Here is an 81,140-nt window from a genome sequence, read left to right as displayed (position 1 = left end):
TTTGAATATGGCGGAGAGCTAGGGATTCGAACCCCAGGAAGGGATAAACCTTCAACGGTTTTCAAGACCGCCGCTTTCGACCGCTCAGCCAGCTCTCCAAGAGCCGCGCATTATGCCAGATAATTTTTTTAAATCCAGCATTTTTTCTTGTTACCATAAAATTTTCCAAACCGATCCCGGTGAGCAGTCTGAGTCTTCCGTCTAAATTATTGCTGATTGCGCAGTCCGCCCGGATGCTGGTGCAATTGGCGGTGGATGCCGGGTTTGAAGCGGTTGCCGTCGATTGTTTTGCCGATCTGGATACCGTGGCATTGGCCGTGGAAACGGTCAAGGTCGACAATTTGGCCCTGGCTACTATCCTGCCGATTACCGAGGCCTTGGCGAGCAAACACGGTTTGACACATGTGGTTTACGGCAGCGGTTTCGAGCCTTACGCCAAAAGTTTGGCTTATTTGGAAAACAGGTTGGTTGTGCTCGGCAACACGGCGGCACTCTTCGGGTGCTTGCAAAACAAACCGGCCTTTTTTCAGCAGCTTAAGCACTTATCCATCAAGTATCCGGAAACGGTTTTTTCCGCGCCGACACGAGGCGGCGATTGGTTAATCAAGCCGATGCAAGGCGAGGGTGGTGCCGGCGTTGCTCGATTTACTGTTGGCCAAACCGTCGACGCGACGCATTTTTATTGGCAACGCCAGCTAAGTGGCGAAGTATTGTCGGTTTTGTTTGCGGCGGGTTTGGGGCAGGTCAGGGTGTTGGGGTTTAATCGGCAGTGGGCGACGAGTGGACACGATGATGAGCAGCGTTTCCTGTTTGCCGGCGTCCGCAACCATGCGCGGATATCGCCGCGAAACCGCGCGTTATTGAGCGAATGGCTGGCGAAATTGGTCGGCTTGTATCCGTTAAAGGGTTTGGGAAGCTTGGATTTTATTGTGCACGATGGCGAATGCTATGTGTTGGAGATCAACGCCCGGATTCCGGCCAGCGCCCAGCTGTACGGCACGTCGGTTTTCAACAAGCATTGCCAGGCCTGCCAGGGGGTGCTCGGTGATGCCGAATGGGCACCGCCGGTCGGGTTTCAAATACTGTTTGCCGAAAAAGAGCTGCTGGTACCCGCCGGATTAAGCTGGCCGGAATGGACGGTCGACAGGCCCGCGAGCGGGGTATTTATTGGCAAGGGAGAGCCGGTTTGCAGTATCATTGCCGCCGGAAACGATGCTGCTCAAGTCGAAGCTCGACTACGGCATCGGCAAATCATCATCGACAATTTTTTAAATACAGGTCATTTAAGTCATGCAATACCAAGCTAGCGTCAATAAACTTACCCAGCCTTTGGTGGCTCATCTGCTCGATAACGCCGATAAGTTGAGATTGGGGGTCGAGAAACTGGAAAACGGTTGCACGATTATTGATGCCGGCATCAATGTGCCGGGTGGTCTGGAAGCGGGTCGTATCATTACCGAGATTTGCATGGGCGGCATGGGCACCGCAACCCTTTCGCAAAGCTGCTACACCGATAACTGGCCGTTGACGATTAATGTGCATGCCACCAACCCGGTGTTATCCTGCCTGGGCAGCCAATATGCCGGCTGGAGCTTGTCGCATGGAAAATATTACGCACTGGGTTCGGGCCCCGCGCGTGCCATGGCCACCAAAGTCAAGGACGGTGCGGTTGAGCCGGTCGAAGAGCTGTATAAAGAACTGGAATACCGCGATAGCAACGACAAAACCGTGTTGGTGATCGAAAACGACGCCGTACCGCCGCTTGAAATTGTCGAAAAAGTAGCCGCCGCTTGCGGTGTGTCGCCGGCTGATTTGACTATTATCGTCACGCCGACCAGCAGTTTGGCGGGTGGTGTGCAAGTCGTGGGCCGGGTGCTGGAAGTGGCTATGCATAAAGCCCATGCCTTGCATTTTCCGTTGGAAAATATCATCGACGGTAGCGGTTCCGCGCCTGTTTGTCCGCCGCACCCCAATTTCGTTAAAGCCATGGGCCGCACCAACGACGCGATCTTGTTTGCCGGACAGGTACATTTGTTTGTTAAAGGCAGCGACGAAGCGGCCGAGAAGTTGGCGAAAGAATTGCCAAGTTCCACATCCAAGGATTACGGTAAGCCGTTTGCCGATATTTTTAAGGCTTATGAATACGATTTCTTTAAAGTCGACGCCATGCTGTTCAGTCCTGCCGTTGTGATTGTGACTGCGGTGGAGTCCGGCAAGAGTTTCCGGGCCGGTAAATTGGATAACGCCTTGCTGGATCAGTCTTTCGGTCTTTAAAGATTATTTTATTGCAAGCCGGGCTTTATGAGTCCGGCTTTTTTGTGTCCATCTAAAAATCGTGATCAATCCATTGCGTCGAATAGCCATTATTACCGATGACCCCGGCTGGCACGGCAAACAGCTTTGCCGGGCCTTTACGGCGCGCTCCTGCGCCGCTGAGTATGTTTCCCTTACCGATTGCAGACTCCAGGTTAGCGATGAACTGCCGGTTTTGATCCCCGGTTTTGAACAAAACCTACCCGATGCCGTGTTCGTGCGCGGCGTGCCGGGCGGATCGCTGGAAGAGGTGGTGTTTTATCTGGATGTGTTGCATGCCTTAAAGATATTGGGCGTGCCGGTCTATAACGATGCGCATGCCGTCGAACGTAGCGTCGATAAAGCCATGACCAGTTTTTTGTTACAAAATGCCGGTATTTCCACCCCTAAAACCTGGGTGCTGCGCGATCGAGAACAGGCCTTGGCCATCGCGGAACAGGAATTGGCCGCGGGGCATTATTTAATCAGCAAACCTTTATTCGGTTCGCAGGGGGAAGGCATCCGCCGGATTGAAAAATCCACTGATTTACTATGGCTTACCGGCAGTCATGGCATTTATTATCTGCAGCGTTTCGTCGAGTGCCAGGGCGACGGCTATTCCGACAAGCGGATCTTCGTGATTAACGGTAAAGCCGTGGCGGGTATGCGTAGGCGGGGGATTTCCTGGTTGAATAACGTGGCCAGGGGGGCGTCCTGCGAAACTATCGAATTGACTGCCGAACTGACGGAACTGGCGATCAAAGCGGTTGCCGCTCTACATATGGATTATGCCGGGGTCGATATTATCAAGGACCGCGACGGCCGGCTGACGGTGATTGAAGTCAATAGCGTGCCGGCTTGGAAAGGCTTGCAGGGCGCCTGCGGCGTGGATATTGCCGGGTTGTTGGTCGATGATTTGGTGCAGCGGCATATGTACAGCATTAAGGCAGTGGCATGATCGTTCAGCAGGCGCTGACGGATGCCTATATACACGCCTGTGAGGTCGAGTTGCAGGCATTCAAGCCCGGCAATGTCAGTGTATTTAGCGACGGTCACGATATGACGGTAGATGATTTCAGGCTTAGCGCTGAAGTCAGCGCGGCACCGCTTACCAATCCGGCTTATAGCCTGGGCGAAAAAATCTATTACGCGGTCAAAGCGACCCACCAGGCAGTCGCTTGCAACACCAATCTGGGAATTATTCTGCTTTGTGCACCGTTGATGCAGGCCAGCCAACTGTCGGACCGGCCGGTCGATTTACGGCAAGCGTTAGACGACGTCTTAAATAACAGCACCGAGCAAGATGCGGATTGGGTGTTTCGGGCGATTCTGCTGGCGTCGCCCGGCGGCTTGGGCGAGTCCGAGCAGCAGGATGTCCATCGGCAAGCGACGGTCACCTTGTTGCAAGCCATGCGGATCGCGGCGGACAAGGATAGAATTGCCTTGCTGTATACAAATTGCTTCAAAGATATTTTTGATTTTGCAATTTTAACGTATAATCGTGCTTTCGTTTTGTCTGGTGATAGCGGCTGGGCTGCATTAAAGGTTTATGCCGAAATGCTAGCTCGTTATCCGGATAGCCATATTGAGCGAAAGTATGGAAAGCAGTATTCAGAGTGGATTGCGGAGGAGATGGCTTTGCTATGCAAGGCGATGGATACCGCTAATAAGCCGGAAGAGGTTTTGCCGATGCTGTATCGCATCGACGAGGCTTTTAAGGCAAAAAAAATCAATCCGGGTACAACCGCTGACATCACTGTCGCAACAGTACTGGTGGTGCTACTGGAACAGCTTTTTAGACAAACTGATGTCTAAAAAAGTGTTTAAGGGAATTGCCCAGAAGCGTCTATAAACGGACTAAACGTGTCTTTTACTTGGTTCAATCTTATCTTTAGGGGATAAATTAAAAATGGCTAAAATTACAAACATGCGTGTTGGCGAATCTTTGGTTGGCGAAGGCAATGAAATTGCTCACATCGACTTGATCGTCGGCCCACGTGGCTCAGCTGCTGAAACTGCGTTTGCGAACGCTTTGACAAACAACAAAGACGGTTTCTCCACTCTGTTGGCTGTTGTTGCACCTAACCTGATGGTTAAACCAGCGACCATTCTGTTCAACAAAGTCACCATCAAAGGTTCAAAACAAGCTGTTCAAATGTTTGGACCAGCTCAACGTGGCGTTGCCATGGCTGTCGCTGATTGCGTTGAAGACGGTACTATCCCTGCTGACGAAGCTGATGATTTGTTCGTATCTGTCGGTGTTTTCATCCACTGGATGGCTGAAGACGACGCTAAAATCGAATCATTCAACTATGCCGCAACCAAAGAAGCTCTGAAACGCGCTATTGCGGGTTCACCAACTGCTGCTGAAGTTGTTGCTGGCAAAAAAGAAGCAAAACACCCATTCGCAGTTAACAACGAAGCATAAGTTGTTGCTAGCCTAGGTGGCTAAAATACCCCGGCTTGCCGGGGTATTTTTTTGCCTATAGGTTTTTGATTTGCGCACTACCGATAGTGCCGTTGTGTAGAGCCGTGGCCAGCAGCGCAGCGTGTATACCTAAGTTTTTAAGGTTTTCCAAATCGGCTGCATGACGTATGCCGCCAGCGGCGATGAATTGCTTTGCCGGATGTCGGCGGCAGAATTCGGTCAGTTTTTCCAGGTCCGGACCGCTGTTACTACCCACCCGGCTTAAGGTCATCACGATAATCTTATCGGGCCAGAATTGACTCTGCTCGAACCAGGAGTTGTGACCGGCCGGTTGTTGATTTTTATAATCCAGGGACAGGATGTAGGCTTGTCCGGATTGGCAAGCCGAATTTTGCTGGGATTCCGTGCCGATTACGCATTTCTGATTCGGCCAGCCCGCGCTTATCTGAGATAATTGGCTGCCGCTATCGATCCAGAACTCGATATCGGGATAGGCAGTCAGCATCGATTCGATTAACGGCCGATGGTGGCCCGAGCCGATAATGGCGTTTAAATCGGCAATATAAAATTGTTTGAAGGGATGCAAATTTAAAAACCCCGTCATAACGGCATCGATATCGCTACTGCCGGTTAAGGCGGAATATAGATGTATCGGTTGATAGTGGGATCGATTGCCGCGCTGGGCATATACGACCAATCCATCTTTTAAATCGATCACTGGGACAATATGCATATTAGGTGTAACGGTTGAAAATTCTAGTATTCGAATACATCACGGGCGGCGGAATGGCAGGACGGCCGCTACCTGTTTCGCTGCTGTCCGAAGGTCGTATGATGTTACAGGCTTTGCTGAACGATCTGAAGTTTTTACCCAATTTACCTGTGCTTTTACCGCTGGACGATCGCTGTCTGAATGTTTCCTTACCGCGCAATACCGAGGTTGTGCCCGTCTCCCAAACCGACGACATCAAGCAAATTTTGGCGGAATTGATTCAACAAGCCGGCTTGGTATGGCTAATTGCGCCGGAGACAGAAGGCATCTTGGCGGATCTGGCGCAAATAGTAACCAGACACCAAAAAATTTTATTGATGTCGCAGTCTGAAACACTGGCCATTTGCGCAAACAAGCTGTTTACCTACCGTTGCCTATTGGCCAACGGCATTCCGGCGGTTGAGACGCTGAGCTTGGCCGGTTTGAATAAGCCACCGTTTCCGGCCTGCGTGATTAAACCGATCGACGGGGTAGGCTGCGAAGGCAGTTTGATCATCGATCGTCCGATAGACTATGCCGCCGCCATCGAGAACCTTTTGCACCACGAAAGCCTGTTAGTGCAGCCGTTGCTGGCTGGGCCAGTGCTGAGTTTGTCTTGCCTGTTTAAGCAGGGCAGAGGCTGGTTGTTATGCTGCAATCAGCAGCACGTCACGGTCAGGCAAAACCGTTTCAGTCTGCAGGCTTGTCTGGTGAACGCCGCTTATCCGCAATTGGCGCTTTATCAAGAATTAGTAGATCGGGTTGCCGTTGCCATTCCCGGGTTATGGGGTTATATCGGCATCGATATTATCGACACACCGGACCAGGGCCCGCTGATACTGGAAATCAACCCTCGCCTGACAACTTCCTATGTCGGCATCCGGCAGGCAACCGGCATTAATGTAGTGGAGCAGGTGTTACGCTTGCTGGACGGCGATCCATATTTATGCTTTTCCAGCAATCAAGCCGTACAGGTTGAAATTTACTAAGATCCGACTATGCAAAAAAACATCATGGGCTGGGATATCGGCGGCGCCCACGTCAAGGCTGCGCTACTCAATGAGGCAGGCGAAGTACTGCAGGTGGTTCAGCGGTCTTGCCCGCTTTGGAAAGGTTTGGCCCATCTGGAGCATGCTATCCAGGCGGTTTTGCAAGTTTTGCAAGGCCCATGCGACCGCCATGCCGTAACCATGACCGGCGAATTAGCGGATTGTTTTTCCGGGCGGGAACAAGGTGTGGCAGCCATTATTCAAACCTTACGAGCTCAATTGGGTACCGCGAACCTGTTGATTTTCGCCGGCAGCAAGGGTTTTATCGGCGCGGAAGCGGTGAATCAAAGCGATTACCTGGCTATTGCCTCCGCTAACTGGATAGCCAGTGCCCAATTAGCCGCAAAATACAGAGAGCGGGCTTTATTTGTAGACATAGGCAGTACCACCGCCGATATCTTGCTGATTGAACAACATACCCTGCAGGCCGTGGGTTACAGCGATTATGACCGCTTGGTGTCTGCTGAACTGGTTTATACCGGCATCGTGCGGACAGCGGTAATGGCGGTTGCCCAGCAGGCCGAATTCAACGGACAGAGCATGGGGCTGATGGCCGAATACTTTGCCACCATGGCCGATGTATACCGCGTCACCGGCGATTTAAACGAGGCGCATGATCAAAACGATAGTGCCGATGGCGCCGAAAAAACCGCCTTGGCCAGCGCCCGACGCTTGTCGCGCATGACCGGTTACGAATTTACCGAAACCGACTGGCCGCTATGGCGGGCATTCGCCAAAACCTTGAAGCAACAGCAAAAACACAAGTTGCGTCAGGCCTGTTTGAGGCAAATGCACAGAAAAGCATCGGCCGAAGAATTGGGTTTCATCGGAGCCGGCGTGGGACGTTTCTTAGTCAAGGAAATCGCCGATGAGCTCGGGCTTGCTTATCTGGATTTTAGCCGGTTACTGAGTTCATCGGTGGCGGTTGGCGAAATCGATGCCGCGGATTGTGCCCCAGCGGTTGCCGTGGCTTATCTAGCCCGCGAGGTTGGTTAATATCATCGGCTGGTATAAAATCGACAGCTTGCTACGCTGCCTTTCGGCCAAGCCGGATCGTCAAAATCACACCACTTAATGCCTTTAACTAAAGTCACCAAACAATCACTGCCTTATATTGAGGACAGCTCCCTATTATTTGCCGGCTGCGCGAATCGGCCTTGGGCGGTTTATCTGGACAGCGCTTTTCCTGTCAGTCGGCAAGGCCGCTTCGATATTATGGCGTATCAACCGGTTTGTACCTTGCAGACCTTTGGCCATTCGACGCAGATTAATCAGCAAGGCGTTCAAACCATCAGTAGCGAAGATCCCTTCGAATTGCTCAAAGCCAGATTGGGCGAACCGCTGCCCGCCATAGACGAATTGCCGTTCAACGGCGGTGCAATCGGTTATTTTGCCTATGATCTGGCCCGGCGCATCGAGAAATTGCCGGTACTGGCCCGGAATGCCGAACAACTGCCGGACATGGCCGTCGGCATTTACCGTTGGGCGGTGGTGGTCGACCACCAAAAACGGCAAAGTTGGCTGGTGGGTTACGGCCTTACCGATGACCTGATTGAACAGGTATCCGCGCAATTTAGCCGCTTGCCCGAGCATTTCGACTTAAATGACTTTAAAGTCATGCAGGCACCACAGTCGAATATGAGCCGACAAAGTTACGGACAGGCTTTTGGCAAAATAAAGCGCTATTTGAAAGAAGGCGATTGTTATCAGGTTAATTTAACCCAACGCTTTTCCAGCCCTTGCCAGGGAAACCCCTGGTTTGCTTATCAGACACTACGCAGAATCAATGCCGCACCGTTCAGCGCCTACTTGAATTTGCCCGAGGTGCAAGTATTAAGCTCTTCACCCGAGCGTTTTTTGCGGGTCATAGCCGGTCAGGTTCAAACCAAGCCTATCAAGGGTACTCGTCCGCGCAAAGCCTTGGCCGCCGAAGATCAAAAACAAATGGCCGCCTTGGCCGCCAGCGCAAAGGACAGGGCGGAGAATGTGATGATCGTGGATTTACTCCGAAACGATCTCAGTAAAAGCTGCAAGGACGGCTCTGTGAGAGTACCTGAATTGTTTACGGTGGAAAGCTATGCCACCGTGCATCATCTGGTCAGCACCGTCACTGGCGAGCTGGCCGCAAATCAACATGCGCTGGATTTATTACGGAGTTGTTTCCCGGGCGGATCGATTACCGGCGCGCCTAAAATTCGGGCCATGGAAATCATCGAAGAACTGGAGCCGCACCGCAGAGGCGTCTATTGCGGGGCGATCGGCTATATCGGTTTCGACGGTAATATGGATACCAATATCGCCATCCGTACATTGGTGCATAATCAGGGCAGCATCCGTTTTTGGGTGGGGGGCGGCATTGTCAACGACTCGGATGAAGACGCCGAGTATCAAGAATGCTTCGATAAAGCCGCCGCTTTGCTGCAATTGCTGCAACAGTTCCAACAATGATCACCGTGATCAAGCTGGGCGGCAGCTTATTGTCGGCGCGGGTATTGCCGGCCTGTCTGGCAAAATTAACCGGCTTTCCGGGTAAGGTATTTATCGTGCCGGGTGGCGGCGTGTTTGCCGACCAAATCAGGGTGGCGCAACAGCAGTGGCAATTTGATGATCTTACTGCGCATCGCATGGCGATTTTGGCGATGCAGCAGATGGCTTTGCTGTTTAAGAGCCTACAACCGGATTTTGAGCTGTTCGAGCAAGTTGCTGCCGCGGGCGATTGTGTAAAAGCGGCCATTTGGTCGCCCTGTCTGCGTGATCTGGAACAGCCCGATATCGCCGCCAGTTGGGATGTTACTTCGGACAGTTTGGCCGCCTGGCTAGCCCGACAAGTAGCCGCGGACGAATTGTTGCTGGTTAAATCCTGCCCAATCGAGCCGGAAACGCCACTGGACCAGCTACAACAACAAGGCGTCATCGATGCCGGCTTTCTTAAATTTGCGGACCAAGCCGGGTTTAAAATTACCGTTATCAATAAAGACTGTTTTCTATCTTCGCATGCTCAGATTCATTAAATTACTTTTGAACAAACCTTTGCGTAATGCCTATTACCAAAGCCGGGAGTCCTTACTCGGTCACCACAAGCGCGATATTGTGGTGGTGCAGGTTGATCAAGCTTGCGAGAGTCTTAAAGATAGCCGGGACCAATTCGTCGACGCGCTGGAAAAATTCAAAACCATTGCCAGGCACGACGACAGTCCCTTGGAGATACGTTATCAGCAATTGAAGAAGCGCTACGATATCTGCCGCGGCAAAGCCGAGCAGGTCGCACTGCGCATACAAGCTATAGAAGAAGTCAGCGAAGCCTTGTTCGCCGAATGGGAGGCCGAATTGGATTTGTATAGTAGCCGTTCATTGCGGGCGCGCAGTCAGCAACAGTTAAAAAAGTCGCGGCAGCAATACGGGCGATTGGTTAAAGCTTTACGGATGGCAGAATCGCGCATGCAGCCGGTGTTGGCGGCATTTCAAGACCAGGTATTGTTTTTAAAACACAATCTCAATGCCCATGCAATCGCGGCGCTGCGGCACGAGTTTATCGAGATGGGAGTGGACATATCCAAATTAATCGAGGTGATGGAAAAAACCATCAGCGAGGCCAGCCAGTTCGTGTCCGTATTAGTGGAACAAAAACAACTGCCGGCCCCGGTTTTGCGGCGCTGAAATTACATGGATTGCATTTTGTAGTCGACGCGGTGAGGGTTTGAATTGTCGCGGGCATCCGGGGTTTTTTTGCGGTTTTGATCGATACGCTCCTGGGTGTATTGAGCAATCATTTGGTCCCAGTTGCTGTATTGTTCATAGTCTTTGTTGCCGCTGGCTTTGCGTTGTAAAAACAACTCCTGGCCCTTGGCTATCAATTGGTCGGGAGTTTTACCGTCGATTTCGTTCAAAAATTCTTTGTTATTTCTGATTTCATCACGCAAGGTCCAGAATGACACTTCAAATTCGATGCGCTGATCCAGCGGTAGTTTTTCTTTGATGGAGTTGACCGATCTGTTGACTGTTTTCAGGCTGCTACCATTGATTTGATTGCTTCTATTGCAACCGATCGCTAACGCACAGACGAGAATAACTAGAATAGTTGTCGCTTTTTTCATAATGAAAGCCCCCCAGTGGCCTAAATAAACAATCCCGGAATTTTATATTTATAATGCTATGGTCCGGGCCATTAAACAAACTAAATTACTCGGTAATTATAAACCCAAGCCCTTTTATCATGCTGGAATTTATCCAACTTCTCAAACAGCGATACCAGTCCGTGCTTGCGCTACTGGATATGAAAAGTCCTCTGTATTTTGAATACCAACAGCGTATCGAGCAACTGCTTTATGCAGAGGCCTTTCTGCGCAAGGGGCTATTAATCCACGACTTTCCGAAATGTCCACTGCAAATTGCCGTGATTGGGCCTACTCAGGCCGGAAAAAGTTCGATCGTCAACGTGCTATTAAATGATGTACTGGCGGGAGTCAGTCCGCTGGCCGGCTATACCGTGCATGCGCAAGGATTTTGCCATCGGTTGACCAGCGACGATTTAGATGGATTGCAGCATTATTTTGGCCGCTTTCAATGTTTGGATGCCGCGGCGCTTAGCCGTAACCGTTTTGATTGCTATTCCGTCGGCAACAGTTTGTCGCAGTCGGACTTGTTGCCGGCATGCGTGGTATGGGACACCCCGGATTTCGACTCCATTGACGCCATCGACTACCGGGAAGGCGTGATCAGGACGCTGGCCCTGGCCGATCTGGTGGTACTGGTGGTTAGTAAGGAGAAGTATGCCGATCAGTCGGTTTGGGAAGTCATGAAAACCATAGAGGCCTTCGGTCAGCCTACCCTGATTTGTTTGAATAAACTGGCGGAAGGCAGCGAAACACTGGTGCTGGATTCGTTGCGGCAAAAATGGCAACAAACCCGCGGCGATCCCATGCCGAAGGTGGTTCCCTTGTTGTTTGAAAAACCTCGGACCGTGCCGGTTTGGCCGCTAAGCGCTCAAACCGCGCTTTTCGAGCTGGCAAAACAGCTCGACCAAAAAAAACACGCCGAGCAGCAACAACTGTTTTTGAATCGATATTGGCGGGAATGGCTGGAGCCGGTATTTGCCGAACATCGCGCCCAACGCCAATGGCAAAGCCTGATCGATCAATGTCTGGAAGAGGCCGGATCGGCCTATCGGCGCGATTTTCTGGATCATCCGCACCATTACCATACCTTTCAGGCCGCGTTGCTGAATTTATTGAAGCTGCTGGAAATACCGGGCTTTGCCAAAATCCTCAGTAAAACCCGACGGGTGATGACCTGGCCGGTACGCAAATTAATGAGCTTGGGTCAAAGCGGGTTTCAAAGCAGCCCGGACCAGGAAATCAGCATTCTGAATCAAATCGGCGATCATGTCATGATCCAGTTGGCCGATAAACTGCTGGACAAAACCGAAACCGAGACCTTGAACGGCGGTTGGTGGCGCGAAACAGCGGTATTGCTCAGGCAGAAAAGAGCTGAACTGAGCCTGACTTATCAACAAGCCGTGTTGGTGTATCACCAAGATTTTCTGCAAGATGTCGATGCCGCGGCGCATCGGCTGTATTACAAACTTGAAGAACAGCCGCTGGTTTTGAACAGCTTGCGAGCGACCCGAATTTCCACCGATGCAGGAGGTATGTTTCTGGCGATTCAGGCCGGCGGCATCGGCGTACATGATCTGGTGATTACCCCACTCATGCTGACAATTACCTCGCTATTGGCTGAAAGCGCCATCGGCGGTTACATGCATCGAGTCGAAGCGGAATTGAAACAGCAGCAAATGCAAACGGTTAAAACCCGGCTGTTTCAAACGGTTTTGCGTGAGCAACTTTATCAACTACCGCTGCAGATTCAACTTCCCACCCGTTTTAATATCACCGAACAACAGTGCCAACTGGCAGAACAAGCGCTGAAAGAGAAAAAACATGGCTTACGAATACTCTGATTTATTAGCCCAGGCACAAAGCTGGGCGCAAACCGCCATAGCGCAAGGTCATTTGCAAGACACCAGCGCGCGCGAGTTATTCGAGCTCGATTTGCGCAGCCCCGAACAATTGTTTGCCAGCCAACCTGCCCAGCCTAGGCCTCTTATCGTGGCGTTTATAGGCGGTACCGGAGTGGGTAAAAGTTCTTTATTAAATCGGCTGGCCGGACAGGCGGTAGCCAAGGCCGGTATCGAACGCCCCACTTCGCGCGAAGTCACTTTGTACCATCACCGCTCGCTGCATTTGCAGCAATTGCCGGCCAACCTGCCGCTGGATAAAACCAAGCTCGCGCTGCACGATAATCCGCAAAACAGTCATATCGTCTGGATAGACATGCCCGATTTCGACAGCATCGAGTTAGCCAACAAGACCCTGGTGCTGGAATGGCTGCCGCATATAGACGTCTTACTGTATGTTGTTAGCCCGGAGCGCTACCGGGATAACAAAGCCTGGCAATTATTGAAAGCCGAGGGCGGAAAACATGCCTGGTTGTTTGTTATGAACCAGTGGGATAGGGCGGTACCGTCTCAGTTGGAGGATTTTAAACAGCAATTGAGCAAGGCTGGATTTACCGATCCGCTAGTGTTGTATACCAGTTGCACCGAACCCGACGCCGACAGGTTTTCCGAATTGTTGGAACAACTTAACGCCTTGTCGTCTCAACAAACCATGTTGCAAATGGGCCAGCATAATGAGCGTTTGCGGTTACAGGCATTGGCTAAGCTGTTACAGCGGTTTTCGCAAAATCTCGATCGACAGGACTTTACCGGCTTGCAGCAACATTTTGCCGAAAACTGGCAACAAGCGGAAGTCACTTTTCCACAAGGGTTGGCTTGGGCGTTTCATGCCTATTCTGAGGCATTGGCCAATCGGCCGGACGCCAAAACCGATATTGTAGTTTGGGATGCTTGGGCGCGGACACGTCTCGGCGATGTATTGGAAGACCTGTTGCAACAGGCCGATCAATATCATATTGCCAGTAAAGCGTTAAAACCCAGGCTGGAAACCCTAAAAAACGCTATAAACAAAAATGCGGCCCAACAGATTGAATTAGCGGGGCGGCAAGCGCTACTAAAACCCGGCAACGGTCTGCAGCGTTTTTTGATGCATTTAACCAGTCTTTTCGAAACCTTGCTGCCGATACTGGCCATGCTGATTGTCGGTTATCAGGTCTTTTCCGGTTACTATCACAGCGCTGCTGAATCAAGCGCCTACCTGGGTGTGGATTTCGCCGTGCACAGCATTTTATTAATCGCTCTGAGTTGGCTGATACCGTTTTTTCTGCATAAAAAATTACAGCCTTCGTTGCAAAAAGCCGCGCTGCAAGGATTGCATAAAGGTTTGATTCAAGTTCTGTCCGGATTTAAAGCGGAACTGGAACAGGTTGTGCTGGAGACGGAGCAGGGTAGCAAGGCCTGCCGGCACAAACTGCGTAAACTTGCCGAAAAGACCGAGGCCGACGACAGCCTGGATACCGGCAGCCAGGATGATTTATTGAAGCGTGTGTTGATCGGCTAAAGCGCAATAGGGTTTTGACCGAGCTTGCACCAGCTTATATGGTGGTCAGCCAGTAAAATTGATAGGGCGATAACACGATGCGGTTCTCGAGCTGTGCCGGTTTACTACCCGTGTATAAATCGATTTTTTGGCCGTGCAGGTTAATACCGCGATTGTTGATTCGGTCCAGATCCAGGTATTGAGGACTGCTGTCGAAATTGGCCACCACCAAAATTCGTTCGGATGGACGCAGATGATCAAAACGCATGTAACAAAGTAGGTGCTCGTTGTCGGTATCCAGGATTTCCCGGTTATTGAAATCGGCAAAAGCCGAGGTTTCCTTTCTAATGGCGATCATTTTCTTCATGGCATTGAATAGAACGAATTCGATAGAGCCCTGCTTTTTGCGTAATTCCGCCCGTTCCCAATTGATTTTAGGCCGATGTATCCAACGGTTATCGTCACTCTTGCCGTCGTCGTCGCGGTAGCTGTAATCGTTGACCACACCAATGGCATCGCCGTTGTACAGCAAGGGAATGCCGCCAAAAGACAAAATCAGGCTATGCACTAAGATAATGCGGCTGATAGCACTATTGATCAGCTCTTGATCGTTATTTTCAATGCCGGCCTCCAAGCCGACCAGAGACGCCAGAGAGCCGCAAATTCTGGCGTCTCCGGTGATTTCGTCGCGCATGAAGACTTCGCCGCGGGCCGGGGATGCATCGAACTGGCCGCTGAAATAATCGATTAAAAACTGGCGATGCGCATAAGGTTCGTAACCAGCCGCGCGCACGTCGCTGTCGTCAAAGCCGAAGCCGATGTCGTCGTGGCAGCGCACGTAATTCAACCAAGTGGCCCGTTCAAGCTTGGCGGGCAGGTTTTTTAGGCCTTGATAGAGCAACTTGGCATTGTGCGTGGCAATGCCATCCCACAACAAAGCCATGAAAGTGGCGTTGTAAGCGATTTCGCATTCCTTGGCTATGATGGCATCTTCGCCAAAATATTTGATGACTTCCACCGGCGCAACGATGGCTTCGGCGATGAACAGCACGCCGGGTGCCGTGACCTGGCAGCAGTCTTTCAGTAATTGCAGAATCAAATGCGCATTGCGTTCGTTTTGACAGCTGGTGCCGATTTTCTTCCATAAGAAGGCCACGGCATCCAATCGCAATACGTCGACGCCCTGATTGGCCCAAAACAGGATGATGTCCAGCATTTCAATAAAGACTCTGGGATTACCGTAATTCAGGTCCCATTGGTAGTCATGAAATACCGTCATCACCCATTTTTGCATGTCTTCGTTCCAAGTGAAGTTGCCGGGGTCGGTTTCAGGGAAGATTTGCGGCATGGTTTGCTCGAACATATCCGGGATTTCCCGGGTGTCGAAGGTAAAGTAATATTCTTGATAGCGTTGCTCGCCCTGCATGGCTTTTTGCGCCCATTCGTGTTCATCCGAGGTGTGGTTGAGCACAATGTCCAATACCAGCAAGATGTCGCGTTTTCTAAAATCCTTGGAGACCAGCGCCAAGTCATCAAGGTTGCCGACACGTTCGTCGATTTGACGGAAATCGCTGATGGCGTAGCCGCCGTCACTCTTGCCAATGGGGCATTTTAAAATCGGCATGATATGTACCATATTAATGCCCAATTCCATGAAGTAAGGTGTTTTGTTAACCAAATCGCCGAGGTTATCGGCAAAACCATTGGTGTAAAGCGCCATCCCCACCCACTTTTGCGACAAAAACCAGTTGTGATCCCGTTCGCGCTCGATGTCGACTTTTTCCAATTCAGCCGAACGGTTGATATAACCTTTGGCCATGGTTTCCACCAGGCTTAGCATCTGAGGTTTAAAATCCTCCCGGTGCCCATAAAGGTTATAGAACAGCGAATAAATGGCATAAAAGTTAGCACCTAAGCGGGTATAAAAATGCCTTAAATCCTGGCGGATGATCTCAGGTTTCAGATCATCAAGAATGTCGTTTAGCAGTGAATGGGACTCTTGCTCGTACATAATATTCCTTAAGAAATAAATCTATTCGTGAATCAGCGGTATGGGGCCGCGGCCTCGATGAAAACGGGAGTCCCCGATACTTTGCGCCACAAACAACTGGTTAAGATAAGGTTACGCGGTACTGTTTATGATCTAACAGAACATAACGAACATAAATAAACCGTCATCCGCTTATTAAAATCAAATTTCATTTTACCCTATAAGATCGGTAGGCAAATTTCAACGCCGAATTAAAACGCGAATTCACAGCAAAGCTGCGTAAAGTTGCGAATTCAGCTATCCTGATAGGGTTAAAAATAACAGTATTCCAAGAGAGAGGATAACAAGTGGATATTGCAACTTTATTGGGTTTTTTACTCGGTGTGGGGATTATTGCCGCGGCCATTGTATCGGGCGGCAGCATTTTGCTCTTTATCGATGTGCCCTCTATTCTAATCGTGTTCGGCGGAACATTTGGGGTTTCCTTGATGCGCTTGCCGATTGCGGATTTTCTGCGTTCCTTCGGTGTGGCGGGACGGGCTTTCATGAACAAAAAGGTTGATCCCAATGTTTTGATTGAAGAAGCCGTGACATTGGCTGATATGGCCCGTAAAAACGGCTTGTTGGCCTTAGAGTCCGCAGAGGTGTCCGATGACTTCATGAAAAAAGGCATACGACTGTGCGTGGATGGCTATAACCCTGAGTTCGTAAAAAATTTATTACAGCAAGACATCGATTTAATGGTGAGCCGTAATGAAGTGGGGCAGGGCATGTGGAAAGGGGTGGCCGATTTGGCCCCGGCCATGGGCATGATCGGTACCTTGGTGGGTTTGGTGCAAATGTTGGCCAATATGTCCGATCCCGCGGCAATTGGGCCGGCCATGGCGGTTGCCTTGTTAACCACCTTATATGGCGCGATGATTGCCAACGTGTTTGCGCTGCCGATGATAGATAAATTGGCCAGCGTGCTAAATTACGAAAAAGCCAATAAAGAACTGGTCATGAATTTTATCGCCAATCTACAGGAAGGCACCAATCCCAAGGTATTGAGAACACTGCTGAATACCTATGTGGCAGAGAAGAAACGTCAGGAGGAATAATTATGTCCGATTGTCCAAAATGTCCTCCTGCCGGCGCGCCGATGTGGTTGGCAACCTTTGCCGACCTGATGTCGCTGTTGATGTGTTTTTTCGTGTTGTTACTATCCATGGCCAGCATGGATGTGGTTAAGTTTAAAGCGGTTGCAGACTCTTTAAAAGAGGCCTTCGGGGTGCAACGGGAAATCCATGTCGATCAAATTCCCATGGGTACCAGCATTATCGAGCAACACTTCAGTCCAGGCCAGGTGCAACAGACGCCTCTGGATGAAATTCGCCAATCCACCGAAGAGGAAAAGGAAAAAATAGATACGCCCGATGATATGGAGACGGCCAAACAAAAAGTCATGGAAGCAACCCGCCAGGAAATCGAAGCAGAGGCTGATAAAATCAAGCAAGAATTACAATCGGAAATCGACCAAGGTTTGGTGACGGTGGAAACCAATGGCTTTCGAATTGTGATCAGAATCAATGAAAAAGGCTCTTTTTCGTCCGCCAGTGCGGTTTTGAAACCGGGTTTTGAGCCGGTAATGGACAAAATCACTCAAGCCGTTATGGAATCGAAAGGAAAAGTAATTGTTGCCGGTCACACCGACGATATTCCGATTAAAACCATTATGTATCGCTCCAACTGGGAGTTGTCTTCTTCGCGGGCGGTGACAGTTGCTCAATACATGTTGGAAAAACAGCAAATCGATCCTAACCGGTTTTTAATTGAAGGGCACGCCGATACCCATCCCTTGGTGCCGAACGATTCACCGCAAAACCGCGCCATTAACCGGCGGGTGGAAATTGTGATTGCCAGAGACGAAGCGCTGTTAAGTGACCAGAACAATACCTTGCAAACCATTCAAACCGATACCACTACAGACAAAACACCTTAAGCCAGGAATTTTTAATATGCTTAATGCAACAACCGAAAGACGGCGCTTTTTCAGAATAAACGATACCGTCAGCATGTCTTACCGACAAATTGACGAAGCAACAGCCAACTTGGGACTTAAATCGACGGGCATTATCGGCAGTGAATTTTCATTGGCGGCTACTTTGGATGTTTTATCACAAGAAGCGATGCGCATCATGCAGCGGATGGAGAAACAAAGCCCCGAGATATTGGAGCTATATCGTATTTTGGACGCAAAAGTGAATGCCGTGGCTCAGGCAACCATGTTTGTCGGTAGTCACGTCAATGCCCAAAATTGCCAGGACGTCAATTTGAGCGCCTCGGGATTGGCTTTTGAACAAGTCGAACCATTGACAATCGGACAAAATCTGGCCATTGAAATTTACTTGCCAAGCAGCTTGGCGTTGATGCGGATTTATGGTCGCGTGATAAGCTGCCGGTCGAACGATAACGCTGGCGAGGAACCGGTAAATTATACCGTCAGCGTTGATTTCACCCATGTCAATGAAGAAGATCAGGAACTGTTGATCAAGCATGTGGTACGAATGCAATGGCAGCAGTTGCGGGACAGTAAAGCCCAATCTGAAATTTAAACCCGTAGCGTTGGAAAGTTGAATAGCGCCTTAAGCCCCCCCCCGGAATCGCAATGAAACATTACAATGAAGACTGTTCATTATGTAAGCTGATGCGCAGCATGGCATTTACCGGAGTCGGCATGGGGATAGGCGCCGGGGTTGCCTACCTTTTGGGTGCCAGCAGGCAAGACATGGTGTATTCGGGGATAGTGGTGGCGGCGATACTGATATTCGGATTGGCGGGGCGAAACAAATAAAAACGATTGGGTACCATTAACCCGCGGGCCGGCAAGAACCCCCGCCGGCCTAATAAGTAGAATACCGGTTTAGGTTTGATGTACTTTTAAAAAATCCATGGAAACCCAGCCGTCAATTGCGCCGTCACCTTCAGCGTCGATGGCGGCCCAACCGTCTTTTTCCCGAATCACATAAACCTGCGCGTCTCTGGGCAGCACTTTCTGAATCTCGAACTGCGTACCCGCACCGCAGCGAACCCGCAGGCCATCCCGCGCGGCGACGCTGTAGACGGTACGTGAATCGTCGGCATGGATGATTTGCGGCATATCGCTGCTATTTAGAAATTCGTCGCTGTTATCGGTATCCAGCCAAAGTTGACCTTCTGCCGCCCGGCGTTTGACCAGACCGGGCAGTGCCACCTTTTTGCCGGTTTTGGGGTTTAAGGCTTTTACCCATTTGCTTAATTCGCTGGGTACGCAGTCGTAATCGCCGTTGTTCAGCCGGCGCAACAAGGTGCTGGATAACAAACTACCCATGCCGGCATTAAATACAAAGCTCGACAAAGCCGCAAACTGGTTGTCATGCAAAGGCACCCGGACGCATTTTTCGACTTGTTCACCGCATTGGCTCAAGTCTTGCGCCAAGAGTTTCTCGGCCTCGGCCTGGGTGATTTTGTCGGCTTTTTTAACGCCCTTGGTGTGGCCGTAGCCTATGGTCCAGACCCCGGCAGGGCACAGATAGGCCTCCAGTTTTAAACCTTCAAACTTTTGCACCAGTTTGATGCCGGCTGAATTTATTTTTCTTGCCATGATATGTGCTCCTCACTGATTTATGAGCTAAACATTTCAATGTCAGCTATTGACCGGGTAAGAATAGCAAACTGACGTGAGTGCCGGGCGTTCGGACAACGCCTGATTAGAAAGCTGTTGCCCTTACCCCCTTTAACTATTCTTGTAGCGCTTTCAGCAAAGCCAGCAGTTTGTCGTTGGCATCTCCGAACAGCATGCGGGTGTTTTCGTGTACGAACAGCGGGTTACCCACCCCGGCATAACCGGAAGCCATACTGCGTTTCATGACGATAGTCGTGCCGCTTTTCCAGCATTCCAGCACCGGCATACCGGCAATGGGGCTATTGGGGTCGTCCAACGCCGAAGGATTGACGATGTCGTTGGCGCCAATCACGATGGAGACGTCGACATTGGGAAAATCCGCGTTGATTTCGTCCATTTCGAACACGATATCGTACGGCACCTTAGCTTCCGCTAATAATACGTTCATGTGACCGGGCATACGGCCGGCGACCGGATGGATTGCGAAGCGTACTTTTTTACCCTGGCTGGTCAGCAATTTGGTAATTTCGTTCACTGTATGTTGCGCTTGCGCCACCGCCATACCGTAGCCTGGAATGATGACAATGCTTTTAGAATCGCGCAGCAATTGCGCGGTTTCCTCGGCTTCGATAGGCTGGATTTCGCCCTCGATTTCGGCTGACTCACCGCTGCCGGCGCTACCGAATCCGCCGGCAATGACACTAAGGAATTGTCGATTCATGGCCCGGCACATGATGTAGCTCAAAATTGCCCCGCTGCTGCCGACCAATGCGCCGGTGACGATCAATAAATCGTTGCTGAGCATGAAGCCGGTAGCGGCGGCCGCCCATCCGGAATAGCTATTCAGCATCGACACCACTACAGGCATGTCGGCGCCGCCGATGGCCATTACCATATGAATGCCAAAGATCAATGCGATGGCGGTCATCATTAACAGAGCTAATAGTGGGCCGTTAAAGACAGTACTCTGAAACAGGTCGCTGCCGAATACCGGCGTGCCGGTTTCGTTGCTAACTAAAAATTGCTGGCCGAGCGCTATAGTGCCGATCAGCATCAGCAGATTCAGCCAATGGCGGCCCGGTAACAGTACCGGTTTGCCGCTGATTCTGCCGCACAGTTTACCGAAAGCGATCACCGATCCCGAGAAGGTAACCGCGCCGATGAAAATACCGATATAGATTTCCAGTTCGTGTATGGTTTCTTCAACCCCGCTCAGTATGATGCTATGGTCCATGAAGCTGGCGTAACCAACCAAAACCGCCGCCATACCAACCAAACTGTGCATCAAAGCGACTAGTTCCGGCATCTGAGTCATTTCCACCCGGAATGCGGCGTAGCTACCGATCATACCGCCGATTAGCAACGCGCCGGCTAGTATCGGGTAGGCGGTGACATGCCCGCCTAGTATGGTGGCGAGTATGGCGATCGCCATCCCCAACATGCCGTAGTAATTGCCGCGGCGCGAGGTTTCTTGTTGGCTAAGGCCGCTCAGGCTCAAAATGAAAAGAATCGATGCCGCGATATACGACATGGTGACTAAACCTTGTGACATTTGTTTTCCCCTTATTTTCTAAACATTTCGAGCATGCGCCGGGTGACCAAAAAGCCACCGGAGATGTTGATGGCGGCAATCAAGATCGCCACCCCGGACAGAACGCTGATGATCAGGTTGTCCGGCGTAGACACCTGTAACAATGCGCCGATGACGATAATGCCGCTGATGGCGTTAGTCACGCTCATCAAAGGGGTATGCAGCGAGGCCGATACATTCCAGATCACTTGGTAGCCGATGAAACAGGCCAGCACGAAAACCGTAAAGTGCTCCAAAAAGGAATGAGGCGCCACCGCGCCCATGCCAAACAAGGCGGCACCCGCCAACAGGATCGGTAAAAACTGCGAGAATAAGGTCTTGTTTTTTTCGGGTTTGACATCAACGGCCGGCGATTCGGTCAGCGGTTTGTGGCTGACCGATATTTTGGGTGGCGGCGGCGGCCAAGTGATGGCGCCTTCCTTGACAACCGTGGCGCCGCGTATGACTTCATCGTCCATGTTGACGTTAAGCAGACCGTCTTTACCCGGACATAAGTCGGTCAGCAAGTGGCGCAAGTTAGTGGAATATAACTGACTAGATTGATTCGCCAGTCGGCTGGGCAAGTTAGTGTAACCAATAATGGTGACATCGTGTTTCACCACGATTTGGTCTTTTTCCGTCAAGGCGCAGTTACCGCCTTGTTCGGCAGCCAAGTCGACAATGACGCTGCCTGGCTTCATGGATTTCACCATGCCGGCGGTAATCAGTTCAGGGGCCGGCTTGCCGGGAATCAGAGCAGTCGTAATGATGATGTCCACTTCCATGGCCTGGCGAGCGAATAAAGCCATTTCCGCATCGATGAATTCCTTGGACATGATTTTGGCGTAGCCGCCGCTGCCCGAGCCGTCTTCCTGGAAATCCAGCATTAAAAACTCGGCGTCCATGCTTTCGATTTGCTCTTTAACCTCGGGGCGGGTATCAAAGGCGCGTACGATGGCGCCCATACTTTTGGCGGCACCTATAGCGGCCAGACCCGCCACACCCGCACCGATCACCAATACCTTAGCGGGCGGCACCTTGCCGGCCGCGGTGATTTGACCGGTAAAAAAACGTCCGAAATGTTGGGCGGCTTCCACTATGGCACGATAGCCGGCGATGTTGGCCATCGAGCTTAAGGCATCCATTTTCTGTGCACGGGACATGCGAGGCACGCTATCCATGGCGAGAACAGTGGCCTGTTTATCCGCCAACCGTTTCATCAAATTTTCGTTTTGCGCGGGCCAGATAAAACTAATCAAATGCTGACCTTTTTTCATTAATTCGACTTCATCGGTCGCTATTTCCGGATGGCGTTCCGGCGCTCTGACCTTCATAATGATGTCGGCTTGTTGCCAAACGGATTTTGCATCGGGTAAGACTTCTACTCCTACTTCCCGGTATGCTTCATCGCTAATATTGGCCAATAATCCGGCGCCGCTTTCGATGCACATCTGAAAGCCGAGTTTAATGATTTTATCGGCAGCTTCGGGTGTGGTGGCAACGCGTTTTTCACCATCGTGGATTTCTTTGGGTACGCCAATTTTCATAATAGCTCCTTATAGGGTCGGGCATGAGTCGATTAGTTTGCTATGCTTTCTTATTCTAGCTTTGAGAATAGGGGATTGGTTTGCTTTTATCAATCGTTTTCTAAATCGAAAAAAAATTTTAGATTAGAATTCGCGTAACGGAATGGAAGAATATTAAATATGAAAATTTTGGTTGTCGATGACAGCAAAACCATCAGGATGTTGGCGGCTGAATGCCTCAAGTCATTGGGGCACGAGGTGGCTCATGCGGAAAATGGCGGAGACTGTCTGCAGTTCGTAGCCGATTACACCGTGGACTTGATTCTTATGGATATTGAAATGCCTTCTATCAATGGCATTGAAGCCACCAAAGCGATCCGGGAAATCAAAAAAGACGACTGGTTTCCGATTATTTTTCTGACCACACACAGCGATGACGATTCCTTTGCCAACGGTATTTTAGCCGGTGGCGACGCCTACTTGTTGAAACCGCTTAATCCGTTGCGTTTGCAGATGACCGTAATTGTGATGGAACGTATTTATTTGATGCGGCAAAAACTTTTCAATACGCAAAAGACACTCCATCAAGTCAATTTGGAATTGGAACGTCTCTCGCTATTCGATCAATTAACCGGATTGGCCAATCGACATAATTTTGATAGCACCTTGGCCAGACAGTTTGCCTGGGCCAAACGCAGCAAATCCAGTTTGTCGGTGATTATTGGCGACCTGGATTATTTTAAAGTGTTTAATGACTGTTACGGACACCCGGCGGGTGACAATTGCTTAAGCCAAATAGCCCGCGCCATGGCAGAGCAAGCAAAACGGCCGATTGACTTGGCTTGTCGCTACGGCGGGGGAGAATTTACGGTAATTTTGCCGGAAACCGAGTTGCAAGGTGCCCACGTGGTTGCCGAGTCGATTAGGCAAGCCGTTTTCGAACAGAATATTCCTCATGCAGGCTCCAACATAGCTGACAGAATAACCATGAGTTTAGGCGTGGCGACCTACAATGGACAATATCTAACCGGCCCGGACCTTACCAAAGCCGCCGGCGCTGCGCTTTATAACGCTAAACAAAATGGGCGTAATCGGACAGAGGTGGCGGTATGACATTTAAAGCAAAGGATTTTGTAATGACCCGGCAGAGTTTGTTATTTGCCGTGGTAGCCGATGGCCTTGAATCTGGCAAGATACTGTGTTTCTTGCGTTACCTGCATCGAAATGGCCAGTGGCAAAAAGTAGGTACGGAACAAGCCAACACTTTTTTAAACGAGCATTTTCCTGAACACCAGCACTATTCGGCGGTTCTGGACGCCCATCTACATGCGGTTGACGAGGCAAAGGTCAGCCAACATTTTCAGCCGCAACCGGTTTTACAGGAATTACTGCAACTGGAAACCGCTGATCCAGTCATTAATGATTTACGAAAATTATGCGGTCTACTGCGGGCCAACCATTTGGATCTTCACCAATTCGGGGTAACCGGATCTATTTTGGTCGGCATGCAGAATCATGGCTCCGATATCGATCTAGTTTGTTACGATCGCGCTACTTTCCATCAGACCAGAAATATTATCCAAGGCCTGATTGCGAAAGATCAAATTCAAGCGCTTAACGATGACGATTGGCTTAGCGCCTATCAACGCCGCGCCTGCGATTTCGCGCTGGATGATTACATCTGGCACGAACAACGTAAATACAATAAAGCCATATTTAATCAACGCAAGTTCGATTTATCGCTGATATTGCCTACCTCAATTGCAGATGACAAGCAATTTCAGAAAGTCGGATATGTCTGCATTCAGGCCGAGGTTGTTGATGATAGCCTCGGTTTTGATTATCCGGCCGAGTTCGTCATCAATCATCCGGAAATTGCCAGTGTGGTTTGTTTTACCGCAACGTATATCGGCCAAGCCAAGGAAGGCGAACGAATTGAAGTAGCCGGACAATTGGAAATAGACGAACAAGGCCGGCGCCGTGTCGTGGTCGGCTCAACGCGAGAAGCCATAGGCGAATTCATTCGGGTTGTGCGGTGACGTCAGCGCTACCATTTCAAGCCGTTATTTTCGATATGGACGGCTTAGTACTGGATAGCGAATCAGGTTATTTCGCGGCCTGGCAACAAGCAGCGGCGGACATGGGTTACCACTTGGATCAGGTATTTTGTCTGGCGCTGTCAGGTTCGCATGGCCCGGCAATAAGTCAACGATTGTTGGCGCGTTTCGGGGCGGATTTCGGCCTTGAATTGTTTTACAGGCTGAGCGGCCAATATTGGCGCGAACAGGTACGGCGTGTCGGAATACCGGTCAAAACAGGATTTAACCAAGCCTTGCAACAGATCAAGTCTTTAGGTTTGCCTTATTGTCTGGCTACCAATAGCCGCCGCGCCGATGCGGAACAATGTTTGATCTTGGCTGGTTTGCAAGAGGTTTTTGAACAGGTGCTTACCCGTGAAGATGTCGATCATCCCAAGCCTGCCGCGGACATCTTTATTAAAGCCGCCGAAGCGATAAAAATCCCGCCGCAATTATGCCGGGTGCTGGAAGATTCACCCATTGGGGTGAGGGCGGCCGTGGCGGCCGACTGTCCTTGTTTGTACATTCCATCCGTATTGCCGGCCGACAGCGAGGCCTCCCATCTGGCCTACCGGGTATTGCCCGATCTGGCGGCCGTGGCGGATTTTATCTCGGCGGGTTTTGATCATCCGCTATAATGCCGGCTGGTTTTTGATACGGAATTGAGGTTGTGAAACCGCACTACGAAAAAGTCACTGTTTTGGCGCCCGCCCGTTTGCACATGGGTTTTATCGATTTAAGCGGTGCGCTCGGCCGACATTTCGGCAGTATCGGTCTGGCGCTTAACGACATAAACACTCACCTGACAATTACTCCCGCACCGTCATTGACGGTGAATGGCCCCTGCGCCAAACGTGCTTTAAAGGCCGCTCGGCAGCTTTGCCAGCTATTAAAGTTATCTGAAAACATTCAAATTGATCTTTCGAGCGCCATTCCCGAACACATAGGTCTGGGTTCCGGCACCCAGATGTCGTTGGCGATTGGTGCCGGTTTGAGCGGTTTTTACAATTTGGGCTTGAGCGTAAGGGATATTGCCAAGCTTACCTATCGCGGCGCCCGTTCCGGCATCGGTATCGGCGTGTTCGAACAGGGTGGTTTGGTGGTTGATGGCGGTCGCGGTCCGGATACGGAGACTCCGCCCTTGTTGTCACAAATGACAGTGCCGGCAGAGTGGCGATTTATTTTGGCTTTTGATCAACGTGGGCAAGGATTACACGGCGAGCAAGAAGTCAGCGCATTTAAGCAGCTACCGCCTTTTCCTCGTTCCGAGGCCGAGCGTTTGTGTTATTTGCTTCTGATGCAGGCCTTGCCTGCTGTAGCGGAGCGAAATCTGTCGCTATTCGGCGAGGTGATCACTGAGTTGCAGGCTACCGTTGGACGGCATTTTTCACCTGTGCAAGGCGGTATTTTTACCAGTCCGGAAGTGGCGGCGGCCATGAATTGGCTGCAACAACAAGGCGCGGTGGCATTAGGTCAAACCTCCTGGGGGCCTACCGGTTTTTGCGCTGTCGATACGCAGGAATTAGCCGACAGCTTGTTGATTGCTTTGCAAAGTCGGTTTACCTCCGAACACCTGTGTTTCAAGGTGGCGAGCGCCAGAAATACCGGAGCGGAAGTCACCCTAGTTTAATCGTCTGATTCGAACAAATACTCGGCACTATCGCTCAGCTCAAGATTATCTATCCAGTGTACCTGCAGCCGATCTCCTCGCTCGCGGTGTTTCAACCGAAAGGTAAAAAAAGGATTCATCGACAGACTGCCACCAAGCTCGGCAGTCATGATACTTCTACCGTTTAATTCAATAACCAATTCACGGATAAAATGGGCCGGGATCAATGCGCCGGTGATGGGGTGGCGGTTGCGACCGTTTTCCATGGGATGGGTAATCAGCAATTTGATCTCCGTGTAGCCCTCCAATTGCCGACTTCTAATTTTAATACTTCCCATCAGCCTGTCCCGCAACCACCTTGCATGACCTTTACCCAACGCTGATTGCGTAACAAACGTTCGCCTTGTTGAGCAATGACAATCACGTGGCAACTTTCCGCCATTTTGATGCGTGCGGTTAAATAAACCGCTAATGATGCATCAAACGCTATTTCAGCGGCCAGTGGAGTCGGGTTTTTTTCTACCCAGATATACAAGCGTTGAATATCCGCCAGATCACTGCTGATAGTGATGGGAACCACTGCGCCGTTCTCCGCAATTTCAGGCAACATTAACTGAATGGCCTCGCTATCGATGATAGTGCGGGTTCCAAATAATTGTTGGAAGTGGGTTGTAAAATCGCCCTTGGAAAAATGCTCTTCCGGCCAGTCGGCCAGAGACTTTTCGGCAAACAAAACGCTTGTTAAAGCACCAGCTGCGGCACGAAAGATGAACTGTAAAAAACCACGACGACGCACGAATCATTAACCTTATAAAAGTTGATGCAAATCAAAAAATCCTAAAATCTCTTTGATATCTTAGCCAACGTTGATTTATCAACACCATTTTTAATAAAAATCAAAAGGAAGGCAGAAAATGAATGAAGTTCAAGAAAAAGATAATTTCTGGCTCTACATTGTGTTGGGGGTGGTGCTTGTAGCGGGTGCCGTAGTGATGGTTAAAAGTTCAGAACACGATAAATACGTGACGGCAGCAAAAAATATAGCGGCGGACTCAAGCAATTCTGCTTACCGCAACGACGTACTTCACAGCGGCGGCAATAAAAAATAAATTTATCCACGACAACACGGGAAAAGCATATTTTCCCGTGTTTCATCATGGATAGTCTATCAAACTGCATATACCGTCATTCGATATTCTTTAGTTTAAATCACGGACCGGTTAAGGCCGCTCGGTTCTTTATTTGCTAAACGCAGATTGTATTCGCCTTACACCAGGGTTAAGTCCGGTAACAAGGTGATTGCTTTAAGCAGTTCAATCGTCTTGCCCATCCCCACTTGCAGATTTTTTTCTATTTCCGCCATGGTAATTTCGCCTTCGACGATACCCGCGCCCCAGTTGGCAACCACCGATATGTTGGCGTAATTAAGCGCTAATTCGCGTGCTAATGCTGCTTCCGGCATACCGGTCATGCCTACCAAGTCGCAACCGTCTTGAGCCATGCGTTTGATTTCGGCGATGGTTTCCAGACGTGGGCCTTGGGTGCAGCCATAAGTGCCGGTTTCAGTGATTGCGATACCGCCATTATGAGCCCCTTGAATAATGCGTTTACGTAACTGAGGGGAATAGGGTTCTGTAAAATCGATATGGGTAACCTGTTCCAGATCATCGGCAAAAAACGTGTGCTCGCGGCCATAGCTGTAATCGATAAGCTGATCCGGGATGGCAATATGCCCCGGCGCCATCAGCGCACCGATACCGCCCACGGCGGCAACCGCGATAATGTCGGTAACGCCCAGTTGTTTCAAGCCCCAGATATTTGCCCGGTAATTGATTTTATGCGGCGGAATACGATGCGGATCGCCATGCCGGGCCAGAAATATCAGACGTTTGCCATTTATCTCGCCAAACACATAATTTGCCGACGGACTGCCGAAGGGCGTATCCAGGCTTTGTTGGCCGGTGATGGTTAAACCGTTGATTTGGGTTAAGCCGGTGCCGCCTATGATTGCCAATATCATAAAATATCCTTGCAAGCATATATGCCCGCCGCATTTCTAAGATAACCTTTGTAATCCATGCCGTAGCCGAATAGATAATAGTTGGCAACTTGCAGGCCGACGAAATCCGCACGAATGGGCTTTTCGCAGCCTAAATCCTTATCGAGTAAAACCGCGCTGTAAATTTCAGATGCTCCTTGTTGCGCGCACCAGTCCACGATGGCTTTTAGGGTATGACCTTCGTCGAGGATGTCGTCCACAATCAACACGGAACGGTCTTGCAAGGGGGTGGTGGGTTTGAATAGCCATTGAATTTCATCGCCGGTGGTTTGATTGCGGTAACGACTGGCCTGAATGCTATCCAGCGTCAACGGAAAATCCAGGCGTGGCAACAGTTTGCCGGTAGCGATGATGCCGCCGTTGATCACGCACAATACCAGCGGGTTTTTATTGGCCAGTTGCTGGTTAATGTCGTCTGCCAGTTTGTCCAAAGCCGTCTCCACGGCTTGTTCATCATGCAGCAAAATAGCATTTTGTTTGACTTGATTGATTTCGTTAAGCATGTGTTTCGGTTAATTGTAAAATTTGGGCAGCGGCCTGTTGCCACTTTGCGGATTTAAGCAAATTTGCGCGATCAATTTTGGGACGGCCGCGCATGGCTTGCAGGCGGCGTTCCCGATCGCTGTTTTGCGTGACGGGCAGCTTGTCCAGCACGTGTTCGGCGGCGCTGGGGTTATTACAGACCAGCAACATATCGCAACCGGCTTGTTGGGCCAGTTGAGCGCGATCCAGGAAGTCGCCGACACCTGCGGCCCCCTCCATGCTCAAATCGTCACTGAATATGGCGCCATCGAACCCCAGTTCTTTGCGCAGAATGTATTGCAGCCAGATTTTGGAAAAACCGGCGGGCATGTCGTCAACTTGGGTGTACACCACGTGCGCCGGCATGATGGCTTCCAGGCCCTGCTCGATCAAGGCTTGAAACGGCAACAAGTCCCGCGCTCGAATCTCCGCCAAAGGGCGAGGGTCGACCGGCAGGGCCAGATGCGAATCCGCCGCCACCGCACCGTGGCCGGGAAAGTGTTTCCCCGTGGCGGCCATGCCGGCTAGGCGCATACCTTTTACAAATGCAGCCGCCAATAGCGCTGCTTGTTCCGGTTCCAGGGCAAAAGTACGATCGCCGATAATTTCGCTGATGCCGCAATCAACATCCAGCACCGGCGCAAAACTAAAATCCACATCGACCGACAGCACTTCGGCCGCCATCAACCAGCCGGCGGTTTCAGCCAATTCGGGTTTTTCAGCATAACGGATAGCCGGCGGTAAACGGGTAAAGCCACTTCTAAAGCGTTGTACCCGTCCACCTTCCTGGTCGACAGACACCAAAATATCGCCTTTGCGGGCCGCCCGGATGGTTTTAACCAAGGCTTTAATTTGCTCGGGGTTGTCGTAATTCCGGGCGAATAAAATCAACGCTCCGGTATTGGGGTGATTGATCTTTTCCTTATCCAAAGCGGACAGGTCGTGGCCTTCCAGGTCTATCATGACCGGGCCTATAGGGAGAGCTCTCATGGCGATAATCGTTAAAAATGGAATATACTGCTAAGCAGTTAGCCCTGACATTATATGAGGAAACACTATGCAAAACGTTATTTTATTGGCCGTCCTGATGTTGTTGCCCATGCTGGGTTTTGCCGGAGACGATAAAGCCGAAGAGGAAGGCCCGGTCATCGAATACGTCGACATGAAACCTAAATTTACCGTCAATCTGGCAGAGCCGAAAAAATACTTATTGGTGAACGTGCAATTATTGGTTGAAGGGGCGGAGACCGTGGAAAAGGTCAAAAAACATCTGCCCATGCTGCGTCATGAATTGATCATGATGATGAGCGGTATGCATGTAGCCGATTTGCAAACCATGGAGCAACGCGAAGCCTTACGGGCAAAAACCAAGGAACTCATTGCCGCCTCACTGGGTAAGGTGGAAAACAGCGAGGGGTTTAAAGACGTATTTTTCTCGGAGTTTTTGGTTAATTAACGGCGGATTTTCCTCAGGTTAAAATACGCTTTCCGAACTAGCGCATGGCGCAAATTGTCGGCCGCAGCCGGGCTTTAGCATGTATTGTGAACAGTAGGTATCTTAGCGCCCGTATCCGGTTAGGATGCTCAAGGCCTTGTAAATCGCCTGCGCTTGGCGATCAATAGCTGAACGTCGCCTGTGGATCATGCGGACTGCAAGCTATGTCGGCAAGAGGTTGATTGCTCATTCCTAAGGCTTTTTGGTCCGCAAAACCTGTTACCCGATCAAGACACTCGGTTGTAGCGAATATTTCCGTATTCTGGCTTTCGTGCTAGACACTTGCCAACCTCAACAGGGATTGGCTAATCAGGGCGGATTTCCCTGCTTCCTCAGTGCAACCATAAATAACGCTAATTTAGCTTGCTGACTAACCATATGCTCCTGCCGATACGAACTGCGTTCTTCCTTCATGCAAAGCAAAAGCTGATTCAATGCCCCGGCCAGCCTTTGTTCATTCGCTAAGCGTTCCAAATAAGCCAGCGCTCCGCTTTGTAAATCGAACCCCTCGCAATTGGCCAGCCGGCTTTGTAAACAGGTGCGCCAGGCTTTTTGTTCCGGTCCCAGCCAATAATCCACATACGGCATGGTCAAGGCGATTTCCAGACCCTTCGGGTCCATATCACTGAAGACGATGACGGTTTTGTCACTGCCGAAACGTTCGACAAACTCGCGGCAGGCCTGAGCCTTGGCGCCGCTTTTGTGATCGCCGCGATAAACCCACAGGGCTTGTGAGTCAGTTAGTGGCAGTTGCCAGTCGTGGCACAAGGCCATGATGGCCAGGTTTTCGATGACGACGAGGGTCTGGTGCTCGATTGTCTGAATACTGGAATTCAGGCAAAGCAGGCCGGCTGATGTCAGGCGTTGCGGATGCAGCTGTATTTGTTCGCCGTTGACGCGGAGGATGCCGTCGGCGCTGTTCAACAATAGATGGTCGTCGCTTGCCGGCTTGGCCGCCAGTTTTTCATTGGCGTGGTATTGGGCCATTTCCAGCCGGCTGTCCGGTAATTGTTCGGTGAATGGGTCCAGGCCCAGTTCGTCCTTGATCCGCTGGCGCAGGCGGCGTTTGTCTTCGGCACCGAACATCAATCGATTGTTGCGAATATGGCCGCAGTGATAATGTTCCAACACTTGCCGGCCCAATTGGCTGATGGGGCGACTGCTGGCTTGCTCCGGTTTGTGTTTGACAAGTGCGCTGATCCATTGGTACATCTTTCTGTCCATATCAAGCCACCCGCTGCAACAGGATTTCTTCTATGATCTGGTTGCCGTCGAAGCCGGGCAGAATTTCGCCTTGCATGTCCAGGGTGAAGGCACGACGCATGCGTTGCGGCAAACAGCAATATTGGGCGAATACTATGTCTAGCCACAGCTCGGCTTTGATCTCCAAGCCTTGTTCGCTCCAATAGTGTAAGGCCGAAGTCTTGCGGCCTTGTTGCTCCAGGGCCCGCGCAAACAGGTTTTCGACATGGCTTTCGTACAGGTCTTGCTGGTATTCGCTCTGGCTCGGAATTCGGGTATCCAGCGGCGATGCGGTACTGTCCCTGGCCAGCGGAGCGACGGGTTTTGCCTGGCGTCGCAGTTCCTGGACGATGGCGGCCAGATCGGCCTGTAAAACCGGATTGTTGGGGTTGATGCCCGGCTGCAGCGTCAGGCCTGTGCCGCGCTGCAATAGCTTAGGGGTATCGGCTTCCGCACTCCAGTCCAGCGGATCCCATTCCGGATGCTGGCGTAAAAACTGCGCCATCGCCCGGCAGCGGTTGGCGGTTTGTTCCTGCAGCCGCAATTTGAACAGCAACTCCTTCATGCGGCCGACGATGCCGGTCAAGCGTTCGACGATGCTTTTATATTGATCGATGAAGCGGATGATTTTCCGGCTCAGCTCCGGCAAAATCGTGCTCCAGCTCAACCATTCGTAGCAATCGGTTATTCTGATGTGATTCAGTTCCCGCACCAGTTGCTGGGCATAGCTCAGTGCGCGCTGGTTCTGCCTGATCTTGCTGTTCAGCGAGCCGACGAAGCCAAATTGGCTGGTGATGGCCGCAAACATCACGCTCAGGCTGTTTTCCAAGGCTTCGGTCGCTTCGTACAGCGTATCGTCGATCTGCTCCAGATGATATTGGGCCTCGTCCTGGTTGTTCTGATCCAGCGCTTGGCGGTAGTCTTCGATGTCCTCCTCGACGCTGAGTATCATCTTGGCCATGTTGATGTTTTGCTGGTAGCGCTGGTTACGCAGCAGCAGGCGGTCGATCAGGCGTTTGATGTCTCCGGTCAGACGGTATTCGCCCGAGACATCGGCGATGCGCAACATGCCGGATTTCTTCAGACTGTCGATCGCGGCACGGTTTTCGTCGTCGGCAAACAGCGTGCCGTTGATATAGGTTTGCGCCAACAGTTGATCGGCGCCGGCCAGCTTGCGGATCAGGCCGGCAATTTGCTCGTGGTCGAAACTCATAAAAACAGTTCCTGCTGTTCGCCATCCTCGCCGCCGGCGGTGTGTCGGTCCAGATCCAGGCTTTCGGCGTCGTTCAAAAAGGCGATGACGCGATGCAGATAATTGATCTTACCGGTGGCGATGTACACCGAGGCATGCGGATTGGGCCGCGCCAGATAGCCGGTTTGTTCCAGTTTTTGCAGCACCCAGGCCAATTGCTCGGTGATGGCGGTCTTGCTGGTCTTGAACAGCGTCAACTGGGTCAGCCGGTTCAGTTGTTCGGACAAGGACGGCTCGTGCTCGATGGCCTGCAACAACCGATGCAGGCGAATTTCGTCGCGGGCCCGGATCGGCATGTCCTGGCCCAGCGCCGTCATCACCATGTCCATCCATTCCACCACCGGTCGCAGTTGTGAACGAATTTCCGCAAAGGCCTCCTTGATCGCGCCGCGATTGCTGTCGTCGACCAGCGTGTAGGCGGCGTAATATAGTTCGCCGTCCAGATTGTGTAATTCCCGGTCCAGCGGTTTTAAGAGGTTGTTGATCTTGTCGGCGTTGTGCGTTTGCGACAAATACTCGAAGGCGTCGGGGTAGGCCGTCGGACAAATGAAATGGCCGCTGAGCAGTGCTTCGGCTACTGGCTTAAACATGCTCTGCCTCCTGCTGAGTTTGTGCATTCAACAGTTGTTCCAGCTTGCTTTGCGGCAGTTCCACCTCGTGTAGCTTTTGCTGGTTTAGCAGATAGCGGCGCTTGAACAAGCCCAGTACGTGGCGGTCTGCGGTCGGGGTGGCCGACAGAATCTGAATATTTTGCTTGTCCAGCATATTCATCATGGCCTCGATGTTTTCCGGTGCCAGGTCGCCCAGTTCGTCGATAGGCCAACAAACCACGGTTGGATTTTGCTTGCGCAGCATGGACGTAACACCGGTAAAAAAAGTGATCAAGGCCAGATAAGATAGGCCGGTGGAGCTGACGTCCTTCAGTTCCCTGGCGTTGCGGGCGTGTTTGAGCTGGCCGTTTTCGTTGACGTTGAATTCGATATCGAACAAGGCTAAATGCTTGATCTTGACGCCGGTGGCCGGCAGCAGCGCGGTCAGTTCGCCCATGGCTTGCACCAAGGCGTCCGGGATGTCCTGTTGTCCACTCAAATCGGCATTGTCGCGATATTGGCCATAGTGGTCACCGAATTTCTTCAGGGCTTGCCAGTAATCCAGGTCGCTCATTTTGGAACGCACGTTGACGCTGATCTCGCCCAGCGCGGCAAAATATTGTTCCTCGCTGACATATTTAGACAGCTCGGCACCTGTACTTTTAATCGCGCGATCGAAGTTATGCAAATGCAGATAAAAGGTGTTGACGCTGGAGGCGTGCAATTCGATTTGTTGAGCGGTGGCCTGTTTGACGTGGCCGACCATCTGTAACACGTCGATCAAGGGTTGCTCGATTTCCAGCGCCTCGGCCTGAAAAAACTCGCTGCGGCTGGCGGCAGAACTCAAAGCCTGCGACCAGGCTTCTGCCAACTGGCTACGTTGATGTTTGTTGAACAACTGCACCAGGGCTTGCTTGCCGCCACGAATATCAAGCTCCTGGCGTTTGCGTTCCTTGATGCTGTCCTGGGTCAGGCGCGGCAGCGTACCGGCGGCGTATTCCGGCAAACCCTCCGCGCAGACCGGCGGGCAGTTGCGTAATTGTTCCAGGCATTGTTCCAGTTGCACCAACAGGCTGTTGTTTTTCTTGCGCTCTTCTTCTTGCGATGCAATCTGTTGATTCAACTGTGTGCGTTGGCGTTGGAAGTCCTGTTTCAGCCGGCTAATTTCGTCGCTTAATTGCTGGATATTGCGCTGGCAGTCGTCGCGCTGCCGGCTGAGTTCCGGATGCTGTTGCCAGCGTTTTTGCAGCCAGTCTCGATATTCCTCGGCTTTGCGCTGATAGGTGCGGGCTTCTTTTTCCTGTGCTTCTGCTTTTTCGAGATCTTTGGTCCGGTTGAGGATGATGGTGTCGTCGGCGCCGCTGTCTTTCAGATCGCTTTTCAAGCGTTGTTTGATACGGCTTTGTTCCAGCTTGAAATGCTCGCTGTCGGTTTGGGTTTGCTGACTGATGGTTGCCAGCAGATTCTCCAGATCCGATTCGATGATGCCTTTACGGGCCAGATGTTCGTTGCCAAGATTTTGTAAGGCTTGCCGGTGCTCGGTTGCAATGTTGGCCAGGGTTTTGTCGCAGGTTTCGATATCGGCGGATAAGCGCTTGATGTCCTGTTCCAGCTGTTGGCGGGCTTTTTCGGTTTCGGCTTTGATCTGGTCTGCTAGCGTAGCGGCCTCGCTGCGCAGGTTTTGCTCCTGTCTCTCGGCTTGTTGCACACGTTGCTGGGTTTTGTCGAGTGACGATTTAGCTTGCTCGCGTAGTTTGTTGGCGGCTTGCAGACTGGCTTCCAGGCCGTCGCATTCCTTGCCGAGCTGGGTTACGCGCTCGAACAAGGATTTTTCCTCCTGTTCCAGGCGGGCCTTGTCGGCAGTCAGGTCGCTGCGGTCTGTCAACGCTTCCAGGTTCAGGCCTAGGCCGTAAAAATCCTGGCTAGTCTGGCCGCTCCATTGCGGCTCGAGACCGCTATGATCCAGTAATTCCGGTGCGATAACCCGGCCTATGTTGTGTTGCCAGCCTTCGACTTCCTGCTCTAAATAATATTGCAGCGAGCCAGGGTCCGGCTGCAGACGTTTTTGGCATTCGGCATGCTGGTGTTGACTGCGTTTGAGTTCGGCTTTTTTATCCTTGAGTGCCTGTTCGGTCTGTTGGTAGTGGTTCAGTCTGCTTTGGTGATCGGTTTGCGCTTCGGCCTGGGCTTGATAAGCCTGTTTGCTGTCATTGCCGGCGGTTTCCAAAGCCTCTCGGTTTTTGTGCTGATCAGCCAGCAAGACATCTGGAATCGGCGGATTTTTTAACGCGTTTTGCTTGATCTGAAATGCGGTTGAAAATTCCGTGCGCTGTTCTTTTAAGGGTTGCAGACGTGCTTCCTTGTCCTGCAGCAGCTGGTCTTTGCGTTGCTGATTTTCGCTGTCGGCATCGCGTAGACTTTGGCTTTGTTGCAGTTTCGCATCGGAAGCTTGTTGTTGGTAGAGCTGGAGTTGTTTTTCGTGTCTGTGCTGCAACTCACTGAGTTGCTTTTCGTAAAAGCGGGTGATTTCCTGGGTCTTGTGTTCCAGCGCATCCAGCTCGGCCTGTATATCCTGTTGCTGCTTGGCGTATTGCTCGGCTAAAGAGGCTTTGAAAGCAAAGCTTTCGGCATCCTGCTCTTCAAAGGCCAGTTTCTGCGTTTCCAGGGCTTCGATCTGGTAATTTAGCTCTTTCAGGTGGCTATTGGCTGCCATCAGGGCATCGTCTTTGGGTTCCAACTGTTTTTGGTGGGCTTGTTGCAGTTGCCCGCGTTGTCGGGTCAAATCCTGCAGACTGTTTTCCAGTGTTTCGCTTTGCTGCTGTCCGCTTTTGTGTTTGTCGCGGGCTTGAAAGTGCAGATGAGACAAAGATTTCAGGGTTTGCTTCAGCTCGGCTAGGGTGTGCAGCAATTGGTCGAAATCGGCGCGTTTGGCCTCGATTTCGCGGGATGCGCTCAAATCGGCCAGCCAGGTATCGATGTGTTGCTTGTTGAGTTGAAACGGCTGTTGCTCGTCTTCGTTTTGCAAAAAACTCTGGCTGAGTTTGCCGCGAGAGATGTCGATCAGCATCTGCTTAATGACGTCGAAATCGCCGATTTTCTCGATCACCGAACCGATGACTTTTTCGATGTGATTCATGGGGGTGGCGGCCATCGCGTAACGTTTTTGCAAAGTACGCAGGTCTTTTTTGCCGCCGCTTAGCTGATGGCACTGGATGATGCTGCAGTAATCGTCGACGGCAAAGAATTTGGAGGCCTCCGCCGTAGTCCGATACAAGCGTTCTATGCTTTGGCTGTCGCGCGGGTAGCCGGTTTCGGCAATATAAAACTCCTGCTGGTACGGCGCGTCTATGAACTTGTATTTGGCGGCGCGACCGTCGCTTTGCACCATCACATGGCAAATCTGTTGATACGGGCGCTGGTATTCATAAATCAGAAAACTACTGGCGCGCGGCAGGTAGTAATCCAGAAAGCCCTTTTTGCTGCCGCTGCCGCCGACGATATTGCTGGGCCGCTCGCCCCAGAATAACTGCATCAAGCGCAAAAAAGTGGTCTTGCCTGCGCCGTTGGTGCCGCTGAGGTTGGTGTGGCCGTCCAGCTTCAGTAATACGGTTTTGCCGGACCAAAAGCTGTCTATCAGAATGATTTTCCGCAGGCGGTAGGTGTGGAGCATCTTATTCCTTAAAGTGTGGCTAGGGCGGCTTAAGCGTATAGCGATGCAACTGCTTGTAAGATGGGTATCCGCCAAACCGGAGCGCTATTATAATTCAATGTCTTTAAGCTTTCTTGGCGTTGCATCAGGCCGATTTCCTTGCTGCGGTACAAATCGATTGGCGCCGATATCCATAACGGCGCTGCTTCGTTTCAGGCAAACCGCATAGCCGGTTTTGACTTATACGGGCAATTGTTTGGAAGCGGCAAAGTCTTGTAATTGCATTAATAGCTGTTTATCGGTTTCCGGTTTACCTTGCAATGATTGTAGATAGTCGTTAAACCAAGCCAAATTACAGCTGCTTTCAGGATTAAACAATCTGTCGCAGCAAAACTGTTGCCAACGCGGACTTTCATCCTGATTCAGCGTGTGCGGATAATTGCGGCCGCGATAACGAAACAGCATCTCGGGCAGGCGGGCATCGTCGAAATCGGCGCGAAAGTTCGCCAATTTTTCAGGGGGCGTTTGCCTGATTTTTTGCATGGCATTCTTGTCTTTATGGCTGAAAAATCCGCCGCTATAAATCATCAGGTCCGGATCGTTCGGGGTGTCGGCATATTCGCGAGTAAAAACCGTTGCCAGTTTTTGTTCTAACAGCTTGCCCGCCGCCGATTTGATGCGTTGAAGATTTAATCGGCATTGGTCTAAATCAAGTTCCAGGCGTTGCGCATCGTCTTGCCTTATCACCGTCAGGGGCGCCAGAACCGGACTTTTATTGATGTGTACCGTTTTCAGCGGGATGCGTTCCACATGTTCCGGTAAGTCATCATTAGCGACAAAAACCCTTTGTTGAATCTGTTCGGCACTCAGCTCCAATAATGGCCTGGGGTCGACGGAGAGGTCGTACACGATAATTTCATTGCTGTTACGCGGATGCGCATAGAGCGGCACGACTATGGACAGACAATTTTTGCGGGCCGGAAAGCGTCCGGACACATGTGCTAGCGGTGTAAAGCTACCCAACTGCAGTAAATTGAGCACGGCCGGTTTATGCCGATTGTTATATAGATAATCGTACAGTTTGGGTTGCTTTTGCCTGATCAGGCGGGCGAGGGCGATGGTGGCGTAAACGTCGGATAAGGCATCATGAGCAGCCTGATGGGCTATACCGTTAGCTTGGGTCAGCACCTCCAAACGAAAACTGGCTATGCCGTCGTCATTCACCGGCCAGTTGATGCCATCCGGCCGCAGGGCTCGGGCGGCGCGGGCGACGTCGATCAAATCCCAACGCGAATTGCCGTTTTGCCATTCCCTGGCGTAGGGGTCGTAAAAATTACGATATAACAGGTTGCGGGTCACTTCATCATCGAAACGAATACTGTTGTAACCGATGCCGCAAGTGCCGGCTTGCGATAATTGGTCATGAATAATACCGATAAATTCGGCTTCGCAAACGCCTTTTTCGGTGGCCAATTGCGGCGTGATGCCGGTAATCAGGCAAGCTTCGGGATTCGGCAGATAATCTGTGGCCGTTTTGCAATACAGCATCAGCGGTTCGCCGATGAGGTTAAAATCCTGGTCGGTTCTAATGCCGGCAAACTGGCAGGCGCGATCACGCTGCGGGTCGGTGCCGAATGTTTCGTAATCGTGCCAATAATAAGTGTTTTCTGTCATCGTTAGGCTGCGTAAGTATTGAAAATAGTCGGGAAATCGTCGGGAAATATGCCGCAACTGAACTATTGCGGCTACTCGATCCGGGAATTTATTTTATAATCGCATGTTCAATTTTATGTGACCACCATTAGGAACGTGTTATGAAAAAAACCTCGCTACTTATTTCAGCTGCCTTATTGATGTTTACCGGTATGGTTAACGCCCATGGCCCGGTCAGAGGAAAAATGACCGCCAGCATTACCATCGATGCTCCAGCCGCTAAAATCTGGGACGTGATTAAAAATTACGATGATATGTCTTGGCACCCCAGCATCAAAAGTGTCAAAGGTGATGGCGGCAACAAAAAAGGTTCTGTCCGCACACTGACGTTGGTTAACGGCGGCACCATTACCGAAGAACTGAAATCGCACGATGACAGCAAAATGGCCTACAAATACAAAATTACCGATATGAGCTCAACCGGCACCATTAAACATGCCGGCCAAGATGAAGAAATTCCTGTTTTGCCGGTTGGCAACTACGCGGCCGAAATTTCGGTTGAAGACAAAGGCGGTAAAGCCGAGGTTGAATGGGTTGCGACGTATTACCGCGCCTATGTCAACAACAACCCACCGGAGGAACTGAATGAAGAAGCCGCCGATAAAGCGGTTACAGCAGTATTAACTACCGGCCTCGAGGCGTTGGCTAAAAAAGTTGCGCCAAGCGGTAAAGCTGAAGTTAAAATCGAAATGAAACGCTAAATTTTGCTGTATTGGGTTTCCATCAGCCGATGGAAACCGCTTTTACGTCTGCCCCTGAGTGACCATGTCTAAACAATCGATTGCTGTTATCGCGTTTCTCTTGGCTCTTGCAAATGCTGTTAATGCAGGACCGCACGCTTTTATTACCAATCAACTGGATAATACGGTTTCAGTAATCGATACCGATTTGCAGCAAGTTGTCGATACGATCAGGGTTACCGGTAAACCAGCCGGTGTGGCCGTTAATCCGGTCAAAAAACAAATTTACATCAGCACCCCCGAGGGGGGCGGCTTTGCCGTGATGGACAGTAAAACCTTTAAGGTGTTACGGACGGTCAGAGTGGGTGGAGCGTCCTTGGGCATTGCCGTGGACAAGGCCGGCGAACAAGTGTTTGTCGCCGACTGGTACGAGCATTCCGTAACTGTTTTTGATACCAAAAACTTTGAACAAACCGCCGTGATTAGTGTAGGCAAATCGCCTTCCGGCATGACGGTCAGTCCGGACAACAAATGGCTTTACGTCGCCAACCGGGTTGATGATTCGGTCTCTCAGATTGATCTGAAGAAGCTCAGCATTAGAAATACCACCAAAGTGGGCGCTCACCCGTTTGGGATTGTAGTTGATAGTAAAGGCAAGCGGCTTTATACCGCGAACGTGGAAAGCGACAACGTGACTGTATTGGACACCCGCAGAATGAAAAGGGTGGCGACCCTGAAAGTCGGTGCCAGGCCTTATGCGGTGACGTTAGCCATGCGCGACAGTTTGTTATTTGTCACCAATCAGGATGACAGCACGGTGTCCGCCATCGATACGGCCAGCTTGAAAACCGTGGCTGTGATTGATGTAGGCGATAAGCCCGAAGGCATTAGCACCCATCCCGACGGCCGTTTTGTTTATGTTGCCAACTGGTTTGATAACAGTGTCTCTGTGATTGATGCCAAAACGCTTGAGATGGTGTATACCATCAATACAGGGGAGGGCAGTCGCGCCTTCGGCGAGTTTATCAGCCCCTGATTGCTTATGGTACACTGCGCGGCGAATTAATCACTTTGAGAATACGATGGCAGAAACTGTAGAAGAATTAACGATCCGCTACGAAGATGGCGGCATTGAAACCGTCAAGGAACTGGATAAAAAGGTCTTAAGCAAGGGTGCCTGGGCAACGGTCATTTACCGCTATCAGGACTGGGAGCCCAGCAAGGAACAATATAGTCAGGACAGATTCAGTATTCGCCGTTATCAAAAGCGTAACGGCGAATACCAGCAAAAATCCAAATTCAATATTTCCAGCGAAAAACAAGCTCAGGAAATAATTGAGGCCTTACAAGGTTGGCTGGCTGATAAATAGATCGAAACCGAGGGGAGCAGGGTAAAGATCCTGCTTGTCCCGTATCATTCCACCCATTCGTAAATTTCGGTCAATAGCGGATCGCATTTGCAACAACTGGTGCTGCAACTGATGCCGACTGGCGATATCCGCACCTTGCCTTTACTGATCCATTTTCCCAGCATGCCGCGCAATGCGTTGGCATCGACATGAAAATGCAATACCAAATCGTTCAGCGTGACCCGGCGTTTCTCTTGTAGATAATTACGCAAATCAGACAGAATCATGACACTACTCCAGTATGTTGGCGAACACCATAAAAACGCAACAGCGATATTATGCTGACGAACATCAGTATTAATAAGGCAAACCAGAAGCTGGCGGTGGCGGGATGCTCGGCAAATGTCATACCTTGATAAAACAGCGTTGCAGTCAGGTAGGCTAGAAAGGTGGTCCAACTCACCACGAATAGTGTCCAGCCGGGACTGGTTTCTTTATAAATAGCCGCGGTGGCCGCCACGCAGGGGGCATAAAGTAAAATAAACAATAAATAGGCAAAGGCGCCCACTTGGCCATCAAATTGATTTTGCATGACGCCGAAAGTGGCTATTTTAACTTCCTGTTGCTCGGCCGCCGCAGTCACATCATTGACATTGGCAATGCCCAATCCCAGCGGATCCAGTAATCTGTCGGCTATTTCAGCCAAATTATCGGGAACGGTCCGGCAGGCCGCCAACAACGCCTGCTGCAAGTCGAAGGCTTGTTCATCCGCTTGCTCGGCGTCAGCCGCCATTTGACTGTATAGCGCATCCAAGGTACCGACAACGGCTTCTTTGGCCAGCACTCCGGTAAAAATGCCGACGGTTGCCGGCCAGTTGTCTTCATGGATACCCATGGGTTGGAATACCGGTGTTAACACTCGGCCTATCTGGCTCAGTACCGATTTTTCGCTGTTCTCCTGCCCGAAACTACCGTCCGTACCCAATGAATTGAGTATATTGAGTACCAAGACCATCGGCACGATTACTTTGCCGGCGTTAAAAATAAAGGTTTTCAGCCTGTCCCAGGTTTTGATGTAAATGCCGCGCAGGGTGGGCAGGTGATAAGTGGGTAGTTCCATCAAGAACGGGGTAGGTTCGCCTTGCAACAAGGTGTGCCGCATAATCAGACCGGTGAAGACCGCCACCAGTATGCCGAACAGATAAAGACCGAAAACCAGGTTTTGGCCGCCAACCGGAAAAAAGGCCGCCGCAAATAAGGCGTAAACCGGCAAACGAGCGCCGCAGGACATAAACGGATTCATCAGGTTGGTTAATATCCGGTCACGTTGATTATCCAGGGTACGCGTCGCAATGATGGCCGGTACGTTACAGCCGAAACCCACAATCATTGGCACAAAGGATTTACCGGGCAGACCAATTATGCACATGAAGCGATCCATGACAAATGCCGCCCTGGACATATAGCCTGAATCTTCCAGCGCCGATAAAAAGATGAAAAGAAATCCTACGATCGGGATAAATGTAGCAACAACTTGAATGCCGCCGCCGATGCCGTTACTGATTAAAACCACTAGCCAATCGGGCCAGCTCATGGCAGAAAGGAGGTTGCTTACCCCATCGACCAGCAAAGCACCTACAGCCTGATCAAAAAAGTCGACAAAGGCGCTGCCAATATTAATGGTGAACATGAACATGGCATACATGACCAGCAAGAAAACCGGTATGCCGAGAAAACGGTTTAACACCACTGCATCGATTTGTTCGGTGGTATGACGGGACACTTCATTGAGTTTGCAAACTGATGCCTTTACCAGCCGATTCACCAAGCCATAGCGGGCATCCGCGGCCAGAATATCGATTTCATCGTCCGTTTGTGTTTCTATGGTTTGGCGTAATGTTTCGGCGCTTGCTTGCAAATGCGGACCCGCCAGTTGTTTGGCCAAGGTGTCATTTTCTAATAGGCGCAAGGCCAGCCAGCGCAAATCATACTGATCTTTATGAGCAGCTAATTCAAGCTCCAATTCAGCGGCCGCTTATTCTATTGCCGCATGATAGGTAACGGTTAAATCGGGAACAGTTGGGTTATGGCAGGCGTAATAAATAGTTTCGCGCAGCTCCTTTAAACCTTGCCCAGTAGCGGCAACAACCGCGACAACAGCACATGACATTTGTGCGGACAACGCGTCGAGATCAATTTTAATACCGCGCTTTTTAACGGCATCCATCATATTCAAGACAATAATCATCGGCACACGCATCTCAATCAGTTGCGAGGTTAGATAAAGATTGCGTTCTATATTTGAGGCATCAATTATATTGATGATCAGATTGGCTTGCCGGGAGGCAACATAATCGCGGGCAACTTTTTCATCCAGGGACACGCTGTCATCGTCGGCTTCTAAGGAATAGGTACCAGGTAAGTCGACGACCACAATGCGTTCGCCTTGAAATTGGTATTCACCGGTTTTTTTCTCGACAGTGACCCCCGGCCAATTGCCGACATGCTGCCGGGAACCTGTTAACGCATTAAACAGCGTGGTTTTTCCGCAATTGGGATTACCGACGACGCCGACAGTAAAAGCATAACTCATAGCTTTTCTATCATTAAAACCGAGGCTTCGTTTTTACGTAAAGATAACGAAAAACCGCGTAGTTTGATTTCCACCGGATCACCCATGGGTGCGAAGCGGGTGATGGTGAACTCAGTTCCCGGCGTTAATCCCATCGCCAGCAATTTTTTCCGATAAGCACTGCCAGCCTGATCAAAACCCACGATACGACCAGAATCGCCGGTCGCCAGCATCTTTAATGAAGTCATCATATGCGGCCTGTAGCTAAAAGGGTATTAATAATGGTTCTCATTAAAGGTAAATATAACACATCAGCATTAGGTGATATAAATATTTATTCAATTTAACATAATATACATTATGCGAAGTAAGTGGGCTGGGCTTGTGGCGTACGTTCTAGTTTCTGAGTGCCTTCGATCATCCCAACCTCGGTTTTCCTGTTCTAGGTTGGTTGGGATCGGGAAAATCAAATGACGCGGGAAAACTGCTGCTGCTTTTGCGCCAGATATTTGTCGAACACCATGCAAATGTTTCGAATCAACAAACGGCCCGCCGGCTGAACTTTTATACCAGTATCATCCAAACGGATTAGACCGTCGTTTTGCATGGTTTCAAGATGATTCAATTCGGCGGTAAAATAATCCGCAAACATGATATTGAATTGCTGTTCGATTTTGCTGAAGGTTAAATCGAAATGGCAAATCAATTGCGTGATAACGGCACGGCGTACATTATCGTCGGCATCGAGCTCCACGCCCCTAAACACCGGCAAGCGGCCTGCCGAAATGGCCTGCTGGTATTGCTCCAGTTCCTTGTGGTTTTGCATATAGGCATCGCCGACCCGGCCGATGGAGGTCACCCCAAACCCCACCAAATCACAATCGGAATGGCTTGAATAGCCTTGAAAATTGCGGTACAGCTTACCTTCGCGCTGGGCTACCGCCAGTTCGTCGTCCGGTTTGGCGAAATGATCCATACCGATATAAACATAGCCGGCATCGGTTAGTTTCTGGCCGACCATTTGCAATATTTCCAGTTTTACCGCGGGGCTGGGCAAATCGGCCTCATTGATTTGGCGTTGGGTTTTAAAGCGGCTGGGCATGTGCGCGTAATTGAAGATCGAAAAGCGATCCGGCGCATACGTCAAAACTTGCTCCAGGGTTCTGGCAAAAGTCTGTTCGGTTTGCAACGGCAAGCCGTAGATCAAATCGATATTGGTGGAACGGAAGCCTTCCTTGCGCGCGGACTCCAGTACGGCAAAGGTTTGCTCTTTGCTTTGTAAGCGGTTGACGGCTTTTTGCACCTCGGGATCGAAGTCCTGCAAGCCCAGGCTGATACGGTTGAAACCCAGTTCACGCAGCTGGGCGATGGTTTTGTCGTCGGTTTCGCGCGGATCGACCTCAATGGAATATTCGCCGCTATCGTCATCGTGTAAATTGAAGTACTCGCGGGTTGCGTCCATCAACCGTTTCATTTGTTCGTAACTTAAAAAAGTCGGTGTACCACCCCCCCAGTGCAGCTGATTCACTTTGCGATGTTTATCGATCAACGCACCTTGCATGGCGATTTCCTTACATAAATTATCCAGGTACGGTGCTGAATGGGCGCGGTTTTTGGTGATTATTTTGTTGCAAGCGCAGTAAAAACACACCGTGTCGCAAAATGGGATATGGAAGTACAGCGACAACGGCCCGCCGACCGCATTGGACTTGCTTAGTTGCTGACGATATTCCGCTTCGCCGAAACCCTCGTGTAATTCCAACGCGGTGGGATACGAGGTGTAACGGGGGCCGGCTTTGTCGTAGCGACTGATCAGATGCAGGTCAAATTTGATTGATTGATCCATTATTTAACTTCTTGGTTAATTAATACGCTAGCCACTTGCTGAGCAAATGGCTGGGAGAGTTCCGTGCTGCCAATCAGGTCTCCGGGCTGAGACATGGCTTGCCCCGATTGCGACACCCGCGCAACGATTCTGAGTTGCTGATATTGGCCTAAATGCGTGCTGGCTTGCATTGCCATACTATCGTTCAAAACCAGCTTTAGCGGTAAATCCGCTAACTGCTTACGCACGATGGCCAACGGCATTTTGGGGCCAGTTACGGCTTGGGCATATATAAACACGGTGCTGTTGGCGGCTAACTTGGTTTTTAAGGCGGGATCGATATCGACCGCCACCTGAATATCCATACCGGCTACGGCAGCGGTATTTTTGGCCAGCTCCGCGTCCAAGGCAACCAGCATTTGCTGTACTTGCTGCAACGATTCAGAATCCGCCGGCAGCAAGGATGCCAGTTTTTCCCAATATTGCTTGGCCAGCTTAAAGTCGCCTTGTTCGGCTTTTGCCACCCCGCCTAACCATAAGGCGGTAGCGTTATCAGGTTGTTTTTCTAAAACTTCGCCGATCAACTGCGCCGGTTCGCCCGTCATCCGACCGCCGCGCGACATGGCCAGATTATTGGCATACTGTAATTGCACGTCGGTATCGTCCGGCAGGCTGTTGTGTAGCTTGGCATATACCTCGGCGGCCTGCTGATATTGCTGCAAATAGCTATAGGAACGGCCCAGCACTTTCCAGCCTTCGATATCGTCCGGTTGTTGTTGCAAGCGTTGCTCCAATTTGCCTATCATTTGCGCAATATTTTCCGCCGCTTTGCTTTCATTGGCCTGCAGTTCCGCCTTACTCAAGGCATTGGTGTCGCCCAGAAGCAAATAAATCAACAGACTTAGGCAAGGAATTAACACGGCCAGCATCGGAATAACCCACCTGCCCTGTTGATTCGAAGGCTGTGCGTTAATGGCCGCCTCTATATCGTCATTCAATATCAATTGCAGTTCGGTATATTGCTCATTAAATTGAGTTTGAGTCAGAACACCTTCCCGTAACTGTTGTTCTAGTTCCGCCAAACGCTGACGGGCGATGTTAATATTGCGTTGTTGATGCTCGTCATCAACCGGCAATTGTTTTTTCAATAATGCCGGCACCAGCATTGCCAGTGCCGCTAAAATCAGGCCGGCAACAATTAACCAAAATAGCGTATTCAATCCTCTTCACCTTGTTGCAATAATTCGTTGAGCCTGGTTTGTTGCTGGCTATTCAAAGCCGTTTGTGCCGCTGCCTTTTTGTGCCGGGTCAGCAACACAACCGTCACAATGCCTATCAATAAAAATGCGATAGGTCCCAGCCATAACAAACCGGTTTTCATAGTTAAGGCCGGTCGGTACATGACAAAATCGCCATAGCGCCGGGTCATAAAGTCCACTACGTCTTGTTGCGATTTACCCTGCTGCAGCATGTCGTAAACCTGTTGGCGTAAATCCTTGGCTAAGTCGGCATTCGAATCGGCGATGGTTTGGTTTTGACATACCAGACAACGCAGCTCGGAGATCAGGGTTTGGTAGGCCTGCTCTTTATTCGGGTCCTCGAACGGATGGTATTCGACCACCGCCCACCCCGGCAGGGCCAGCAGGCATAAAACCAAGGTTATAACTTTGTTCATGCCGGTTCCTGGTTCAATGTTTGCAATAATGGCAGGAAAATTCGCTCAATGTCGCCGGGTTCCACCGGACCGGTATGTTTGTAGCGAATCACGCCGCGTTTGTCGACCACAAAGGTTTCCGGTACGCCGTACACCCCGTAATCTATACCGACTCTGCCGTCGGCATCCATGATACTGGTGTCATAAGGATTACCCAATTGTTGCAGCCATTGACCGGCGGCTTGGGCTTGGTCTTTATAATTCAGGCCGACGATGGTCGCCCGTTTAAGTTTGGCTAATTCCAATAACAATGGATGTTCCTGACGGCAGGAAACACACCAGGACGCCCACACATTCAACAGCCATACCCTGCCCTTCAAATCCTGTTGGGATAAGGTTTTCTCGGGTGTTGCCAGGATCGGTAACGAAAAGGCCGGTGCCGGTTTGTCAATTAAAGGCGAAGGAATATCTTTGGGGTTCAACCGCAGGCCCACCGCCAGAAACACAGCCAGCATTACAAACAAAAGCAGCGGCAATAAGAATTTCAGTTTAAGCATGCGCGGCCACCGCTTTTTTGTTGAGCATTCGATAGCGTCTATCCATGGCGCCCAACAAACCGCCTACCGCCATAAATACACCGCCCATCCAGATCCAGCGAATAAAAGATTTATAATACACGCGCAGACTCCAAGCACCTTCTTCGCCCAAGGGTTCGCCGATCGCCACGAACAAATCACGGAACAGGCCTGCATCGATTGCGGCTTCGGTCATGGGCATGGTTTGCACACGGTAGACGCGTTTTTGCGGGGACAATTCAGCCACGGTTTCTCCGTTATGCGTTACTGTCAGATAGCCTTGCTCGGCCCGGTAGTTGGGGCCATCCGTCTGCTTGACGCCATTAAAGCTAAAGATATAACCGGACATGTCCAGCGTATCGCCGGGCGCCATGCGCACATCGCGTTCTATGCTGTACACGGAGGTCATGGTAATGCCGACCACGAATACCGCAATGCCGATATGCGCCACGGTCATACCGTAGAAACCGGCTGGGATTTGTATTAAGCGTTCGAATGACCAGCTTTGCAGGCGTTGCTTGAAAGCAAACGCCGTGACCGCCAATGTCCACAGGGCCAGGCTTAAGCCCAATACCGCGGCCCAGGAATAAAAAGGCATCAACAATGGCAAAGCAGTGGCAATGATCACACAGACCAAAGCCATCAACCATACCTGTTTGCCCACCGCTCGGAGATCGTCGCGCTTCCAATGCAGCAACATGCCAAAACCCACCACAATGGCTAAAGGTGCCATTAACGGGATAAATACAGCATTGAAATACGGCGGACCGACCGATAATTTACCCAAGCCCAAGGCATCGATCACTAATGGATACAAGGTACCTAATAAAATGCTGGCCGCGGTTACTACCAGTAACACATTGTTGATTAACAACACCGATTCTCGCGACACCAATTCGAAACTGGCGCTGCTTTTCACTTGCGGCGCCCGAATCGCATACAGTAATAACGAGCCGCCCACCACTACGGCTAAAAATACCAGAATAAATACCCCGCGAGCCGGGTCGCTGGCAAAAGCATGCACCGAGGTCAACACGCCGGAACGCACCAAAAACGTTCCCAGCAAACTTAAGGAAAAAGCAAATATCGCCAATAACACGGTCCAGGTTTTAAATACCCCGCGTTTTTCGGTGGCGGCCAGCGAATGAATCAAAGCGGTGCCGACCAGCCAGGGCATGAAGGAGGCGTTCTCAACCGGGTCCCAGAACCACCAGCCGCCCCAACCCAATTCGTAATAAGCCCACCAACTGCCCAAGGTAATACCGATGGTTAGAAACATCCAGGCTACGCTTGTCCAGGGCCGCGACCAGCGCGCCCAGGCGGCATCCAGTTTGCCTTCGATCAAGGCGGCGATCGAAAAGGCGAACGCCACGGAAAAACCCACGTATCCCATGTATAGCATGGGTGGATGAATAGCTAGACCGGGGTCTTGCAATAACGGATTCAAATCCCGCCCTTCGGCGGGAGCCGGAAACAGGCGAGCAAACGGGTTGGAGGTAAACAGTAAAAACAGGATAAAACCGACGCTGACCAACCCCATTACACCCAAAACCCTGGCAAGAGTGGCATCGGGTATGTGCTTGCTGAACAGGGCCACCAGCCCGGTCCAGATCGATAAAGTTAAGGCCCACAATAATAAAGAACCTTCATGCGCGCCCCAAACACCGGATACCAGATAAATAAACGGTAAACCGGTATTGGAGTTCTGGGCAATATAGGCTACCGAAAAATCGTGCACGATACAGCTATAGGTCAAACAGCCGTATGCAAGCGCCATGAAAAATAATTGCCCGAATGCCGCGGGTTTGGCGACATGCACCCAACCGGCGATGCCTTTTGCAGCACCAATCATTGGCAAAATGCCCTGCACGATGGCCATGCACAAGGCCAAAATCAATGCAAAGTGGCCGATTTCTGGAATCATTTGGCCTCCGCGGCTTTTTTAAGACTATCCGCCACTTCCGGCGGCATGTAGTTTTCATCATGTTTGGCCAGCACTTCTTCTGCGACGAAGACACCGCGATCATCCAGACGCCCCTTGGCGACGATGCCCTGCCCTTCCCTGAATAAATCCGGCAGAATGCCGCTGTATTCCACGGTAACTTCCTTGCTGAAATCGCTAAGTTTGAAGCGCACCAACAGATCGGCAGCGGGCCGTTCCACGCTACCCTTGACGACCATCCCGCCCAATCTAATTAGTGTATCTGCAGGCGCTTTACCTTCCGCCACATCGGTGGTCGAGAAAAAATACATGAGATTTTCGTTAAAGGCTTTCAGGGCGAATGTCGCCGCCAAGCCGATACCGGCCAGCATCAAGCCGATTAACATCAATCGTTGTTTACGGTGTGGTTTCATCATTGCGTGCGTTTTTGCTTAAGGGTTAACTGTCTAAGTAATTGTTTGCGTAGCACGATAGGTGCGAACAGGTTCCATAGCAACACTGCGGTCGTGATGCCATAGGAGGTCCAAACATAAAAGGCATAGCCGCCCATCGCAAAAAAACTCTCCAAATTCATGCTTTGTGCTCCAGCAGGTTTTTAACCCATTGCGCGGAAGGTTCGCGTCTGATTAATTCCAGTTTAGCGGCTTGCAACACCGCTATGGCGTAATACACTTTAAACGCCACCGCCATCAGCAGTAGCGGAATCAACATACTGATATGGATGGACGGCTTGTCCATTTTACTGACCGTCGGCCCCTGATGCAGAGTATTCCACCACTCCACCGAATAATGAATGATGGGAATATTCACTACACCCACCAGCGCCAAAATCGATACCGCCCGCGCCGCGCTGCGTTTGTCTTCAATCGCGCCGTAAAGACTGGTGACACCCAGATACAAAAACAGCAGAATAAGTTCCGAAGTCAGGCGCGCATCCCAAACCCACCAGGTGCCCCACATGGGTTTACCCCATAAAGAACCTGTCACCAAGGCCACGAAGGTAAAGCCGGCGCCGATCGGCGCGCTGCTAATCAACATCACTTCCGCCAACTTCATGCGCCAGACCAGCGCAATGCCGCCCATCACGGCCATCATTACGTATATGAATAAAGACATCCAGGCTGCGGGCACGTGAATGTAAATGATCCGGTAACTGTCACCTTGCTGATAATCGGCTGGCGCCATCACCAAACCGCCGTATAAGCCCGGTATCAGTAACAGTAAAAATAGTGCCGTCAGCCACGGCATCAACTTATCAGCCAGTGCATAAAAATGCGGCGGCGAAGCTGTACGGTGAAAGAAACGGCTGATGGGTGCGGGAATAAAAGACATAGGCGTTAATTAACACTCATTTTCAGCGCTGCCGCGGTAGGCAGCGGGGTTAGTACCAATGCCATTAATAACATGGCTAATAAAATATTGATTTGCGCGGTTACCGGCAGACCGCTGGCGGCCCTATCGACGGCGCTGCTGGCAAAAATCAGCACCGGTATGTACAGCGGCAACACCAGCAGTGACAATATCATGCCGCCGCGACGCAAACCCACCGTCAAGGCGACGCCGATAGCCCCGATCAGGCTCAACAACGGCGTCGCCAAAATCAGGGTTAGCCATAATGTCGGCATGGCTTGTTCGGGCAAGCCTAAAAATACGGCAAGCAAAGGCGCAACCAATAGCAGCGGTAAACCGGTCACCAGCCAGTGGGAGGTAACTTTTCCCAGCACCAATACGGACAACGGATGCGGACTGAGCAGCAACTGTTCCAGCGAGCCGTCTTCAAAATCTGAGCGAAACAAGCCGTCCAGCGATAATAAAGCCGCCAGTAGTGCGGATACCCAAATTACGCCGGGCGCCATGGCTTGCAATAAATTAGGCTGCGCACCGACCGCTAATGGGAATAAAGTCACTACCAACACGAAAAAGAACAAAGGGTTGGCCGCTTCCGCACGCCGGCGAAACGCTAACAACAAATCCCGACGAACAATGGCAAAAAAAGCATGAATTAAAGACATGAGTCCAAATGAATACGTTGCAGACTGAGATGGGACAGGCTTAAGTCATGATGAGAGGTCAAAATCACCATGCCGCCGTTTTTGACGTGGTCGTCCATTAAAGTTTCAATCAGCTCTATACCTTGTTTATCCAGCGAAGTAAAAGGCTCGTCCAGAATCCACAAAATATTGTGTGTGACCAGCAGGCGGGCCAGGGATAAACGGCGTTTTTGCCCGGCGGATAAAGTTTGCACCAAATTGTCGTCGTACCCGGCCAGTTGCACTTTTTGCAGGGCCTGCTCGATGGAATAATGACCGGGTTGACTTAATGCCAGTGCAAATCGCAGGTTTTCCAGCACCGTAAGTTCTTTTTTGATGCCATCGGCATGACCGACATAAGCCATATCGGCAAAATACGAGCTACCCGCCAGCGGCTGACCAATCCAGTAAATTTGGCCGCCATCGGCTGGGCGGAAACCGCATAAAATCCGTAATAATGTAGTTTTGCCACTGCCGTTACTACCCTCCAACAATAAAACCTGGCCCCGTTGTAAGCTAAAACTCAAGCCTGAAAACAGCTGTCTGTCGTCGCGACTACACGATAACTCGGCTATATCCAACTTAGCTGAATGCGAATATTCCATCAATTTCCATCTAATCCCATATTAAGAGACGCTCATTTTATCAATAAAATGTACTTGCATGGTGAACCGCGCTAATCGCTTGCTTGAGTTTGCCGATAGATGCCGCTCCTCTAAGCGGTGCTCATACCAAATAACCCGGACGCGCGGAAAGCCCCTGCCTAGCAAATTCGGCACAATCCGACGTAATGGAAAATTATTGATAGGCGCAATAATAGCCCGACTCAAACAGCCTTATAATGAATGGCTACGCATCTTTAATTCATAATTCGATGACTCTGACGCCGCATATTCGCATTGAGCGCCTTATCATTCTCAGTCGCGCGGGTTTAGCGAGTTTTTCTTGGCTGGCCGGCTGGCTTGACCCAATAGGGCCGGAAGAAACCGCAAAGCTAACCCAATGGATATTGGTGTTTTATCTAAGTTATTCCTGGTCTTTGCTGATTATTTTAAAGCTGTTTCCATTACAAACTAAATACATTGGCCTTGCGACTCATTTTTTTGATGTACTCATTTTTACCGCTCTTATCGCCATCACTTACGGCGGTTCAAGTCCGTTTTTTACCTATTTCATTTTTGCCTTGTTTGCTGCCGCGCTACGGTGGCAAAAGTCGGGCATTCTTTGGTCTGCGTTGGCTTTTCTTTGTTTATATAGCGGTACCGGCATTTTCTTGGATCTGAATTTGCAGCTGGACAGCAGCGAACTGGAACTGAATCGCTTCATCATTCGTAATGTGCATCTAATCGTAGTGTCCTTACTACTGATTTATTTAACCACCTATGAAAAAAATATTCGCACGGAACTCGGTAAATTGAGTGAATGGCCGACTTTCGACTCGAAGGATAACGATTTGGAGTCGTTTATCTTCGATACCCTCAGTTACGCCACGGAAACGCTGCAAACGCCAAGACTGTTGATGCTATGGGAAGAAACCGAACAGCCTGGCAGACACGCGGCATTATTGACGCAGGATCATTTTGACATGCAGCCTATCGGTCCGAACGTGTATCCGACAGCGGTACCGGAGATATTAAAAGGGTGTAATTTTCTGTGCAATGATTTGGCCGGCCAGCCGGCCAAGACACTTTGCGTGACTGCAAAAAGTCTCAAGTACCGTGCCGTTGTACCCTTGCAACCCGATCTGATTTCACAGTATCACATTAAAAGCGTAATCGGATTGGTGTTGGATGGCCAAGCATTTGTTGGACACCTGCTACTACTCGACAAACCCGAACAAAGCCTGGACGATCTTAATTTAGGGATTTTGGCAGCCCAGCAAGTGGCTTTACGAATGGATCAGTTTTTATTGTATCTGCAGCAAAAAAAGACGGCCGCCATCGACGAACGCATCAAAATGGCTAGGGATCTCCATGATGGCGTGTTACAAACTTTGACGGGTATCGCCTTGCAAGTTAAAACCATTACCCGAACACTGGAGTCCAATTCCGATAGCGCCCGTCAAGGCTTGGAAAATCTACAATCAATAATCCGATCGGAACAGTCCAACCTGCGCCAATTTATCCAACAACTAAAACCGGCCGCAGCGGAACATCGTTTTCAAATCAGCTTAAATGACCGCTTACGCGAATTGGCGGAAACCGTATCTCGGCAATGGGGCCTTGAAGTCAGATTGTCCGAACAATCGAATCTTTGCCCGCTCAGTCGGGTGGACGATGTGTATCCTATTGTTCGCGAAGCCATCATCAATTGTGCCCGGCATGCCGACGCCGGTTATGTTGAGTTATCGACGCATATCGGCGCGGAATGTCTGCATATCCACGTATTCGACGACGGACATGGCTTTCCCTTTACCGGCGATTACGATTTGGCGCAATTAACTAAAACTAAGCAAGGCCCGAAAACCATTATGGAAAGGATATTATCGTTGCAAGGCAACTTAACAATACATTCCCATCCAAACGGTACTGAATTGGATATCAGCCTACCCTTGAACGCCAGCAAGCAGCGCCATGACGAGCGCCCGCTGGAAACAAATTTACCGAGGGAGCGCAACCGATGACAATCAGATTAATTCTGGCCGACGACCATCCCCTGGTGTTGAACGCCTTGCAACAATTATTCGTTACCGAGGCGGACTTCGTTGTTTTAGAGTGCTGCGATAACGGAGAATCGGTCATGCGCAGTGTTAACGAACATAACCCGGACCTAGTTCTGCTCGATCTGCGCATGCCTAAAATGGATGGCATCGCAGTGCTGAGAGCTTTAAAACAGCAGAAAAACCCAGTCAAGGTAGTCGTGCTTACCGCCGGTGTAGATGAAGATGAAGTTCTGGCGGCGATTCAATTTGGCGCAAGTGGCGTGGTCTTAAAAGAATCGGCTCCCGAACTGTTAATAGAGTGCGTCAGAAAAGTGCATGCCGGCGGAAAGTGGCTGGAAAAAGACTCGGTGTTACGTGCGCTTGATAAATGGGTAAACCAAGAAGAGGATTTACAACAAACCAGACGTATATTGACTACGCGAGAAATCGATTTGATAAAGCGAGTCGCTAATGGTTATAGCAATAAGAAAATAGCCGAGCAATGCTTTATCAGCGAGGGAACAGTCAAAGTCCATTTACATAATATTTTCGAAAAATTAGGCGTTAAGAATCGAGTGGAATTATGTGTGTATGCGAGGGAAAGAAAATTGATGTAGTGTCGCGGATTACCCGGTTTTCTGGATTTGAGTTCGTGGGGGAGGCAATGCTTTACAAATCCTCCCCGCACTGAAAAATGGCTAATATTTACGCTTCGTTGATCCGAAAAAAACAATCAGTCCGCTAGCAAACAGCCAAATTGCCCCGGGTACCGGTACTGGGGATACTTCAAGATTATCAAAATTGTTGCGGGCATTACGACTATATGCGGTTGCGGAGCTTGCCGCGGATATAACACCTGTAATGATACCTGCGCCTGGGTTAAAAACCGCCATGCTGAAGGTACCGCTTTGCGAATCCGCAGTAGCCGTATTCCAATAACCTACCGGCGTGGAATAACTCGAAGCGGCGGACCCGGAATTAAACAGACCGGCATAACTGCCGTTTATCGCTATTGAAGCATTCGCGTATTCGACCATTCCTGAATCCCAATCGCCGTATGTTCCGGTAGCGGCCACACTCCAATTCATACTAATAAGTAACCAACCCTTGCCGGTTAACTCAAAGCTGCCGCTATTGGACGCACTCGAATTCGCATAGTTATAGCCGGATACGTCGGTTAAACCTGCCTGACTTGAGGCGTCCGCGGACAAGATTACGTTATTGCGCAAGGCATTTCCTTGGGTGAAGTCGGTGTCAGCATTGGCGAAAATCGTTTTGGTAAACCCGTAACTGGTTCTACTGCTGGTGTCGAAATCGTATGGATCGACCTTTGTAGCGGTCGATGTTACCGAGCCGGATTTTGATGTCCAATTCAACAACGGTATATTTATACCGCCCGATAAATCGATTAGTTGAAAGCTTAAATTATCCCAATCAATAATAGCCTGGGCGGAAGACGAGGCTGATACAACATCAACCCCACCAAGACTAATAGCCGCAGCCAAAAGAGCAGCAGATGTTTTGTTCATACAATTCCTTTTTAAAATGCCGATTAGAAAATAAATTATATTTTGCAAGGACAAATTAACAATAAAATACAATCAGCATCATATTTATTTGCCTTACGAAGTTATTATCAGGCCTGTCAGGCGAATTTTCCATATAGACAAGGCAATAAAATAATATTACTTTCGATATATATTGCCGGTGTAAAATTATTTAAAAATACTGGTTGTACAAATATCATTGCCAGCAACCAGGGATGGTTTTTTCATGAACTTTTACGATATCGCCTTGCCTGCTTCATCGATCTGTAAATCTGCGGCAAGCGTTATGAGTAATAAAACGTGAATTCTCCTCATCCCGGTGCTATCGTTAGGCCAGGATTGAATAGCAAATTCCGAAACCGACAAACCTGTTTCTGCGGTACCGATTTTTAAATGTGCTTATCATTTACTTTTTAAAATGGTCCGAACCAATCCTTATATAGTCAAAATAGTAGATATCGTTTTTGTGCTCGAGTAGCTATTGCAGCTAAACCGATACCAATCAACGCAAATGTTGTCGGTTCCGGAACCGTGTTTTCCACGCGTTCGCTAATATTAGTTAAGCCCTGATTTTCGGATAATGATGGTGTCGAATCAATTCCTGGCGTTGTTGAGCTTATATCTAACAATTGATACGTTAATTCGTCATCCAGATGAGTGTTGTTACCCGCGGATCCGTGATCGGTCGAATCCGTCTGTTCCAATGCGGCGATATATGTGTTACTGGAAGCGAACGCTGTGGCAATAGCTGAAATATAGCCGGAGGTCGTTCCCGTTCCCAGGTTTACAAGACCCATACTGAAAATGCCATTTTTTGATATTGAGCCTGGATTATTTAAATCACCGAAAGTTGTGCTGTACGCTGAGTTTGCCGATCCAGAGTTAAACACTCCATTATAGAACCCATTAATAGAAACAGAGGCACTGGCATATTCATTTATTCCTAACCCTGCATCATTGCTATAAACTCCGGTAGAAAACACACTCCAATCCATGTAAATTAGCAACCATCCCACGCCGCTTAATGAAAATACCCCGCTATTTTCGGCACTGGAATTGGCATTATTAGTGCCGCTTGCATTAGCAGTTTTACCTGTCTCGCTTGACGCATCCGCAGACAATAAATTATTGTTGCGGATAGCATTGCTCTGGGCAAATTCAGTTTCAGCATTAGTTGCAATATCTTTATTAAAACCAAAGCTACTCCTAGTGCTTTCATCATAGTCGTAGGGCGCTATAGATGTCGCATAGGAAGTTAGCGAACCGGATTTTGAAATCCAGTTTAATACCGGCGCATTTTGTCCATTCGATAAATCGATTAGCTTAAAACTGATACCATTCCAATCGATAATTGCCTGAGCGGAAGATGAGGCCAAGGCAGGCCCAAGCCAGCAGGATGCTGATATTAAAACAAATGCGCGAATAAATTTATTCAGCATCTAACTCTCCTTGAATAATATATGCAAATTAGGTTTGTTGAGTACCCATAAGGTAACGACAATAAATATTGTGATTTTAGATTCGCATAAATTATCAATCTCTAATGTCAATCAGACAATTTAACCAGAGGTATATATTGTTTAACTTTAGATATATATTTGTCCGATAGGCGTCGAAAGACGGTTTTGTGCCGCTGCAAGGCTAGGCGTCGGTGAAGGATGTTGCTAAGCTGAAATAAGGACGAGTTGCCAACTTGCCGTGGCAAATAACTCGCATATAAGTGCGGTCGGTATAGATACGCCGCCTCAGTCGGGCAGACGGCGGAAGAAATGATCAAATCCTATGTGCTGGCATCATTATCAATCCAATCCGAACCAATAATATTTAAGAGGGCGCCCCGAACACGCGCCGTTCAGTCAACGCGTCTTCGGGTTGTTAGGCCGATTCGGACCCAGCCGCTTTAGTGGCTGGTTGTTTTATTTTTTCCAGGTAAGATACTGAGCACTCAGATTGCGGCGATAAGCCAAGCCGGGTTATTTTTATATTCATCCCCCCACGCATTTGAAATCACTTCCCCGCTTGTCGAGGTGGAATAAGTTCCTTTTATGCGATAATGCCCGAGCTTTTGAATAATGCATAACACCGGAGATTTTGCATGACCGCATTGATAGGCATCATCATGGGTTCCACTTCCGATTGGGAAACCATGCAACATGCTGCGCAAACCTTAGAGCATCTTGAAATTCCCCACGAGGTTGAAGTGGTATCGGCGCACCGTACGCCAGACAAGCTGTTTCAATATGCCGAGAATGCCGAAAGCAAAGGTTTGGAAGTCATAATCGCCGGTGCCGGCGGCGCCGCGCATTTGCCCGGCATGACCGCCGCCAAAACGGTGCTGCCGGTGCTGGGCGTGCCGGTGCAATCCAAGGCTTTAAACGGGATGGATTCATTGTTATCCATCGTGCAAATGCCGGCCGGTATTCCCGTGGGTACGCTGGCGATTGGTAAAGCCGGCGCCATTAATGCCGCTCTGCTGGCCGCATCTATTATCAGTAATAAACATCCGCAATACCGCCCTGCCCTGGATGTTTACCGCCAACAACAGACTGATAACGTCACCGCAAATCCCGATCCGCGCCAGGTGCAATCATGAAGGTCGGCATTTTGGGTGGCGGCCAACTCGCCAGAATGATCGCTTTAGCCGGTTATCCTTTAGGTCTGAAATTTATCGTGCTGGACCCTGATGAAAATGCCGGCGCCTCGGGTTTGAGCGAACATTTACACGGTGCTTATGATGACCCGGCTTTATTGGCACAATTAGCGGAAAAAGCCGATGTGGTGACTTATGAGTTTGAAAACGTACCGGCGCATGTGGCCGAGTTTTTAGCCAGCCACACGAGCGTTTATCCGCCCGCCAATGCATTGGCGATCGCTCAAGACCGCCTTTTGGAAAAGAATTTTTTCAACGAAATCGGCATAGGCACCGCACCCTATGCGGCGATTGACAGTCTGCGGGATTTACAACTAGCCATGCCCGAGATAGGTTATCCGGCCATTTTGAAGAGCCGGCGCATGGGTTATGACGGCAAAGGGCAAGTGGTCTTGAAATCCGCGGTCGATTTGGAGACGGCCTGGCACTCGATGCAAGGCGCTCCCTCCATTGTGGAAGGTTTTGTACCGTTTCGGCGTGAAGTCTCCATCATCGCCGCCCGCCGCCCGTCCGGCGATATCGTGTTTTACCCGTTATCGGAAAACCGGCACAGCGGCGGCATTTTACGAATCGCCACGGCCTGTCACGGCGATGCCGAGCAAGCCATGGCTGAAGACTACGTGCGCCGTCTACTGGAAAAACTGGAATATGTGGGCATCATTGCGCTGGAATTATTCGATGTAAATGGCCGATTATTAGCCAACGAATTCGCGCCACGCGTGCATAATTCCGGACATTGGAGCATAGAAGGCTCCGAAACCAGTCAGTTCGAAAATCATCTGCGGGCTATTTTGGATTTGCCCTTAGGGACTACTCAAACCCTGGGCTACGCGGCGATGGTCAATTTTATTGGTGGCCTGCCAAATACTCAAGAGCTGCTAAACTTAGGTCACGCCCATTTACATCTATACGATAAAATGCCGCGCAAAGGCCGTAAAGTTGCCCATGCCACTGTTAGATGCGAGGATGCGGAGGTCTTTAATACCACCCTGGAAAAACTTTCCGCGATGGCAAAACGGGTCGATAATTCATAAGTTTGTTATCCGAGATCGCTTGAATAACCACCAGGCTATATGGCCTGACTTTAAATGGAGTTATGAATGATTGAACACATGATTAGACATTACAACATTTTGTCTATCGTCGGCAATATCATCACTGTCCATGTCGACAGCCATTCCGCTCAGCAAGAGATTACCACCCGATTTGGCGATTTAGCCCAAATCGAGGATGGCAATGGTGCTCAATCCTTGGCGCAAGTTATCAAAATCGACGGCAGCAAGGTATCCCTGCAGGTATTCTCCGGCACTCGGGGCATTTCCACGGCGGCTTCGGTTCGCTTTTTAGGGCACGCCCTACAGGTCACCTATTCGGACAACATCCTGGGCCGTATATTTAATGGCATAGGCGAACCGATGGACGGTGGCTCGGACTTACAGCCCGATCCTAAAGTCACCATTACCGGCGCCTCTGTCAACCCGATGAAACGGGTATTAGCGTCTAAAATGATCCGCACTCAGGTGCCGATGATCGATGTGTTTAATTGTCTGGTGGAAAGCCAGAAAATCCCCATTTTTTCTATTGCTGGCGAACCTTACAACGCCTTTTTGGCCCGCGTCGGCATACAGGCCGATGCCGATATTGTGGTATTTGCCGGCTTGGGTTTGATTTTCGACGATTTCTATTATTTTCGCTCTCAATTCGAAAAGGCTGGCGTGTTTGCCCGTACCGTCATGTACTGCAATCTGGCTTCGGACCCCATCGTGGAACGCCTGTTGGTGCCGGATATGGCCTTAGCGGTGGCCGAACGGTTTGCCGTGGAAGAAGGCAAACGGGTATTGGTATTAATGACCGATATGACGGCCTATGCCGACGCCATGAAGGAAGTCGGCATTTCCATGGAGCACGTGCCTTCCAACCGCGGCTATATGGGCGATTTATATTCGCAATTGGCCAAACGATACGAGAAAGCTTGCGACTATAAAGGCGCCGGGTCGGTGACCATATTAACCGTCACCACCATGCCCGGTAACGACGTGACGCACCCTGTTCCGGACAACACCGGTTACATCACCGAAGGTCAGTTTTATTTACACGACGGCATGCTGGATCCATTCGGATCACTGTCGCGCTTGAAACAGCACGTGATAGGCAAGGTCACTCGCGAGGATCATGCCCAGATCATGAATACCATGATTCGTTTTTATGCCGCCGCCAACGACGCCGAACAAAAACAAGCCATGGCTTTTGATTTATCCGATTACGATCAAAAACTGCTGAAATTCGGCAAGCTGTTTAGAACACGCTTTATGGATATTAATGTCGCCCTTCCACTGGAAGACGCCTTGGATTTAAGTTGGCAAACCCTGGCGGAATGTTTTTCGGAGAATGAATTACTGATGAAGCAGGCCTTAATCGATAAATATTTTCCTAAGGCAAGTCATGGCCAGGCTATCGTTTAACAAAGCAGCGCTTAACAAGGAGAGCGGCAAGCTCAAGCGCTACCAACAATATTTGCCGTCACTGGAATTAAAACGGCAAAAACTGGTGGTCGAACGTGCGAAAGGGTGGTCGCAACTGGATAAAACCCAACAGCGTATCAAGCAATGCCAGCAGCTGGTAACCGAATCTTTGCCGATGCTGTCCTATCGCGATATCAACCTGAATCATTTAGTGTCAGTGGCCAGCGTTGAACTGGAGCAAGAAAACATCGTTGGCGTTAACCTGCCGGTTTTGAAAAGGGTGGAACTGGCCAATAAACCTTATTCGCCGTATTTAAAACCGCATTGGGTGGATAACGTGGTGGTGCAGCTGAGGATTATGTTGGAATTGCAATTGCAACAGCGGGTGGAACATCATCGTCTGCAACTTTTAAATGCGGCGGTTAAAAAAGTTACCCAAAAAGTGAATCTATTCGACAAGGTTTTAATTCCCAAAACGCAGCAAAATATCCGCAAAATCAGAATTTTTCTGTCCGATGCTGAACGTGCCGACGTGGTGCGGGCCAAAATCACCAAACAGTTACGCGCAATACCTGGAGATTAAATGGCTATCGTGAAATTAAAGAAATTAACTTTTTGCGGTGTACTCAAGGATAAAAACCGGGTATTGGAGCAATTGCAAAGTCTGGGCGAGTTACACTTGATTCCGCTCACACCATTACCGCCCAATCTGGAAAATCGGAATGAAAAACAGGCCGCTTTGCTGCTGCAAGCCTTGCGTTATCTAAACGATTGTCCGCGTAAACGCCACCAGGTCACCAACGATAAACACTTCAATATCGATCACACCGTCGAACAAGTCTTAAAACTAAAGAGTAAAACCCGCGAATTAAGCGACCGTTACGACGCCTTGCTAAAACGGATTCAGGAGTTAAAACCCTGGGGTAACTTCACCCTGCCTGAAAACAACCTGATGTCATGTCAATGCTTTTGGTTTTACATCATTCCCAAACGATTGATGGGGAAACTGAAAGACTGCGAATATGTTTGGCAAACCGTTTATCAAAACAATTTGTTCAGTTATGTGGTAGTAATTTCAGGGCAGGAACCGCCGGAGAATGCCCTGCCGGTGCCGCGTACCCATACCGGGTCTTTACCGCTATCGACGCTGCAGGATCAAGCCAGCGAATTGGAAATGGCTCTGGAAGACTTACAAGCACAACGCGAGTCCTACACCCGCTGGATCACCTTGTTGACTTTGCATTTCACCGAAAGCCAAAATTATGACGAATTGCAGCAAGCGCAAGCCATTACTCGTGATGAAATTGGCGTATTCGCCTTACAGGCCTGGTTGCCGGAAAAGCAAGTAGACCGTTATGCTCAGTTCGCCGATGAGCTAGGCTTGGCCCTTTTGGTTGAAGAGCCGTCTGCTGCGGATAACCCGCCTACTCTACTGGAAAATCCAGCCCCTTTCGCCGGGGGGGAAGATTTGGTAAATTTTTATCAAACCCCGGATTATCAAGGCTGGGACCCGTCGCTGATCGTATTTTTTTCCTTCTCTCTGTTCTTCGCCATCATTTTATCCGACGCGGGTTACGCCGGGGTATTTATGCTGATTTTAGCCTGGAAATGGCATAGTTTGAACAGCAAAAAAGGCCGGCGGTTACGCATGTTGGCAGCAAGCACTATCGGACTATCGTTACTATGGGGTGTGTTGTGCGGCAGCTATTTTGGTTATGATCCCGGCACCGGAAACTTATTAGGCCGATTCAAACTGTTCGATCTTAATGACTTCGACGGCATGATGCATTTGACGATTGCCATTGGGGTGTTACACATAGCTTTAGCCAATTTGGTCAAAGCCTGGCAACGTCGTCACTCCAGTCTGGCCCTGGCTCCTATTGGTTGGATCGGCTTGGTTTCAGGGGGCTTCTGTCTGTGGTTAGCCCAAACTGAACAATCGCAATCTTACTTGATGATGGGGAAAGGCCTATTGGTGTCAGGCGCCGTGTTGTTGGTATTGTTCAGCAGCGAGCGGCGTGTGCGGCGCTGGAGCGACTGGTTCTGGCGATTACTGGACGGCTGCAAAAGCCTGATCGGCATCACTCAATTATTTGGCGATGTACTCAGCTACATGCGGTTGTTTGCTTTGGGTTTGGCCAGCGCTTCCTTGGCATTGACATTCAATCATCTGGCCGAACAGGTCTTGCGCGACATGCCTGGCCCCGGTTTGTTATTCAGTATCCTGATCTTATTATTAGGGCATTCCCTCAATTTGTTACTGTGTATTCTGAGCGGCCTGGTGCATGGGCTGCGTTTAAATTTTATCGAATTTTATAATTGGAGCGTTTCCGATGAAGGTTATCCGTTTAAAGCATTTTCCAAAAAAGGAGTCGATTAATGGCTGAGTTACTGGTTATTTTAGGTTGGATCGGATTATACGCGCCGATGGCATTGGGCGCGGTGGGCAGCATAATCGGCTGTTCGATTGCCGGTCAGGCGGCAATCGGCGCCATGCTGGATACCGAAACCGGCCATGGCCGTTATATCGGCGTGTCGGCCATGGCGTCTTCGCAGGTCATTTTCGGCATCGTGGTGATGTTTACCCTGAATCGCCCGGTGAATATCGATAATGCCGCCGGTTTATTTTCGGTGGGTGTATTGTCCGGACTGGCCCTGATGTTCAGCGGCGTCTATCAGGGTCAATGTTGCGCGGCGGCTATCCATGCCTCCAAAGCCAAGCCGGAAATTTTTGGCTTATCCATCGTGCCGGCCGCTATTGTGGAAGGCTTTGCGGTTTTTGCCTTTATTTTCGCGCTGGTGATTAGCGGCGGCATACCTAAAGTATAAGGATGGAAGCATGAAAGAGGAAAAAGCCGACTACGCCTCTTCGGGTGTCGAACAACTTATCGAGCGGCTACGCGAACAAGCGATTGACGCCGGCCAAGCTAAAGCCGAAAGCATAGTTACCGATGCGCAAAGGCGCGCAACCTGGTTGATCGGCGAAGCCGAGCAGGAAGCTAAAAATATTCTCAAAAAAGCCCAAGCGGAAGCGGATTCCATCCAAACCGCGGGAATTGACGCCTTAAACCTGGCCGCGCGCGACGCTTTGCTGCGCCTCAGAGACACCTTGTTGGGCAGTTTCAGTCAGGAAGTTCAGCGGGCGGTTGGCGAAAAAATGGCCGATCGGCAGTTTATGGAACAACTGATTTTGGCGCTGGCCGGTCAAGTACGGGATAAAACCGGGCTTGATCAGCAGCAACAGCTGACTTTTCTACTGCCTGAAACCATCATCGGTGTGGAAGAATTGCGTAAAAACCCGGAGGAATTGCAACAAGGCGAGTTATCGCATGTTTCCGCCGCCATTGCCGGCGATTTGCTGCGTAAAGGCGTGCATTTTGAAGTGAGTGATGAAGTGAAATCCGGTTTGGTTATCCGGCTTGAAGACAACGCCATGTTAATCGATTTTACCGATGAGGTTGTCGCAGCTCTGTTACTCAGACACTTGCAACCACGTTTCCGCGCCTTGTTGCAGGGCATCGTCAAGTGATGCAAGGTTTTAAATATACGCTGCTACTCAGTAGCCTGCCTGTACAACCGGCGGAATTATTTAGTTCGCGCTTACCGGTTATATCCCGGATTCAATTAGATAAACGCCTGGCATTACTTGATGACGATGATGCAGCCGATTTGGCGCGAATCGAAAGCCTGTTGCATTGGTCGAAAATGCAGGAATGGGATGATGCCGCCATCATTAGCGCCGGCGAACGGGAACTGGCCTTGATACGCAGCGATTTTCTGCGCGATGTCGTCAGTTGGCGCTTGGAGTTAAGAACGCTGTTAACCGCTCTCCGTCGTCGACACGCCGGCGAGAATATCACGGTTGCCGATCCGTTTTACGGCTTTGGCAGCCATCTGCAGTTTATCCGCAGATACTGGCAAAAACCCGACTTCGGTCTGGGCAATACCCTACCCTGGCTCAAACAGGCTCAGCAATTCATATCGGAAGACCACGCTTTGGCGTTGGATAAGCTGATGCTGGAATTAAACTGGAAACAGTACGAGCGACTGAGTGTAGGGCACTATTTCGATTTTCCGGCCGTGGTGTTGTATGTGCTGCGCTGGTATCTGATCAATAGGTGGGTCAGTTACGATAAAGAGAGAGCCTTATTGCGCTTTAATGAATTGATCAGCGCCGGAATGGCCGATGTATCGCTGGAATTTGAAGGAAAACCATGAACGAGCAAGCATTAACAACCGCCACTGCGCGCATTGTTGCGGTACAGGACGACATCGTTTCCATAGAATCGTTGGGAGCCACGCCGCTGACCAAGAATGAGGTGGTGTACATATTACCCAGTCGCAGTGAAGCTAAACACCAGGAACGCCTGAAAGCCGAGATCTTGCGCATCTATGGCAACCGGGCGGATGCACAGGTGTATGAAAGCACTATCGGGGTCGGGGTCGGCGATCTGGTTGAACAAAGCGGTGAGTTATTGTCCGTGGAACTGGGCCCCGGTTTGCTCGGACAAGTTTATGATGGTCTGCAAAACCCGTTGGACGTGTTGGCGACGGAATTCGGTTTTTTCCTGCCGCGCGGCGTGGATTTTCCGGCGTTGGATAGAAACGCCAAATGGGCGTTTACCCCGTGCGTTCAGTCAGGTGCTAAATTATTCGCCGGCGGGGCGTTAGGCAATGTGCAGGAACGCCGCTTCAAACATAAAATCATGGTACCGTTCGATATCAAGGGCGAAGTGGAAGTGACCTGGATACAGCAGGGTAACGTCACCGTGGCGGAACCGGTAGCCAAAATTCGCCTAAGCAACGGCAAGGAGCAAATTGTTACCTTGAAACAGCGCTGGCCGGTACGTAACCCTTTGTCGCAAAGCATGCTGCGCAACAACGTTAATCAGCGCTGTTATCCCAGCGAGCCTTTGGTAACGCATTTACGCCTGGTCGATACCTTCTTTCCGATTGCCTTGGGGGGTACTGGCTGCATACCGGGGCCGTTCGGGGCAGGTAAAACCGTCTTGCAGAGCTTGATTGCGCGCAATTCCGAAGTCGATATTGTAATCGTGGTGGCCTGCGGCGAACGGGCCGGCGAGGTGGTGGAAACCATCAGCGAATTTCCGCTGATGACAGACCCCAGAACCGGCGGTTCCCTGATGGACCGCACCATTATTATCTGCAACACCTCTTCCATGCCGGTAGCCGCCCGTGAAGCATCGATTTACACCGGCATTACCCTGGGCGAATACTATCGGCAAATGGGCTTGAATGTATTGTTATTGGCCGATTCAACTTCCCGATGGGCGCAGGCCATGCGGGAAACCTCCGGGCGACTGGAGGAGATTCCCGGCGAAGAGGCCTTTCCGGCTTACCTGGATTCTTCTATCAAAAGCATTTACGAACGGGCCGGCGTGGTGGCCAATGCCGACGGCCATACCGGCAGTTTGACCATGATAGGTACGGTATCTCCCGCCGGCGGCAATTTTGAAGAGCCCGTCACTCAATCGACATTGAGTACCGTGAAAACCTTTTTAGGTTTAAGCGCCGATCGCGCGTATAAGCGTTTTTATCCGGCGGTTGATCCATTGTTGTCTTGGTCGCGGTATCTGGAGCAGTTGAATCCCTGGTATCAACGGGAACTGGCGCCGGATTGGACTGAACATGTACAGGATATCCTGCAACTGTTGGCCCACGGCAATAGCGTGCACGAGATGATACAAGTAGCCGGCGAAGAAGGCGTCACCATTGAGGACTTTATCGCCTACCAGCAAGCCTTGTTTGTGGATATGGTTTATTTGCAGCAAGATGCCTTTGATAACGTGGATGTATCGGTACCTCTGGTACGTCAGAAAGAAACCTTCATGCTAATCACTAAACTTATTTCCGACGACTATCGCTTTACCGACCAGAACCATGCGCGGGATTACTTTACCCGTTTGACAGGATTGTTTAAAAATCTGAATTATGCGGTCTGGCAATCGAATGATTACAAACAACTCTTGGACAAGATTATCAATTTGAAAACAGCCGCCATGTAAAGTTATCAGTAAAGTCTGCGGACTGTAGGCGCTTTGATCTAGAATAGCCGCAATGTGAAAACATAAAGTGGTCACCTTTTGTTCGGACGGTCAATTATGAATTATCAAGCCCATGAATATCATATGGCGTCAGACGAACTTAATAATTCAAGACGCTTCAACTCACCTCGTTTACGGCGCTGGCTGGTATTTTTGCTGGTTTTCTTGCCATGCATGCTGGTTTCTCAAATTTATATCTTCCTGCAACCGGCTATCTATCAAAGCGTGGCTACGGTACTGACCATGGCTGCCACGGATATCGATCAAGCCAGTCCTTCCGCCGACATCCAGCATGTCAGCATCCAGAAACAGATATTGTTGGGTACGGCAATTTTGGAAAAAACCGTTGATCGATTAGACAACATGCTGACCAATAACCGAAACTGGAATGCGGATGAGTTAAGATCCATGTTTGCGGTCATTTCAGAACCCGAAACCAATTTAGTGCATTTACAGGCTGAAGGTCCGGAACCTAAAGTTCTACAGCGCGCGGTAAATGCCTGGATAGAAACCTATTTGCAGATACGGGCCGCTTTTGTTGCCGAAAATACCGAAAAAGTCACCGCGGAAATAACCGATCAGTTGCAACGCATAGACCGTCAAGTTGCGGACAAGCGAAACGAAATCGATCGATTCCGATTGCAACATGACATCTTATCTACCGAAAGCGCCGACAATCAGGCCCATGCCCGTTTGCAGGGCTTGAATAAATCCTTGAATAGCGCACTGGAGGAAGAGGTTAAAGCCAAGGCCAAGCTGGACACCATCCTTGCCGCCATATCCCGAAACGAAGTGGTGGTGCCGGAAGAAGATACCCGAGCGATGGCTGTTCTGCTGCAACAAGCGGAAAAACTGCGTGCAGAATTAGCGGCTATCGAAGCACACTACACCAAGGATTACATCGATCTAAATCCTAATCTTGGTAAGGTGCGGGAACAGCTAATTGAGATCGAGGCCAAAATTGCCGAAAAAGCCAGTGTAGGTAAAGACTTTGCCCGTCAGGAAGCTGAACACAACTATGCCGCCGCCGGACAGGCCGTGACCGCCATACGACAACAAATGCAGGCCCATAAACAACTGGCTGCCGAATATACCTCCCAGTTTACCGAGCACCAGGCGCTGCAACAGGAATTGCTTAAATTGGAAACCTTGCAACAGGACACCAAACAGCGACTGGTGGATATCGATGTCAAGCAGCGCGAAAAATATCCACAGGTCGACGTGGTCGATTGGGCATCCTTGCCGGACACGCCCATCAGGCCGAATTATCTGCAAGAATCGTTATTGGCGTTTGCAGGCAGCTTAGTACTGTCCTTATTGGCGGTACTGATCATCGATTATCTAAGCCGGGAAGCTATTGCACCGCCCGCACCCATGTCGCTGGGTGGTATTCATTTGCATCATCAACCGCGGGCTATGCTGGATGTGGCCGAGCAAGCCTCGCCTCAAGTCGGCTACGATCCATTAAAAGCCTTACCGGTTGTCGATATCCCGAGAGAATTAACCCGGCCGGAAGTGCTGGCGCTTACCCAAATCGCCGAGCCGTCGATCAAGGCAGTCATTAGCCTGCTTTTCAACGGATTATCGTTGGCTGAAATCCTTTCCTTAAGCCCGGATTGCCTTAATATTGAAGCGCTAATGATTTTGATACCCGGGCAACGTAACGTTTTGATGACGGATTCGGTAGCCGACTGCTTTAGCCAGTATCCCGCATTCGAAAATTGGCCGACGGAAGCGGAAATAAAAACTTTGCTCTGCTGTGCCGCGATTGATAGTGGACTGCCCAACCCTGAGTTGATCACGATTGAGTCCTTACGATACACCTATATGCTGTTTTTATTGCGGCAAGGCATCAAATTAGCGGATCTGACCAAAATAGTCGGGCCGCTTTCACCCGATCAACTGCTGGAATTGGGTCGGCATGCCGCATCGCCCGCCAATCTAGGCTTGGAAAATATCAAGCTTGATTATTTTCGGGCAACCGGTTCCTGATAAATCTTAGCCAAATCAAGATTTGACGGTATCGCTATTGTGGTTGGCTTGGCATAAAATCTTAACGCACTAAGTAATTCAATAAGTGGGAGAAATCATAGTGGCACAGGCATCGGTGGCGGTGATTCTAGCAATGGTTATGGCCTTGATCGGCATAATCTTTGTGTGTTGGCAATTGAAGCGGGTATTGGCTTACAACGCTGGTAACGACGCCATGCAGGCGATAGCAGACGCCATTCAGGAAGGTGCGGCCGCGTTTTTGAATAGGGAATACCGTATTCTGTCGATATTCGTTGTTACGGTGGCCATCATCATAGCCAGTTTTTTACAAATACAAACCGCGGCATCCTTTCTGCTGGGAGCTATCGCTTCCGCCGGTGCGGGTTACCTGGGTATGTACATTGCGGTTCGCGCCAATGTACGGACCGCCGAAGCCGCCCGGCATAGTCTGCATCAAGGCCTGCGCGTGGCATTCGGCAGTGGCGCCATCATGGGCATGTCGGTAGTCAGCTTCAGCTTGCTGGGCATGACCGGGTTGTATTTGCTGTTTAGCGACGATCCTGATTGCTTGACCTATATTACCGGATTCGGCTTCGGTGCCAGTAGCATTGCCCTGTTTGCTCGTGTCGGCGGCGGTATCTATACCAAAGCAGCCGACGTGGGGGCCGATCTGGTCGGCAAAGTGGAAAAAGGCATTCCGGAAGACGATCCGCGCAATCCCGCGGTGATCGCCGACAATGTCGGCGACAATGTCGGCGATGTGGCCGGAATGGGGGCGGATTTATTTGAAAGTTACAGTGGTTCAATTATTGCCGCGGCGACACTGGGCAGTGCCTTGACCGGCCAGCTCGACACAGCTTTAGTCGCCCTACCCTTTTTAATCGCGGCCATTGGCGTGATCGGCTCGCTATTGGGCTTTAGTGTCGTTGTATTTTCCAATATCGGCGAAAACTCCAGTTTATACTCGCTGTTGCGGGTATTACGCAGTTCGGTATGGGCGTCGTCCGTGGCCGTACTGGGTTTAGCCCTGCTGGTTATTCGTCACGAACACATAGCCATGCACTATTGGTATGTCATTTTAGTGGGTCTGATAGCGGGTAATGCTATTGCCTATGTCACCGAATACTATACTTCTTACACCGAAAAACCGACTCAATCGATTGCGGCCGTCTGCGAAACCGGTGCGGCAACCACTATCATACAAGGCTTGGCAGTCGGCATGATGAGTACCGTATTTCCGGTATTAATTGTCGCGGCGACTATTTTAGCCAGTATTTGGCTGGGTTTTAAAGCGGACGGCAGTATGGCGGCTGGCCTTTACGCCGTGGCCCTTTCGGCCGTCGGCATGCTGAGCACGCTGGGGATTACCCTGGCTACCGATGCTTACGGCCCGGTAGCCGACAACGCCGGCGGTATCGCCGAAATGTGCCACTTGCCCGCGGAAGTACGCCAGCGCACGGATGCCCTGGATAGTCTGGGCAACACCACTGCCGCTACCGGTAAAGGGTTCGCCATTGGTTCTGCAGTGTTGACCGCCCTGGCCTTAATGGCGGCTTATGTTACGGCGGCTAAAGTCGAACATCTGAATCTGCTCGACCCCACCATGCTGCCGGGTATTTTGATAGGCGCCATGATGCCTTATCTATTTTCGGCCATGACCATGATGGCGGTTGGCAAAGCGGCGCGCGCCATAGTCTTGGAAGTGCGTCGCCAGTTCAAGGAAATTCCCGGTCTGATGGAAGGTACGGCGCGCCCGGATTATAAAGCCTGCGTAGGCATCAGTACCGAGGGCGCCTTGCGGGAAATGATTTTGCCCGGTACCTTAGCGGTTACAGTGCCGTTACTGGTTGGGTTTATACTGGGTAAGGAAGCGCTGGCCGGTTTATTGATGGGTACTACCGCATCCGGATTCTTGTTGGCCGTAATGATGGCGAATGCTGGCGGTGCTTGGGATAATGCCAAAAAATATATCGAAACCGGTCAATACGGCGGAAAAGGTTCCGATGCCCATAAAGCAGCGGTGGTAGGCGACACCATAGGCGATCCCTTCAAAGACACCAGCGGCCCATCATTGAATATATTAATCAAACTGATGAGCATCGTCAGCTTGGTCTTTGCTTCGGCATTCGGCTCAGGTTGGTTGAATTTTTAAGAGTACATAACAAGAATTTATGAAAGATATGAAAAGATTATTGCTTATTTTAGCCATTAGCGTGTTGCTGAACGGCTGCGCCAGCTTTGGCAGGGGTATTACCGAAGCCATCTTGGAAAAGCAGGATAATGAAGACACTCGTTTGTGCGAGATTACCGGCAACCAGTTCACCGGGCTTAAGCCGCAATTGGAAGCGCCTGGCCGCAAAATGAAAGTGTTGATGCTGCATGGTGTAGGCAATCACCTACCGGGTTATTCCACGGAATTTTTAGAAAAACTGGCTAAAGAATTGGACCTACCGGTTACGACCCGAGCTTACAAAAATATTAAACTGGTCGACCCCAAGGATCCGGGGAAAAACTTAGGTAATTTACGCATTCATCGTTACCTGGATCAGTTCCAGTCTCAAGAATTATTGTTTTACGAATTGACATGGTCGGAAATTACCGCCAAGGACAAAGAAGTTCTGGCGTACGATAATTCCGGCGAACAGTCGTTCCGCCGTGCCGAGGTCAACGATTTATTGAAAAAGTTTTCTAACGACACCGGCCCTGATCCTATTATTTATCTGGGAGAGAAGCGCGACGATATCCTGGTGGCCTTTGCACAATCGTTTTGCTGGATGATTAGTGGCGACTGGACTAGTTTGCCTGATGACGTGCATAAAGTCTGCTCGTCAAAAAATGTCACGCCATTCTATAACGATAGTTACGCCTTTGTTTCACACAGTTTGGGCAGCCGGATTACTATCGATGGCTTGCAGCGACTCGCGTCTATTTATGCCGATGGAGAAACCGCGGCGTATTACACAGCAATCGCAAATGTTCTGAAAAATAAGGAAATACCTATTTACATGATGTCCAATCAATTACCCATGCTGCAACTGGGTCGGGCCACACCTAAAATCGCCAATCAGGAGGCCGCCTACTGCAAACCTGACGGAGAAAAATTTGCCGAGCGCATGTTATTGAAAACCAATATTATCGCGTTCAGTGACCCTAACGACTTGCTAAGTTATGCATTACCGCATGATTTTGTTAGCAAATACCTGGATTCGCGCTTATGTATCAACGTCACCAACATCAATATCAATGTGGCTAAAATTTATGATGCGTTCGGCTTGGGTAAGCTCGCCAATCCGATGGATGCGCATATCGGCTATGACACCGACGACCGGGTGATCGCCTTAATAGCCAAAGGTATCGCCAACGAAAGAACGGCGCCTATTGTCAAGGAACGTTGTCGCTGGATTAAAACAATTGATTAGACAGCCGCGCTTGGCCGGTATTCGGATCGATGTTTAACAGACGTCCACATGCCGGCAATGGCATGGGTTTGCCGAATAAGCGTGATTTGATTCGATGAAAGCCGCCCTTTTCTCCCACGGCATAATTGTGCGGCTATTTGCTGCTGAATAATTTCTTAACGTCGGCCATGTAATCCGCACATCGTTTCGGCCATTTCGAATCGGGCATACAGCACGCTAATGTAAATCAGCTTATACGGATTACGGGAGTTTGCGCTTAGAACCCCTTATATTATCTCTATAAATGATCTCTACTCGGAGTCGGGAGCTATTCCGGCTTTTCCCCCGCCAGTAATGCTTTGGCATACGCTTCCCTGCGCCTTTGCCCTTCGGGAGAGTTGTCGCGGCGAGAACGAAATTCATCCATCAGGGTAGAGCCGCACACACAATTTCTAAATACCTCTAAAATGACTTGTCCGTCATCGTCTTCAGACTCTTTAAACGGCGACCGACCGTTCCTGAGATCTTCCGTTTGCGCTAAAAACTCGGCTTCGGTTTGATACTCGCGGCCGCAATTACCGCATTTTCGTGGAAATTTAAACGGTAACGCTTTTAAACCTTGAAAAGATTCATCAGTCATAGGAAATATCCCTCTTTAATCAAAACGCCTTGCATCAGCGGGCAGTTTATCAAATACAGTATGTCTTGTTATCCCATATTGTTCGGGATAACACACCCCACCCAGATGCAATCCATACGGCGGCGCGGTAGCTGCGGCTTGCGACCGGTCTTTGATCTGCAGCAAATGCGCAGTCCAATCGGCCGGTGCCTTACCCATGCCGATGTTCATCAATACACCGGCAATATTTCTAACCATGTGATGCAAAAATGCGTTGGCGCAAATATCGATGATTACCCGATCATCTTGTCTATACACATCAATGAAATGCATGAACCGATTAGGGCTGTGCGATTGGCAACCTTGAGCTCGAAACGAGGAAAAGTCGTGTTCGCCGATTAAATATTGGGCCGCCATATGCATTTTATCGGCATCCAAGGGCTGATGGCACCAAGTAGCCTGGCTGCGCAGCAAAGCCGATTTCATGGGCCGATTCAGTATCACATAGCGGTAAAAACGTGCAATGGCACTGTAACGGGCGTGAAAGTCTGCCACGGCCGGTCTGACCCAGGTAATGCGAATATCGTCCGGCAATTGACTGTTGCCGCCCATCAACCAAGCCTTTAAATCGCGTTGCACTGCGCAATCGAAATGCACCACTTGTTCGAGCGCATGCACACCCGCATCGGTGCGACCGGCACAGTGAACGGTAACCGGCTGGTCGGCGATTTTAGTTAAGGCATTCTGTAATTCGGCTTGCAGGGTACGTCTGCCGGCTTGCCATTGCCAACCGGCATAGGCCGTGCCGTCGTATTCGATGCCTAATACGATGCGGGCCATGTTATCACTCATGGATGAAAACCGGACAGCCGGCCTCGACATTATCGAATAACTCGATGACATCGGCATTATGCATGCGAATACAGCCATGGGATGCCGGTACGCCTTGCATCAGTTGATCCGGACAGCCGTGAATGTAGATATACCGCCAGGTGGTGTCGACCTCACGGTAGCGATTATGCCCCGATTCCAATCCACCCAACCACAGAATTCGACTGAGTATCCAGTCCCGTTGCGGCTGAGCGGCGGACAATTGCGGGGTATATATTTCCCCTGTTAAACGGCGGGCTATGAATACGCTGTTGATCGGTGCGCCGGCGCCTATTTTGGCGCGTATCCGGTGCCGCCCGGTAGGGGTGCATTCGCTACCCTTTAATTGACCAGGGCCGTTTTTGGCTGTGGAGACCGAATAACTTTTTAGCACCCGATCATGATCTCGCAGCGTTAATTGCTGATTAGCGATACAAATATCCAGTGAGCGGCTCATTTTTTAACGAATAAGGCAATCGATTCGACATGTGCCGTTTGCGGAAACATATCCATTACGCCGGCTTTAACCAGCTTATAACCCAGATCATTCACCAGGATACCGGCATCGCGCGCCAATGTGGAAGGATTGCACGACACATAGACTATCCGCTCGGGTTGCCAATGTTTGAAATTATGCAACACTTCGGAGGCCCCGGCCCGAGACGGATCCAATAGTACTTTGCTGAATTTTTGCTGACACCAAGGTAGATCTTTGAGGTCTTTGCTTAAATCGGCGACATGGAATTCGACATTGTCCAGACCATTCAAGCGGGCATTTTCCCGGGCGTGTTTCACCAACGGAAAATCCCCTTCCACGCCGACTACCTGCCCGGCAAGGGTAGCCAAAGGCAGGGTAAAATTACCCAGGCCGCAGAATAAATCCAGTACTCGGTCATCTTTGCTCAGTTCCAACGCATCCAACGCACGGCTGACCATTTTTTGGTTGATATCGTAATTGACCTGGGTAAACATGGCGGGGCGGAAATTGAACTTCATGCCCTGCTCGGCCAGCGTATAGCAAGGAATTACTTCTGTTTCACCGTCCAACGGCACTATGGTATCCGGACCTTTAGCTTGCAAACAGATGTTGAGTCCATGCTGTTCGCCAAACTCGCGCATACGCTGTTTGTCCGCATCGGTAGGCGGCTCCAATACGCGGAAAGCCAACACCACATCTTGGTCACCAATGGCTACCTCGATTTGCGGGATTTTATCCTTAATGCCCAGGCCGGCAATCATTTCACCCAAAGCCAGCAGCTTTTCGCCGACCAGCGGATGCATGACTTTACAACTATCGATTTCCGCTAAAAACGGATTACGCCTTTCCCGAAAACCCACCAGCACCCTGCCCTTTTTGGCGACCCACTTCCCACCCATGCGGGCTTTGGTGCGATAGCCCCAGTGCGGGCCGGTCAGAGCCTCCCAAATTTGCGGAATCGCCACTTTGCCGATACGCTGAAATTGCTCCTGCAATAACGCTTCCTTGAAATGGATCTGCTCGCCGTCGTCGACATGCTGGAAACTGCAGCCGCCGCATACGCCAAAATGCGGACAGGCAGGATCGACGCGATGCTCAGAGCGGGTTAATAATTTTGCCACCTTGCCTTCCGCATAATCCTTGCGGCTGTCGGTATATACGAATTCCAGGGTTTCCCCGGGTAATGCTTCATCAATGAATACAACTTTGCCTGCGACATGGGCGACACCACGGCCATCGTGCGACAGCGACTCTATGGTGACGGTAACGGGGTCTAGCGGTAATTTTTTCTTATGGGCCATGGTGCGAAATTAACAAAACAGGGACGCCGGGAATAAACCAGGTGCGATAAAATCGACCGGTATTCCGGGGAATTAAGTCGACCGGAAGGCTTAGGCGCAGTCCGGCCAAAACGATTTTTAAGTTGGAAACACGCCGGTGGACAGATAGCGATCGCCGCGGTCGCAAATAATCGCCACAATAATGGCGTTTTGTACTTGTTTGGCTAATTGCAAAGCCGCAAAACGGCACCGCCTGATGACACCCCGGCAAAAATACCTTCTTGGGCTGCCAGGGCGCGCGTGGTATTTTCGGCATCGAGTTGATTGACTTCGATAATTTGATCGACTCTATAGGCATCGTAAATCTTAGGCAGATATTCCTGGGGCCAACGGCGGATGCCGGGTATTTTCGATGCTCCTTCCGGCTGCACGCCGACTACTTGGACGGCGGCATTTTGTTCTTTCAGATAGCGGGATGTGCCCATGATGGTTCCCGTAGTGCCCATGGCGCTGACGAAATGGCTGATTTTGCCTTGGGTATCGCGCCATATCTCCGGGCCGGTACCTTCGTAATGCGCGCGCGGGTTATCCGGATTGGCGAACTGATCCAGTATGCGGCCTTGACCGTCGGCCTCCATGCCGCGGGCTAAGTCAATCGCGGCTTCCATACTGCCCTGGGCCGGCGTCAATATGATTTCGGCGCCATAAGCCTTCATTGAGGCGATGCGTTCCGCGCTCATGTTGTCAGGCATGATTAAAGTCATCTTATAACCTTTAATCGCGGCTGCCATTGCCAGCGCGATGCCGGTATTGCCGCTGGTGGCCTCAATCAAACGGTCGCCGGGCTTGATTTCGCCGCGGGCTTCGGCATGTTTGATCATGCTTAGTGCCGGACGGTCTTTAACCGAACCGGCCGGGTTGTTACCTTCCAGCTTGGCTAAAATAGTGTTAGTCGTCTCGCCGGGCAGGCGCTGTAAACGCACCAACGGCGTGTTACCGACTTGGGATTCGATTGTTGGAAAAATCATGGTGTGTGTGGGGTTCTATGGACGGTGGCTAATTATATCAAATACGCTTTATCCGCTGCGCGCTTGCTATCCGTAACAGTACTCATCGGCTAATTGCTCTATAATTCGAATTTCGTCACATTCAGCCAACCTATAACATGGACACACCGGAATTGAGCATCCCATCATTGAACAGCCCGGAGCTGTACATCAATAGAGAACAAAGTTTATTGGAATTTAACAGTCGCGTTTTGGCCCAGGCGTTAGATGAAAATCTGCCGTTATTGGAGCGTCTGAATTATTTATGTATTTCCTGTTCCAATCTGGATGAGTTTTACGAAGTTCGTGTTGCCAGCTTGATACAAATGGCGGAAATGGACTCCACGGCTATCAGTGTCGACGGTTTGAGCATTCAGGAGCAATTTGAAAAAATCTCCGGCAAAGCCCATGAACTGGTTGCCGAGCAGTACCGGGTTTTAAATGAAGTATTGATTCCCACGCTGGAAACGCAAAATATCCGTTTTTTAAAGCGGGATAGTTGGAGTGATATACAAAAAGCTTGGCTGGAAAAATATTTCAATGAAGAACTACTGCCTATCCTAACGCCGGTGGGGCTCGATTCCGCGCATCCCTTTCCGCGTATATTGAATAAAAGTTTAAATTTCATTATTTCGCTGACAGGCAAGGACGCTTTCGGCCGAAACAGCGGACGCGCGGTGTTGCAAGCGCCGCGGGCTTTGCCGCGCATCGTACAGATTCCAGTCAGCGAAACCGATAGCGGCCCATACGATTTTGTCTTTTTGTCTTCCATCATTCATGAATTCGTTTTCGAGTTATTCAACGGAATGACAGTCAAAGGCTGCTATCAATTCCGGGTGACACGGAACAGCGACTTTTTTGTGGATGACGATGCTATCGACGATTTGATGCTGGCGGTGGAGGGCGAACTCGCCATGCGTAACTACGGCGATGAAGTACGGCTGGAGATTGACGCTAACTGTCCTGAAGAGACCGTCAGTTTTCTGTTGGCCCGCTTCGAACTAACTCCGGAGCGGTTATTTCTGGCCAATGGCCCGGTCAATCTGAGCCGTATTCAAGCTATTTACAGCATGGTTGATCGTCCCGATCTAAAATTCATGCCGTTTAAACCCGGCTTGCCGATTGCGCTAAAAAAATATAAAGATATTTTTGCCTGCATCAGAAGACAGGATATTTTATTGCACCATCCTTACGAATCCTTCACTCCGGTGGTGGACTTCGTCCGGCAGGCTGCCGCTGACCCGGATGTATTGGCGATTAAACAAACGTTATATCGCACCGGTGTCGACTCACCTATCGTGGCGGCATTGATCAAGGCGGCGCGCGCGGGCAAGGAGGTGACCGTGGTGATTGAATTGCGAGCCCGCTTTGACGAAAAGGACAATATCGGTCTGGCCGCCAAGTTACAAGAGGCGGCGGCGCATGTAGTGTATGGCGTCGTGGGTTATAAAACGCATGCCAAAATGTGCATGGTGCTGCGCAAGGAAGGTAACACCTTCCGTAATTACGTACATTTAGGCACAGGTAACTATCATCCCAAAACCGCGCGTTTATATACCGATTACGGTTTGTTTACCTGCGAAAAAGAATTGAGCGAAGATGTGCGCCGAGTCTTCATGCAGCTCACCAGCCTCGGTAAAGTAAGCAAACTTAACAAGTTGCTGCAATCGCCCTTTACCTTGCACGCCGGTTTGATGAAAATGATAGATCGCGAAATCGATCATGCCAAAAAAGGCAAACCAGCCAAAATCATCATCAAAGTGAATGCCGTTGTTGAGGAGCAGGCTATTCAGGCCTTATACCGCGCATCGCAAGCGGGTGTGGAAATCAAGTTGATCATCCGTGGCATATGCTGTTTGCGGCCGGGCATCCCCGGTGTCTCTGAAAATATTGAAGTCCGCTCCATTGTGGGCCGATTTTTAGAGCATACGCGTATATACGCGTTCATGAACAACGGCGATTGGGCGATTTATGCCTCCAGCGCGGATTTAATGAACCGTAACTTGTTCCGAAGAGTGGAAGTCTGTTTCCCGCTGGAAGATAAAAAAGTCAGCGGCAGGGTTTTAAACGATTTGCATGCCAATCTGAAAGATAATTCACAAGCGTGGTTGTTGCAGAGCAATGGTCAATACTCCCGGGCAAAACCCGGCGATGAGCCACTGTATCAGGTGCAGATGGAATTATTGAAGTCCTTTGCCCAGTAAACAGCCATGACTAACACTAAACAACTCAGGCAAGTGGTTTTGGATACCGAAACCACCGGCATCAACCCTAAAGAGGGCCACAAAATCATTGAGATTGGCTGTGTGGAGCTGATTAATCGGCGACTCACGCAAAACCGTTTTCATGTCTATTTGAATCCGGATCGGGAAATCGATGCCGGTGCGATTGAAGTTCACGGCATTACCAACGAATTCCTAAAAGACAAATCCCGTTTTGCGGACGTAGTCGAAGACTTTATGCGCTTTACCCGCGGCGCCGAACTGATTATCCATAATGCGCCCTTTGACGTGGGTTTTTTAAATCACGAGCTTGGGCAACTGCCAAATGAAACCCGTTCGGTAGAAAGCAATAGTACGGTATTTGATACGTTGGCTTATGCACGCAAGAAGCACCCGGGGGCCCGAAATAGTCTGGATGCTCTATGTAAACGCTATGGCATAGATAATAGCCACAGGGACCTGCACGGTGCTTTATTGGATGCGGAAATCCTGGCCGACGTATATTTAATTATGACCGGTGGTCAGGCATCGTTACTGGATGAAAGCGAGGAGGTGCAAAATACAGATCAGCCACGGCTTGTGGGCTTGTCCACCGACCGCCCCCGGTTGAAGGTGATTGCCTGCACGGCAGACGAGTTAACCAGCCATCAACAGCGCTTGGAAAAAATCGCCAAGGTCAGTGGCAATTGTCTCTGGTTTCAGGAACAGCCTTCCAAAACCTAGTTGAAAATCGACTCAAATGAATAGCCTGTATCTTCCAGAATTTCTTTTAGGCGTTTCAGTCCATCCATCTGAATCTGTCTAACCCGCTCGCGGGTAACACCCAATTCCATGGCCACTTGTTCCAATGTGGCACTTTCAAAACCACACAAACCGTAACGCCGGCAAATCACTTCGCGTTGTTTGTCGGCAAGTTGGTAGACCCATTGTGTCACATTGGTTTGAATCAGATTGTCTTGCAGAATTTCAGCCGGCGAGCGGCTTTCTTCTTCGGAAATTGTTTCCAGTAAAGGCTTGTCGAATTCCTTTCCATAGGACACATCGACCGATGTTACCCGCTCATTGAGCTTCAACATTTTATTAACGGTTTTGACCGGCTTATCCAAATGCTTGGCAATATCGTCCGCGGTGGGTTCATGGTCCAACTGTTGGGCCAGATTCCGTTGGGCCTTCAGATAAACATTCATTTCCTTGACGATGTGTATCGGTAGGCGAATAGTGCGGGTTTGGTTCATGATGGCCCGCTCGATGGTCTGTCTGATCCACCATGTGGCGTAGGTTGAAAAACGGAAGCCGCGTTCCGGATCGAATTTTTCCACCGCTCTGATCAAACCCAAATTACCTTCTTCAATCAAGTCCAGCAGGGGTAAGCCTCGATTCAGATAGCGGCGGGAAATTTTTACCACCAACCGTAAATTACTTTCTATCATGATTTTGCGGGCTTCCGGATCACCCGCCAGCGCGCGTTTGCCGTAGATTTTTTCTTCGTCCGCGGTGAGAAGCTGGGATTTACTGAGTTCGTTTAGATAGGCGCGAGTAGCGTCAAAGTTGCTTTCATTCTGCGAATCGCTGATATCGGCATCCGTAAACTTCAGTTGTTCCGGGGCATCCAAGTCAGGATTATCATCGTCGATATCATCAAAAGATATGATGTCGGGAATATCCATTTCCAACTCTTTGCTTATATCAATCGCTTCTTCCATCATGACTCATCTCCAGTTTTGAGGCTTAAGTTTAATTGGCATTCATGCTGGTAAAAAACACGCCGGATCGCCATTTATATTAGATATATCGCCCATGTCTCGACATTCTTTACTTGCTGCGATCATAGCCAAACCGCAACTCGATATACATCAAGCCGTTTTCAATAAGTTTGACCGTCAATAGGTGCAACAAAAACTTCCTAACCTGTGCCATTTCAACAACACCACGATTATCTGAATTGCGTTTTAGCATACCGCTATTCATCATTGAGTGCCAGTATAACTTTAAATTAATTTTGTTATCAATTGATTTTGTTCACATATTTGAAAAATTTTAACGCACAAAAAAAGTGCGTTTTTTGTTGTTAAAAAACTACGATCCAGACTAAGCGATTGTTTTAATTAATAAAACAGGCGCTTGCTCCGGCTTTGAATCAAGCATGCGCCAACAAGATTTTTTTCGCCAAATTAATTTGCGCCGCCAGATAATCGGAACCACCCCGATCGGGATGTAGCTTAGAAATTAATTTACGATGCGCATCAATAATATCTTTTTCGCTAGCGCCGGATTTTAAGCCTAATATTTCTA

78 protein-coding genes, 1 tRNA gene and 2 pseudogenes (1 of these 81 only partly in view) are annotated in these 81,140 nt (G+C 50.1%); 41 read left to right on the top strand and 40 right to left on the bottom strand.

The features are described 5' to 3' along the window. Positions 1–8: 8 nt before the first annotated feature. A tRNA-Ser gene (locus tag M0R33_RS12595) sits at positions 9–98 on the bottom strand. 81 nt (positions 99–179) lie between these two features. On the opposite strand from M0R33_RS12595, the gene M0R33_RS12590 reads away from it, so the two are divergent. From M0R33_RS12590 to fae, 5 genes are all read left to right on the top strand, one after another. Beyond that, positions 180–1,307: an ATP-grasp domain-containing protein gene (locus M0R33_RS12590; protein WP_292569453.1), complete on the top strand. Its 1,128-nt coding sequence runs from the start codon at positions 180–182 to the stop codon at positions 1,305–1,307. After that, entirely contained in the window at positions 1,291–2,274 is a 984-nt protein-coding gene (gene mch / locus M0R33_RS12585) for a methenyltetrahydromethanopterin cyclohydrolase (protein WP_292569450.1), read from the top strand. Before M0R33_RS12590 ends, mch begins: the two co-directional genes overlap by 17 nt. A gap of 73 nt (positions 2,275–2,347) precedes the next feature. Beyond that, positions 2,348–3,250: a RimK family alpha-L-glutamate ligase gene (locus M0R33_RS12580; RefSeq protein WP_292569462.1), complete on the top strand. Its 903-nt coding sequence runs from the start codon at positions 2,348–2,350 to the stop codon at positions 3,248–3,250. Further along, on the top strand, positions 3,247–4,107 hold the full coding sequence (locus M0R33_RS12575) for a triphosphoribosyl-dephospho-CoA synthase (RefSeq protein WP_292569447.1): 861 nt from the start codon (positions 3,247–3,249) through the stop codon (positions 4,105–4,107). The genes M0R33_RS12580 and M0R33_RS12575 overlap by 4 nt, the downstream gene beginning before the upstream one ends. A gap of 94 nt (positions 4,108–4,201) precedes the next feature. Then, positions 4,202–4,720: a formaldehyde-activating enzyme gene (gene fae, locus M0R33_RS12570; RefSeq protein ID WP_292569443.1), complete on the top strand. Its 519-nt coding sequence runs from the start codon at positions 4,202–4,204 to the stop codon at positions 4,718–4,720. A 55-nt stretch (positions 4,721–4,775) separates the two neighbouring features. Here the strand turns inward: fae and M0R33_RS12565 are convergent, their stop codons facing one another. Further along, a complete protein-coding gene (locus M0R33_RS12565) occupies positions 4,776–5,453 on the bottom strand; it encodes a HisA/HisF-related TIM barrel protein (RefSeq protein ID WP_292569440.1) in 678 nt (225 codons plus the stop codon). Between the two features lie 14 nt (positions 5,454–5,467). On the opposite strand from M0R33_RS12565, the gene M0R33_RS12560 reads away from it, so the two are divergent. From M0R33_RS12560 to M0R33_RS12540, 5 genes are all read left to right on the top strand, one after another. After that, positions 5,468–6,460: an ATP-grasp domain-containing protein gene (locus M0R33_RS12560; protein ID WP_292569437.1), complete on the top strand. Its 993-nt coding sequence runs from the start codon at positions 5,468–5,470 to the stop codon at positions 6,458–6,460. A gap of 9 nt (positions 6,461–6,469) precedes the next feature. Beyond that, on the top strand, positions 6,470–7,516 hold the full coding sequence (locus M0R33_RS12555; RefSeq protein WP_292569435.1) for a hydantoinase/oxoprolinase family protein: 1,047 nt from the start codon (positions 6,470–6,472) through the stop codon (positions 7,514–7,516). Between the two features lie 78 nt (positions 7,517–7,594). Then, positions 7,595–8,968, top strand: coding sequence for an aminodeoxychorismate synthase component I (gene pabB / locus M0R33_RS12550; protein ID WP_292569432.1), 1,374 nt, complete (start codon positions 7,595–7,597; stop codon positions 8,966–8,968). Next, complete coding sequence (locus M0R33_RS12545) at positions 8,965–9,531, top strand: uridylate kinase (protein ID WP_292569430.1); 567 nt, start codon at positions 8,965–8,967, stop codon at positions 9,529–9,531. Before pabB ends, M0R33_RS12545 begins: the two co-directional genes overlap by 4 nt. Then, positions 9,515–10,177 (top strand): DUF2959 domain-containing protein, encoded by a 663-nt coding sequence (locus tag M0R33_RS12540; protein WP_292569427.1) that lies wholly within the window; start codon positions 9,515–9,517, stop codon positions 10,175–10,177. The genes M0R33_RS12545 and M0R33_RS12540 overlap by 17 nt, the downstream gene beginning before the upstream one ends. Positions 10,178–10,179: 2 nt before the next feature. Here M0R33_RS12540 and M0R33_RS12535 read toward each other — a convergent pair whose 3' ends face one another. Continuing rightward, positions 10,180–10,614 (bottom strand): hypothetical protein, encoded by a 435-nt coding sequence (locus tag M0R33_RS12535; protein WP_292569424.1) that lies wholly within the window; start codon positions 10,612–10,614, stop codon positions 10,180–10,182. A gap of 119 nt (positions 10,615–10,733) precedes the next feature. On the opposite strand from M0R33_RS12535, the gene M0R33_RS12530 reads away from it, so the two are divergent. Beyond that, complete coding sequence (locus M0R33_RS12530) at positions 10,734–12,476, top strand: GTPase domain-containing protein (RefSeq protein ID WP_292569421.1); 1,743 nt, start codon at positions 10,734–10,736, stop codon at positions 12,474–12,476. Further along, positions 12,457–14,034: a GTPase gene (locus tag M0R33_RS12525; RefSeq protein WP_292569419.1), complete on the top strand. Its 1,578-nt coding sequence runs from the start codon at positions 12,457–12,459 to the stop codon at positions 14,032–14,034. Before M0R33_RS12530 ends, M0R33_RS12525 begins: the two co-directional genes overlap by 20 nt. A 34-nt stretch (positions 14,035–14,068) precedes the next feature. On the opposite strand, the gene M0R33_RS12520 is transcribed toward M0R33_RS12525, so the two are convergent. Next, positions 14,069–16,024 carry an alpha-amylase family glycosyl hydrolase gene (locus tag M0R33_RS12520; RefSeq protein WP_292569417.1) on the bottom strand — a complete coding sequence of 652 codons (1,956 nt, stop codon included), beginning with the start codon at positions 16,022–16,024 and terminating at the stop codon, positions 14,069–14,071. Between the two features lie 326 nt (positions 16,025–16,350). Here M0R33_RS12520 and M0R33_RS12515 point away from each other — a divergent pair, with 326 nt between their 5' ends. Genes M0R33_RS12515 through M0R33_RS12500 form a run of 4 tightly spaced genes read left to right on the top strand, consistent with a single transcriptional unit; the run spans position 16,351 to position 18,836 of the window. Next, a complete protein-coding gene (locus M0R33_RS12515; RefSeq protein ID WP_292569415.1) occupies positions 16,351–17,103 on the top strand; it encodes a MotA/TolQ/ExbB proton channel family protein in 753 nt (250 codons plus the stop codon). Positions 17,104–17,105: 2 nt separating this feature from the next. Next, complete coding sequence (locus M0R33_RS12510) at positions 17,106–17,984, top strand: flagellar motor protein MotB (RefSeq protein ID WP_292569413.1); 879 nt, start codon at positions 17,106–17,108, stop codon at positions 17,982–17,984. A gap of 16 nt (positions 17,985–18,000) precedes the next feature. After that, the gene (locus M0R33_RS12505; protein ID WP_292569411.1) at positions 18,001–18,597 is read left to right on the top strand and encodes a PilZ domain-containing protein; all 597 of its coding nucleotides are present in this window, start codon (positions 18,001–18,003) and stop codon (positions 18,595–18,597) included. A 53-nt stretch (positions 18,598–18,650) separates the two neighbouring features. Continuing rightward, a complete protein-coding gene (locus M0R33_RS12500) occupies positions 18,651–18,836 on the top strand; it encodes a hypothetical protein (RefSeq protein WP_292569409.1) in 186 nt (61 codons plus the stop codon). Between the two features lie 69 nt (positions 18,837–18,905). Here M0R33_RS12500 and M0R33_RS12495 read toward each other — a convergent pair whose 3' ends face one another. The 3 genes from M0R33_RS12495 to M0R33_RS12485 all read right to left on the bottom strand — a co-directional run bounded on the left by M0R33_RS12495 (position 18,906) and on the right by M0R33_RS12485 (position 22,763). Then, positions 18,906–19,625 (bottom strand): glycoside hydrolase family protein, encoded by a 720-nt coding sequence (locus tag M0R33_RS12495; RefSeq protein ID WP_292569407.1) that lies wholly within the window; start codon positions 19,623–19,625, stop codon positions 18,906–18,908. A gap of 136 nt (positions 19,626–19,761) precedes the next feature. Then, entirely contained in the window at positions 19,762–21,198 is a 1,437-nt protein-coding gene (gene pntB / locus M0R33_RS12490; RefSeq protein WP_292569405.1) for a Re/Si-specific NAD(P)(+) transhydrogenase subunit beta, read from the bottom strand. Positions 21,199–21,209: 11 nt separating this feature from the next. Next, entirely contained in the window at positions 21,210–22,763 is a 1,554-nt protein-coding gene (locus M0R33_RS12485) for a Re/Si-specific NAD(P)(+) transhydrogenase subunit alpha (RefSeq protein ID WP_292569403.1), read from the bottom strand. Positions 22,764–22,922: 159 nt separating this feature from the next. Here M0R33_RS12485 and M0R33_RS12480 point away from each other — a divergent pair, with 159 nt between their 5' ends. From M0R33_RS12480 to M0R33_RS12465, 4 genes are read left to right on the top strand one after another with little or no spacing between them, the layout of a single operon-like run. After that, positions 22,923–23,855: a diguanylate cyclase gene (locus M0R33_RS12480; protein WP_292569399.1), complete on the top strand. Its 933-nt coding sequence runs from the start codon at positions 22,923–22,925 to the stop codon at positions 23,853–23,855. Next, complete coding sequence (locus M0R33_RS12475; protein WP_292569396.1) at positions 23,852–24,781, top strand: hypothetical protein; 930 nt, start codon at positions 23,852–23,854, stop codon at positions 24,779–24,781. The genes M0R33_RS12480 and M0R33_RS12475 overlap by 4 nt, the downstream gene beginning before the upstream one ends. Continuing rightward, a complete protein-coding gene (locus M0R33_RS12470; protein ID WP_366043756.1) occupies positions 24,778–25,458 on the top strand; it encodes an HAD family phosphatase in 681 nt (226 codons plus the stop codon). Before M0R33_RS12475 ends, M0R33_RS12470 begins: the two co-directional genes overlap by 4 nt. A 32-nt stretch (positions 25,459–25,490) precedes the next feature. Next, positions 25,491–26,450: a beta-ribofuranosylaminobenzene 5'-phosphate synthase family protein gene (locus M0R33_RS12465; protein ID WP_292569390.1), complete on the top strand. Its 960-nt coding sequence runs from the start codon at positions 25,491–25,493 to the stop codon at positions 26,448–26,450. Here M0R33_RS12465 and soxZ read toward each other — a convergent pair. Further along, positions 26,447–26,767, bottom strand: coding sequence for a thiosulfate oxidation carrier complex protein SoxZ (gene soxZ / locus M0R33_RS12460; RefSeq protein ID WP_292569387.1), 321 nt, complete (start codon positions 26,765–26,767; stop codon positions 26,447–26,449). The genes M0R33_RS12465 and soxZ overlap by 4 nt on opposite strands. Then, positions 26,767–27,225: a thiosulfate oxidation carrier protein SoxY gene (gene soxY / locus M0R33_RS12455; RefSeq protein ID WP_292569384.1), complete on the bottom strand. Its 459-nt coding sequence runs from the start codon at positions 27,223–27,225 to the stop codon at positions 26,767–26,769. Before soxY ends, soxZ begins: the two co-directional genes overlap by 1 nt. 118 nt (positions 27,226–27,343) lie before the next feature. On the opposite strand from soxY, the gene M0R33_RS12450 reads away from it, so the two are divergent. Beyond that, positions 27,344–27,538, top strand: a complete 195-nt coding sequence (locus tag M0R33_RS12450) for a hypothetical protein (RefSeq protein ID WP_292569381.1) — start codon at positions 27,344–27,346, stop codon at positions 27,536–27,538. Positions 27,539–27,696: 158 nt separating this feature from the next. On the opposite strand, the gene M0R33_RS12445 is transcribed toward M0R33_RS12450, so the two are convergent. From M0R33_RS12445 to nagZ, 3 genes are read right to left on the bottom strand one after another with little or no spacing between them, the layout of a single operon-like run. Next, complete coding sequence (locus tag M0R33_RS12445) at positions 27,697–28,449, bottom strand: S-methyl-5'-thioinosine phosphorylase (RefSeq protein WP_292569378.1); 753 nt, start codon at positions 28,447–28,449, stop codon at positions 27,697–27,699. Continuing rightward, entirely contained in the window at positions 28,446–28,991 is a 546-nt protein-coding gene (locus tag M0R33_RS12440; protein ID WP_292569375.1) for a hypoxanthine-guanine phosphoribosyltransferase, read from the bottom strand. The genes M0R33_RS12445 and M0R33_RS12440 overlap by 4 nt, the downstream gene beginning before the upstream one ends. Then, the gene (nagZ, locus tag M0R33_RS12435; protein WP_292569372.1) at positions 28,984–30,000 is read right to left on the bottom strand and encodes a beta-N-acetylhexosaminidase; all 1,017 of its coding nucleotides are present in this window, start codon (positions 29,998–30,000) and stop codon (positions 28,984–28,986) included. Before nagZ ends, M0R33_RS12440 begins: the two co-directional genes overlap by 8 nt. 67 nt (positions 30,001–30,067) lie before the next feature. Here nagZ and M0R33_RS12430 point away from each other — a divergent pair, with 67 nt between their 5' ends. Further along, positions 30,068–30,466 carry a flagellar basal body-associated FliL family protein gene (locus tag M0R33_RS12430; protein ID WP_292569369.1) on the top strand — a complete coding sequence of 133 codons (399 nt, stop codon included), beginning with the start codon at positions 30,068–30,070 and terminating at the stop codon, positions 30,464–30,466. A gap of 348 nt (positions 30,467–30,814) precedes the next feature. On the opposite strand, the gene M0R33_RS12425 is transcribed toward M0R33_RS12430, so the two are convergent. The 5 genes from M0R33_RS12425 to sbcB form a co-directional block, all read right to left on the bottom strand. Continuing rightward, the gene (locus tag M0R33_RS12425; protein WP_292569366.1) at positions 30,815–31,729 is read right to left on the bottom strand and encodes a hypothetical protein; all 915 of its coding nucleotides are present in this window, start codon (positions 31,727–31,729) and stop codon (positions 30,815–30,817) included. 1 nt (position 31,730) lies between these two features. Beyond that, positions 31,731–32,960 (bottom strand): hypothetical protein, encoded by a 1,230-nt coding sequence (locus tag M0R33_RS12420; protein WP_292569363.1) that lies wholly within the window; start codon positions 32,958–32,960, stop codon positions 31,731–31,733. Then, entirely contained in the window at positions 32,957–33,589 is a 633-nt protein-coding gene (locus tag M0R33_RS12415; protein WP_292569361.1) for a hypothetical protein, read from the bottom strand. Before M0R33_RS12415 ends, M0R33_RS12420 begins: the two co-directional genes overlap by 4 nt. After that, on the bottom strand, positions 33,582–37,259 hold the full coding sequence (locus M0R33_RS12410; protein ID WP_292569358.1) for an ATP-binding protein: 3,678 nt from the start codon (positions 37,257–37,259) through the stop codon (positions 33,582–33,584). Before M0R33_RS12410 ends, M0R33_RS12415 begins: the two co-directional genes overlap by 8 nt. Before the next feature lie 219 nt (positions 37,260–37,478). Then, positions 37,479–38,912 carry an exodeoxyribonuclease I gene (sbcB, locus tag M0R33_RS12405; protein ID WP_292569355.1) on the bottom strand — a complete coding sequence of 478 codons (1,434 nt, stop codon included), beginning with the start codon at positions 38,910–38,912 and terminating at the stop codon, positions 37,479–37,481. Positions 38,913–39,052: 140 nt separating this feature from the next. Here sbcB and M0R33_RS12400 point away from each other — a divergent pair, with 140 nt between their 5' ends. The 3 genes from M0R33_RS12400 to M0R33_RS12390 all read left to right on the top strand — a co-directional run bounded on the left by M0R33_RS12400 (position 39,053) and on the right by M0R33_RS12390 (position 41,001). Then, complete coding sequence (locus M0R33_RS12400) at positions 39,053–39,652, top strand: SRPBCC family protein (protein ID WP_292569352.1); 600 nt, start codon at positions 39,053–39,055, stop codon at positions 39,650–39,652. Positions 39,653–39,716: 64 nt separating this feature from the next. Beyond that, positions 39,717–40,667: a YncE family protein gene (locus tag M0R33_RS12395; protein WP_292569349.1), complete on the top strand. Its 951-nt coding sequence runs from the start codon at positions 39,717–39,719 to the stop codon at positions 40,665–40,667. 46 nt (positions 40,668–40,713) lie between these two features. Then, positions 40,714–41,001, top strand: coding sequence for a hypothetical protein (locus tag M0R33_RS12390; RefSeq protein ID WP_292569346.1), 288 nt, complete (start codon positions 40,714–40,716; stop codon positions 40,999–41,001). A gap of 44 nt (positions 41,002–41,045) precedes the next feature. Here the strand turns inward: M0R33_RS12390 and M0R33_RS12385 are convergent, their stop codons facing one another. The 13 genes and pseudogenes from M0R33_RS12385 to ccmA form a co-directional block, all read right to left on the bottom strand. After that, positions 41,046–41,267 carry a FeoC-like transcriptional regulator gene (locus M0R33_RS12385; protein WP_292569343.1) on the bottom strand — a complete coding sequence of 74 codons (222 nt, stop codon included), beginning with the start codon at positions 41,265–41,267 and terminating at the stop codon, positions 41,046–41,048. After that, a pseudogene (gene feoB / locus M0R33_RS12380) lies at positions 41,264–43,573 on the bottom strand (Fe(2+) transporter permease subunit FeoB). The gene M0R33_RS12385 and the pseudogene feoB overlap by 4 nt, the downstream one beginning before the upstream one ends. Next, the gene (locus M0R33_RS12375; protein ID WP_013818970.1) at positions 43,570–43,803 is read right to left on the bottom strand and encodes a FeoA family protein; all 234 of its coding nucleotides are present in this window, start codon (positions 43,801–43,803) and stop codon (positions 43,570–43,572) included. Before M0R33_RS12375 ends, feoB begins: the two are co-directional and overlap by 4 nt. A 215-nt stretch (positions 43,804–44,018) precedes the next feature. Further along, positions 44,019–45,398, bottom strand: a complete 1,380-nt coding sequence (hemN, locus tag M0R33_RS12370; protein WP_292569337.1) for an oxygen-independent coproporphyrinogen III oxidase — start codon at positions 45,396–45,398, stop codon at positions 44,019–44,021. Beyond that, on the bottom strand, positions 45,398–46,597 hold the full coding sequence (gene ccmI / locus M0R33_RS12365) for a c-type cytochrome biogenesis protein CcmI (protein ID WP_292569333.1): 1,200 nt from the start codon (positions 46,595–46,597) through the stop codon (positions 45,398–45,400). Before ccmI ends, hemN begins: the two co-directional genes overlap by 1 nt. Continuing rightward, on the bottom strand, positions 46,594–47,052 hold the full coding sequence (locus M0R33_RS12360; RefSeq protein ID WP_292569330.1) for a cytochrome c-type biogenesis protein: 459 nt from the start codon (positions 47,050–47,052) through the stop codon (positions 46,594–46,596). Before M0R33_RS12360 ends, ccmI begins: the two co-directional genes overlap by 4 nt. Continuing rightward, a complete protein-coding gene (locus tag M0R33_RS12355) occupies positions 47,049–47,588 on the bottom strand; it encodes a DsbE family thiol:disulfide interchange protein (protein WP_292569327.1) in 540 nt (179 codons plus the stop codon). The genes M0R33_RS12360 and M0R33_RS12355 overlap by 4 nt, the downstream gene beginning before the upstream one ends. Then, positions 47,581–49,530 carry a heme lyase CcmF/NrfE family subunit gene (locus M0R33_RS12350; protein ID WP_292569324.1) on the bottom strand — a complete coding sequence of 650 codons (1,950 nt, stop codon included), beginning with the start codon at positions 49,528–49,530 and terminating at the stop codon, positions 47,581–47,583. The genes M0R33_RS12355 and M0R33_RS12350 overlap by 8 nt, the downstream gene beginning before the upstream one ends. Next, entirely contained in the window at positions 49,527–49,964 is a 438-nt protein-coding gene (gene ccmE, locus M0R33_RS12345; RefSeq protein WP_292569321.1) for a cytochrome c maturation protein CcmE, read from the bottom strand. Before ccmE ends, M0R33_RS12350 begins: the two co-directional genes overlap by 4 nt. Then, positions 49,961–50,122: a heme exporter protein CcmD gene (gene ccmD / locus M0R33_RS12340; protein ID WP_292569318.1), complete on the bottom strand. Its 162-nt coding sequence runs from the start codon at positions 50,120–50,122 to the stop codon at positions 49,961–49,963. Before ccmD ends, ccmE begins: the two co-directional genes overlap by 4 nt. Beyond that, positions 50,119–50,880 (bottom strand): heme ABC transporter permease, encoded by a 762-nt coding sequence (locus tag M0R33_RS12335; protein WP_292569314.1) that lies wholly within the window; start codon positions 50,878–50,880, stop codon positions 50,119–50,121. Before M0R33_RS12335 ends, ccmD begins: the two co-directional genes overlap by 4 nt. A gap of 5 nt (positions 50,881–50,885) precedes the next feature. Further along, on the bottom strand, positions 50,886–51,560 hold the full coding sequence (ccmB, locus tag M0R33_RS12330) for a heme exporter protein CcmB (RefSeq protein WP_292569312.1): 675 nt from the start codon (positions 51,558–51,560) through the stop codon (positions 50,886–50,888). Then, positions 51,551–52,183, bottom strand: coding sequence for a cytochrome c biogenesis heme-transporting ATPase CcmA (ccmA, locus tag M0R33_RS12325; RefSeq protein WP_292569309.1), 633 nt, complete (start codon positions 52,181–52,183; stop codon positions 51,551–51,553). Before ccmA ends, ccmB begins: the two co-directional genes overlap by 10 nt. A gap of 269 nt (positions 52,184–52,452) precedes the next feature. Here ccmA and M0R33_RS12320 point away from each other — a divergent pair, with 269 nt between their 5' ends. Both M0R33_RS12320 and M0R33_RS12315 read left to right on the top strand, forming a co-directional pair. Next, complete coding sequence (locus tag M0R33_RS12320) at positions 52,453–54,201, top strand: histidine kinase (RefSeq protein WP_292569306.1); 1,749 nt, start codon at positions 52,453–52,455, stop codon at positions 54,199–54,201. Beyond that, positions 54,198–54,836 (top strand): response regulator transcription factor, encoded by a 639-nt coding sequence (locus M0R33_RS12315; RefSeq protein ID WP_292569304.1) that lies wholly within the window; start codon positions 54,198–54,200, stop codon positions 54,834–54,836. The genes M0R33_RS12320 and M0R33_RS12315 overlap by 4 nt, the downstream gene beginning before the upstream one ends. An 81-nt stretch (positions 54,837–54,917) precedes the next feature. Here the strand turns inward: M0R33_RS12315 and M0R33_RS12310 are convergent, their stop codons facing one another. Together M0R33_RS12310 and M0R33_RS12305 are read right to left on the bottom strand one after the other, a co-directional pair. After that, entirely contained in the window at positions 54,918–55,796 is an 879-nt protein-coding gene (locus M0R33_RS12310; protein ID WP_292569300.1) for a hypothetical protein, read from the bottom strand. 413 nt (positions 55,797–56,209) lie between these two features. Beyond that, on the bottom strand, positions 56,210–57,205 hold the full coding sequence (locus M0R33_RS12305) for a PEP-CTERM sorting domain-containing protein (protein WP_292569297.1): 996 nt from the start codon (positions 57,203–57,205) through the stop codon (positions 56,210–56,212). 656 nt (positions 57,206–57,861) lie between these two features. Here M0R33_RS12305 and purE point away from each other — a divergent pair. From purE to M0R33_RS12245, 12 genes are all read left to right on the top strand, one after another. Beyond that, a complete protein-coding gene (gene purE, locus M0R33_RS12300; RefSeq protein ID WP_292569294.1) occupies positions 57,862–58,359 on the top strand; it encodes a 5-(carboxyamino)imidazole ribonucleotide mutase in 498 nt (165 codons plus the stop codon). Next, complete coding sequence (locus tag M0R33_RS12295) at positions 58,356–59,450, top strand: 5-(carboxyamino)imidazole ribonucleotide synthase (protein WP_292569291.1); 1,095 nt, start codon at positions 58,356–58,358, stop codon at positions 59,448–59,450. The genes purE and M0R33_RS12295 overlap by 4 nt, the downstream gene beginning before the upstream one ends. A 66-nt stretch (positions 59,451–59,516) precedes the next feature. Further along, complete coding sequence (locus tag M0R33_RS12290; protein ID WP_292569288.1) at positions 59,517–60,878, top strand: V-type ATP synthase subunit B; 1,362 nt, start codon at positions 59,517–59,519, stop codon at positions 60,876–60,878. Continuing rightward, positions 60,859–61,461: a V-type ATP synthase subunit D gene (locus M0R33_RS12285; protein ID WP_292569285.1), complete on the top strand. Its 603-nt coding sequence runs from the start codon at positions 60,859–60,861 to the stop codon at positions 61,459–61,461. Before M0R33_RS12290 ends, M0R33_RS12285 begins: the two co-directional genes overlap by 20 nt. Next, entirely contained in the window at positions 61,462–63,258 is a 1,797-nt protein-coding gene (locus tag M0R33_RS12280; protein ID WP_292569282.1) for an ATPase, read from the top strand. Beyond that, positions 63,258–63,707, top strand: a complete 450-nt coding sequence (locus M0R33_RS12275) for an ATP synthase subunit C (protein WP_292569279.1) — start codon at positions 63,258–63,260, stop codon at positions 63,705–63,707. Before M0R33_RS12280 ends, M0R33_RS12275 begins: the two co-directional genes overlap by 1 nt. A gap of 10 nt (positions 63,708–63,717) precedes the next feature. Then, complete coding sequence (locus tag M0R33_RS12270) at positions 63,718–64,407, top strand: hypothetical protein (RefSeq protein ID WP_292569276.1); 690 nt, start codon at positions 63,718–63,720, stop codon at positions 64,405–64,407. Continuing rightward, a complete protein-coding gene (locus M0R33_RS12265) occupies positions 64,407–65,096 on the top strand; it encodes a DUF2764 family protein (protein WP_292569273.1) in 690 nt (229 codons plus the stop codon). The genes M0R33_RS12270 and M0R33_RS12265 overlap by 1 nt, the downstream gene beginning before the upstream one ends. Next, complete coding sequence (locus tag M0R33_RS12260) at positions 65,093–66,904, top strand: V-type ATP synthase subunit A (protein WP_292569270.1); 1,812 nt, start codon at positions 65,093–65,095, stop codon at positions 66,902–66,904. Before M0R33_RS12265 ends, M0R33_RS12260 begins: the two co-directional genes overlap by 4 nt. A 96-nt stretch (positions 66,905–67,000) precedes the next feature. Beyond that, the gene (locus tag M0R33_RS12255; protein ID WP_292569267.1) at positions 67,001–68,935 is read left to right on the top strand and encodes a hypothetical protein; all 1,935 of its coding nucleotides are present in this window, start codon (positions 67,001–67,003) and stop codon (positions 68,933–68,935) included. 100 nt (positions 68,936–69,035) lie between these two features. Continuing rightward, complete coding sequence (locus M0R33_RS12250; RefSeq protein ID WP_292569263.1) at positions 69,036–71,087, top strand: sodium-translocating pyrophosphatase; 2,052 nt, start codon at positions 69,036–69,038, stop codon at positions 71,085–71,087. Positions 71,088–71,106: 19 nt separating this feature from the next. Beyond that, positions 71,107–72,354 carry a hypothetical protein gene (locus tag M0R33_RS12245; RefSeq protein ID WP_292569260.1) on the top strand — a complete coding sequence of 416 codons (1,248 nt, stop codon included), beginning with the start codon at positions 71,107–71,109 and terminating at the stop codon, positions 72,352–72,354. A 307-nt stretch (positions 72,355–72,661) separates the two neighbouring features. On the opposite strand, the gene M0R33_RS12240 is transcribed toward M0R33_RS12245, so the two are convergent. The 5 genes and pseudogenes from M0R33_RS12240 to cysM all read right to left on the bottom strand — a co-directional run bounded on the left by M0R33_RS12240 (position 72,662) and on the right by cysM (position 76,608). Next, on the bottom strand, positions 72,662–72,973 hold the full coding sequence (locus M0R33_RS12240; RefSeq protein WP_292569257.1) for a hypothetical protein: 312 nt from the start codon (positions 72,971–72,973) through the stop codon (positions 72,662–72,664). 15 nt (positions 72,974–72,988) lie between these two features. Then, a complete protein-coding gene (truA, locus tag M0R33_RS12235) occupies positions 72,989–73,792 on the bottom strand; it encodes a tRNA pseudouridine(38-40) synthase TruA (protein WP_292569254.1) in 804 nt (267 codons plus the stop codon). A 4-nt stretch (positions 73,793–73,796) separates the two neighbouring features. Next, entirely contained in the window at positions 73,797–74,279 is a 483-nt protein-coding gene (locus M0R33_RS12230; protein ID WP_292569251.1) for a L,D-transpeptidase, read from the bottom strand. Continuing rightward, a complete protein-coding gene (rlmD, locus tag M0R33_RS12225) occupies positions 74,276–75,601 on the bottom strand; it encodes a 23S rRNA (uracil(1939)-C(5))-methyltransferase RlmD (RefSeq protein ID WP_292569248.1) in 1,326 nt (441 codons plus the stop codon). Before rlmD ends, M0R33_RS12230 begins: the two co-directional genes overlap by 4 nt. Positions 75,602–75,718: 117 nt before the next feature. Further along, positions 75,719–76,608: pseudogene (gene cysM, locus M0R33_RS12220) on the bottom strand (cysteine synthase CysM). 137 nt (positions 76,609–76,745) lie between these two features. On the opposite strand from cysM, the gene ppk1 reads away from it, so the two are divergent. Both ppk1 and dnaQ read left to right on the top strand, forming a co-directional pair. Continuing rightward, on the top strand, positions 76,746–78,830 hold the full coding sequence (ppk1, locus tag M0R33_RS12215; protein WP_292569245.1) for a polyphosphate kinase 1: 2,085 nt from the start codon (positions 76,746–76,748) through the stop codon (positions 78,828–78,830). Between the two features lie 6 nt (positions 78,831–78,836). Continuing rightward, positions 78,837–79,571: a DNA polymerase III subunit epsilon gene (gene dnaQ, locus M0R33_RS12210; RefSeq protein WP_292569243.1), complete on the top strand. Its 735-nt coding sequence runs from the start codon at positions 78,837–78,839 to the stop codon at positions 79,569–79,571. On the opposite strand, the gene rpoS is transcribed toward dnaQ, so the two are convergent. From rpoS to M0R33_RS12195, 3 genes are all read right to left on the bottom strand, one after another. Further along, positions 79,568–80,554 carry an RNA polymerase sigma factor RpoS gene (gene rpoS, locus M0R33_RS12205; protein WP_292569240.1) on the bottom strand — a complete coding sequence of 329 codons (987 nt, stop codon included), beginning with the start codon at positions 80,552–80,554 and terminating at the stop codon, positions 79,568–79,570. The genes dnaQ and rpoS overlap by 4 nt on opposite strands. Positions 80,555–80,660: 106 nt before the next feature. Further along, entirely contained in the window at positions 80,661–80,819 is a 159-nt protein-coding gene (locus tag M0R33_RS12200; protein ID WP_292569237.1) for a hypothetical protein, read from the bottom strand. A gap of 166 nt (positions 80,820–80,985) precedes the next feature. Further along, positions 80,986–81,140, bottom strand: the 3' portion of a protein-coding gene (locus M0R33_RS12195; protein WP_292569234.1) for a DnaJ domain-containing protein. Its footprint extends 343 nt past the window's final position; the window shows 155 of its 498 coding nt (coding positions 344–498); its start codon lies off the right edge, out of view; it ends in the stop codon at positions 80,986–80,988.

Origin of the sequence: Methylomonas sp. (assembly GCF_023228165.1) — a bacterium.
In the GTDB taxonomy this organism is placed as follows: domain Bacteria; phylum Pseudomonadota; class Gammaproteobacteria; order Methylococcales; family Methylomonadaceae; genus Methylomonas.
The sequence above is the reverse complement of the archived record's forward strand: the minus strand, read 5'-3'. Positions and strand labels throughout refer to the sequence as shown.

Bases quoted from the DNA above. Each gene is read 5' to 3' on its own strand.
- M0R33_RS12360 (WP_292569330.1), bottom strand. From the start codon at position 47,052: ATGAACAAAGTTATAACCTTGGTTTTATGCCTGCTGGCCCTGCCGGGG.
- truA (WP_292569254.1), bottom strand. From the start codon at position 73,792: ATGGCCCGCATCGTATTAGGCATCGAATACGACGGCACGGCCTATGCC.
- M0R33_RS12285 (WP_292569285.1), top strand. From the start codon at position 60,859: ATGGCCAGGCTATCGTTTAACAAAGCAGCGCTTAACAAGGAGAGCGGC.
- M0R33_RS12320 (WP_292569306.1), top strand. From the start codon at position 52,453: ATGACTCTGACGCCGCATATTCGCATTGAGCGCCTTATCATTCTCAGT.
- M0R33_RS12355 (WP_292569327.1), bottom strand. From the start codon at position 47,588: ATGCTTAAACTGAAATTCTTATTGCCGCTGCTTTTGTTTGTAATGCTG.
- mch (WP_292569450.1), top strand. From the start codon at position 1,291: ATGCAATACCAAGCTAGCGTCAATAAACTTACCCAGCCTTTGGTGGCT.
- ccmB (WP_292569312.1), bottom strand. From the start codon at position 51,560: ATGTCTTTAATTCATGCTTTTTTTGCCATTGTTCGTCGGGATTTGTTG.
- M0R33_RS12525 (WP_292569419.1), top strand. From the start codon at position 12,457: ATGGCTTACGAATACTCTGATTTATTAGCCCAGGCACAAAGCTGGGCG.
- hemN (WP_292569337.1), bottom strand. From the start codon at position 45,398: ATGGATCAATCAATCAAATTTGACCTGCATCTGATCAGTCGCTACGAC.
- M0R33_RS12535 (WP_292569424.1), bottom strand. From the start codon at position 10,614: ATGAAAAAAGCGACAACTATTCTAGTTATTCTCGTCTGTGCGTTAGCG.
- M0R33_RS12440 (WP_292569375.1), bottom strand. From the start codon at position 28,991: ATGCTTAACGAAATCAATCAAGTCAAACAAAATGCTATTTTGCTGCAT.
- M0R33_RS12510 (WP_292569413.1), top strand. From the start codon at position 17,106: ATGTCCGATTGTCCAAAATGTCCTCCTGCCGGCGCGCCGATGTGGTTG.
- M0R33_RS12555 (WP_292569435.1), top strand. From the start codon at position 6,470: ATGCAAAAAAACATCATGGGCTGGGATATCGGCGGCGCCCACGTCAAG.
- M0R33_RS12390 (WP_292569346.1), top strand. From the start codon at position 40,714: ATGGCAGAAACTGTAGAAGAATTAACGATCCGCTACGAAGATGGCGGC.
- ccmD (WP_292569318.1), bottom strand. From the start codon at position 50,122: ATGAATTTGGAGAGTTTTTTTGCGATGGGCGGCTATGCCTTTTATGTT.
- M0R33_RS12420 (WP_292569363.1), bottom strand. From the start codon at position 32,960: ATGAGTTTCGACCACGAGCAAATTGCCGGCCTGATCCGCAAGCTGGCC.
- M0R33_RS12270 (WP_292569276.1), top strand. From the start codon at position 63,718: ATGAAAGAGGAAAAAGCCGACTACGCCTCTTCGGGTGTCGAACAACTT.
- M0R33_RS12265 (WP_292569273.1), top strand. From the start codon at position 64,407: ATGCAAGGTTTTAAATATACGCTGCTACTCAGTAGCCTGCCTGTACAA.
- M0R33_RS12575 (WP_292569447.1), top strand. From the start codon at position 3,247: ATGATCGTTCAGCAGGCGCTGACGGATGCCTATATACACGCCTGTGAG.
- M0R33_RS12255 (WP_292569267.1), top strand. From the start codon at position 67,001: ATGAATTATCAAGCCCATGAATATCATATGGCGTCAGACGAACTTAAT.
- dnaQ (WP_292569243.1), top strand. From the start codon at position 78,837: ATGACTAACACTAAACAACTCAGGCAAGTGGTTTTGGATACCGAAACC.
- M0R33_RS12290 (WP_292569288.1), top strand. From the start codon at position 59,517: ATGATTGAACACATGATTAGACATTACAACATTTTGTCTATCGTCGGC.
- M0R33_RS12485 (WP_292569403.1), bottom strand. From the start codon at position 22,763: ATGAAAATTGGCGTACCCAAAGAAATCCACGATGGTGAAAAACGCGTT.
- M0R33_RS12415 (WP_292569361.1), bottom strand. From the start codon at position 33,589: ATGTTTAAGCCAGTAGCCGAAGCACTGCTCAGCGGCCATTTCATTTGT.
- ccmE (WP_292569321.1), bottom strand. From the start codon at position 49,964: ATGATGAAACCACACCGTAAACAACGATTGATGTTAATCGGCTTGATG.
- M0R33_RS12480 (WP_292569399.1), top strand. From the start codon at position 22,923: ATGAAAATTTTGGTTGTCGATGACAGCAAAACCATCAGGATGTTGGCG.
- M0R33_RS12385 (WP_292569343.1), bottom strand. From the start codon at position 41,267: ATGATTCTGTCTGATTTGCGTAATTATCTACAAGAGAAACGCCGGGTC.
- ppk1 (WP_292569245.1), top strand. From the start codon at position 76,746: ATGGACACACCGGAATTGAGCATCCCATCATTGAACAGCCCGGAGCTG.
- fae (WP_292569443.1), top strand. From the start codon at position 4,202: ATGGCTAAAATTACAAACATGCGTGTTGGCGAATCTTTGGTTGGCGAA.
- M0R33_RS12500 (WP_292569409.1), top strand. From the start codon at position 18,651: ATGAAACATTACAATGAAGACTGTTCATTATGTAAGCTGATGCGCAGC.
- M0R33_RS12200 (WP_292569237.1), bottom strand. From the start codon at position 80,819: ATGATGAATAGCGGTATGCTAAAACGCAATTCAGATAATCGTGGTGTT.
- M0R33_RS12445 (WP_292569378.1), bottom strand. From the start codon at position 28,449: ATGATATTGGCAATCATAGGCGGCACCGGCTTAACCCAAATCAACGGT.
- M0R33_RS12430 (WP_292569369.1), top strand. From the start codon at position 30,068: ATGCAAAACGTTATTTTATTGGCCGTCCTGATGTTGTTGCCCATGCTG.
- M0R33_RS12350 (WP_292569324.1), bottom strand. From the start codon at position 49,530: ATGATTCCAGAAATCGGCCACTTTGCATTGATTTTGGCCTTGTGCATG.
- M0R33_RS12530 (WP_292569421.1), top strand. From the start codon at position 10,734: ATGCTGGAATTTATCCAACTTCTCAAACAGCGATACCAGTCCGTGCTT.
- rpoS (WP_292569240.1), bottom strand. From the start codon at position 80,554: ATGATGGAAGAAGCGATTGATATAAGCAAAGAGTTGGAAATGGATATT.
- M0R33_RS12375 (WP_013818970.1), bottom strand. From the start codon at position 43,803: ATGATGACTTCATTAAAGATGCTGGCGACCGGCGATTCTGGTCGTATC.
- M0R33_RS12495 (WP_292569407.1), bottom strand. From the start codon at position 19,625: ATGGCAAGAAAAATAAATTCAGCCGGCATCAAACTGGTGCAAAAGTTT.
- M0R33_RS12230 (WP_292569251.1), bottom strand. From the start codon at position 74,279: ATGAGCCGCTCACTGGATATTTGTATCGCTAATCAGCAATTAACGCTG.
- pntB (WP_292569405.1), bottom strand. From the start codon at position 21,198: ATGTCACAAGGTTTAGTCACCATGTCGTATATCGCGGCATCGATTCTT.
- M0R33_RS12540 (WP_292569427.1), top strand. From the start codon at position 9,515: ATGCTCAGATTCATTAAATTACTTTTGAACAAACCTTTGCGTAATGCC.
- M0R33_RS12450 (WP_292569381.1), top strand. From the start codon at position 27,344: ATGAATGAAGTTCAAGAAAAAGATAATTTCTGGCTCTACATTGTGTTG.
- M0R33_RS12410 (WP_292569358.1), bottom strand. From the start codon at position 37,259: ATGCTCCACACCTACCGCCTGCGGAAAATCATTCTGATAGACAGCTTT.
- M0R33_RS12505 (WP_292569411.1), top strand. From the start codon at position 18,001: ATGCTTAATGCAACAACCGAAAGACGGCGCTTTTTCAGAATAAACGAT.
- M0R33_RS12520 (WP_292569417.1), bottom strand. From the start codon at position 16,024: ATGTACGAGCAAGAGTCCCATTCACTGCTAAACGACATTCTTGATGAT.
- M0R33_RS12565 (WP_292569440.1), bottom strand. From the start codon at position 5,453: ATGCATATTGTCCCAGTGATCGATTTAAAAGATGGATTGGTCGTATAT.
- M0R33_RS12425 (WP_292569366.1), bottom strand. From the start codon at position 31,729: ATGGACAGAAAGATGTACCAATGGATCAGCGCACTTGTCAAACACAAA.
- M0R33_RS12260 (WP_292569270.1), top strand. From the start codon at position 65,093: ATGAACGAGCAAGCATTAACAACCGCCACTGCGCGCATTGTTGCGGTA.
- nagZ (WP_292569372.1), bottom strand. From the start codon at position 30,000: ATGAGAGCTCTCCCTATAGGCCCGGTCATGATAGACCTGGAAGGCCAC.
- ccmA (WP_292569309.1), bottom strand. From the start codon at position 52,183: ATGGAATATTCGCATTCAGCTAAGTTGGATATAGCCGAGTTATCGTGT.
- M0R33_RS12335 (WP_292569314.1), bottom strand. From the start codon at position 50,880: ATGTCTTTTATTCCCGCACCCATCAGCCGTTTCTTTCACCGTACAGCT.
- soxZ (WP_292569387.1), bottom strand. From the start codon at position 26,767: ATGGGAAGTATTAAAATTAGAAGTCGGCAATTGGAGGGCTACACGGAG.
- M0R33_RS12295 (WP_292569291.1), top strand. From the start codon at position 58,356: ATGAAGGTCGGCATTTTGGGTGGCGGCCAACTCGCCAGAATGATCGCT.
- M0R33_RS12475 (WP_292569396.1), top strand. From the start codon at position 23,852: ATGACATTTAAAGCAAAGGATTTTGTAATGACCCGGCAGAGTTTGTTA.
- M0R33_RS12275 (WP_292569279.1), top strand. From the start codon at position 63,258: ATGGCTGAGTTACTGGTTATTTTAGGTTGGATCGGATTATACGCGCCG.
- M0R33_RS12240 (WP_292569257.1), bottom strand. From the start codon at position 72,973: ATGACTGATGAATCTTTTCAAGGTTTAAAAGCGTTACCGTTTAAATTT.
- purE (WP_292569294.1), top strand. From the start codon at position 57,862: ATGACCGCATTGATAGGCATCATCATGGGTTCCACTTCCGATTGGGAA.
- M0R33_RS12545 (WP_292569430.1), top strand. From the start codon at position 8,965: ATGATCACCGTGATCAAGCTGGGCGGCAGCTTATTGTCGGCGCGGGTA.
- M0R33_RS12280 (WP_292569282.1), top strand. From the start codon at position 61,462: ATGGCTATCGTGAAATTAAAGAAATTAACTTTTTGCGGTGTACTCAAG.
- rlmD (WP_292569248.1), bottom strand. From the start codon at position 75,601: ATGGCCCATAAGAAAAAATTACCGCTAGACCCCGTTACCGTCACCATA.
- M0R33_RS12315 (WP_292569304.1), top strand. From the start codon at position 54,198: ATGACAATCAGATTAATTCTGGCCGACGACCATCCCCTGGTGTTGAAC.
- M0R33_RS12400 (WP_292569352.1), top strand. From the start codon at position 39,053: ATGAAAAAAACCTCGCTACTTATTTCAGCTGCCTTATTGATGTTTACC.
- pabB (WP_292569432.1), top strand. From the start codon at position 7,595: ATGCCTTTAACTAAAGTCACCAAACAATCACTGCCTTATATTGAGGAC.
- sbcB (WP_292569355.1), bottom strand. From the start codon at position 38,912: ATGACAGAAAACACTTATTATTGGCACGATTACGAAACATTCGGCACC.
- M0R33_RS12395 (WP_292569349.1), top strand. From the start codon at position 39,717: ATGTCTAAACAATCGATTGCTGTTATCGCGTTTCTCTTGGCTCTTGCA.
- M0R33_RS12305 (WP_292569297.1), bottom strand. From the start codon at position 57,205: ATGCTGAATAAATTTATTCGCGCATTTGTTTTAATATCAGCATCCTGC.
- M0R33_RS12245 (WP_292569260.1), top strand. From the start codon at position 71,107: ATGAAAGATATGAAAAGATTATTGCTTATTTTAGCCATTAGCGTGTTG.